At 69.9% G+C, this 81270-nt stretch carries 85 protein-coding genes and 3 pseudogenes (1 of these 88 running past the window's edge); 48 read left to right on the forward strand and 40 right to left on the reverse strand.

What is annotated here, in order from left to right:
- The 4 genes and pseudogenes from IF11_RS0122090 to IF11_RS0122100 form a co-directional block, all read left to right on the forward strand.
- A protein-coding gene (locus IF11_RS0122090) for a hypothetical protein (RefSeq protein ID WP_240627843.1) crosses the window boundary here: on the forward strand, nt 1–985 show its 3' portion. The gene continues 32 nt to the left of window position 1, outside the view; 985 of the gene's 1017 nt are visible here — the last part of the coding sequence; its start codon lies off the left edge, out of view; the stop codon is at nt 983–985.
- A 262-nt stretch (nt 986–1247) separates the two neighbouring features.
- Nucleotides 1248–1386 (forward strand): annotated as a pseudogene (locus tag IF11_RS42215) (DUF2199 domain-containing protein); the annotation flags it as partial.
- 33 nt (nt 1387–1419) lie between these two features.
- Complete coding sequence (locus IF11_RS0122095) at nt 1420–1875, forward strand: DUF6228 family protein (protein WP_030353411.1); 456 nt, start codon at nt 1420–1422, stop codon at nt 1873–1875.
- Nucleotides 1872–2345 (forward strand): hypothetical protein, encoded by a 474-nt coding sequence (locus IF11_RS0122100; protein WP_169746439.1) that lies wholly within the window; start codon nt 1872–1874, stop codon nt 2343–2345. Before IF11_RS0122095 ends, IF11_RS0122100 begins: the two co-directional genes overlap by 4 nt.
- A gap of 117 nt (nt 2346–2462) precedes the next feature.
- Here IF11_RS0122100 and IF11_RS0122105 read toward each other — a convergent pair whose 3' ends face one another.
- Nucleotides 2463–2729 carry a helix-turn-helix domain-containing protein gene (locus IF11_RS0122105; protein ID WP_030353413.1) on the reverse strand — a complete coding sequence of 89 codons (267 nt, stop codon included), beginning with the start codon at nt 2727–2729 and terminating at the stop codon, nt 2463–2465.
- A 93-nt stretch (nt 2730–2822) separates the two neighbouring features.
- Between IF11_RS0122105 and map the strand changes: the two genes are divergently transcribed.
- Nucleotides 2823–3641: a type I methionyl aminopeptidase gene (map, locus tag IF11_RS0122110; protein ID WP_030353414.1), complete on the forward strand. Its 819-nt coding sequence runs from the start codon at nt 2823–2825 to the stop codon at nt 3639–3641.
- 81 nt (nt 3642–3722) lie between these two features.
- Here the strand turns inward: map and IF11_RS0122115 are convergent, their stop codons facing one another.
- The 4 genes from IF11_RS0122115 to IF11_RS0122130 all read right to left on the reverse strand — a co-directional run bounded on the left by IF11_RS0122115 (nt 3723) and on the right by IF11_RS0122130 (nt 7346).
- The gene (locus IF11_RS0122115; RefSeq protein ID WP_030353415.1) at nt 3723–4289 is read right to left on the reverse strand and encodes a GNAT family N-acetyltransferase; all 567 of its coding nucleotides are present in this window, start codon (nt 4287–4289) and stop codon (nt 3723–3725) included.
- Nucleotides 4290–4477: 188 nt separating this feature from the next.
- Entirely contained in the window at nt 4478–4942 is a 465-nt protein-coding gene (locus tag IF11_RS0122120; RefSeq protein WP_240627845.1) for a hypothetical protein, read from the reverse strand.
- 124 nt (nt 4943–5066) lie between these two features.
- Nucleotides 5067–6875 carry an alpha/beta hydrolase gene (locus tag IF11_RS0122125; protein WP_030353417.1) on the reverse strand — a complete coding sequence of 603 codons (1809 nt, stop codon included), beginning with the start codon at nt 6873–6875 and terminating at the stop codon, nt 5067–5069.
- Nucleotides 6876–6884: 9 nt separating this feature from the next.
- Nucleotides 6885–7346: a hypothetical protein gene (locus IF11_RS0122130; protein ID WP_030353418.1), complete on the reverse strand. Its 462-nt coding sequence runs from the start codon at nt 7344–7346 to the stop codon at nt 6885–6887.
- Nucleotides 7347–7747: 401 nt separating this feature from the next.
- On the opposite strand from IF11_RS0122130, the gene IF11_RS41630 reads away from it, so the two are divergent.
- Nucleotides 7748–7891, forward strand: coding sequence for a hypothetical protein (locus IF11_RS41630; RefSeq protein ID WP_206300721.1), 144 nt, complete (start codon nt 7748–7750; stop codon nt 7889–7891).
- Nucleotides 7892–7945: 54 nt separating this feature from the next.
- Here IF11_RS41630 and IF11_RS0122140 read toward each other — a convergent pair whose 3' ends face one another.
- Nucleotides 7946–8791: a class I SAM-dependent methyltransferase gene (locus tag IF11_RS0122140; protein WP_030353420.1), complete on the reverse strand. Its 846-nt coding sequence runs from the start codon at nt 8789–8791 to the stop codon at nt 7946–7948.
- A 208-nt stretch (nt 8792–8999) separates the two neighbouring features.
- Between IF11_RS0122140 and IF11_RS0122145 the strand changes: the two genes are divergently transcribed.
- The 3 genes and pseudogenes from IF11_RS0122145 to IF11_RS42220 all read left to right on the forward strand — a co-directional run.
- Nucleotides 9000–9596 (forward strand): dihydrofolate reductase family protein, encoded by a 597-nt coding sequence (locus IF11_RS0122145; protein WP_030353421.1) that lies wholly within the window; start codon nt 9000–9002, stop codon nt 9594–9596.
- Between the two features lie 83 nt (nt 9597–9679).
- Entirely contained in the window at nt 9680–9997 is a 318-nt protein-coding gene (locus IF11_RS0122150; RefSeq protein WP_030353422.1) for a hypothetical protein, read from the forward strand.
- A gap of 135 nt (nt 9998–10132) precedes the next feature.
- Nucleotides 10133–10327, forward strand: a pseudogene (locus IF11_RS42220) (SAM-dependent methyltransferase); the annotation flags it as partial.
- A gap of 98 nt (nt 10328–10425) precedes the next feature.
- Here the strand turns inward: IF11_RS42220 and IF11_RS0122160 are convergent.
- Nucleotides 10426–11043 carry a TetR family transcriptional regulator gene (locus IF11_RS0122160; RefSeq protein WP_030353423.1) on the reverse strand — a complete coding sequence of 206 codons (618 nt, stop codon included), beginning with the start codon at nt 11041–11043 and terminating at the stop codon, nt 10426–10428.
- A 121-nt stretch (nt 11044–11164) separates the two neighbouring features.
- On the opposite strand from IF11_RS0122160, the gene IF11_RS0122165 reads away from it, so the two are divergent.
- The 6 genes from IF11_RS0122165 to IF11_RS36880 all read left to right on the forward strand — a co-directional run bounded on the left by IF11_RS0122165 (nt 11165) and on the right by IF11_RS36880 (nt 14600).
- Nucleotides 11165–12136, forward strand: a complete 972-nt coding sequence (locus tag IF11_RS0122165) for a zinc-binding dehydrogenase (RefSeq protein ID WP_030353424.1) — start codon at nt 11165–11167, stop codon at nt 12134–12136.
- A gap of 168 nt (nt 12137–12304) precedes the next feature.
- Complete coding sequence (locus IF11_RS42225; RefSeq protein ID WP_078490841.1) at nt 12305–12562, forward strand: hypothetical protein; 258 nt, start codon at nt 12305–12307, stop codon at nt 12560–12562.
- Nucleotides 12537–13067, forward strand: a complete 531-nt coding sequence (locus tag IF11_RS0122170; protein WP_030353425.1) for a DUF6879 family protein — start codon at nt 12537–12539, stop codon at nt 13065–13067. The genes IF11_RS42225 and IF11_RS0122170 overlap by 26 nt, the downstream gene beginning before the upstream one ends.
- A gap of 31 nt (nt 13068–13098) precedes the next feature.
- A complete protein-coding gene (locus IF11_RS0122175; protein ID WP_030353426.1) occupies nt 13099–13947 on the forward strand; it encodes a helix-turn-helix domain-containing protein in 849 nt (282 codons plus the stop codon).
- A gap of 63 nt (nt 13948–14010) precedes the next feature.
- On the forward strand, nt 14011–14256 hold the full coding sequence (locus tag IF11_RS0122180; RefSeq protein WP_030353427.1) for a hypothetical protein: 246 nt from the start codon (nt 14011–14013) through the stop codon (nt 14254–14256).
- A gap of 143 nt (nt 14257–14399) precedes the next feature.
- The gene (locus tag IF11_RS36880; RefSeq protein ID WP_037728270.1) at nt 14400–14600 is read left to right on the forward strand and encodes a hypothetical protein; all 201 of its coding nucleotides are present in this window, start codon (nt 14400–14402) and stop codon (nt 14598–14600) included.
- A 19-nt stretch (nt 14601–14619) separates the two neighbouring features.
- On the opposite strand, the gene IF11_RS0122190 is transcribed toward IF11_RS36880, so the two are convergent.
- Nucleotides 14620–15432, reverse strand: a complete 813-nt coding sequence (locus IF11_RS0122190) for a TetR/AcrR family transcriptional regulator (protein WP_037728272.1) — start codon at nt 15430–15432, stop codon at nt 14620–14622.
- A 124-nt stretch (nt 15433–15556) separates the two neighbouring features.
- Here IF11_RS0122190 and IF11_RS0122195 point away from each other — a divergent pair, with 124 nt between their 5' ends.
- Both IF11_RS0122195 and IF11_RS0122200 read left to right on the forward strand, forming a co-directional pair.
- Nucleotides 15557–16582 carry an ATP-binding cassette domain-containing protein gene (locus IF11_RS0122195; RefSeq protein ID WP_078490842.1) on the forward strand — a complete coding sequence of 342 codons (1026 nt, stop codon included), beginning with the start codon at nt 15557–15559 and terminating at the stop codon, nt 16580–16582.
- A complete protein-coding gene (locus IF11_RS0122200; RefSeq protein WP_030353430.1) occupies nt 16575–17342 on the forward strand; it encodes an ABC transporter permease in 768 nt (255 codons plus the stop codon). Before IF11_RS0122195 ends, IF11_RS0122200 begins: the two co-directional genes overlap by 8 nt.
- Here IF11_RS0122200 and IF11_RS0122205 read toward each other — a convergent pair.
- From IF11_RS0122205 to IF11_RS0122215, 3 genes are all read right to left on the reverse strand, one after another.
- Nucleotides 17323–18552, reverse strand: a complete 1230-nt coding sequence (locus IF11_RS0122205) for a phosphotransferase (RefSeq protein WP_030353431.1) — start codon at nt 18550–18552, stop codon at nt 17323–17325. The genes IF11_RS0122200 and IF11_RS0122205 overlap by 20 nt on opposite strands.
- Nucleotides 18553–18756: 204 nt before the next feature.
- Nucleotides 18757–19518: an HAD family hydrolase gene (locus IF11_RS0122210; protein WP_240627847.1), complete on the reverse strand. Its 762-nt coding sequence runs from the start codon at nt 19516–19518 to the stop codon at nt 18757–18759.
- Nucleotides 19519–19628: 110 nt separating this feature from the next.
- Nucleotides 19629–20549, reverse strand: a complete 921-nt coding sequence (locus IF11_RS0122215) for a GntR family transcriptional regulator (protein WP_030353433.1) — start codon at nt 20547–20549, stop codon at nt 19629–19631.
- Between the two features lie 203 nt (nt 20550–20752).
- On the opposite strand from IF11_RS0122215, the gene IF11_RS0122220 reads away from it, so the two are divergent.
- The gene (locus tag IF11_RS0122220) at nt 20753–20944 is read left to right on the forward strand and encodes a hypothetical protein (protein WP_030353434.1); all 192 of its coding nucleotides are present in this window, start codon (nt 20753–20755) and stop codon (nt 20942–20944) included.
- Nucleotides 20945–21027: 83 nt separating this feature from the next.
- Here the strand turns inward: IF11_RS0122220 and IF11_RS0122225 are convergent, their stop codons facing one another.
- From IF11_RS0122225 to IF11_RS0122235, 3 genes are all read right to left on the reverse strand, one after another.
- Nucleotides 21028–22281 (reverse strand): GNAT family N-acetyltransferase, encoded by a 1254-nt coding sequence (locus tag IF11_RS0122225; protein WP_051746139.1) that lies wholly within the window; start codon nt 22279–22281, stop codon nt 21028–21030.
- 217 nt (nt 22282–22498) lie between these two features.
- The gene (locus tag IF11_RS0122230; RefSeq protein ID WP_030353436.1) at nt 22499–23473 is read right to left on the reverse strand and encodes an asparaginase; all 975 of its coding nucleotides are present in this window, start codon (nt 23471–23473) and stop codon (nt 22499–22501) included.
- Nucleotides 23474–23600: 127 nt separating this feature from the next.
- Nucleotides 23601–24278 (reverse strand): RsiG family protein, encoded by a 678-nt coding sequence (locus tag IF11_RS0122235; protein WP_078490844.1) that lies wholly within the window; start codon nt 24276–24278, stop codon nt 23601–23603.
- A gap of 167 nt (nt 24279–24445) precedes the next feature.
- Here IF11_RS0122235 and dtd point away from each other — a divergent pair, with 167 nt between their 5' ends.
- Nucleotides 24446–24883, forward strand: a complete 438-nt coding sequence (gene dtd, locus IF11_RS0122240) for a D-aminoacyl-tRNA deacylase (RefSeq protein ID WP_030353438.1) — start codon at nt 24446–24448, stop codon at nt 24881–24883.
- A 36-nt stretch (nt 24884–24919) separates the two neighbouring features.
- Here the strand turns inward: dtd and ygfZ are convergent, their stop codons facing one another.
- The 6 genes from ygfZ to IF11_RS0122275 all read right to left on the reverse strand — a co-directional run bounded on the left by ygfZ (nt 24920) and on the right by IF11_RS0122275 (nt 29760).
- Nucleotides 24920–25885, reverse strand: a complete 966-nt coding sequence (gene ygfZ, locus IF11_RS0122245) for a CAF17-like 4Fe-4S cluster assembly/insertion protein YgfZ (protein ID WP_030353439.1) — start codon at nt 25883–25885, stop codon at nt 24920–24922.
- A 10-nt stretch (nt 25886–25895) separates the two neighbouring features.
- Nucleotides 25896–26333, reverse strand: a complete 438-nt coding sequence (locus IF11_RS0122250) for a Fur family transcriptional regulator (protein ID WP_030353440.1) — start codon at nt 26331–26333, stop codon at nt 25896–25898.
- Between the two features lie 52 nt (nt 26334–26385).
- Nucleotides 26386–26958: a heme-binding beta-barrel domain-containing protein gene (locus IF11_RS0122255; RefSeq protein WP_030353441.1), complete on the reverse strand. Its 573-nt coding sequence runs from the start codon at nt 26956–26958 to the stop codon at nt 26386–26388.
- A gap of 326 nt (nt 26959–27284) precedes the next feature.
- Nucleotides 27285–28157: a hypothetical protein gene (locus IF11_RS0122265; RefSeq protein ID WP_030353443.1), complete on the reverse strand. Its 873-nt coding sequence runs from the start codon at nt 28155–28157 to the stop codon at nt 27285–27287.
- Complete coding sequence (locus tag IF11_RS40990; RefSeq protein ID WP_030353444.1) at nt 28154–29017, reverse strand: hypothetical protein; 864 nt, start codon at nt 29015–29017, stop codon at nt 28154–28156. Before IF11_RS40990 ends, IF11_RS0122265 begins: the two co-directional genes overlap by 4 nt.
- A complete protein-coding gene (locus IF11_RS0122275) occupies nt 29014–29760 on the reverse strand; it encodes a hypothetical protein (protein ID WP_030353445.1) in 747 nt (248 codons plus the stop codon). Before IF11_RS0122275 ends, IF11_RS40990 begins: the two co-directional genes overlap by 4 nt.
- A gap of 118 nt (nt 29761–29878) precedes the next feature.
- Here IF11_RS0122275 and IF11_RS0122280 point away from each other — a divergent pair, with 118 nt between their 5' ends.
- Complete coding sequence (locus tag IF11_RS0122280; RefSeq protein ID WP_030353446.1) at nt 29879–30247, forward strand: DsrE family protein; 369 nt, start codon at nt 29879–29881, stop codon at nt 30245–30247.
- Here the strand turns inward: IF11_RS0122280 and IF11_RS0122285 are convergent.
- The 7 genes and pseudogenes from IF11_RS0122285 to IF11_RS0122310 form a co-directional block, all read right to left on the reverse strand.
- Nucleotides 30213–30536, reverse strand: coding sequence for a hypothetical protein (locus tag IF11_RS0122285; RefSeq protein WP_051746129.1), 324 nt, complete (start codon nt 30534–30536; stop codon nt 30213–30215). The genes IF11_RS0122280 and IF11_RS0122285 overlap by 35 nt on opposite strands.
- A gap of 153 nt (nt 30537–30689) precedes the next feature.
- Nucleotides 30690–30977, reverse strand: coding sequence for a DUF1416 domain-containing protein (locus tag IF11_RS0122290; RefSeq protein ID WP_030353448.1), 288 nt, complete (start codon nt 30975–30977; stop codon nt 30690–30692).
- 29 nt (nt 30978–31006) lie between these two features.
- Nucleotides 31007–31846, reverse strand: a complete 840-nt coding sequence (locus IF11_RS0122295) for a sulfurtransferase (protein WP_030353449.1) — start codon at nt 31844–31846, stop codon at nt 31007–31009.
- A gap of 530 nt (nt 31847–32376) precedes the next feature.
- A complete protein-coding gene (locus tag IF11_RS0122300; protein WP_030353450.1) occupies nt 32377–33126 on the reverse strand; it encodes an LmeA family phospholipid-binding protein in 750 nt (249 codons plus the stop codon).
- A 190-nt stretch (nt 33127–33316) separates the two neighbouring features.
- Nucleotides 33317–34669, reverse strand: a complete 1353-nt coding sequence (locus IF11_RS0122305) for a hypothetical protein (protein ID WP_106979227.1) — start codon at nt 34667–34669, stop codon at nt 33317–33319.
- A 10-nt stretch (nt 34670–34679) separates the two neighbouring features.
- Nucleotides 34680–34961 (reverse strand): MoaD/ThiS family protein, encoded by a 282-nt coding sequence (locus tag IF11_RS42230; protein ID WP_342342622.1) that lies wholly within the window; start codon nt 34959–34961, stop codon nt 34680–34682.
- Nucleotides 34962–34985: 24 nt separating this feature from the next.
- A pseudogene (locus IF11_RS0122310) lies at nt 34986–35813 on the reverse strand (alpha/beta hydrolase); the annotation flags it as partial.
- Nucleotides 35814–36072: 259 nt separating this feature from the next.
- On the opposite strand from IF11_RS0122310, the gene IF11_RS0122315 reads away from it, so the two are divergent.
- The 5 genes from IF11_RS0122315 to IF11_RS0122335 all read left to right on the forward strand — a co-directional run bounded on the left by IF11_RS0122315 (nt 36073) and on the right by IF11_RS0122335 (nt 41581).
- The gene (locus tag IF11_RS0122315) at nt 36073–36957 is read left to right on the forward strand and encodes a response regulator transcription factor (RefSeq protein ID WP_240627853.1); all 885 of its coding nucleotides are present in this window, start codon (nt 36073–36075) and stop codon (nt 36955–36957) included.
- Nucleotides 36958–36980: 23 nt separating this feature from the next.
- Nucleotides 36981–38003 (forward strand): LacI family DNA-binding transcriptional regulator, encoded by a 1023-nt coding sequence (locus tag IF11_RS0122320; protein ID WP_030353454.1) that lies wholly within the window; start codon nt 36981–36983, stop codon nt 38001–38003.
- A gap of 138 nt (nt 38004–38141) precedes the next feature.
- The gene (locus IF11_RS0122325; protein ID WP_030353455.1) at nt 38142–39209 is read left to right on the forward strand and encodes a S1C family serine protease; all 1068 of its coding nucleotides are present in this window, start codon (nt 38142–38144) and stop codon (nt 39207–39209) included.
- A 156-nt stretch (nt 39210–39365) separates the two neighbouring features.
- Entirely contained in the window at nt 39366–40160 is a 795-nt protein-coding gene (locus IF11_RS0122330; RefSeq protein ID WP_051746130.1) for a response regulator transcription factor, read from the forward strand.
- Nucleotides 40157–41581: a sensor histidine kinase gene (locus IF11_RS0122335; protein ID WP_030353457.1), complete on the forward strand. Its 1425-nt coding sequence runs from the start codon at nt 40157–40159 to the stop codon at nt 41579–41581. Before IF11_RS0122330 ends, IF11_RS0122335 begins: the two co-directional genes overlap by 4 nt.
- Before the next feature lie 43 nt (nt 41582–41624).
- On the opposite strand, the gene IF11_RS0122340 is transcribed toward IF11_RS0122335, so the two are convergent.
- Complete coding sequence (locus IF11_RS0122340; protein WP_030353458.1) at nt 41625–42536, reverse strand: phosphatidylinositol-specific phospholipase C; 912 nt, start codon at nt 42534–42536, stop codon at nt 41625–41627.
- A gap of 195 nt (nt 42537–42731) precedes the next feature.
- Here IF11_RS0122340 and IF11_RS0122345 point away from each other — a divergent pair, with 195 nt between their 5' ends.
- Nucleotides 42732–43433, forward strand: a complete 702-nt coding sequence (locus IF11_RS0122345; RefSeq protein ID WP_030353459.1) for a hypothetical protein — start codon at nt 42732–42734, stop codon at nt 43431–43433.
- Nucleotides 43434–43737: 304 nt separating this feature from the next.
- Here the strand turns inward: IF11_RS0122345 and IF11_RS0122350 are convergent, their stop codons facing one another.
- Nucleotides 43738–45543 carry a bifunctional metallophosphatase/5'-nucleotidase gene (locus IF11_RS0122350; RefSeq protein WP_030353460.1) on the reverse strand — a complete coding sequence of 602 codons (1806 nt, stop codon included), beginning with the start codon at nt 45541–45543 and terminating at the stop codon, nt 43738–43740.
- Nucleotides 45544–45789: 246 nt separating this feature from the next.
- Between IF11_RS0122350 and mshD the strand changes: the two genes are divergently transcribed.
- The 11 genes from mshD to pstB all read left to right on the forward strand — a co-directional run bounded on the left by mshD (nt 45790) and on the right by pstB (nt 57628).
- Nucleotides 45790–46710 carry a mycothiol synthase gene (mshD, locus tag IF11_RS0122355; protein ID WP_030353461.1) on the forward strand — a complete coding sequence of 307 codons (921 nt, stop codon included), beginning with the start codon at nt 45790–45792 and terminating at the stop codon, nt 46708–46710.
- A 110-nt stretch (nt 46711–46820) separates the two neighbouring features.
- Entirely contained in the window at nt 46821–47267 is a 447-nt protein-coding gene (locus IF11_RS0122360) for a GntR family transcriptional regulator (RefSeq protein WP_037728275.1), read from the forward strand.
- Nucleotides 47264–48199 (forward strand): ABC transporter ATP-binding protein, encoded by a 936-nt coding sequence (locus IF11_RS0122365; protein WP_030353463.1) that lies wholly within the window; start codon nt 47264–47266, stop codon nt 48197–48199. The genes IF11_RS0122360 and IF11_RS0122365 overlap by 4 nt, the downstream gene beginning before the upstream one ends.
- The gene (locus IF11_RS0122370; RefSeq protein ID WP_030353464.1) at nt 48196–49131 is read left to right on the forward strand and encodes an ABC transporter permease; all 936 of its coding nucleotides are present in this window, start codon (nt 48196–48198) and stop codon (nt 49129–49131) included. The genes IF11_RS0122365 and IF11_RS0122370 overlap by 4 nt, the downstream gene beginning before the upstream one ends.
- Before the next feature lie 286 nt (nt 49132–49417).
- Nucleotides 49418–51646, forward strand: a complete 2229-nt coding sequence (locus tag IF11_RS0122375) for an RNA degradosome polyphosphate kinase (protein ID WP_030353465.1) — start codon at nt 49418–49420, stop codon at nt 51644–51646.
- Nucleotides 51633–52706: a CHAD domain-containing protein gene (locus IF11_RS0122380; protein ID WP_030353466.1), complete on the forward strand. Its 1074-nt coding sequence runs from the start codon at nt 51633–51635 to the stop codon at nt 52704–52706. Before IF11_RS0122375 ends, IF11_RS0122380 begins: the two co-directional genes overlap by 14 nt.
- A 68-nt stretch (nt 52707–52774) precedes the next feature.
- Nucleotides 52775–53182 carry an NUDIX hydrolase gene (locus IF11_RS0122385; RefSeq protein ID WP_030353467.1) on the forward strand — a complete coding sequence of 136 codons (408 nt, stop codon included), beginning with the start codon at nt 52775–52777 and terminating at the stop codon, nt 53180–53182.
- Nucleotides 53183–53470: 288 nt separating this feature from the next.
- Nucleotides 53471–54598, forward strand: coding sequence for a phosphate ABC transporter substrate-binding protein PstS (gene pstS / locus IF11_RS0122390; RefSeq protein ID WP_030353468.1), 1128 nt, complete (start codon nt 53471–53473; stop codon nt 54596–54598).
- Between the two features lie 120 nt (nt 54599–54718).
- The gene (pstC, locus tag IF11_RS0122395) at nt 54719–55723 is read left to right on the forward strand and encodes a phosphate ABC transporter permease subunit PstC (protein ID WP_030353469.1); all 1005 of its coding nucleotides are present in this window, start codon (nt 54719–54721) and stop codon (nt 55721–55723) included.
- Complete coding sequence (gene pstA, locus IF11_RS0122400; protein ID WP_030353470.1) at nt 55720–56799, forward strand: phosphate ABC transporter permease PstA; 1080 nt, start codon at nt 55720–55722, stop codon at nt 56797–56799. Before pstC ends, pstA begins: the two co-directional genes overlap by 4 nt.
- 52 nt (nt 56800–56851) lie before the next feature.
- A complete protein-coding gene (pstB, locus tag IF11_RS0122405; RefSeq protein ID WP_030353471.1) occupies nt 56852–57628 on the forward strand; it encodes a phosphate ABC transporter ATP-binding protein PstB in 777 nt (258 codons plus the stop codon).
- 381 nt (nt 57629–58009) lie between these two features.
- Here pstB and IF11_RS0122410 read toward each other — a convergent pair whose 3' ends face one another.
- On the reverse strand, nt 58010–59008 hold the full coding sequence (locus IF11_RS0122410) for an inorganic phosphate transporter (RefSeq protein ID WP_030353472.1): 999 nt from the start codon (nt 59006–59008) through the stop codon (nt 58010–58012).
- Between the two features lie 5 nt (nt 59009–59013).
- Nucleotides 59014–59634, reverse strand: coding sequence for a DUF47 domain-containing protein (locus IF11_RS0122415; protein WP_030353473.1), 621 nt, complete (start codon nt 59632–59634; stop codon nt 59014–59016).
- A 235-nt stretch (nt 59635–59869) separates the two neighbouring features.
- Between IF11_RS0122415 and IF11_RS0122420 the strand changes: the two genes are divergently transcribed.
- Nucleotides 59870–60220: a metal-sensitive transcriptional regulator gene (locus tag IF11_RS0122420; protein WP_030353474.1), complete on the forward strand. Its 351-nt coding sequence runs from the start codon at nt 59870–59872 to the stop codon at nt 60218–60220.
- Nucleotides 60221–60380: 160 nt separating this feature from the next.
- Here the strand turns inward: IF11_RS0122420 and IF11_RS0122425 are convergent, their stop codons facing one another.
- Both IF11_RS0122425 and IF11_RS0122430 read right to left on the reverse strand, forming a co-directional pair.
- Entirely contained in the window at nt 60381–60605 is a 225-nt protein-coding gene (locus IF11_RS0122425; protein WP_030353475.1) for a hypothetical protein, read from the reverse strand.
- Between the two features lie 138 nt (nt 60606–60743).
- Nucleotides 60744–61571, reverse strand: coding sequence for an SCO4651 family lipoprotein (locus IF11_RS0122430; RefSeq protein ID WP_030353476.1), 828 nt, complete (start codon nt 61569–61571; stop codon nt 60744–60746).
- A 511-nt stretch (nt 61572–62082) separates the two neighbouring features.
- Here IF11_RS0122430 and IF11_RS0122435 point away from each other — a divergent pair.
- The 3 genes from IF11_RS0122435 to IF11_RS0122440 all read left to right on the forward strand — a co-directional run bounded on the left by IF11_RS0122435 (nt 62083) and on the right by IF11_RS0122440 (nt 65683).
- Nucleotides 62083–63681, forward strand: a complete 1599-nt coding sequence (locus tag IF11_RS0122435; RefSeq protein WP_030353477.1) for an FAD-binding oxidoreductase — start codon at nt 62083–62085, stop codon at nt 63679–63681.
- Between the two features lie 236 nt (nt 63682–63917).
- Nucleotides 63918–64967 carry a COG4315 family predicted lipoprotein gene (locus IF11_RS40265; RefSeq protein ID WP_051746132.1) on the forward strand — a complete coding sequence of 350 codons (1050 nt, stop codon included), beginning with the start codon at nt 63918–63920 and terminating at the stop codon, nt 64965–64967.
- Nucleotides 64968–65122: 155 nt separating this feature from the next.
- Complete coding sequence (locus IF11_RS0122440) at nt 65123–65683, forward strand: sortase domain-containing protein (protein WP_051746133.1); 561 nt, start codon at nt 65123–65125, stop codon at nt 65681–65683.
- 39 nt (nt 65684–65722) lie between these two features.
- On the opposite strand, the gene IF11_RS0122445 is transcribed toward IF11_RS0122440, so the two are convergent.
- From IF11_RS0122445 to IF11_RS36885, 5 genes are all read right to left on the reverse strand, one after another.
- Nucleotides 65723–66457, reverse strand: coding sequence for a phosphatase PAP2 family protein (locus tag IF11_RS0122445; protein WP_030353479.1), 735 nt, complete (start codon nt 66455–66457; stop codon nt 65723–65725).
- 263 nt (nt 66458–66720) lie between these two features.
- Entirely contained in the window at nt 66721–67749 is a 1029-nt protein-coding gene (locus IF11_RS0122450; protein WP_030353480.1) for a C40 family peptidase, read from the reverse strand.
- Between the two features lie 62 nt (nt 67750–67811).
- Nucleotides 67812–68426: a hypothetical protein gene (locus IF11_RS40995; RefSeq protein WP_133243290.1), complete on the reverse strand. Its 615-nt coding sequence runs from the start codon at nt 68424–68426 to the stop codon at nt 67812–67814.
- Nucleotides 68423–70315, reverse strand: coding sequence for an alpha/beta hydrolase (locus IF11_RS0122460; protein WP_030353482.1), 1893 nt, complete (start codon nt 70313–70315; stop codon nt 68423–68425). The genes IF11_RS40995 and IF11_RS0122460 overlap by 4 nt, the downstream gene beginning before the upstream one ends.
- Nucleotides 70316–70323: 8 nt before the next feature.
- Nucleotides 70324–70761, reverse strand: coding sequence for a hypothetical protein (locus tag IF11_RS36885; RefSeq protein ID WP_063759210.1), 438 nt, complete (start codon nt 70759–70761; stop codon nt 70324–70326).
- Nucleotides 70762–71282: 521 nt separating this feature from the next.
- Between IF11_RS36885 and IF11_RS0122470 the strand changes: the two genes are divergently transcribed.
- The 6 genes from IF11_RS0122470 to IF11_RS0122495 all read left to right on the forward strand — a co-directional run bounded on the left by IF11_RS0122470 (nt 71283) and on the right by IF11_RS0122495 (nt 78749).
- Nucleotides 71283–71591, forward strand: coding sequence for a hypothetical protein (locus IF11_RS0122470; protein ID WP_030353484.1), 309 nt, complete (start codon nt 71283–71285; stop codon nt 71589–71591).
- 237 nt (nt 71592–71828) lie between these two features.
- The gene (locus IF11_RS0122475) at nt 71829–72686 is read left to right on the forward strand and encodes a DUF8175 domain-containg protein (protein ID WP_030353485.1); all 858 of its coding nucleotides are present in this window, start codon (nt 71829–71831) and stop codon (nt 72684–72686) included.
- 7 nt (nt 72687–72693) lie between these two features.
- Nucleotides 72694–74079: a hypothetical protein gene (locus tag IF11_RS0122480; protein ID WP_030353486.1), complete on the forward strand. Its 1386-nt coding sequence runs from the start codon at nt 72694–72696 to the stop codon at nt 74077–74079.
- Nucleotides 74076–75629, forward strand: a complete 1554-nt coding sequence (locus IF11_RS0122485) for an SCO6880 family protein (protein ID WP_030353487.1) — start codon at nt 74076–74078, stop codon at nt 75627–75629. The genes IF11_RS0122480 and IF11_RS0122485 overlap by 4 nt, the downstream gene beginning before the upstream one ends.
- A 100-nt stretch (nt 75630–75729) precedes the next feature.
- Nucleotides 75730–77178: an ATP-binding protein gene (locus tag IF11_RS0122490; protein WP_030353488.1), complete on the forward strand. Its 1449-nt coding sequence runs from the start codon at nt 75730–75732 to the stop codon at nt 77176–77178.
- Between the two features lie 2 nt (nt 77179–77180).
- On the forward strand, nt 77181–78749 hold the full coding sequence (locus IF11_RS0122495; protein ID WP_240627786.1) for a type IV secretory system conjugative DNA transfer family protein: 1569 nt from the start codon (nt 77181–77183) through the stop codon (nt 78747–78749).
- A gap of 54 nt (nt 78750–78803) precedes the next feature.
- Here the strand turns inward: IF11_RS0122495 and IF11_RS0122500 are convergent, their stop codons facing one another.
- Complete coding sequence (locus IF11_RS0122500) at nt 78804–79487, reverse strand: TetR/AcrR family transcriptional regulator (RefSeq protein WP_051746135.1); 684 nt, start codon at nt 79485–79487, stop codon at nt 78804–78806.
- Between the two features lie 445 nt (nt 79488–79932).
- Between IF11_RS0122500 and IF11_RS0122505 the strand changes: the two genes are divergently transcribed.
- Nucleotides 79933–80544: an NADPH-dependent FMN reductase gene (locus IF11_RS0122505; protein WP_030353491.1), complete on the forward strand. Its 612-nt coding sequence runs from the start codon at nt 79933–79935 to the stop codon at nt 80542–80544.
- Here IF11_RS0122505 and IF11_RS0122510 read toward each other — a convergent pair.
- Nucleotides 80541–81107, reverse strand: coding sequence for a GNAT family N-acetyltransferase (locus tag IF11_RS0122510; RefSeq protein ID WP_030353492.1), 567 nt, complete (start codon nt 81105–81107; stop codon nt 80541–80543). The two genes, IF11_RS0122505 and IF11_RS0122510, sit on opposite strands and share 4 nt — an antisense overlap.
- Between the last annotated feature and the right edge of the window lie 163 nt (nt 81108–81270).

Raw genomic sequence — 81270 nt, forward strand, 5'->3', positions numbered from 1 at the left:
TTCAGTGCCGCGCTCGAACGTCGAGGCAGGCTTGGCCGAACCCCTCGCACACGAGGTGAACTTCCCGCCGGTACAGAACGGCGTCGACTACCTCCTCAGCGTCGTAGACCACCTCACCGCAGAGGAGCAGCCCCGCCCACGGGACTTGAAATATGCGGTCTTGCATCTCCAGGGGGCAGCCGAGGTTCTACTCAAGGCTCGCCTTCAGCTCGAACACTGGAGTTTGGTCTTCAAGGACCCAGGCCAGGCCACCCGCACCAGGTTCGAAGCTGGCGACTTCGAGAGCTGCACGACTGCCGGGGCCGTTGCCCGTCTGAAGGACATCGCTGACGTGGATGTCGGAGACAGGGCTGCTAAGAGCCTGGCGATTCTCTCCCGGTGGCGCAACGCCCTTCAACACTACGGGCTCAGAGCCAATGCCCGTGCCGTCGACACTCGTGCAGCCCAAGTGCTCGACTTCCTCATCGCATTCGTGCACGAGCAACTCCTGCCAGCCCTACCAGACGGCGAGTCCGCCACTGTCGCATCCGAGCTAGTCCGAGTGGGCGACAACGTCCGCACCATCAAGTCCTTCATCGAGACCCGACTCAAGCGTCTGGCCGACGAACTGAAGGACTGCAAGGACCGCACTCTGGAGTGCTGTTTCTGCGGCGAGGCCACCCTCGTAGTCGGGGACACAGGTCCCCTGTCATGTCGCTTTTGCCATACAACATGGGCTAATCCGAATCACGCCCTGACTGACTACGTCGAGGCATACGACGTTAATTTCGACAGCAACTTTCAGACCTGTCCGAACTGTACTGAATACGCCTTGTTGGTCGACGGGGCGCGGGTCGTCCAAGCCCCCGAGGAACGGCGCTCACTGTGCTTCTCCTGCGGCTCGGCCTTTGACGACCTTGCCGAGTGCATCGACTGTCTGAACACCTACATCTCCATCACGGATGGCGACCTTGGCCTGTGTGGCGTCTGCGTCCAGGCGAGCTAGCGCAGATCTTGGCACCGGGAGAAAGCCGCCCGCCCGGAACGGGACAGGTACTCAATCTCCTCTAGATGCCTCAACTTGACTGAGACGACCGAGTTGGCGGCATCTCAGTCAAGTTGAGGCAGCGCAGGTCAGCTCAGGAGCACTGCCTCGGATCAACTGATGCAGGACACGCGACAAGCTGCCCACACCTATCTGAGACAGGACAACTGTCCCGTCTCGCTTGCTGTCCAGTCTCGCTGAAGACGAGTCAGTCGCAGTCAATATCGGACAACGCCCCTTCATCGAGTTGGAGCCGACCGACCACCCTCTCGCAGTCGAACAGCGGACCGGCATCACCATGGAGCGCGTCCGTGCAATTCACCGAAGCCGTTCTCCACCCCACCGACAACGAATCCAAGTGACGTCGAACAGGCTGCTGACCTAGCGTTCCGCCCATGACCACACCAGACGCCGACACTGGCGATAAGGCCAGCGTGACCGTCCGCTGCCAGGTCAACGCGTCCATCGGCGTGACGTTCTGCGACCGGTTCAGCTTCGACGCAGACTCCGTGCACTATGCCGTTGAGCTGCGGGCCCCCGGTCTGACCGCTCGCGTCAACGAAGTCGTCGCCTGGATCTGGGACAGCGATCTCACCACGTTCCTGGAAGAGCTCGCCGCCGACTACCGGGGATGGGACGGCGAACGGAGCTGGCAGACCAACGACCGGGACCTGACGGTGTCGGCGGTCTTCCGGTCCCGCGGCCACGTCGGGCTGACCTGGGCCTTGCGGCCCTGGACGCAGGACGCAGGCGGCTGGGGCGCCTCGGTGACCACCTGGCTGGAGGCCGGCGAGCAGATGACTTCCCTGGCGGCCGATGTCCGGGCCTTCCTCGCCGAGGAGCACCAGTGACATCCGGCATACGCATCACCTGGACGCTGGCGGGATCTGGGTGGGCCGACTGCACCCTTGAAAATCACCAGGCGAAAGTCGAGCTCACCGCGTCCTACATCACCAGTGCACCCGAGGAGTTCCTGACCGCGGTGGCCCGGCTCGTCGCGGGCGAGACGGAGACCCGTGCCCAGTTCGAGGCCGAGCCGACCGCCTACCGGTGGATCTTCTACCGCGAAGGCATGGACACCTGGACCCGCGTGCTGGAACTGCGTCACGGCAGCGATCACGACAACAAGGGAACCGAGATTTGGTCCAGCCAGCTCGGCATCGACCAGCTCGCCCGCACCGTGATCCGCTGCTTCGACGAGGTCGCGCAGACCTACGGTGAGAGCGGCTATCGAGGCAAGTGGGGCGAACACTTCCCTCGTACCGAGCTCGAAGCCCTCAGACACCTCTGGCACGCCCACCGCCGCAGCGATGACACATAGCCCGCCGAAGCCCGCTGCTCAGGCTGAGTGAGACAGCCCAGCCATTCCCGTCTCACTCAACTTGGACCACTCCAGGTCACCGCCTCGCGATGGCCCACTTTTACTGAGACGGGACACTTAGGAGGCCTTGCTCAGGGCAGGGTCGGTGCGCCAGACGATGGCGAGTTCGGACAGTGGCACGCCAAGTACCTCGCTGAGCCGGACGATGGTGCCGAACGCGGGCGTCGGCAGCCGGCCGGTCTCGATCTTGCGGAGGGTCTCCGGCGAGATCTCTGCCGCCAAGGCCACTTCAACGGGGCTGCGTCCGGCCCGGGCGGAGCGCAACGCGGCCCCGAGGCGTCGGCCCGCCTCGATCTGTTCGGGCGCGAGCGGATGGCGAACCATGCGCACATGCTAGGGCCGCAGGTAGTCGGCGGCAACCACGCCACCCCCTGGTATAAATATACCTGTCAGTGCCCCGGGGAATCGAGGATCGCAGTGATCGAGCACAAATCTCCAGAAGACATCGAGCGTATGCACGTCACTGGTCAGTTCGTCGGCCAGGTGCTGGCCGAGCTCGGTGACCTCGCCGCAGTAGGGGTCAACCTGCTGGACCTGGAGCATCACGCTCGCCGCCGGATCAAGGAGCGCGGCGCGGAGTCCTGCTATTGGGACTACGAACCCTCGTTCGGCAAGGGCCCGTTCCGTAACGTGGTGTGCCTCTCGGTCAACGATGCCGTGCTGCACGGATTGCCGCACAGCTACAAGCTGCGCGACGGGGACCTGCTGACCATGGATATGGCGGTGGGCATCGATGGCTGGGCCGCGGACTCGGCCCACTCCGTCATCGTCGGCACACCGGCCGAGGAGGACCTACGGCTCATCGAGGCCACCGAGGTCGCCCTCGAAGCCGCGATCAAGGTCGCCCAGCCGGGCAACAAGCTCGGGGACATCTCGGCGGCCATCGGCGCGGTCGCCGCCGAGTACGGCTACCCGGTCAACCTGGAGTTCGGCGGTCACGGTATCGGCCGCACGATGCACGAGGACCTGCACATCCCCAACGACGGTCGTGCCGGCCGCGGTTGGAAACTGCGTCCCGGCCTGACGATCGCGATCGAGCCCTGGTTCGCCGCCGGCACCAACAAGATCGTCTTTGACCCGGACGGCTGGACGATCCGCTCGGCCGACGGCTCGCGCACCGCTCATTCCGAGCACACGGTTGCCATCACCGAGACCGGCCCGCTCGTGCTCACCCGGCGCCCTCAGAGCAATAAGGGGCTGGAAGACCGGCGGGAATCATCGGCGACCGGACGCTGACGAGGGTTTCATCGAGGATGAAGCCCAGGTGGCCGACGACACGGCGACCGCGGGCCCTGTCCCGAGGAGGTGACGCGAAGATCACCGCACCGATGGGCGCTGGTGTGTGGCCCAGTGTTCGGCGGCGGTGATGCCGAGCAGCACAACGTCGTGGTAGCCGCCGGCGAAGAATTCATGCTGGCGAAGCCGTCCCTCCTCGACGAAGCCCAGCCTGCGGTAGAGGGCGAGGGAGGCATCGTTGAAGGCGTAGATCTCCACCTCGCACTTGTTGTAGCGCTGTTCGGCGAACATGTAGGTGAGGACGAGTTCGGTTGCCTCGGCCGCGTATCCCCTGCGGCGGTGATCGCGGATGATCTCGATACCGGTCTTGAATCGTCCCGCACGGCTGTCGGTCTCTCCGACTGTCACAGACCCCGCGAACGCGTGGTCGGCCAGCACCTCGACCACCAGGCGGAATGCTTCACCCCCCGGCGGACGCCCGGCCCGCTCGGCAGTCCAGGAACGGAAACCCGCAGCAGAGCGCGGAGGGTCGACCAGGTCGGCGTTGCGGACATCGAGGGTGTTCCGGGCCAGGTCACGAAAGCCCTCCCAGTCTTCGAGCTCGACACCTCGCAGGCGTACCTTCTCACCGGTCCACATGTCACCCATGGCACCTACCACTTCAGTATCGGTTGCAGGCGCTGACGGCCATGCACGTCAAATGCGACACAGTAGCGGTGGGATACGCCCGGCATCACCCACCGCCGCTGGCGCGGCCCTGAGCCGGGTGGGCGCGGGCGGATGGGCGCGGGCCGTCCCGCGCCGTCCCGCGCCCATCCGTTACGGAGGCAGCGCCTTCAGAACCGCTCGACCTTCTCGCCGTCCGGCACCTGGTAGCAGCCGGAGACGACCATCAGGTTGAGGTTCGGCGGGTTGTCCTTCGAGAAGTGGGCGATCTTGACGCTGTACTTCTTCGCGTCGTTGTCGGCCGTGAGGCTGAGGTTCTTGTTCTTGCTCGTGTCCGGCCCGTAATCAACGACCTTCCAGCCGTGCTTGGGCAGCTCCTCCTTGAGCCGTTCCATCACACCGTCGAGCTGGTCGGCCGCTGCCGGAGTGAAGGTCCACGGGTGAAAGATCTGGAAGTACTTCTCCGGATCCTTCCCGCCGCACTCCGTGACACCCGCTCCGGTGTTGGACGCCTTTCCCTTGATGCCGATCAGGTCGTAGATCTCGCTGGAGATCTGCTTCGCCTTGTCGGCGGCTTCCTCCGAGGTGCTGATGCCCGCCGTGGGGATGTCGTCGGAGCTGCCGGTGTCAGTCATGCCGCATCCAGTGAGGGTCGTGAGGGCGATTGATACGAGGAGCGCGGATGCACCCAGTTTGATCTTCAAGTCGATGAGCCTCGGTTGGTCGGAACAGGACACGTGCCGCAGGACATGGTCGTCCCTATTTCGTGTACGCCCAGCGGTCCGGCGGCGGTTTGAGATCGGCGCTCTCACCCTTGCCCGCCACCACCAGACCCTGGTTCCGCAGACTGTCGGTGCCCTCTTTCCAGTAGTCGCTGTGGCCTTCGGTGTCCGTGTTCAACTGGTTGGCGCCGAAGCGTTCGTCGCTGGGAGTCGTAAAGGCTCCGTACCAGTCGGTTCCCCCGTGCCCGTAGCGACCGATGTCGGGAACGGCATCCCCCTCGGCCTCCTGGTTCCAGACGTGCCCCTTCGGAACGTCCATCTGATCGGCGTTGCTCACCTGCACGCCGGGGCTGCCGGCGAGGATCACATCGTCCGCGTTCAGGTCACCCTGCCGGGCCGCGGACCCGATGAGCGTCGTGCCGTACGAGTGGCCGATCGCCGTGCGGTGCGGGTCCGACTCAGCGGTATGCGACGCGTCGAGGCCGTCGAGGAAGCGGTTGTAGGCCGGGGCACCGTCGTTCGCGTAGTGGCTGAACGGCGAGTCCTTGACGATGTTCTGCGGGGCGTCGTACCCGAGCCAGGTGATCGTGGAGACCGAGCCGTTGTCGGCTCCGTCGGCCACACGCCACACGTTGACCATCCGGTCGATGTCGCCGCCGATACCACCCAGATTGGACGTCGTACCCGGCACATAGACCGCCTGGTGGTCGGCTGTGTCCGGATTCCCGTTGGCGACGATCGCCCGGCCGTTGCCCTCCGCGCTGAACCCGAGCAGATACGCCTCGGGCAGGCCTTGCTCACCGGTCCTGTCGAAGCGTTCCTGGATGCTCTTCATGCCGTTGAGGGACTTGTTGAGCTGCTCGTACCGGTCCCCGTACTTCTTGTGCCACTCCATCCATTCGTCGGTGTGCACCTTGGACGGGTACATACCTGCGGTAATCCACGTCCACTCGTTGGCAGGCGGCTTCGGGATGGAGTCCAGTTCCATCTGGAGCTCGCCCCGCTTCTCCTCGAAAACGATGCGATTCGCCTCGTCCCGCACCGTGGACGGCAGCCCGTCGAGCGCCCCCACGGCATCGGGCCGGAGGGAGGACCACGCTGCCTGCTCCTCCGGGCTGAGCCCCTTCCACCACGACGCGTTGTCCTGCGGACTGCCGTCCTTCGGGGGCTGTGGCAGGGAGTCGAGGTAGCTCCTGCCGGCCTCACGGACCCCGCCCATGTCCGACTGCGCGTCGGCCCAGTCCCGCTTGGAGACCGTGAGGTCGTCGTCGGCCTTCAGTGCCCGCAGCTTCGGCGCCCACTTCGCGTCCGCGTCCGTGGCTTCCTTCAGCGCATCGGCGATCCGGTTGGCGTACCCCATCGCCCTGCCGTAGTTCGGGTTCGGGTGGATGTTCGCCGCCTGGCGCTCCAGGGCGTCCGACGTCGGGGTGCCCCCGGCACTCCCGGTCACTGTGCCGCCGTCAGCGGTCTTCTCGTCGCCGGGCTTCTTACCCGCCGGAAAAGCGACCGAGCCGTCCGGATTCACCGTGCAGTTGTCGGCGCGAGCGTCCTCGATCGCCGCCTCCAGCTTCCGTTTGGCCGCTGCCATGTCGAAGGCGAGACCGTTCAGCGCCGTGGTCGCCAGACCGCACTCGGTCTGCACGTAGTGGAAGTTCTTCGACAGTTCCTGGAGCTCCCGGAGCGCGGCCGTCGCTGTCTCGCCCTTGAGGCGATTGCGCACCCCCGCGCAGATCTGGTTGTCGATCGTGTCCTTGGCCGCACTGGCCATGTCACCGGTCACCCGGTAGCCATCCCCGGCGTCCTCGTACTCCGACGGCTTGAAGGCCTTCAGCGTGGCAAGATCCATGACCGCGGATCACTTCTCCTTCGCCTGGCCGCCGACGGCCTCGGTGTCCAGATACTTCAGCTTGAGCGCGTCCAACTCCGCCTTGAGCGTCTGGTCGGGCTTCGACAGATCGTGCCCCGACCTCTCCAGAAGCCCGCCCAACTCGTCACATCGGCCGCTCACATCACCGACGTACTTCTTCCAGGAGTCGTACAACTCCTTCTGCGCCGCCGCGCTCTGGCAGCCGCCGGTGTCACCCAGCCCCGCCTGCCCGTCGTCCAGCTTCGTCAACGCCTTGCCGATGCCGTCCTTTAGGCCTCTCACGCCTTCGCCGGCCGTCACCCACGCCTTCTTGTCCGACTTCAGATCCCCCGAAGCCGCGCCCGCCGGAGTCCCGCCCCCTGGATCGGCCGGATACTGATTCAACTGCATCTGTGTGGAACCGCGCTCCGCCGCATCGGCTTTGAGCCGCTCCCACTCGTCCCACGCCATTCGTGAAACCTTCCCCGTTGCCCCGTTGCCCCGTTCCCCGGCGATCCCGGGCCGCGCTGCCATGATCTCGGGCTCGGAGGGGCGAAATCAATCGCTCATTCCCGGCACCGGCACCGACCGGCCGCGAGTCCCGCCGCCATCGCTGCGCGCGAAGCCCAGCGCCGCCGGTCTGTGGCGAACATGTTCGTTAGGGTGGGTCCGTGACTCCGCGAACCCCCGCACCCCGCAGCCGCCGCGAGCGGCCCGCCAAGCCCGCCCTCACCTAGGGCCGGGTACCGGGCGGGCAGGCCGCCTGGGGCGTCGACGTACTGCTCCAGGTCGCCACCGCCAACGCCGCCGAACACTCCACCCGCGACCGGACCGCCGGGGCCGAAGCCGAATTCCACTCCCTCGTCGCCGCGTTGCGTGAAGCGTCCCCCGACACGCATCCGCGTATCGCCGCGCTCGGCGGCGACCTCACCTCCGGCACCCCCGAGCAGCGCCTCGCCTGGATCTTCCGCATGGTGATCAACGGCACCGTCACCACTCCACGCCCCACGCGGTGACACGCACCCGCGCGCGCCGTGGCCACCCGTCGGTACGGGCCGCCGGCGGCGAACTCACCGAGCGGAAGGCTCGCGCCAGACGAAGGCCTCGGTGCTCGGCTGACGCTCGGAGAACAGGCCCACCGGCGAGGTCTCGCGCAGCAGCCGGCCGAGGTCCGCCTCGAAGTCGCCACGCCGCGTACCGAAAAGGTGCGGCGCGGACGACGACGTCGAGAACACCCACGCCAAGACGTCGTCACAGGACCGTTCCAGCGCCTGTCCCCCGGGTACGACATAACGCTCCGGTCCCGAAAAGCCCGCCCGGCCGAGCACATCGGCCTCGCCGCTGGGCGTTCCGTACAGCAGTACCCCACGGCCGGCCCGTCGGACCGGTCCCAGGTACCGCCCGACCAGATCGCCGATGGCCGCATAGGGCACCCCCGGATACGGGAGACCGTCGACGGTCAGCGTCTCCGTCTTCAGGTCCGCGATATGCACCAGGGCGCCCGCCGGCCGGAGCATGTCCCTGACCGTCGCCGCCACCAGATCACGGTCCATCCAGTGAAAGGACTGACCGAAGGTCGCGACGGTGAACGTCCCGAGCCCCGCGGGCAGTTCCTCGGCCCGGGCCCGCACCCACCTCGTCTTCCGCGCCACACCCGCCTCGTCGGCCAGCTGCCCGGCTTCGGCGATCATCCCGCCGTCCGGGTCCAGGCCGACCACCTCGCCGAACAGGTGCGCCAAGCCCAGAGCAAGGATGCCGGGCCCGCAGCCCACATCGAGCAGCCGCCCCCGGCCGTCGAGCTTCAGGACCCCGGCGAGCAGCTCCGCGAGCCCGGGCGCGTACGGGAGCCGCCCACGCCGGTAATAGGGGGCCGAGCCCAAGAACAGTGTGTCGTCCCACTCCCAGCCCTCAGGCATACCGCCCGGCCGCCCTTCTCACGTCTCTCACGAACTCGCGGACCTACGCTCGATCATGCCCGAACGCCCTCCGGCGGGTGTCCCGTTACGGGATGTGTCCCGAGGGAGCGATGACTTCGGAGGAGTGCGGCAGTCTTCATTGCCGGAAGCTTTCATTGCCGTAAGGCTTCATTGCCGTAAAGCCGGAGCGAAAAGAGGAGCGAGTCCCATGCGCATCGTGATCTGTGCGTTCATGAGCCTGGACGGCGTCGTGCAGGCGCCGGGCGGACCTGAGGAGGACACCGACGGCGGGTTCGCCCACGGCGGCTGGTCGCATCCGTTCTTCGATCCGGAGGCGCTGGGCGGCGTCTTCGACGACGCGGCGGCCAAGGCGGACGCGCTGCTGTTCGGACGGCGTACGTGGCAGACGATGGCCGGGGCGTGGCCCGAGCGGGCGGGCGATCCGTTCGCCGACAGGTTGAACGCCCTTCCGAAGTACGTCGTGTCCGAGACGCTGGGCGACGACGAGCTGACGTGGAACAACACCACGCGCATCCCCGGCGGCCAGGCCGTCGCCGACATCCGGAAGCTGCATGAGACCGACGGCGGCGACCTGTTGGTCATGGGGAGCTCCACGCTCGTGCGCACCCTCCTGCGCGAGGGCCTGGTCGACGAGCTCCAGCTCATGGTGATGCCGGTGCTCCTCGGCGGCGGCAAGTCGATCTTCCCGGACGACGGCGCGCTGCGCACGCTCGAACTGGTCTCCACGGTCACCAGCGGCACGGGCGTGAACGTATGCACCTACCGGCCGGTCGCCGCGGCGTAGCCGCGGACTGGGCTGGGTCCCGCGTCGCCGGGCCGGGGGGAAATCCTGTCGAGATCTCGCGGGGCCATGCCTACGCCGGCCGCATGGCCCGTGCGAAGACCTCGTACGTCTGCCTGCCGTGCCGGGCCTCGTACAAGCAGCCCTACCTCGGCGATCACGAGCGGATCTGCCCGCGCTGCGCCGCGCCGCTGATCCACGCCGGGTCGGCCTTCGCCCCGCCCCGGCGCGGGGACACCGCGGCCTGGCGGACGCTCTCCGTACTGCTGAACGCGGGCGTCCGCTTCCACAAGAGCTGCTGCGGCGGCCCTGGTTACCGCCCCCGCACCTGGCGCGAGACCCGCGCGGGGCCGGCCTACGCGCGCCGGACCGGGGAGCCCCTCGCGAGGGCTCTCGTACGCTAAGAGCAACGAACCGTCCGACGTTCGAGCCCGGCGTCCCCGACAGCCGCTGGGGAACGACCCCCGACGAACTCCGCCGACGCGCGGCTGCTGTCCTCGTCCATGACCGAGTCCATGACCGAGCCCATGACCGAGTCCATGGCCGAGCCCACCTACCTGCGCGCGACCCGCGCCTCCTACGACACCGTCGCGGTCGACTACGCCAAGCTCCTCGGCGACGAGCTGGACACCAAGCCGCTGGACCGGGCGATGCTCGCCGCGTTCGCCGAACTCGTACGGGGCGCCGAGGCCGGGCCGGTCGCCGATCTCGGCTGTGGTCCCGGGCGCGTGACCGGGCGGGAGACCGCGCCGCTCGGCCTCCGGGTCCGCCTCGATGACGGCGTTCGAGCCCTCGCTGAGGACCGAGTTCCACCTTCGACCCGCTCGGCGGCTCACCAGATATTGAGCCCGGAGCGCAGCTGCCCGAAGGCCAGCTCCGCCGTCGCGACCGCGTCCGGATATACCTCCCCGGCGCTCTCCCCGGCCTTGATCCGCCGCCAGTTCTCCTCCGCGAGGACGCGCTGTACGGCGATGATCTGGCCCGCGCCGAGCGCGCCCTCGATCCCGCCGCCGAGCGCCCCGGCCAGCGCCGCCTCGGAGCGCCGCTGATAGCCGTACAACCTGGCCACCAGGCTCGGCGTCCCGTACAGCAGACGGTGGTACGCCAGCACCTCGTCGTCGTCATTGAGCCCGGTCACCGGGTCGCGCCGGCCGAGTCCCGCCAGGAAGTGCAGCCGCAGGGCGTCGAGCGGACGTACGCCGTCGGGTCTGCCGGCGACCACCCTGGCCGCCTCGTCCTCGTGGTCGGCGAAGCGGTGCAGCGCCAGGTCCTCCTTGGCCGGGAAGTACCGGAAGAGGGTGGGCTTGGAGATCTCGGCCGCGGCGGCGACCTCCGCGACCGACACCCGGTCGAAGCCCTTCGCGAGGAAGAGCCCGATCGCGGCGTCGGAGATCTCCCGGTAGCGCTGCCGTTTCTTGCGCTCGCGCAGACCGAGGTCCTGATCGTTCATGGGCACGAAGCGTACGCAGCGCTTGACCTCAACCGGACTTGAAGTTCAAGACTCGTCGTAAGGACTAACGCGAAGGCGTACAGCGACGGCATCGCGACGGCTGACAGAAGGTGTGAGGGATATGCGTGCAGCTCGGGTGACGGCTTTCGGTGGTCCCGAGGTCCTGGTGACGGCAGAGGCGCCCGATCCGGTGGCGGGCCCCGGCGAGGTGGTGATCGCCGTCGCGGTGGTGGACACGATCTTCGTGCAGACGCAGGTACGGGCGGGCTGGGGGCAGGAGTACTTCCCCGTGCGGCCCCCGTACATCCTGGGCGGCGGGGTCGCCGGCACGGTGCGCTCGGTCGGCGACGGGGTGGACGCCGGCTGGACCGGCCGCCGCGTCGTGGCCTCGATCGGCATCACCGGCGGCGCGGCGGAGCTGGTCGCGACGCCGGTCGAGTCGCTGGTGCCCGTACCGGACGAACTCCCGTTCACGACCGCCGCCGCGGTGTTCCAGGACGGCGTCACCGCCCTGGCCCTCATGGACCTCACCGGGGTGACCGCGGGCGAACGCGTACTGATCACGGGCGCGTCGGGCGGCATGGGCACGCTGATGGTCCAACTCGCCAAGGCCCGGGGCGCGTACGTCGTGGGCGTCGCGCGCGGCGCGCGGAAGACCGCTCTCGTACGGGAGCTGGGCGCCGACGCCGTGGTCGACGGCGCCCACGACGACTGGCCGGCGCGCGCCCGCGAGGCGCTCGGCGCGACGGGCGCGGATGTCGTCCTGGACGGCGTGGGCGGCGAAACGGGCCTGGCGGCCTTCCCGTTGACGGCGGACGGCGGCCGCTTCTCGGCCCATGGCGCACCGACGGGCGGCTTCGCGCCGGTGGACGCGCGGGAGGCGGCGGACCGGAGGATCAGACTGCTGGGCATCGCGGACGTGCAGATCCCGCAACGGGAGACCGTACGCCTGGCGGCCCAAGCCCTGACAGAAACGGCGGCGGGCCGCCTGCGCCCGGTGATCGGCGACACGTTCCCCCTGGACAGGGCGGCGGACGCGCACCGCGCGATCGAGGGCCGCGGCCTGCTGGGAAAGGTCCTGCTGACGACCTGACGACCTGACGGGCCGACGGGCCGACGGACCGCTCGGCGCAGGAGCGCGCCTCGCCGGGCCGCGCCGGGGTACTGCGCCCGCCGTCCGCTTGTGCGCCCTTGACGCTCCGGCCCAGCCGCCGCGATGCTCGTGCAAATCGGTGTAAGCCACTCGTCACCGGAGGCAGTGATGGCATTACGGTTCATCGCGATTGATCCAGACACCGGGCAGCAGGGCTCTCCCACCATTTGGGTGAACGAGAGCAAGAGGGAACTGGTTTTCCAGGGATGGAAGCCGGACGAAGCGCTTGAAGCGGAGTGCAGGGCGTTCGAGGTTCCTGGTCACGCACCCGGGATTCCCGCGCACGAGGCGGTGATTCGGATTCCGTTCCGCATGGTCCCGATGTTGAAGGAGGCATGTGATGCCGCAGAGCGAGCCGGGATTTGAGGAGCTGCTGAATTCGGCCAAGCACTCAGCCGTACACCTGGAGTTGCGCGATACGTACGGCGTGGGCGACGAAGCGGCGGACTTCGAGCGCTGGAAGCGCTCCGGTCAGCGAGATGTCGACCCCCGGTCCGACTACTGGACTCCATGGGTGGACCTGATCCGGCGGACGACGGCCCGAGGCGTCGTGGTGCGCCGCGCTCGTGTCGTCTCCCAGCCGGTGACCGACTACATCAGGTACGAACACGCCGGAACCGTCGTCAACGTTCACGCCGGGGAACTGGTCCGCTGGCTCCCGAGGCGTCAGGCGTCGGACATCGCGCTGCCGGGGAACGACTGCTGGGTGTTCGACGACGAGACCGTCCTGTTCAACCATTTCACGGGGGATGGCGAATGGTCCGCACCCGGCTGGGAAGTACGCGCGGAGCCGGCCGTGGTCCAATTGGCGTCAGCAGCCTTCGAGACGGTGTGGGATCGCGGCATTCCGCACGAGAAGTACACGGTCTGAATCCGCCGGCTGAGCACTGAAGAGCCCACACATGTCCGCCTCCCCCTCGTCCAGCGTCCAGACCGCCCGTGAAGTCATCGCCGCCCAACTCCGCGACCTTCGCATCGAGGCGGACCTGACCGGACACGAACTGGCTCTCCGGTGTGGTTGGAGCCCCGCGAAGTCCTCGCGGATCGAACATGCCAGGACGCCCCCGTCGAATGCCGACATCCGGGCCTGGTGCGCCGCCTGCGGGGCTGTGGACCAGGCGGCGGATCTGGTCGCCGCGAATCGCCGGGCGGATCAGATGTACGTGCACTGGAAGAAGCTCCACCGGCACGGGATGCGCAGGGCACAAGAGGAAGTCGTCCCCCTTTACGAGCGCACTCGGCAGTTCCGGGTGTACTGCTCGAACGTGATTCCCGGAATGGTCCAAACCGAGGCGTACGCGGTTGCCCTGCTGTCAACGATCGCCGCGTTTCAAGACACCCCGGACGACTCGTCAGAGGCGGCGGCCTCGCGGGTCGAGCGCTCGCACGTCGTCCATGAGGGCAACCACCGATTCGCGTTGCTCATCGAAGAGGCGGTGCTTCGTTACCGCATCGGCAACGCCGACATGATGGCCGGTCAGCTCGGCTATCTGCTGGCGGTGATGACGCTTCCGAACGTCAGCCTCGGAATCATCCCGTTCACCGCACAACGGCGCGTATGGCCCCTGGAAGCCTTCTATCTGTTTGACGACCAGCAGGCGAGTGTCGAACTCCTGACAGCCGCGGTCAACGTGTCGGCTCCGAGCGAGATCGCCGTCTATGCCAAGGCATTCTCGCAACTGGCGGAGATCGCCGTGTACGGCGCGGATGCCCGCGTCCTCATCACAGAGGCGATTCACTCTCTCCGGTGATGGTGGTGCAAGCCCGCGCAAGGACATGGACCGACAACTTCGCTGCCTCGTAGCGTCGTTGGCATGACGGACGACGGAGCCTCGCGGAGGCTGAAGCTGGTCGGTGGCGCGCGTCTGGACGGCGACAGGATCGCGGTCTCGGCGATGCTCTTCAAAGGGCCCGTGCACCTCTCCACCGAGGAGGTGTCGTTGAGCATCGACGACGCCTCGGTCCTTCAGGCCCAGCTCGCCCGCGCGCTCAACGAGCACGCGTTCCCCGGCCTGGAGCAGCGGGACCAGCGCAAGCGCCGTATGCGCCACGGCTTCTGATCCGTCCATCGCGCATCCGCCGGGCCGTTGGCCCGAGGGCGGGGCCGTGAAGAGTCGGTCGGTCCGGCGGACGCTGCGCGCCTGCGACTGACCTGCGATCCCCGTCACCGTTGCGACGGTGGCGCCAGATTAAGGAGAGGTCTGTGAGCCTTGCCGGCCCCGAGCAGGTCGATCGGTACGAGACGCGCGTCCCGGACGCCGAGGGGTGGAGGGGCGTTCCGTTCCGTCATCCGGCTGAGGTGGAGGCGGACAGCGGTAAGCACGACGGCGGCCCCATGCCGCCCGAGGCGCCGCGCGCCCCGCAGCCGCAGCCGCAGCCGCAGGAGGGGGACGGAGGCGACTAGGCCGGCCCGGCCCCCTCCCTCACTCCCGGGAGCATTCCCGCGCCGTCCCCCGCCCCCGTCTCCGTACCAGCGCCTCCACCCCGTCCAGCACGCAGTCGAGGCCGAAGGTGAATTCCGTGTCCGGGCCGTCCTCGCCGTCCAGGCCGCCGGCCGCGAGTAGTTCGGCGACCGCCGGGTAGCGGGCGGGGTCGGCGAGTCTGCGGAGGGTGCGTTCGTAGCCGGCCATGACCTGCTGGGCCGAGGAGCCGCTCGCCTTGATGGCCGAGTCCAGGTCGGACATCAGCGTGGCCTCGTTCCGTACGAAGCCGCTGACCAGCAGGATCACCGAAATTTTCGTGCCGTCGTCCAGCCCCGTGCCTTCCAGGGCGCCGAGGCCGCGTTCCCACCAGGCCACCGAGTTGGGGGTGGCGGGCGGGCCCGAGATCGGGATACGGAGTGCCCATAGGTTCCGGTGGTACGCCTCGCGCTGTGCCCAGGCCCATTGGGACAGCGCCTCGCGCCAGCCGGTGCCGGGTGCCGGGGGGGCGGGGGGCTCGCCCACGGCCGCCTCCTGCATCAGCACGTACAGCTCGTCCTTGGCGGCGACATAGCGGTACAGCGACATCGTCGAGACGCCCAACTCCTTGGCGACCCGCCCCATGGAGACCGCACCGAGCCCTTCCGCCGCCGCGACCGCGACCGCCGCGTCGACGATCCGCGTCAGGCCGATGCCGGGCTTGGGTCCCTTGGCCGGGCGTTCGCGCAGTCCCCAGGCGGCCTCGATGCTGGCGGGCAGCCCCGTACCGCCACCACCGCCATCACCCTCACCGTCACCCTCACCGCTGTGCGTCATCGTCTCCGCCCTTCTCCGCCCGCTCCCCGCTTGACGCCCATCCTAGTAATGCGTAACCCTTACACAGTAGCGTGTATGACGTACGCAGTAGAGCGGCGCCAGGCCAGCGGCGGACTCAAGGGGGATGTCCATGACCTCACACCCGGCCATCGAGGCCACCGGCCTCGAAAAGTCGTACGGAAACGGAAACGCGCGGGTGAGAGTCCTGCGCGGGATTGATCTCCGCGTCGAACGCGGCACGGTCTTCGCGCTCCTCGGCCCCAACGGCGCGGGCAAGACAACGGCCGTACGGATCCTCGCCACCCTCACCACCGCCGACAGCGGCACCGCCCGGGTCGCCGGGTACGACGTCGTCGCCGACCGGCGCCGGGTGCGCGGCGCCATCAGCCTGACCGGGCAGTTCGCCGCCGTGGACGAGAAGCAGACCGGCGAGGAGAACCTCCGCATGATGGCCCGCCTCAGCGGGCTCTCCAGGGCCGACGCCCGGCGCCGCGCCGCCGCGCTCCTCGACCGGTTCGGCCTCGCCGACGCGGGCGGCCGGCTCGCCGTCACGTACTCGGGCGGCATGCGGCGACGGCTCGATCTGGCCGCCGGTCTGGTCGGCGACCCCCAGGTGGTCTTCCTGGACGAGCCGACCACCGGCCTCGACCCGCGCAGCCGCCAGGAGCTGTGGCAGGTCGTACGGGATCTCTCCGCGCGGGGCGCCACCGTATTCCTGACCACCCAATACCTGGAGGAGGCCGACCAGTTGGCGGACCGTATCGCGGTGGTCGACCACGGCCTCGTGGTCGCCGAGGGTACGGCGGAGGAGCTGAAGAACCGGGTCGCGGGCCACCGCCTCGATCTCGTACTGACCAGCCGCGAGGCCTATCTCCGCCTCGCCTCCCGGGCCGTCCACCACGCGCCCGAAAACCTCACGCTCGGGCTGCCGACCGACGGCACCTCCGCGCGGGTGCGCGCCCTGCTGGACGAGATCGACCCGGACGGCACGGAGGTGGCGCGCTTCGCCCTCCGCGGCGCCACCCTCGACGATGTCTTCCTCGCGCTGACGGGTGCGGCCCCGGCGGCCACCGGCCACTACCAAGAGCAAGACCAAGACCAAGACCAAGACCAGGACCAAGACCAGGACCAGGAGCCCACCCATGTCTGACGCGCTCGCGTCCTCCCGTACCCACGCCCTCACCATGGCCGGCCGCGGCATCCGGCTCAGCAGGCGCAATATCGACGCCGTCATCACCGCGATGATGCTGCCGATCATGCTCATGCTGATCTTCGTCTACTTCTTCGGCGGCGCCATCGACACCGGTACGGAGTACGTGACCTACGTCGTCCCCGGCGTCCTGCTCCTCTGCGCCGGCTTCGGCTCGTCCAGCACCGCCGTGAGCGTCAGCGAGGACATGAAGGGCGGGATCATCGACCGCTTCCGCTCCCTCGACATCGGCGGCGCGCCGATCCTCGCCGGGCATGTGACGGCGAGCGTCGCCCGTAACGTCGTCTCGACGGCCCTCGTCCTCGGCGTCGCCCTCCTGATCGGCTTCCGCCCCTCGGCCACACCCGCCGCCGCGCTCGCCGCCGCCGGCATTCTCTTCGCCTTCATCGTGGCCATCTCCTGGCTCTCGGCGGCGATCGGTCTGCTCGCCAAGTCGCCCGAGGCGGCGGGCGGGTTCACGTTCTTCATGATGTTCCTGCCCTACCCGAGCAGCGCCTTCGTCCCGATCGACACGATGCCGGACTGGCTCCACGGCTTCGCCGACCACCAGCCGGTCACATCCGTCATCGAGTCCCTGCGCGGACTGCTGCTGGGGCTACCGGTCGGCTCGGCGCCCTGGGTGGCGCTGGCGTGGTGCGCCGGGCTTCTGGCGCTGGCGCTCGGGCTGTCGGGGGTGCTGTTCAGGGTGCGGACGGCGTGAGCGCCTCGGGCGGCCGGGCCGTACGGAACCAGTTCCGGTACGCGGCCACCACCTGCCGGTACGACGGCACCCCGACCGCCCCGGCCGCCCCTGACAGCTCCCGATCCGCTCCGGACGGCTCCTGGGCCGCCGCCGCCAGCACGCGCTGGATCCGCCAGGCGGCCCGGGGCAGCAGCCGCAGGTTCAGCCCCGATCCCGGCCCGGGTCGCGCGCTCCGCCCCCGCCCCTCACCGAGCAGCAGCGCCGTACGGATCACGTCCGTATAGACCGACTGGACGCGTTTATACGCGAGCAGCAGCGGGAGATCGTCCTCCCAGCCGTACGAACTCCCCGCCCTCGCCCGCTCCACCGCCCGCTGCCACCGGCGCGCGACCCTGGCCTCCTCCCGGCGCGGATAGCGCATCAGATGGAGATGGGTGGCGAGGTCGTAGAGCGGGTCGCCGATCATGGCGAGTTCCCAGTCGATGATCCACAGATCGCCGCGCCGGTCGACGATCAGGTTCTTCCGGTGCAGATCGCAGTGGAGGAGCGAGAAGGGGCGCCGGTGCAGCTCGACGGCCCGCTTCCGCAGCCGGACGAGCGCCTCGGCGCCGACACCCAGTTCCTCGAAGAGCCCCTGGTACGGCTCGCCGTGGCGCCGGTAGACCTGGTCCTCGGTGAACCCGATCAGCCGGTCCAGGAAGGCGGCCGAATCCCCGTCGTCCGTCCGGTCGGCCGCCGCACAGACCCGCTTCACCTCGCGCTCTTCCAGCTTCTTCGGATCGATGGACACCAACTCGTTGAAGAACTGCTCCAGTTGGTCCACGTGACGACGGGACAGCCCCCGCGACAGTCCACGGCCCGGCAGATACCGGCCCGGCAGGCACCCGGCGCCGCCGTCCAGCGTCCCACCCTCGATGAAGCCCTGAAGACAGACGCCCCCGCCGACCTCGATGATCTCCGGAATGCGGGTGATACGCCCCTGGAGCGCGGTGAGCAGCAGATCCTCGGAGGCGAAGCACCGCCGGTCGAACCAGAGCAGCCCCGGCCTGGGCGCGCGGAGCTTGGCGCGCGCGAACCGGGCGCTCAGCTCGCTCTCCTCGGGCAGCGGAAAGGCGTACGTCTCATGGTGATAGCCGTTGAGCGGGCCGATGACCCGCCGACCGTCGCGGCTCAGCTCGCCCGCTCGCAGACGGACCTCGGATGCCGGTGGTGCCGCATCGGCTGTCATCGCGCGTATGCCCTCGGTGCTCGTGCTGCCGTCGGCGGTCCCGCTCGCAGGGCCGCCGGGGCCTGCCCGACGGGCGGCCCCAGACGCGGAACGTACCTCTCCGAGGGTCGCGGCGGTGGGAAGTTACGCCATCTTCACCAACTCGGATCAGCGCGTCATGGCAGCTGACGCACCGTATCGGACAGAAATTCGAGGCGTGCCGCGCTACGGCAGTCGTCCATCTCTGCTGAGTTGGTCGGCCAAGGCGGCCAACTCACCGACACCCCCGGGAAGTTCATCGACCACCACCCGCGCCCCCACCTCGTACAGCACCTCGCTCTTGCTCTCGCGCGTCGCGTACCCGAGAAACCGGATGCCGAGCTGCTTGGCCGCGAGGAAGTCCGCCACCGCGTCCCCGATCATCACCGACTCCCCGGCCGCCGCACCGGTCGACGCGAGGGCCCGCGCCAGACAGTCGGGGTGCGGCTTGAGCCGGCGCGGATCGTGCGGGTCGTGCGTACGGCCGTGGATGTGCGGGCCGAAGCAGTCGGCGAGCCCGGTCCGTTCGAGATAGCGCCGCACCGCCCGCGGCGAGTTGTTGGTCGTCACCGCCAGGACGACGCCCGCGTCGCTGAGCGCCCGTATCAGCTCCGCCGCGCGCACGGACGGTACGGCGGACTCCGTCGCCAGGACCTCTTCCTCGGTGAGCCGCGCCTCCAGCTCGGACACCAGCGCGCTGCCCGGGTCGAGCTCCCCCACCGCCCGCAGGATGACCTGCGGATCGGTCACGGGACCGCCGTCCTCGGTCCGTACGCGGCGACGCACCCCGGCGGGCAGCCAGTCGAGCAGCCGGCCGGCCACCTCGGGCGCGGGGTGGTTACGGAAGAGCGCGCAGACAGGTCCGTCGAAGTCGAAGAGCACGCACCTGACCGAATCCGGCGGATCGACCGGGGCCATCGAGTCGAGCGGGTCGAGCGGGTCGGTCACGTCGCTCCGTCCGTCGGGGCGGAGGGCGGGCAGACAGCACCTCCGCACCCCATCTTCCCCCCAACCACTTCCCCAACCACCGCCCCGGAGCGGACAGTCGGCGCCCGGCGTCAGCCCAGCGCGAGATCCGTGGCGATCGTGTCCCACAGGGCGTCGAACCACGCCTGCGACTCCGCCACGAACGCCTTGTCCCGGCGCAGTCGCGTCTCCCCCGACACGAAGGAGAACAACGGCGACTTGTCCCCCAGCGCGTCATACATCTCCACGGACGTCCGGCCGATCTCGGCCTCGCGCACCGTGACCTTGTAGTACGCGAGCAGCGCCTCCGCGCCGTTGAGGACATACAGCTTGACGGACGGGGTGAACGGCAGCGCCTTGAACCGTACGTCCACATCGATGCCCGCCGAGCGCATCCCCACCAGATGGTCGCTCAGCACCGTGCCATGGGCGTTGCGCTGCTGGAGCCAGCGCTGATGGACGAGATCGCCCTCGTCCGGATGGGTGTCGGCGGTGCTGACCGACCGGGGGAAGGCCAGCTCGATGTTCCGGTTGGGCAGCAGCACGCGGACGGTGACGCTGCTCGGCGCGACGGAACGGTCCTGGATCCGCAGCCGCTGCTCCCCGAGAGCCGCGCTCAGGGACTCGGCCGTCAGACAGAGCGCGTCGACCCGTACATGGTCGGCCCGGAACGCCTCCGTGATCCGGGGGCGCAGCGCGACCATCGTCTCCTGGGGCGTCTCGTCCGCGCCCGCGTCACTTGCCACGCCTGCCCCACCCGCCCCACTCGCCCCGCGCGGGACGGCGGAACGGTCGGCGATACGCGGCGGAGCACCCCTGGTGACCTCGGTCAGCAGCCCGTCCTCCTGAAGGCTGCGCAGGGCGCGGCGGATCACTCCGCGCTGCACCCCGAACGCCTCGACCAGGCTCTTCTGCGTCGGTATGGGCTGACCGGCGGCCAGCTCGCCCGACTCGATACGGGCGCGCAGAGCCTCGGCCACCTCCTCCGACGTGGGTTTCCCGGTGCCGTTCACAGCAGCGCTCCCACTCTCCGAGGTCACCCCAACACGTTACAACTTCTCGCCATCCAGCGGGAGTTGTCGGGGAAGTTGGAGGCGAAGTTGTTTATGGATCGAGCCAGAGAGGGACAACTCCCCTAGTTGGCTGTCAGTTGGTGACCAACTGAGGCCAAGTCCATGTCTGCCGCGAGTTCTCCGCCTTCGAAGGAGCAACCGCCATGCCTCTGCTCGCACTCGTCATCGCAACCTTCGGCCTCGGACTTGAGCAGCTGGTCCAGTGGCGCTTCGGCCCCATGGGGATCGTCGCACTCATCCTGCTCAGTATCGGGATCAAGTCCAGGAACAGCACCTGCGCGGGGATCGGCGCGGTGGTCCTGATCCTGCTGGTCACGCACCCGGGGCCGGGCTAGTGCCGTGACCGGCAATGTTTGCCCCGAAGGAGCGTCGTCCAGTGCGTGCGATCGCAAGGCGGCCGGGAGCCCTTGTAGCGGAGCTACCAGGGCTTTTGGCCAACGCCGCGAGCGTGCGTGATGGGCGACGCGACGGGGCAAAGCTTGGCGACCGCCGCCGCCCCCGGCCGCTCCTCGGTCAGCAGACCGAGCGCCGCGAGCCGCACCGCCGATTCGTCCCCCAGGTACAGCGCGCCCAACTCCCGTACGTCCAGAGCGATATCCGGCGACTCCGTGGTCGGCGCGCAGACCCCGCCCTCCGCCGTCCCCTCCAGCCGGAACCGGCCGCCCGCCAGACCGTCCTTGTCGTGGATCTCCAGCGTCAGCGTGGCCGGCACGGCGTACGTACGCGCCTCCAGGGCCCGTACGGTGTCGAGGATCCGCACCCACAGGAAGTCCGCCTGCGTCACGATCCGCGCCGCGCGGGGGTCCGGGAGGAGCCCGGTCAGCAGATCGTCCGCGGCGCGGTGCCCAGTCCTGACCGTGGTGATCCAGTCGACCGAGCAGACGAAGCGCCACAGAGCGCTCTCCGCCGCCGGGGTCAGCGCGATCAGCTTCCGCACCGACGCGGTGTTCAGCGGCTGCTTGGCATCGCCCCAGTGGCCGTCGGAGGCGTAGGTGACCAGGCCCTCGATCTCACCGGCCGCCGAGCGGTACACCGCGTTGAAGGGCTCCGTCCACGGCAGGGCGCTCGCCGCCTGGCCGGTGTCGACGCGCCACCAGTGGTCGTCACGGCTCACCGCGCCGGGCTGACGCGTCCGGAAGCGCTGATGGAGATCCGGGCCGAGTTTCCGTACGTCCGCGAGGTCGACCAGATCGATCCGGCCGCCGTCGTCCGGCCCCGCCCACCGGGGATCAAGTCCCGTACGTGCCACCTCGATCGCCCACTCGGTGACCCAGGCGGCGGGGCCGAACCCGTACCGTCCGTAGATCGGGTACTCGGCGGCGATCAGCGTCGCGACGGCGTCCCCGCGCTCCTTCGCCGCCGCCAGATCGGCGGCCATCATCCGGCCGAGCAGCCCGCGCCGGCGGTGGGTGGGCGACACGGTCACGTTGGTGACCGCGTCGGCGGGAACCGCGGCGCCGCCGACGACCGTGAGCTCCTGCGCGAAGGACCGGAAGGTGGCGACGCAGCGCCCGTCGTCGAAGACCCCCCGCGTACGGGCCAGATCGAAATGGGCGAGCTTGTCCGCCACGTAATCGTCCGGGACGCGCGGCGGCCGGAGGAACCCGGTGTCAACGGCCCGCAACCAGTCGGAAAGCTCGGATTCGGTGACCGTACGGACGTCAAGGCTCATGGCCGTCACGCTAAGCGGTCCCGGCGCCCCGCCGCATCCCGGTTTTCGCCGCCGCCACCGGCCCCGGAAGCCCCGCGGTCCCCCGAAACCCCCGCAGTCCCCGCAGTCCCCGAAACCCCCGCACTCCCCGCAGTCCCCGCAGTCCCCGCAGTCCCCGCAGTCCCCGCAGTCCCCGCAGTCCCCGAAACCCCCGCAGTCCCCGCAGTCCCCAGGAACCTCAGAACGCCGCCCGCACCGCCCCGACCTCCACACCGCCGCCCAGCAGCGGCTCCCGCCCGATCCGGCCAAGCACCTCGGCCTCCACGCCCAGCAGTTGGAGCGCCCGCGTCAGCACAGGTCCCAGCGCCCGGCCCCCGCCGTCGTCAATCTTGAAGGCCAGCGCCCGGCCGTCCGGCAGCGCCACCGCCTGGACCGCCTCCGCGCCCGTCTTCGCGAGCGTGCCCGGCATCTCCGTCATCAGCCAGGTGTCGGACCTGCGCGTCCCCCCGACGTACTCGGGATGGGCGCGCATCGCGTCCGCCACCCGCCGCTCCGCCGACCCCGGCGCCGCGAGGACGAAGTGGCGGAAGGCACGGGCGAGACCGGTGAGGCTGATCGCCATCAGCGGGGCGCCGCAGCCGTCCGTACCGATCGTGGGGACCCGCTCGGCCGCCGTCTCCTCGATCACCGTCCGGACGAGCCGCTGCAACGGATGCGCCGGGTCCAGATAGCTCTCCGTCGGCCAGCCGTTGCGCACGCAGGCCGCCAGCATCGCCGTGTGCTTGCCCGAACAGTTCATGATGATCCGGTCCCGCACCCCGCCGGCGGCGAGATACGCCTCCGCCTCGATCCGGTCGAGCGGCAGATCCGGCGGCGTCCGCAGATCGTCGGCCGTCAGCCCGTGCTCGGCGAGCATCGTACGGACGAGAGCGAGATGGAACGCCTCGCCCGCGTGGCTCGCCGCCGCCAGCGCCAGCCGCTCCCCCGACAGCTCCACCCCGGCCCGCAGCACGGCCGCCGCCTGCATCGGCTTGTTGCTGGAGCGGGGAAAGACCGGGGCCTCGGGGTCACCGAGCTCCAGCTCGACCGTGCCGTCGGCCGCCAGCAGCACCAGCGTCCCCCGGTGACTGCCCTCGACAAAACCGGAGCGTACGACCTCGGCGAGCACCGGCGGCACGGCCGGGGATATGGCGTGGGAACTGGAGGACATCATCGGCCTTCCGGGGCTGGGCGGTACCCGCTCGCGCGGTCCGGTACGGATCCGTACGGATCAACGATGATCCACAGGTCCCGATACCGGGTCCCGATACCGATTCCCGACACGGATGGACACGGAATCACTACGTCAGCAGGTCGTCTACTTGGGCTTCACCCTCACGGTACCTGCGGGCGATCTCCGCGCTGCAGTCGTCCGCCGTCCGCTGCAACTGATGGCGCCGGCGCGAGAGCTGCTGCTCGTTGCGTACCAGCCGCCCCATCGCCGTATGCAGCTCCTCGTCCGTACGGGCCGCCAGGTCCGACAGCTCCACCTCGGCGAGTGTCTCGGCGGCCAGCAGGCGGTACTCCTCGCTGCGCGGTGTGGAGAGCGTGACATGGCGGGCGGACGAGCGGTGCCGCGAAGGCGTGTCGGTCAGGATCTCCGACAGCCGGTCGACCACCCGGGTCTCGGGGGCGGTACGGCGGGCCAGCTCGGCCCGCAGGATGTCGATCCGGCCCTGGAGAAGCCGCCGCAGATAGCTCAGATCGGCTTCGTCCCGCTGCGAGTCACGGCGCAGCGCGCGCAGTTCGGGCAGCCGCAGCACACCGAAGTCGTACGGCCGGGGCGCGGGCAGCGTGCCCTCACCGCCGGTGCGCTGCACGGGCGGCCGGGGCCCCCCGCTCCCCGGGGCCGCTCCTCCCGGCCGCGTTCCCGCCCCGTGGTCCGCACCCGGACCGGCGGCCGGTCCGCTGCCTGTCCCGGTGGTCGTACGGGTCGTCGGTACGGGACCGGGCGGCTGCCCGGCGCCAGATGTGCTCATCGCGCGTACTTCCCCTCACTCCGCTGGAGAGACCCCTGCCCCTATCCGCTGGGAACCCCCATCCCTCGACAGGTACGCAGAACGCACCGCCTCCGTGCATCGTGCCACTCCCACGACCGCGCATGCGGGCACTCTGCACCCGTTCGGCCCCCGATAGGTTGGTCCGTATGCGTGCAGTGGTGCAGAGAGTCGACGGCGCGAGCGTCGTGGCCGTGACGGAGTCCGGGCCGGAAACCGTCGGCGAGATCATCGGTGAGGGCTTGTGTGTGCTGGTGGGAGTCACCCACGAGGACACGGTGGAGCAGGCGGAACGGCTGGCCCGCAAGCTCTGGTCGATACGGATGCTGGAGGGCGAGAAGTCCTGTTCAGAGGTGAACGCGCCGCTCCTGGTGATCTCGCAGTTCACTCTCTACGGGGACGCCCGGAAGGGCCGCCGCCCCACCTGGAACGCGGCGGCGCCGGGCGACGTGGCCGAGCCGCTGGTCGACGAGGTGGTGGCGCGGCTGCGGGCGCTGGGCGCGAAGGTCGAGACGGGCCGGTTCGGAGCGGAGATGCGGGTCTCGCTCACGAATCACGGCCCGTTCACGGTGCTGCTGGACATGTAAGACGCGGGTGAGGCGTGGCGGAAAGCTGAGTGCGTGCTACGCCTCGACAACCGTTTCCTGCGCCGCCGCCGTGTCCCCGGCCAGCAGTTCCGCGTCCAGCGGCACATTGCGCTTGATCAGGGCCAGCGCGATCGGCCCCAGCTCGTGATGGCGGGCCGAGGTGGTGATGAAGCCCAGCTGGCGCCCCTCGGCGCCGTCGGCGGCGAGCCGGACCGGCGTGCCATGGCCCGGCAGATGGACCTCGCTGCCGTCCAGGTGCAGGAAGACCAGCCGGCGCGGCGGCTTTCCCAGGTTCTGCACACGGGCCACGGTCTCCTGGCCCCGGTAGCAGCCCTTGTCGAGATGGACCGCCGTGCCGATCAGCCCCACCTCGTGCGGGATGGTCCGGTGGTCGGTCTCGAAGCCCAGGCGCGGCCGGTGGCCTTCGATCCGCAGCGCCTCGTACGCGAGGATCCCGGCGACCGGGCCGTGCGCGGCGGCGTACGACTCCAGGTCGGCGCGGGGCAGGAAGAGATCCCGGCCGTACGGGGTCTCCCGTACGGCCACGCCCTCGGGCACCTCGGCGATGGAGCCCGCCGGCAGATGGACGACGGCGAAGTCGTCCGTACGGTCCGCGACCTCGACCCGGTAGAAGAACTTCATCGACTCCAGGTAGGCGATCAGCGCCTCCTGCGTGCCGGGCTCGACATGTGCCCAGACCGTCGTGCCGTCGTCCACGAGATACAGCGCGTGCTCGATATGGCCGTGCGGGGAGAGGATCAGCGCCTCGGTGGCCCGGCCGGCGGGCAGCTCGCTGACGTGCTGGGTGAGCAGCAGATGCAGCCAGCTCAGCCGGTCGTCCCCGGTGACGGTGACGACTCCGCGGTGCGAGAGATCCACCAGTCCGGTGCCGTCGGCGAGGGCCCGTTGCTCGCGGAACAGATCACCGTAGTGGGCGGCGACACCTTCGTCCTGTCCTTCGGCGGCGACGGCTCCAGGCAGGGACAGCAGAGGGCTCTTCATAGTGATTAGCCTACGACTCGCCGTTCGCGGCACGGGCGGCGCAGTTCCGGCACCGGCCGAAGATCGCGAAGTGCTTCATGTCCGTCGTGAACCCGAAGTCCTCGCGCAGCTTGGCGGTGAACTCCGCGGCCACCTCGACATCCGCCTCGATGACATGCGTGCAGTCCCGGCAGACCATGTGGATGTGGTGGTGCCGGTCGGCGAGGTGGTACGTGGGAGCGCCGTGCCCGAGATGGGCGTGCGAGACGAGGCCCAGCTCCTCCAGGAGCTCCAGGGTCCGGTAGACGGTGGAGATGTTCACACCGGAGGCGGTCCTGCGCACCTCGCACAGGATGTCGTCGGGTGTCGCGTGCTCCAGGGAGTCGACAGCTTCGAGGACAAGCTGCCGCTGAGGGGTCAGCCGGTACCCACGCTGGCGCAGGTCGCTCTTCCAGTCGGTGCTCACCACGCCCCCAGTGTAGGCAGGCGCGGCGGCGCGGGTGGCTCTCCTGGAAGGAGTTCTACTTGAAGAAGGCGATGCCGTCGTCCGGGAGGTCGCCGAGGTCCTTGGCCCATGCCTCGACCTGGTCCGGGGACACGACCTTCTTCAGATGCGCCGACATGTACGGGCGCAGCGGGACCTCGGGGGTGGACTTCTCGCCCACCCACATCAGGTCGCCCTTCACATAGCCGTACAGCCGCTTGCCACCGCTGTAGGGCCCGGAGGCCGCGGTGCGGGCCACCGCGTCGGTCACCAGGTCGATCTGCGGCTTCTGGTCGGCCAGCTCGCCGTACCAGACCTCCACCACACCCTGGTCCCTGACCATCACGACCTCGACCTTGCGGTCCGTGTCGATCCGCCAGTAGCCGGCCTCGGACTCGATCGGCCTGACCTTCTTGCCCTCGTCGTCCAGCGCCCAGGTGTGCGAGACGTACTCGACGAAGTCCCGGCCGTCGTGGCTGAAGGTGACCTCCTGGCCGAAGTTGGCCTTCTCGTCTCCCGGGAAGTCGAAGACACCGACGCCCTCCCAGTCACCGAGGAGGAAGGCCAGGGGAACAAGGTCCGGGTGCAGGTCGGACGGGATCTCGATCATGAGCAGCTCAGGCGATCTGTAGGGGTGAGGACGGGATGACCAGCGTGCGGCGACCGGCGCGGGGCGTCAGCGCTGACCCTGGTACAGCTTCTTCACGGCCAGAACGGTGAAGGCGAGCACGCCGACGCAGACGAGGACCAGCAGGGAAGTGAAGAAAGCCTCAAGCACGGCGTGCTCCTCGGATGAGCGGTAAGGGCGGTAAGGGCCGAGCCCCAGCCTAATGGGTGGGGACCCGGCCCTCTCGGCGAGGTACTCCGAGGTACGCGGGGACACTCGGGGCGCCCGGAACCGACCGGGACCGCTCGCGAGTGCCCGACGGCCTCGGCTCAGCCGAGCAGCTGGTTCTGGAGGATCACCGTCTGACGGAACGGCACGGCCGGAGCGCCGCCCTTCTTCTCGTGGACGATCAGCGCGAGGGTGTCGCCCGCGACGACATACGCCTGACGGACCTGCGTACCGTCGTACGGCGCGGGCTCCACGAACAGCTCCGCCGAGGTGCCCTCCACGGCGTCCCTCGCGAACTCCGACCAGCCCTCGTCGATCTCGGTCGTCGGTGCCCTGACGAGCGGAGCGCCCGCGTCGGCCCCGGACTCGATCTCCATGTCCTTGAATGCCTGGGCGAACGCGCCCGACTGGAAGCGCAGCAGATAGACGCGCGAGGAGGTGCCGTCCGGCATGGTCCAGCCGCGGGCCGCGATATGCCGTACGGCGTAGTCGCGCAGCGCCGGCCGGAGACCGGCCCGCCGGTCCTCGGCGTACTCGGATACGTACTGCTCGGTGCTCACCCAGCCTCCGGCCAGCTTCTTGTCCCCCGTGGCCCCGGCGGGGGCCGGGAGCAGCAGCTCACGCAGGTCGGCGTGGTGGATCTCGGCCGTGTTGCCCGGGGTGAAGGGGCGCGGGGAGCCGGACGGAAGGGCGGGCAGGGAGAGCCGGGGGTAGTCCCAGCGGCCGTCGTCCCGCGTCGCGAGCCCGGGTACGTCGCTGCGCTCCATCGAACTGATGCCGTACGCGGCGCCGGTGCCGAGCCCGGCGAAGACGACCACGGCGGCCGTCCAGCGGGCGACCGCGCGCAGCACCCGGCGGGGCGGCCGGGGAGCGGGGATGTGCACGACGGGCGGCTGCGGGGGCATGGGCGGCAGCGGCGGCGGTACGAGAACCGCGGGGCCGGGCTCCGCGGGGCCGGGGCTCTGCTCGGTCATACGTACCTCCCCGGGGATGCGATGTGGTCGAGCTGTTCCTTCATCAGTTCGGCGGCGGCGGACGAGTCGAACGGCTTCACCCCGGACGCGAGGAGAGTGACGGCCAGATCGCCGTCATACGCCACACACCGCATCGAGTCGAGGTCGGACTCGCCGCCCGTCTTCGGTGCCAGGAAGCACTCCGCCTTCCGGTGCCCCTCGATCTTCGGGCCCTTGCGGGCGCCGGGCCAGTCCGTCTCCGTGGCGTACCAACTCCGGAGGAACTGACGGTTCTCGGTCCGCATGAGATAGACCTCGGCAACGAGATCGACCGTCCCCGCTTCGTACGAGCGGACGGCGATGCCCTTGATGCCCAGCTTGTCGATCTCCTTGTTCAGCGCCCGGCGCAGTGGGCCGGAGAGGCCCTTGCCCTCGGACTTCATGAGCGCCGTCGCCTGCTTGCCGGTCAGCTCACCGTCGTTGCCGTACCCCTCGTTGCCGTACCCCGCGTTGCCGTACCCCTGCACGTCGGGACCGAGGCTGTAGCCACCGGGCACGGGCAGCAGCTTCCGGCTGAGCTCGGTGTCCGTACGGCCCTTGACGAAGTCCCCGGCGGGGTCGTTGTCCGGCTGGGTGATCGTCTTCGTCCAGACCGTGGTGCGAACGGTCCTGTCGGCCCCGTCAACGGTGGTCTTGATGAAACCGAGGCCGCCTGCGAGGGCGCCGAGGACCAGGACGGCGGGCAGGACGGTCCCGACGAGCCGGCGCGCGCGGGGGCGCGGGGCAGGAGTCGCGTCAGTCGCGTCAGTCGCGTCAGTCGCGTCAGTCGCGTCAACGGGGGATACGTCCGCGGGCGGCGGCGTCTCCAGGTCGTCGTTCACAGGCGCTCCAACTGCCGCTCGGCCAGCGTCCGGATGTCCTTCTTGCTGATCGGCTTGGCGTCGAACATGTTGATGTCGACCATGACGTCACCGCGATAGGCGATGGCGCGGGCGCGGTAGAACGGCAGATATCCGGCCTTCCGCTCGGGCTCGTAGAGGTAGTAACGGCCGTTGCCGCTGCCCTTGATGGGATCCCCCGAGTTGCCCGCGCTGAACTCGTCGTCGTCGGGCATGTAGGACTGCTGCCCCTCCGCGTGATTGGCCGCGCCCATGGTGTAACTGGCCCGGAACTGAACGAGGTAGATGTTCACCGTGCGGTTCTCGCCCTGTGTCCAGGAGGCGCCCGCGGCCCGGCGGAAGTCGCCCTTCAACATGTCCTCGAACACGCTGTCCGGTTCCTGGAAGTCGCCGGCGAACATGTCGAGCGACATCCACCCGTCGCTGAGCCAGTCCGGGAAGGCTTCCTCCGCACCGGAGGGTTTGCCGACCAGCAGCTTGCGCAGATCACCGTCCGTCCTGACCCGGGTGTCCTGCTTCGCGGACAGCGGCTCCGCTTCCTCCCCCTTGGGCAGGGATTTCGCGGGATACGTCACGCCCGGCTGGGCGAGCAGTGGCAGGGGCGTCGGCTCACGGTCGGCCTGGACCGCGTACCCGGTGGCCGTTCCGGCGACGATGCCGAGTACGGCCGCGGCGGCGATGAGCAGGGTCGTACGACCGCGTCTTCGTCTTCGTTGATTTTCCAAAGGGGTCCCCCACGAGACCTGAGGCGCATGGCCTGAGGCGCGGATTCCGTTATCCGCGCACAGACCTGACCGACAGACCGAGGGAGTGGTTGTATCCGCGCGGATTACAGTTCGGCATATGCACTCCGCGAAGAAGCTCGTGATCAAAGTGACCGCCGGGGCCGACGCACCCGAGCGCTGTTCCCAGGCCTTCACGGTGGCGGCGGTCGCCGTGGCCAGTGGGGTGGAGGTCTCGCTGTGGCTGACGGGCGAGTCCGCGTGGTTCGCGCTGCCGGGGCGGGCGGCGGAGTTCGAGCTGCCGCACTCCGCGCCGCTGCCGGAACTCATCGAGTCGATCCAGGCGGCCGGCCTGATCACGCTGTGCACGCAGTGTGCGGCCCGGCGGGACATCACGGAGAAGGATGTGCTGGACGGCGTACGGATCGCCGGGGCTCAGGTCTTCGTCAGCGAGATCATGGCGGACGGCGTGCAGGCGCTCGTCTACTGACGCGCCTGCCCCGCCGCCGCTCGTCGTGGTGGTGGTCCCTGTGTTCCAGCTCGTCCAGCCACTTCTCGGACTCGGTCGGGGCGTCGACCGGCGGTTCGTCCCACCAGCGATCGTCGCGGTCCTTCGTATTGCCGACGATGGCGGCGGCCGGCGGAATCAGCATCGCCACGAAGCTCATGATCACGGCGGCCGGCACCGAGATGTCGCGCACGAAAGTCCAGGCGGAGACGAAGAGGACCAGGCATCCGCCCATGAGCAGGAAGTACCGACGACGGCGTCGCGCGTACATATCTTCAGCGTACGCCCGGGAATGCCCGGATCGGCCCGGCCCGGATCGGCCCGGCCCGCATGAACGGCCGGAGGGCCGCACCCCAGGGGGTACGGCCCTCCGGCCGGTGAGAGAAGAGCTCGGTCCGCGCGAAGAGCTCGGTCCGCGAAGAGCTCAGACCGCGATCGCGACCTCGGAGAGGCCCCCGGTCTGCGCGACGACCGTACGGTCCGCCGTGGCGCCCGGGACGAGGGCGCGCAGCGTCCACGTGCCCTCGGCCGCGTAGAAGCGGAACTGGCCGGTCGCCGAGGTCGGGACCTCCGCGGTGAATTCTCCGGTCGAGTCCAGCAGGCGTACGTAACCGGTGACGGGCTCGCCGTCGCGGGTCACGGAACCCTGGATGGTGGTCTCACCGGGCTTGATCGTCGAAGCGTCGGGGCCGCCGGCCTGTGCTCCACACATACTGTTCAGTCCTCCGGGTCGGGGCGTGATTACTTGTTGGCGCCGAGCTCGATCGGCACACCGACGAGCGAGCCGTACTCGGTCCACGAGCCGTCGTAGTTCTTGACGTTCTCGACACCGAGCAGCTCGTGCAGCACGAACCAGGTGAGCGCGGAGCGCTCGCCGATACGGCAGTAGGCGACGGTGTCCTTGGTCAGGTCGACCTGCTCGTCGGCGTAGAGCTCCTTGAGCTCGTCGTCCGACTTGAAGGTGCCGTCGTCGTTGGCGTTCTTGGACCACGGGATGTTGCGCGCGGTCGGGATGTGACCCGGACGCTGCGACTGCTCCTGCGGGAGGTGCGCCGGAGCGAGCAGCTTGCCGCTGAACTCGTCGGGCGAGCGCACGTCGACCAGGTTCTGCGTGCCGATCGCGGCGACCGCGTCGTCACGGAAGGCACGGATCGAGGTGTTCTGGGCCTTGGCCTTGTACGTGGTGGCGGCACGCGTCGGGACGGCGTCGACCAGGTCGCGGGAGTCCAGCTCCCACTTCTTGCGGCCGCCGTCGAGGAGCTTGACGGAGTCGTGCCCGTACAGCTTGAAGTACCAGTACGCGTAGGACGCGAACCAGTTGTTGTTGCCGCCGTAGAGGATGACGGTGTCGTCGTTGGCGATGCCCTTGGCCGACAGGAGCTTCTCGAAGCCCTCCTGGTCGACGAAGTCACGGCGGACCGGGTCCTGGAGGTCCTTCTTCCAGTCGATCCTGACAGCGTTCTTGATGTGGTTCTTGTCGTAGGCCGAGGTGTCCTCGTCGACCTCGACAATGACCACCTTCGGGTCGTCGATGTGGGCCTCGACCCAGTCGGCGTCTACCAGGACGTCGCTGCGGCTCATGCTGTTCTCCTCCGGGGATGGGGTCTCCCCTGCTCGTTAAGAGCTTGGGGAAGTGCGGCGGGCTGCGAGGTGCGGGGCGCGGCTGCTGCCGCTGCTTCCGGGCACGGGGCCCGGGCCGGCGTACGGCGCGCGGGTGGCCCTGAGAATCTCGAAGGGCCCGGCGGGAAACGGGACGCGAATGTCCCGCTCAGACGGTGCGACAGAGCATGGCGGCGACGCGGCACAGGTCAACTGCCCGCCGCTTCGTGAAGTCCGCCTGTTGCGTCATACGTCCGATCGTAGGGACGTCCCGGCGGACATGTCACCGGCGTGTCACATCGTGAGACTCGATCGTCCGGAAGGCGAGACAATCGTGTGGTCGGCGCGGTGTCCGCCGACCGGCCGGGGCCCGGCGTCCCGCTGTCATCTGAGGAGCGGACGCCGACGTCTCACCATCCGGTTACCCGCCCTCCGGACGGCGCTAACTCCCTCGGGGGGCGGCGCTCCGCTCGCGGTCCTGCCCTGAGGCCCGCGGTCGGCCGGTCAGCCGGTCAGCCGGTCAGGGAGACGTTCGTCCCGGCGCCGGAGAAGTGCAGACCGTCCTCGGCCGCCGTGACCTTGTCGAGCTTGATGGTCGACGGCAGCCCGTCGATCTTCAGGTCGTAATCGACCACGTCCCGCACCTGCTCGTCCATGCCCGGCACCGGCAGTTCGGGAAGGGTCGCGGCCTTCAGCCGGACCGTGTCGCCGCCCTCCAGCGTCACCGTGCTGTACGCCGTGACGGTCCGGCCGCCCAGCAGGGCCTTGACGGTGTCAGGGATCTCGACGCCCGCGCCCTCCAGCACGTCCGTCAGCGGCCCGGAGACCTTGACCTGCCCCTTCGCGGCCCGCTCGGCACCGGCGTAGCCGACAGTCGCGCCCTTCGGCGCCGACTTGGCGAGGTCCGCATACGAGATGCGCGCCGAGCCGTTGGCCTGCCCGGCCACGGCGGATGAGAAGCTGCTGTCGATCTTGACGTCCTTCAGCTGGGCCTTGACCTCGGTCACCCGGACGTCGTGGCCGTCGGCCGTGGCGTTGACGCCGTCGAGGCCGATCTCGACCTCGTCCAGCGAGGTGCCGAGGACCTGGGTCAGGAAGGGGAAGCCCTTGATGGAGACGTCGGGCTGGGAGGTCAGCCCCGCGCTCGACCTGACCCGGTCGGCGACCTCGCTCTCGGCGAAGTACACCGCCGCCCGGTCCGCGGCGACGAACAGCCCGCCGAAGATCACGACGAATATCAGCAGTATTCGCAGCGCGCGCATGGTTCGGTGTCCCCCACTCTGATCGTTTCTGCCCCCTGACGACCGTGAGCGTAACGCCAGTCGGGTCGGCCGCATGTCGGAGTGATCGACGAACGGCGCGGACGTACGGTTCCCCGCCGGCCCCCGTCGGCCGTGCGCCGTGCGTCACTCGGGCCCGTCAGGTCCGGGTCGGATCCCGGGCAGGTCCGCGTCAGGCAAGCATGCGGCCCAGCAGGTAGACGGCGGGAGCGGCGGCCGTGAGCGGCAGCGCCACTCCGGCGGTCATGTGCACGAAGCGCGACGGGTAGTCGTAGCTCGCCGCGCGCAGCCCGACCAGCGCGCAGACCCCCGCGCCGAGCCCCAGCAGCGCGCCCTGGCTGCCCAGGTCCGTCATGCCGCCCGCCGCGATCCCGGCGCCCGCGCCGGCCAGCAGGGCCACCACGACGGAGACGAACCCCGGCAGCGGCAGCGCGCGGGCCACGGTCGCCGCGGCGACCGCCACACCGCCGACGACCACCGCGTCCGGCACGGCCGCGAGCTGGCCGGTGGCGAGGATGGCGAGCGCGGCCGAGGCGACGGTGGCCATCAGGCCCGTCATCCGCTCATCGGCGCTCGCGCGGCTGCGCAGCTGCAGGACGACGACCAGCAGCACCCACACACCGAGGGTGCCGATGATCGCGGCGGGGGCGTTCTCCCGGCCCGCCGCGAGCACGGCGATATCGGCGGTGATCCCGCCGAGGAAGGCGAGCGCGATGCCCTGCCTGGCCGGCCACATGCCGTTCAGCCGGAACCAGCCGGCCGCCGTGACGGCCTGGAGCAGGACGAGCGGGACGAGCAGCGCGTACGGCCCGATGGCCGCGCCGCCGGCCAGCAGCAGGCCGAGCACGGCGGTCAGCCCGGCGGGCTGGATGCCCGGCGGAATGATCGGCGAGCGGCCCTCTGCGCGGGCGCGCTGGGCGTCGGTGATCCGGGCGTTGCCCATGGTGGTGGGCGCGCTGTAGCCGTCGGCGGAGCCGGGAGGCGTGGTGCCGGGAGCAGCGGTGAAGGGCGCCTGGTTCGGGTTCCCGGCCCCGGCCGGAGCCTGGGGCGCGTACGGCGCCGAGGCGGGCGACGGCACGCCCGACGGTACGTTCGACGGCATCTCCGGGGGCAGCGGGTAGGCGCCCTGCGGCGGCAGATACGCGGTGTCGGCGGCGGCAGCGGCCTGCTGCGGCTGGTACGCCTGTCCCTGGGCCTGGCCCTGCGCGGGGTAGTACGGCCCCTGCGCCTGGGCGTGGGGTTGGTACTGGGTGTCCCAGGTCTGGCCCTCCCACGTCTGCGCGGCGGGCTCCTGCTGGGCCTGGGGCTGAGGCTCGTACTGGGGCTCGGCCCAGCCCTGCGAGGCGCCCGGGTCCTGGTACGCGCCGTTCGCCCCGTTCATCCCGTTCGCGCCGTAGGACGGCTGCTGCGGGCGGCCGTACTGGTCGTACTGAGCCTGGTTCCGGGCCTGGTCCCCGTACGGCCCGTGCCAGTGCTGCTGCCCCTGCCCCTGGCCGTACCGATACTGCTGATCGTCGTCGCTCATGTTCTGCGGTTCACCCTCCTGCGAACGGCGGGAGCACCTCGACCGTGCCGCCCTCGGCAAGCCGTACGGTCTCATGCCCACGGGTCCCCACGGGGTCACCGTCGACGATGAAGGAACACCTCTGGAGTACGCGGACCAGCTCGCCCGGGTGCCTCACCCGCGCGGCGGCGAGCGCGTCGGCCAGGTTGTCCGCCGCGTACGGCTCCTCCGCGGTGCCCGCGGCGGCCTTGGCCGCGGCCCAGTAGCGGATCGTGCCCGATGCCATGGCGGCGCTCCTTTCGTCGGCTCCCATGATGGCCGACGGCGCCCGCACGTCCGTCAGCCACTCCCCGAGGCGTGCCAGCAGCGCGTCGTCGGCGGCGTTCTCCGCGTGGCCCATGCCCGGTTCGAGCCACAGTTCGGCGGCGCCCGGAGCCGCGGCGCCGGCCAGCGAGCGGGGGTGGTCCAGCGGGAAGTACGGGTCGCGGTCGCCGTGTACGACGAGCAGCGGGACCGGCGCGATCAGCGGGACGGACTCGACCGGGGAGAGCGGCACGGGATCCCAGTCCCGGTCATGGATACGCGTACGCAATCCGTAGCGGCCGACCAGCCGGCCCAGGGGCCGCGTCACCACCCAGTGCAGCCGCCGCATCGGGGCGGTTCCCCGGTAGTACCAGCGCGCGGGTGCGCTCACGGCGGCCACGGCGTCGGTCCGCGCACCTGTGCGCCCCCTGTGCGACGCGGCATGGCGCAGCACCACGGATCCGCCCATGGAGAAGCCGACGGTCACGACACGCGAATGGCCCAGCGCGCGGGCCCATTCGACGGCCGCCGCCAGATCGAGGATCTCGCGGTCGCCGACCGTGGAGCGCCCGCCCGAGCGGCCGTGCCCGCGGAACGAGAACGTGACGACGGCCGCACGCTGCGCGAACACCCGCGCCGCCCGTCGTACGGCGGGTTTTTCCACCGACCCGGTGAACCCATGTGCGAGCACGATCGCGGTCCCGCCGTCCGCCCGGAAATCCTGCCCGAAACCCGCCGTACACGGCTCGTACACCGCCTCGATGGGGACCCCGTCCACGGTCCTGAGGACCGTGCGCCGGGTGCCCCGGGCACCCGGGGAATCTGGTGATCTGCGGGATTGACCCTCTGGCACCGAGCACATGTGGGTTATTCTGCTGCGAAGAGGATCCGGGCAATGTAGCCCCCGGGTCCTTTTGTGTTTCCCGTCCGTTGTTACAGACAGATGACACAGACGGAAGACACGGACATCACGGCTGCGGGCCTCAGGGCGAGGGAGCCGCGGCCGGCACCACGCAGGACAAGCAGTGCCGCATACGTCCTCGCAGGGACCGAGGAGGAACCGACGTAATGGGCAAGCGAACCGTGTATGACAACAGTCCGGCCGAGGCAGGTGGGCGGCGATGAGTTCTCTGCTGCTTCTGACCAACGCGCTCCAGCCCTCGACGGAGGTGCTGCCGGCTCTTGGACTGCTGCTCCACAATGTGCGGGTGGCCCCCGCCGAAGGGCCCGCTCTCGTCGACACCCCTGGTGCCGATGTCATTCTGATCGACGGCCGGCGCGACCTTCCGCAGGTGCGGTCGCTCTGCCAGCTGCTCCGGTCCACCGGACCGGGCTGCCCGCTGATCCTCGTCGTGACGGAGGGCGGCCTCGCCGCCGTCACCGCGGACTGGGGCATCGACGACGTACTGCTCGACACGGCCGGTCCGGCCGAGGTCGAGGCCCGGCTGCGGCTCGCGATGGGCCGGCAGCAGATCTCGACCGACGACTCCCCGATGGAGATCCGCAACGGCGATCTGTCGGTGGACGAGGCGACCTACAGCGCGAAGCTCAAGGGGCGGGTCCTGGACCTGACCTTCAAGGAGTTCGAGCTGCTCAAGTACCTCGCGCAGCACCCGGGCCGGGTCTTCACCCGGGCCCAGCTGCTCCAAGAGGTCTGGGGCTACGACTACTTCGGCGGTACGCGGACGGTCGACGTCCACGTACGGCGGCTGCGCGCGAAGCTCGGCCCCGAGCACGAGTCGCTGATCGGGACCGTACGGAACGTCGGCTACCGCTTCGTCACCCCGGAGAAGGGCGAGCGCGGTACGGAGAAGTCCGACCGGGCGTCAGGTGACACCCGGGCGAATGCCGCCGGGGAGCCGTCCCCTGCCGAGGGCCACAATGGGTCTCGCAACGGGTCCCACCCCGAGCCCCGGCACGAGAAGGCCGAGGACCCCGGGGACGACGACACGGCCGCCGGACTGGACGCCACACAAGAAAATGCCGTGCGACCTGCCAAGCGGTAGGTCACCACGCGTAGACTCCGCGCGTGGCCAAGGTGACGCGGGACGATGTGGCACGACTGGCGGGTACGTCCACCGCCGTCGTCAGCTATGTCATCAACAACGGACCGAGGCCGGTCGCCCCGGCCACGCGCGAGCGGGTGGTCGCCGCGATCCAGGAGCTGGGCTACCGGCCCGACCGGGTCGCCCAGGCGATGGCCTCGCGGCGGACCGACCTCATAGGGGTCGTCGTGCCGGACGCGAGACAGCCCTTCTTCGCGGAGATGGCGCACGCGGTCGAACAGGCCGCGGCCGAGCGCGGGAAAATGGTGCTCGTCGGCAACTCCGACTACCGCAATGAGCGGGAGGTCCACTATCTGCGGGCCTTCCTGGGCATGCGGGTGTCGGGGCTGATCCTGGTCAGCCAGGGTCCGAGCGAGCGCGCGGCGGCCGAGATAGAGGCCTGGGACGCGCGGGTCGTGCTGCTGCACGAGCGGCCCGAGGGCATCGATGACGTGGCGGTCGTGACGGACGACATCGGCGGCGCCCAGCTCGCCACCCGTCATCTGCTGGAGCACGGCCATCCGTACGTCGCCTGCCTCGGCGGGGTCGAGTCCACCCCGGTCGTCGGCGACCCGGTGACCGACCACGTCGAGGGCTGGCGGCGGGCGATGCTGGAGGCCGGGCGGCCGGTGGAGGGACGCCTCTTCCGGGCGCTCTACAACCGGTACGACGCGTACCAGGTCGCGCTGGAGCTGCTGGCGGGCCCCGACCGGCCGCCGGCGATCTTCTGCTCCACCGACGACCAGGCGATCGGCGTGCTGCGGGCGGCCCGCGAGCTGCGGATCGACGTCCCCGGCGAGCTGGCCGTGGCGGGCTTCGACGACGTCAAGGAAGCCGGGCTCACGGACCCGCCGCTGACGACGGTCTCCTCCGACCGGCCGGCGATGGCGCGGGCCGCGGTGGATCTCGTGCTGGACGACGGGCTGCGGGTGGCGGGGTCGCGGCGGGAACGGGTGAAGCAGTTCCCGTCGGCGCTGATCGTGCGGCGCTCCTGCGGCTGCGCGTAGGCGGTCGGGGGCCAGGCAGTCGGGACCCGGCCCCCCGGCCGCTGTCCCGGCGGTCTTTATATGGGGCATACGCACTTTTGTTGCCCTTCTCAGAACGCCCTCAGCTTGTTCTCATCTACGGCGCGGACAGTCGTTCCCATGACCGACTACTACCGCGGCAGCGGCGACGCAGACAGCACGCAGCAGCACCCCACCCAGGGGTTCCAGGGACAGGGAGGCCAGGGACAGGGGCTCCAGGGCTCGGCGTACCCGCCGCCGCCCGCGTACGGTCCCAGCATTCCCGTCGGCGGCACCGGCACCACGACCGCCACCGCTCACCGGCGCGCCAAGCGGCCCGTGGCCCTGCTCGCCGCGGTGGCGATCGCCGCGGCGGTCGTCGGCGGCGGTACGGCGGCCCTGGTCGGGAACTACACCGGCGGCGGCACGGACAGCACCGGCACGACGGTCAGCGGGACGACGGTCTCGCAGAGCAGCGCGGGCACGGTGGCCGGGGTCGCCCAGGCCGTGTCCCCCGCCATCGTCGAGATCAACGCGACCTCCACGAGCGGTGAGGCCACCGGCTCCGGCGTGATCATCACGTCCGACGGCGAGATCATCACCAACAACCATGTGATCGCCGGGGCCTCCTCGATAAAGGTCCAGCTCAGCACGGGTAAGAGCTACACCGCCCAGGTCGTCGGCACCGACGCGAACAAGGACCTCGCGCTGATCAAGCTGGAGGGCGCGAGCGGCCTCAAGACGGCCACGCTCGGCAACTCCGACCAGGTGAAGGTCGGCGACCAGGTCGTGGCGATCGGCTCGCCCGAGGGCCTGACCGGCACCGTCACCAGCGGCATCATCTCGGCGCTCAACCGCGATGTCACCGTGGCCAAGGAGCAGGACCAGGGTCAGCAGCAGCAACCGCAGCGGGGCGGGGGCAACTGGCCGTTCGAGTTCGGCGGGCAGCAGTTCAACGGCGACACCGGCTCCTCGAAGACCACGTACAAGGCGCTCCAGACGGACGCGTCGCTCAACCCGGGCAACTCGGGTGGCGCGCTGATCAATATGAACGGCGAGATCATCGGTATCAACTCCGCGATGTACGCGCCGAGTTCGTCGTCCGCCTCCGGGAGCTCCGGCGCCGGCAGCGTGGGTCTGGGCTTCGCCATCCCGGTCAACACCGTCAAGTCGGACCTCGCGGCGCTGCGCTCCGGCGGCACCATCTGATCGCCGGGGGTGCGTGGCGTCGTGGCACGAGCCGCCGTGGGACGGGCGTGCGACGCTGATAGTACGGATCGCGCCGATCGTGCGACCGTTGACCTTGCCCGACCGTTTACCTGTGCCCGACCGTTCCGCCGAGCCGACTGACGAGGTAGTAGCGACATGAGTCCCGCCGAAGGCGATCCCCAGCGGATCCTGATCGTCGACGACGAGCCCGCCGTACGCGAGGCGCTCCAGCGGAGCCTCGCCTTCGACGGATACGGGACCGAGGTCGCCGTCGACGGCATCGACGCGCTCGGCAAGGCCGCCGCCTACGATCCGGATCTGATCGTCCTCGACATCCAGATGCCGCGGATGGACGGTCTGACGGCGGCCCGCAGGCTCCGGGGAAGCGGCTCGAAAGTGCCGATCCTGATGCTGACGGCCCGCGACACGGTCGGTGACCGGGTCACGGGGCTGGACGCGGGCGCCGACGACTACCTGGTCAAACCCTTCGAGCTGGACGAACTGTTCGCCCGGATCCGCGCCCTGCTGCGACGCAGCTCGTACGCGGCGGCCACGGCCGACGACCGGCCCGACGACGATGTGCTGGCCTTCGCCGATCTGCGGATGGACCTGACGACGCGCGAAGTGATGCGCGGAAACCGGCGGGTGGAGCTGACCCGTACCGAATTCACCCTGCTGGAGATGTTCCTGGCGCACCCGAGGCAGGTGCTGACCCGGGAGCAGATCCTCAAGGCGGTGTGGGGCTTCGACTTCGAGCCGAGCTCCAACTCCCTGGATGTGTACGTGATGTATCTGCGCCGGAAGACCGAGAGCGGCGGCGAACCCCGGCTGGTCCACACGGTGCGGGGCGTGGGGTACGCGCTGCGCGCCGACGCGGGGAGCGGCACGGGCGCGGGGACGGGCGGCGGGACGGGCGGCGGGGCGGGCACCGGTACGGGCGGCGGGGCGTGACCGGTCCGACGGGCCCGCTCCACCGGCTCCGTACGCTGCCGCTCCGCTCCCGGCTCGCGCTGCTGGTCGCCACGGCGGTCGCGGTGGCGGTGGCGGTCGCGGCGGTGGCCTGCTGGCTGCTGACGCGCACGCAGTTGGAGAGCGAGCTGGACAACTCGATCAGGAACACCAGCGCCGGTGATCCCGCGGTGCGGGACGCGCTCAACAACTGCGGCGCCCCGATCAGTCCCGAGAACAGGGCCGGCTTCGCCTATGTCCAGGTGGTCCTGAGCGACGGCAGCCGCTGCGTGGCCTCGTTCTCGGAGCCGGTGAAGGTCCAGCCGCAGGATGTGGCGGTCGCCACCGGCACCCTGCGTCAGTCGCTCCACAACAGCGTCACCGACAGCGGTGCCAAGGTCCGCGTCTTCACGAAGGCCACCCCCTACGGGCCCGGCACCCAGGTCGCCGTGACCGTGTCCCGGCCCCTCGCCGAGATCGACGCCTCCCTGAACCGGCTCGCCCTGCTGCTCACCGCCGTCGCCGGCGTCGGTGTGATCGGGGCGGGCGCGGCCGGGCTCTGGGTCGCCAGGTCGGGGCTGCGGCCCGTCGACGGGCTGACCCGGGCCGTGGAGCATGTGGCACGGACCGAGGATCTCGCCATCCGTATCCCCGTCGAGGGCGAGGACGAGATCGCCCGGCTGTCCCGCTCCTTCAACTCGATGACCGCCGCCCTCGCGTCCTCCCGGGACCGGCAGTCCCAGCTGATCGCCGACGCCGGGCACGAGCTGCGGACCCCGCTCACCTCGCTCCGTACGAACATCGAGCTGCTCGCCCGCAGCGAGGAGACGGGCCGGGCGATCCCGCCCGACGACCGCAAGGCGCTCATGGCGTCCGTCAAGGCGCAGATGACCGAGCTGGCCGCGCTCATCGGCGATCTTCAGGAGCTGTCGCGCCCGGACGCCGCGGATCCGGGGCCCCTCCAGGTCGTGGCGCTGCACCAAGTCGTCGAGAGCGCGCTGGAGCGTGCACGGCTGCGCGGGCCCGATCTGACCATCAGCGCCGAGCTGAGCCCCTGGTACGTACGGGCCGAGCCGGCCGCCCTCGAACGGGCGCTGGTCAACGTCCTCGACAACGCGGTGAAGTTCAGCCCGTCCGGCGGCTCGGTGGAGGTCTCGCTGAGCGCGAGCGGCGAGCTGACCGTACGGGACCACGGCCCCGGTATCCCGGCCGACGAGCTGCCGCATGTCTTCGAACGGTTCTGGCGCTCGCCGTCGGCCCGTGCGCTGCCGGGCTCGGGGCTGGGGCTGTCGATCGTGGCGCGTACGGTCCAGCAGACGGGCGGCGAGATCGCGCTGCGCCAGGCGGCGGGGGGCGGGACGGTGGCGGCGATCCGTATCCCGGGGGCGCCGACGCCACCGCCGGAGACCCCCGGAACCGGCTGAGATCTCCGCGCAGCCGGTTCCGGAGGGCTCACGTCGTGTGCCGTCAGCCGTTGTGGCGGATGAGCGACTCGACCAGTCCGGGCCGGGTCGCGGGGAAGTCCAGCGGTACGATCCCGAGCCCGCGCCAGCCGCTCGCCTCGGCCCCGTCGAGGAAGGTGTGGACCTGCGGGTTCAGCCGGTCGGAGTTCCAGCGGGGCGGCAGCAGGGCCGCGGTGCTCACGTAGTTGATGTACATCTTCCCGGGCTGCTGGGCCGCCTTGCGGAAGTGCGCCTCGATCTTGGGGTACTTGGCGCCGGGCTCCGCCTGGTAGTCGTCCTGGATGTCGAAGAGCCCGCCGTCCCCGTACCGCACACCGGGCAGTCCCCCGTTGTCCGCGAGCAGGACGACCCGCCCGCGCGCCTCGCCGAGCGTCGGGAGGTTGCCGTCGAGCCGGAAGAGGGAGCGCCAGCCCTTGCCGTCGAGATAGGTGTCGAAGATCCGCCGGAACTCCGCGTCGCTCTCTCCGGAGTACTCCTGCTTGACGCGCATCAGGACGGTCTCGGAGGGGTTGGCCCGGAGGAAGTCCCGGCAGGCGTTCAGTACATCGTCGAAGTTCAGGTTCTGGTAGAACGCGGCGTGGTGGATGGTGAACGCGTTCTCGAACGCGCGGCAGCGGACATCGAGGAAGCGGACGCCGCTGTTCAGCTGCTCGGCGATGGTGGTGTCCTGGCAGGCCACCCAGAGACCGCCGGAGCGCGCGCCGGAGTTGTGCGTGCCGGGGATGGTCAGCCGCTGTACGGGGGTGGAGTCGGCGAAGCCGCCCATCCAGTCGTACGTGGCGAGCGTGCGTCGTGGCGCGGCCACGGCCGGGGCCGCACCGATCAGGGCAGCGGCGGAAAGAGCGAACGCGCCGGCCAAAAAGCCCCGGCGCGTACCGATATGCGTGCTCTTCGGCGTGCTTATAGGCGTGCTCATGCGAGTGTGCCTCCGTCAGGCGTGGGGGGTCAGCCCTCGAATTATGACCGGTACACGACACGCACGGAACAGCACAGGGGCGGACGGCTAAGGTTGATCATCATTTGATCGGTGGTCACGGGAGGGGCGTCGATGTCCGTGGAAGAGTTACCGGCCGGGGCGGGCGACGGAGGAGCCCGGAGGCGGGAAAACGTGATGACGGCCGGGACGGGCCTGCGGGTCTACCCGGAGCCCGCGGACGTGTTCGTCGCCGACCAGGTCGAACTGGCCCGGCATCTGCACCCCTTGATCTCGATCGATCTGGCGCGGGTCGACCCTGCCTGGCGCGGGTGGATCCATCTGGTCAGCCCGCTGGAACCGGCGGAGGGCTATCTCGGTGACCACACCCGGGACTTCCACTCCGCGCTCCAGACGCCCAACTGGCTCGGGTTCGCGCTGGAGGACGACCGGTACCGGCTGCTCGGCGACGTACGGTACTTCGCGCGGGCGACCACCCCGGAGGAAGTGCCGGAGCCCTGGGCCGGGTTCCGCGCCGCGCTCGACGAGCACTGCGAGGTCCAGGAACGCAGCTATCGGACCCACCGCGACGCGTTCCGGCGTGAGGGCCGGCTGTTCATGCGCGACGACGACGGGGCTCCGCTGTACGGGGCGACCGACGGGGTGGCGCTGCTTGACCAGCTCGGCGGCTACGCCGACCAGGGCAACTGGGCCGATCCCGACCTGTTCCGGCTTGAGTTCGACGGGGACCGCGTATGGCCGGTGAGCCCGGCAGGAAACCCGTTCCGGTTCGTGGCGGCGGTGCCGGGCTGGCACTACCGGCGCAGCGGGGCCGACTGGATTCTGCTGTTCTTCGAGCCTGTTGAGCGGCTGGCGCTACTGACGTTCGACTGGAGCTGAGGGGCGGGGGCGCCCGTCTATGAGTGTCTTCCAGTCCTCGAAGTCGAGTCAACTTCCGACATGGGCCCAGCGTTTGTCCTCGGCGCCGGTCCGCTCCAGCTCAGCGGTGGCGTACTGGAGTGCGTCGCTCCCGAGGAGCAGATGCAGCGGGGGCTCGTCCTCGTCTGCGATGTCGATCAGGTGAACTGTACGAGCGAGCGCGCCCTGTTACCCCGGGCTCGCCCCGCACGCCAAAGGCCCGCACGCCAAAGGGCGGTGAGCTCATGGCCCACCGCCCCTCGGTGTTACGCGACTTCCGCTACCGCTACTTGAGGATCGTGATCCTGTCCGCCGCCGGCGGGGTCAGCGGCGCCTGTGCCGTGGAGTTCGCCGCCAGGTAGGCGTTGAAGAGGTCCAGGTCCGACGGGCCGACCAGCTTGTTCTTGCCCTGGCCCAGGACCGGGAAGCCGTCGCCGCCGCCGCCGAGGAACTCGTTCATCGCGACGCGGTACGTCTTCGCCGGGTCGATCGCCGCGCCGTCCAGCTTCACCGAGTCCGTGACGACCCGGGCCGCGCCCGTCTTCGTCATGTCCAGGGTGTAGGTGAAGCCCTTCGAGACCTGAAGGATCTTCGGGGACGCCTCGTTCGAGCCGCTGACCTGCTGCTGGAGCGCGGTGATCACCTGAGCGCCGGTCAGGTCCATCACGTTCATCATGTTGGTGAACGGCTGCACCGTGAAGGCCTCGCCGTAGGTCACCACGCCGTCGCCCTCACTGCCCGACGCCTTGTAGACCAGGTCCGACCTGATCCCGCCCGGGTTCATGAAGGCGATCTGCGCGCCGCCCTTGTCCGCCGGTGCCGTGCCCGTGAGCTGGGCGTCGGCGATGACGTCGCCGAGCGGCGACTCCGGGGTCGTCGCGCCGCGGCCGTTGATGTCCGCGGAGATGAAGCCCTGCGGGGCGTTGGCGATCGGCGCGGCCAGCTTGTTCCAGCGCGCGATCAGGTCGGTCATGTCCTTGGCCTTGGCCTGGTCACGGCTGACGACGTGGTTGGCCGACTTCACGCTCGTCCGGACGATGTCCTTCGTACGGAGGTCGTAGGTGAGCGTGGTGTCCGTGTAGAGCTTGCCGAACGACGAGGCCGACGTGACCAGTCGCGGGTTGCCGGACGGGTCCGGGATCGTGCACGCGTACGCCTGGTGCGTGTGGCCCGTCACCAGCGCGTCGACCTTCGGCGAGATGCCCTTGGCGATGTCGACGATCGGCCCGGAGATGCCGTCACCGGCGCCGGGGCTGTCGCAGTCGTAGTTGTACGCGGTGGACGCGGGCGCGCCGCCCTCGTGGATCAGCGCGACGATCGACTTGACGCCCTGCCGGTCCAGTTCCTGCGCGTACTTGTTGACCGTCTCTATCTCGTCGTGGAACTTGAGTCCCTTGACGCCCTCGGCGGTCACGATGTTCGGCGTGCCCTCCAGGGTCACTCCGATGAAGCCGATCTTGACGCCGTTCTTCTTCCAGACCGTGTACGGCTTGAGGATCGGCTTGCCGGTCTTCTCCGACGTCACGTTGGCGGCGAGGTACGGGAAGTCGGCGCCCTTGAACTTCTTCCCCTTCTCGTAGCAGCCCTCGGTCGGGTGGCAGCCGCCGTTCTGCAGACGGCCCAGCTCGACGGCGCCCTCGTCGAACTCGTGGTTGCCGACGGCCGTCACATCGAGGTCGATCTTGTTGAGCGCCTCGATGGTGGGCTCGTCGTGGAAGAGGCCGGACAGCAGCGGGCTCGCGCCCACCATGTCGCCGCCGGCCGCGGTGACGGAGTACGCGTTGCCCTTGCGGGCGTTGCGCAGCGAGGTCGCGAGGTACTCGACACCACCGGCGGGGATCGCCTTGGTCGTACCGTCGGCCTGCTTCTCGGTGACGGTCCCGGCGGAGCCCGCGGGCGCCTCCAGGTTGCCGTGCAGGTCGTTGAAGGACAGCAGCTGCACATCAACAGTGCTCGGCTTCTGGTGGCCGTCGCCCTTGTCCTGGCCGGCCATGGCCGGCAACGCGGCGACGAGCGCGCCAACGGTGGCGAGGCCCGCGGCGGTGGCGAGTACCCGCCTCGCCTTGCGCTTCTTGTGCGGTCTCGGTGACATCGGTCCCCTTGTGAATCGTGCTGTGAGCTGTGCGCGCTGCGCGCGCCGGGTTTTTCAAGATCGCGCGTCTCTTAAGAATCATGAAAAGTCAGATTCTGATAAGGACCGCGAGCGGCAGCCTAGAGTCAACGCGCGTAGCACGACAGGGGGTGCTGGGTTACAAGCTGGTTGCCGTTACGGGTGCGGCAGCTGTCGTGGCCGGGGCCATACCACGTCCCGCCGCACCCCTGGCCGTACCCTCGACCCATGACTGACGCAGTAGCCCGCGAGCCCGGCCGGCAGATCCAGACCCTCGACGCGCTCACCACCGAGCAGGCCGAAGACGTACTCGCCCTGCTGGCGGAGGCCGCCGCCTCGGACGGGGTGCAGGCGGTCTCCGAGCAGGGCCGGCTCCAGTTGCGTGGCGGGCGCCGGGAGGGCGTACGGCACTTCCTGCTCACCGTCGACGGTGAACTCGTCGGCTACGGACAGCTGGAGGACACCGATCCCATCGAGGCCCCGGCCGCCGAGCTGGTCGTACGCCCCGGGCTCCGCGGCCGGGGCCATGGCCGGGCGCTGGGAGCGGCGCTGCTGGGCGCGTCCGGGAAGCGGCTGCGGGTGTGGGCGCACGGCGGCAGGTCGGCCGCCCGGCATCTGGCCCAGGTGCTCGGGCTGACCCTCTTCCGTGAACTGCGCCAGCTGCGGCGGCCGCTGGTCCCGCCCGCGATCCCCGAACCGGTGCTGCCCGCCGGGATCACCGTCCGTACGTTCGTCCCCGGCCAGGACGACGCGGCCTGGCTCGCGGTCAACGCCGCGGCCTTCGCCCACCACCCCGAGCAGGGCGCGCTGGTCCAGCGGGATCTGGACGACCGTATCGCCGAGCCGTGGTTCGACCCGAAGGGCTTCTTCCTGGCCGAGCGCGACGGAGAGCTGGTCGGCTTCCACTGGACCAAGGTGCACGCCGAGGAGCAGATCGGTGAGGTGTACGTCCTCGGCATCAGGCCCGACGCGCAGGGCGGCGGCCTCGGCAAGGCGCTCACCGCGATCGGGCTGCGGTATCTGGCGGCGCAGGGGCTGCCGACCGCGATGCTCTATGTGGACGCCGACAACACGGCGGCCCTGACGGTGTACGAGCGGCTCGGCTTCAGCACGCACGAGGTCGATCTCATGTACCGCACGGAGTCCTGAGCTCGCGGACATAACCCGCGGATATAGGGAGTTAAGGGGCGGCGTCCTTGACGTCGCCCCTTTTCTTGCAGCACTCTTTCACTACTTCCCTAGTGAAAGGGTGGTTGCGGGTGATCGAATACCGCATCGACCGGCGCAGCGGGGTGGCCACCTACCTCCAGATCGTCCAGCAGACCAAACAGGCCCTGCGCCTGGGCCTGCTGGAGCCCGGCGACAAGCTGCCCACCGCGCGTGAGGTGGTGGCGGCCACCGCCATCAACCCCAACACCGTGCTCAAGGCGTACCGCGAGCTGGAGCGCGAAGGGCTGGCCGAAGGGCGCCGCGGGCTCGGCACGTTCGTACGGGGCACTCTCGGCCGGGGCTCCGCCGACAGCGCGCTGCGGACGGAGCTGGCCGCCTGGGCGGACCGCGCCCGCGCCGGTGGGCTCGACAAGGACGACGTGACCGCGCTCTTCACCTCCGTGGTCGCGGAGCGCTTCGAAGAGCACGGCGAAGAACACAGCGAACACAGCAAACAGAGCAAGCGCACCGAGCGCATCAAGGGGGACGACGCATGACTGTGGCGGCGATCGAGGCGACCGGCCTCGGCAAACGCTTCGCGGGAAGCAGACGACGCGAGCGCTGGGCGCTGCGCGGCTGTTCGTTCCGGATTCCCGCCGGGCGCGTCTGCGCCCTCGTCGGCCCCAACGGCGCCGGCAAATCCACGCTGCTCGCCCACGCGGCCGGGCTGCTCGCTCCCACCGAGGGATCCGTACGTGTCCTGGGCGCGGCGCCGGCCGAGGTCCGCGCGCGTCTCGCGTATGTCGCCCAGGACAAGCCGCTGTACCCGCAGCTGACGGTCGGTGAGACGCTGCGCATGGGCCGCGAGCTGAACCCGGAGCGCTGGGACGCGGCGGCCGCCGAGCGGATCATCGAGGGCAGCGGCCCGGGGAGCGCGCTCGATCACGGCCTGCGGGTCCGGTCGCTCTCCGGCGGCCAGCGCACCCGCGTCGCGCTCGCCCTCGCGCTCGGCAAGCGCCCCGAACTGCTGCTGCTGGACGAGCCGATGGCGGATCTCGACCCGCTGGCGCGCCATCAGCTGATGGGCGCCCTGATGGCGGGCGCGGCGGAACACGGCACCACCGTCGTGATCTCCTCGCACATCCTCGCGGAACTGGCCGACGCCTGCGACTATCTGCTGCTCCTGGACGGCGGCCGGGTGCGGCTCGGGGGCGAGGTGGAGGACATCCTCAACGCCCACCTGCTGGTGAGCGGAGCGGCCCGGGATCTCGACGATCTGGCGCCGCACACGGTCGTCGAGTCCCGTACGGCGGGGCGCGGACGCACCGCGCTGATCCGGCCGGAAGGACCGCCGGACAGCGCCTGGCAGACCGACGAACCCTCCCTGGAGGAACTGTTGTTGGCGCATCTGCGCTCCCCGGACGTGCCCGCGCTGCTCACCCCGAGCGCGGAGCTGCCGGGACGCGACCGTACGGAGGTGACGGTATGAGCGCGCTGACCTTGCGCGGCCCGGCGTGGGTGGCGGTACGCCAGCACCGGCGCGCACTGTGGGCGGGGCTGGCGCTCCTGGTGCTCACGATCGGAGCCCAGGCCGCGGCTCGGCTCTGGGTGAATTCGGCGGAGATCACCGGTAGCTGCGACAGCGAGTGGCGGAAGACGTGTGCCGCCCTTTCGAACGCGGCCGGCTGGTATCGCTGGGCCGAGACCTACGGCGGAGCGACCGTCGTCCTGCTGCCGCTGCTCGTCGCGGCGTTCGTCGCGGGCCCGCTGATCGCGCGGGAGCTGGAATCCGGAACGTACAAACTGGCCTGGACCCAGTCGGTGCCGCCCGCCCGCTGGCTCGCCTCGAAGCTCGCCGTGTCCGCCGCTGTCACCGTCGTGAGCACGGCCCTCCTCGTCATTACGTTCCGCTGGACCAGGTCCTATGTCCGGTTCGACTGGGTCTTCCCGCGCAGCTGGAACGACGGTGGCTACCCCGCCCTCGGCCCGACCGCCGTCGCCTATGTCCTGCTGGCGGTCGCCCTCGGCGCGCTCGTCGGCATGCTGGCCCGCCGTACCGTAGTGGCGATGGCCGCCGGCGTGCTCGCCACGGGAGCGGTCATGGCCGTATTCGACGTGGTGCGCCCCTTCCTGTGGCCGGTCGTCACGGCCTCGGGCGGGGCGCGCTTCCCGGATGACGCCTGGCACGTGCAGCAGGGCGTCATCCTCGCCGACGGCGGCCGGATGACCAACGAGGATTGCTGGAGCATCGGACTCTCGACGTCGCCGTGCGCGAATGCCCCTGAAGACGCGTTCTTCACCGACTTCCACCCCGCCTCCCATTTCTGGCCCCTCCAGCTCATGGAGACCGGGATCGTCCTGGTCCTGGCCGCCGCGGTCGTCTTCGCGGCCTTCCGGGTGCTGCGCCGCAGCCACGCCTGACACCCGCGCCGGACGCACAGGCCCGCGACGGTGGCCCCCACCCGGGGCCACCGCCTCACCCACGGCTACGGTGGGGCTCCCCGGAGGCACACCGCCCCCGGGGAGCCCCGTCCCGCTTCCCTTCACGTCATGTCGCCGTTACCAGCCATTCAGACGCTCTTGCGACCCTCTCTGAATGCAGCCCGCTGTGCCCCCCACGCCGAACGGCAGGACCAACGGCAGGATCCATCTCGCCCCTGCTCTCTCCGACGCGCCCGTCGTGCCCTCGGCGCGGAACAATAGGGACATGAGCCAGCAGCCCGCCGAGGTACCGGTCCAGCACCCCCAGCCGTCCGTCGGCTTCATAGCCGCCCACCGGCCCCACACCGTGGCCGCGACCAGCTCCGACCTCGAACCCGATCTCGACGCCGACCTGGACGCGTACGAGGAGGAGAGCGGTCCGGACGGCACCGACCTGCCCCAGGGCAGGTTCCTCGACCGCGAGCGCAGCTGGCTCGCGTTCAACGAACGGGTCCTGGAGCTGGCGGAGGACCCCACCACGCCGCTCCTCGAACGGACCAACTTCCTCGCCATCTTCGCGTCCAACCTGGACGAGTTCTTCATGGTCAGGGTGGCCGGGCTGAAGCGGCGCATCGCGACCGGTGTCGCCACCCGCTCCGCCTCCGGCCTCCAGCCGCGCGAGGTGCTGGATCTGATCTGGACCCGCTCGCGCGAGCTCATGGCCCGGCACGCCGCCTGCTACCAGCAGGATGTCGCGCCGGCCCTGGCCGACGAGGGCATACACATCATCCGCTGGCCCGAGCTGACCGAGAAGGAGCAGGCGCGGCTCTTCACGCTCTTCCGCCAGCAGATCTTCCCGGTCCTCACGCCCCTCGCCGTGGACCCGGCGCACCCCTTCCCGTACATCTCCGGCCTCTCGCTCAACCTGGCCGTGACCGTACGCAACCCGGTGAGCGGCCACCGTCACTTCGCGCGGGTCAAGGTGCCGCCGCTGCTCTCCCGCTTCCTGGAGGCGTCCGCTTCGCGGTACGTGCCGCTGGAGGACGTGATCGCGGCCCACCTGGAGGAGCTGTTCCCCGGGATGGAGGTGCTGGCGCACCACATGTTCCGGGTCACGCGCAACGAGGACCTGGAGGTGGAGGAGGACGACGCCGAGAACCTCCTCAAGGCGCTGGAGAAGGAGCTCATGCGGCGCCGCTTCGGCCCGCCGGTGCGGCTGGAGGTCGAGGAGGACATCGCGCCCGAGGTCCTGGACCGGCTGGTGCGCGAGCTGAAGGTGACCGACGCCGAGGTCTATCCGCTGCCGGGGCCGCTGGATCTCACCGCGCTCTTCGGGATCTCGTCGCTGGACCGTCCCGAGCTGAAGTACCCGAAGTTCATCGCGGGTACGAACCGCCAGCTCGCCGAGGTGGAGTCCGCCTCCGCGCCCGACATCTTCGCCGCGCTGCGCAACCGCGACGTACTGCTGCACCACCCGTACGACTCGTTCTCGACCTCCGTCCAGGCCTTCCTGGAGCAGGCCGCGGCCGACCCGGACGTCCTGGCCATCAAGCAGACGCTGTACCGCACGTCCGGCGACTCCCCGATCGTGGACGCGCTGATAGACGCCGCGGAGTCCGGCAAGCAGGTCCTCGTCCTCGTCGAGATCAAGGCCCGCTTCGACGAGCAGGCCAACATCAAGTGGGCGCGCAAGCTGGAGGAGGCCGGCTGCCATGTGGTCTACGGCCTGGTCGGGCTGAAGACGCACTGCAAGCTCTCGCTGGTGGTACGGCAGGAGGGCGAGTCCCTGCGCCGCTACAGCCATGTCGGCACCGGCAACTACCACCCGAAGACAGCGCGGCTGTACGAGGATCTCGGCCTGCTCACCGCGGACCCGCAGGTCGGCGCGGATCTGTCCGACCTGTTCAACCGGCTGTCCGGCTACTCGCGCCGGGAGACCTACCGGCGGCTGCTGGTCGCCCCGAAGTCCCTGCGCGACGGACTCATCTCCCGGATCAACAAGGAAGTCGCGCACCACCGCGCCGGCCGCCCGGCCTCTGTCCGTATCAAGGTCAACTCGATGGTCGACGAAGCGGTCATCGACGCCTGTTACCGGGCCTCGCAGGCAGGGGTGCCGGTGGACATCTGGGTCCGCGGGATCTGTGCCGTACGGCCCGGGGTCGCCGGCCTCTCCGAGAACATCCGGATCCGCTCGATCCTCGGCCGCTTCCTGGAGCACTCCCGGATCTTCGCCTTCGGCAACGGCGGGGAGCCCGAGGTCTGGATCGGCAGCGCCGACATGATGCACCGCAATCTCGACCGCCGTATCGAAGCCCTCGTCCGGATCACCGATCCGGCCCACCGCGCGTCGATAACCCGGCTGATGGAGACCGGGATGTCCGACACCACGTCCTCCTGGCACCTCGGCGCGGACGGCAACTGGACCCGGCATTCCACGGATGCGGAGGGCCAGCCGCTGCGGAACGTACAGGAAATGCTCATAGACGCCCGGAGGCGCCGGCGTGCAGCACCATGAAGTGGACACCGACCGGCTTACCGCGTCCGGCCCCGACGGGCTGACCGCGGGCGAGGTCCTGGCCGGCTATCTGCACTCCCACGCCGGTGACTTCCTGCGCGGCCTGCGGCTGTACGGGGAGAGCGGCGCGGACACGGCGGCGGCCGACTCGGCCGCCCTGGCACTGCGCGGCGCGGCGCGCAGGATCGGGGGCGGTCTGCATACGTTCCGGCCGCTGCTTGACCCCGGCTGGGCCGACCAGCTCCGTACGGAACTGGGCTGGCTGTCCGGCACGCTGGCCCAGGAGCACGCCTGTACGGCCCGGCTGCACCGGCTGGTGGGGGCGCTGGCCAGGCTCTCGGGCGCGGCGCCCGTGCCCGTCGCCGTACCGGCTTCCGCGCTCGGTTCCGTACCCGGCGCGCGTCCGGAGGCCGAGCCCGGCGGGCCGCCGCCCGGGACGCTCACCGTCGGCGCGTCCCGCGCGGGCGCGCTGCTGGAGCGGCAGCTGACCCTCGCCCGGACGCGCGCCCACTCGGCGGCGCTCCAGGCGCTCGGCTCGTCCCGCTTCCACGCGGTGGCGGACGCGGTCGCCGTACTGGCCTCCGAAGTACCGCTGGCACCGCTCGCGAGCGCCCCGGCCGTCGAGGTGCTCGCAGGACCCGGCGACGCCACCGAGCGGCAGCTGCTGGACGCCGTCGCCGCCCTGCCGCTGGCGCGGGCCGCGCATCCGTACAACGCGGAGGCGCTGGTCCACGGCCTGGCGACCTCGTCGGAGGGCGAGGCGCAGGACGCCCCCTGGCATCACGTACGGCAGTTGCTGCGGCTGCACCGGTACGCCCAGGAGGTGTGGTGCCCCGGCGGCGCCCCCGACCCGGTACTGCTGGGCGCGGGCCAGGCGCTGGACCGGCACCGCGACGCGGCCGAGGCGGCGGCAGCGGCGGCGAACGCGGCCCGCACCCCGCGGATCGCGCCGACGACGGCGTACGCCCTGGGCGTGCTGCACGCGGACCAGCGCCACGAGGTGGAGGCGGCGCGCTTCGCGTTCCAGCAGGCGTGGCAGAAGACGGCGGTGGCACGGTGACCGCGACGCCGGGCGCCGGACCGGGTACGGGTCCTGAGGGGCGCTCAGGGCCCGAGGGCCGCAGGCAGCTGATCGTCCGCGCGGGCGGGTGCGTGCTCTGGCGCCGCTCGCCGTACGGGGACGGCGGTACGGAGATCTGCCTGGTGCACCGCCCCAAGTACGACGACTGGTCCCACCCCAAGGGCAAGCTCAAGCGTGCGGAGGACCCGCTGGCCGGGGCCCTGCGCGAGGTCCTGGAGGAGACCGGCCACCACTGCGTGCCGGGGGTCCGGCTCGGCACCGTGCGCTATCTGGCCCAGGGGCGCCCCAAGGAGGTCACGTACTGGGCGGCCGAGGCGACGGACGGGACGTTCATTCCGAACGACGAGGTCGACCTCATAGCGTGGCTGACCCCACCGGAGGCCCGCGACCGGCTGACGCAGCCCCGAGACCGGCTGCTGGTCGACGCGCTCCTGAACGCGCTGCACGCGACGTAGCGGCCGTACGCGCCACAGCGCCGCGCACGGCCGCGCGCCCCTCGCGCCCCGGAGCGCACTCGTACCCCGTACGCACCCCCCATGGACCGGCCGGGTGAACCCCACGCCCGTCAGAACCACACCGCCCCGCGAGGTTCACCTTCCGTTCACTCGCCCCCGTCGACGGCTTCACCTGATCTGCCTAATTTCGGCCTTACACGGTGACGGTCACAGTGCCGCACCAGCCACCCCGACGCACGCCGCCGTACAAAGACACAGACCGGCGGCTCCTGGAAGGAAACACCCGAAGTGAAGCTTCAGCGCAAGAACGGGCTGCGCGCCACCGCGCTCGGTGCCCTCGCCGTCTCCGGCGCCCTGGTTCTCACGGCGTGCGGTTCGGACAACAACACCCCCGACGGCTCGGGCTCGAAGGCCCCCGCCGCGTCGAGCGCGGTGTGCAAGGACGCCAAGGGCCAGCTGCTCGCGTCCGGTTCCAGCGCGCAGAAGAACGCCATGGACCTCTGGGTCAAGAACTACATGGCCACCTGCACCGGCGTCGAGGTCAACTACAAGTCCTCGTCGTCCGGCGAGGGCATCGTCGCCTTCAACCAGGGCACGGTCGGCTTCGCCGGCTCCGACTCGGCGCTGAAGCCCGAAGAGGTCGCCGACTCGAAGAAGATCTGCACCGGCGGCCAGGGCATCAACCTGCCGATGGTCGGCGGACCGATCGCGATCGGTTACCACCTGGAGGGTGTGGACAGCCTCGTCCTCGACGCCCCCACGCTCGCCAAGATCTTCGACAGCAAGATCAAGAGCTGGGACGACGCCGCGATCAAGGCGCTCAACCCCGACGCCAAGCTCCCCAAGAAGCCGATCCAGGCCTTCCACCGCTCCGAGGACTCCGGCACCACGCAGAACCTCGGCAAGTACCTGGGCGCCACGGCCACGTCCGACTGGAAGTACGAGGCCGAGAAGAAGTGGCCCGCCCCCGGCGGCCAGGCGGCCTCCGGCTCCTCCGGTGTCGCCACCCAGGTGAAGCAGGTCGACGGCTCGATCGGTTACTTCGAGCTCTCCTACGCCACCTCGCAGCAGATCTCGACGGTCAAGATCGACACGGGCGCCAGCGCCCCGGTCGAGGCGACCTCCGAGAACGCCTCCAAGGCCATCGCCGCCGCCAAGATCAAGGGCACCGGCAAGGACCTGGCCCTCGACCTCGACTACACCACCAAGGCCGACGGTGCCTACCCGATCGTCCTGGTGACGTACGAGATCGCCTGCGACACGGGCAACAAGCCCGAGACCCTGGCCACGGTCAAGTCCTTCCTGACCTACACCGCCAGCGCCGACGGCCAGAAGCTGCTCTCCGAGGCCGGCTACGCACCGATCCCGGCCGAGATCAACGCCAAGGTCCGCGAGACGGTCGCCTCCCTCTCGTAACCACAGAACAACAGGTGACGGCCGCCGGTCCGGCGTATCTCTCCGGACCGGCGGCCTCCGCCTCATCCGGTGCACCGCCGCCAGGGGAGCCAGCCCTCCCCCACACAGACCGGAAAGATCATGGCTTCCACCACATCGATAGACACCCCACCGCCCCCGCGGGCCCCGCAGGCCGAGCCGCCGTCGGCGAGCACCTCCACCGGGCGTGCGGGCGACAAGATCTTCTCGGGCCTCTCCAAGGGCTCGGGCATTCTGCTGCTCGTCATCATGGCGTCGATCGCGGGGTTCCTCGCCTACCGCGCCGCCATCGCCATCTCCAAGGACGAGGGCAACTTCCTCACCACGTTCGACTGGAACCCCTCCGCGTCCCCGCCGGTCTTCGGCATCGCGGTCCTGCTCTTCGGCACGGTCGTCAGCTCGATCATCGCGATGGTCATCGCGGTTCCGATCGCTGTCGGCATCGCGCTGTTCATCTCGCACTACGCGCCGCGCAGACTGGCCGCGCCCGTCGCCTATGTCGTGGACCTGCTGGCCGCCGTGCCGAGCATCATCTACGGCATCTGGGGCGCGCTCGTGCTCGTGCCGTATCTCGACGGCCTCAACTCCTGGCTCGACCAGTACTTCGCCTGGACGTACATCTTCGACCAGACCCAGCCCGGTGTGGCCCGCAATATGCTCACCGTCGGCATCCTGCTGGCGATCATGATCCTGCCGATCGTGACCAGCGTCAGCCGCGAGGTCTTCCTCCAGGTCCCGCGCATGAACGAGGAGGCGGCGCTCGCCCTGGGCGCCACCCGCTGGGAAGTCATCCGACTCTCGGTCCTGCCCTTCGGACGCTCCGGAGTCATCTCCGCGTCGATGCTGGGACTCGGCCGCGCGCTCGGCGAGACGATGGCCGTCGCCACGGTCCTCTCGCCGAACTATCTGATCTCGCTCCATCTGCTCGACCCGGGCGGCGGCACGTTCGCCCAGAACATCGCGGCGAAGTTCGACGAGGCCGATGAGTTCGGGCGCGACGCCCTGATCGCCTCCGGTCTGGTCCTCTTCGTCCTCACCCTGCTGGTGAACGGCGCGGCCCGTCTGATCATCGCGCGCCGCAAGGAGTACTCGGGGGCCAACGCATGAGCCACGCAGCTGTTCAGGACACACCGACCCCCGTACCGCCCCCGGGCGGGCCCGGCAGCCTCAGCCAGCGCAGCCTCCCCCGCTGGGCACCGGCCGGCTTCGCCCTCCTCGGCATCCTCGTCGGCGTGGGCATCGGCACCGCCGCCGGTCTCGACAGCAAGGTCCAGTGGGGCCTGATCGCGGTCATCGCCTTCGTCGTCATCTCGTACGTCGTCACGTCGACCGTCGAGAATCAGCGCCAGGCCAGGGACCGGCTGGCCACCAGCGTCGTCTGGGTCTGCTTCGTCCTCGCCGTCATCCCGCTGTTCTCGCTGCTCTGGACGACCATCAGCCGCGGCATCGAGGTCCTCGACGGGTACTTCCTGTCCCACTCCATGGCCGGTGTGCCCAGCGCCGAGGTGGGCGGTGGTGTCTACCACGCGCTCATCGGCACGCTGGAGCAGGTCGGCATCGCCACCGTGATCTCGGCGCCGATCGGCCTGCTGACCGCCGTGTATCTGGTCGAGTACGGCAAGGGCGCGCTGGCCAGGGCCGTCACGTTCTTCGTGGACGTCATGACCGGCATCCCGTCGATCGTCGCGGGTCTCTTCATCCTGTCGATCATGCTGATGACCGAGATCAAGCCGTCCGGTCTGATGGGCGCGCTCGCGCTGGCGATCCTGATGATCCCGGTCGTGGTCCGCTCCACCGAGGAGATGCTCAAGCTCGTACCGAACGAGCTGCGCGAGGCGTCGCTCGCCCTCGGCGTACCGAAGTGGCGCACGATCCTCAAGGTCGTCCTGCCGACCGCGATCGGCGGTATCACCACCGGCGTGATGCTCGCGATCGCGCGTATCGCCGGTGAGACCGCGCCGATCATCCTCCTCGTCTTCGGCAGCCAGCTGATCAACCCGAACCCCTTCCAGGGTGCGCAGTCCTCGCTGCCGTTCTACATCTTCGAGCAGTACAAGGCCGGCGAGGTGGCCTCGATCGACCGTGCCTGGGCCGCGGCCCTGGTGCTCATCGCGTTCGTCATGATCCTCAACCTGGTGGCGCGCGGCATCGCCCGCTGGAAGGCCCCGAAGACCGGCCGCTGAGGCCCGATATCCGGCTCCGCCGCGCGGGGCCACGAAAGAAGCAGTGATTGACATGGCCAAGCGAATCGACGTCAGCGGTCTGACCGCCTACTACGGCTCCCACCGGGCCATCGACGACATCTCGATGACCGTGGAGCCCCGCTCCGTGACGGCCTTCATCGGCCCGTCCGGCTGCGGCAAGTCCACCTTCCTGCGCACCCTCAACCGCATGCACGAGGTCACCCCCGGCGGCCGGGTCGAGGGCAAGGTCCTGCTGGACGACGAGAACCTGTACGGGGCGAATGTCGACCCGGTCGCGGTGCGCCGTACCGTCGGCATGGTCTTCCAGCGTCCGAACCCGTTCCCGACGATGTCGATCTTCGACAATGTCGCGGCGGGCCTGCGGCTGAACGGCAAGGTCCGCAAGAGCGAGCTGGCCGAGGTCGTGGAGAAGTCCCTCAAGGGCGCGAACCTCTGGAACGAGGTCAAGGACCGCCTGAACAAGCCCGGTTCCGGCCTCTCCGGCGGCCAGCAGCAGCGTCTGTGCATCGCCCGCGCGATCGCCGTCGAGCCGGACGTCCTGCTGATGGACGAGCCGTGCTCCGCCCTCGACCCGATCTCCACCCTCGCCATCGAGGACCTGATCGGGGAGCTGAAGGAGCGCTTCACGATCGTCATCGTGACGCACAACATGCAGCAGGCGGCGCGGGTGTCGGACCGTACGGCGTTCTTCAACCTGGCCGCCGTCGGCCAGCCCGGCAAGCTCATCGAGATAGACGAGACCGAGCGGATCTTCGCCAATCCGTCCGTGCAGGCGACCGAGGACTACATCTCCGGACGCTTCGGATAGGCGACAGCCGTCCTGCGGTGCTGCATGGCGGTGCCACCGCACGGCGAAGGGCCCGCCCCCTCTCCCAGGGGGGCGGGCCCACTTCTTTGCCGATACGGCGCCGGCGAGGCATGACGTACGAGACGCGCCTCTCAGCCGGAGGCCAGGTTCACGATCCAACCGCATCCCCCGGGGGCAACCCCCGGACCCCCGGCCGGGAAAGGCATCGCGTCCGTCAGCCGAAGGCCAGGTTCACGATCCAACTGCATCCCCCGGGGGCAACCCCCGGACCCCCGGCCGGGAAAGGCATCGCGCCCGTCAGCCGAAGGCCAGGTTCACGATCCAACCGCATCCCCCGGGGGGCAACCCCCGGACCCCCGGCCGGGAAAGGCATCGCGTCCGTCAGCCGAAGGCCAGGTTCACGATCCAGAAGCTCAGCGCTGCGACCAGGGCCGCCGCCGGCATCGTGATGAACCAGCCGAGAATGATGTTCTTGGCGACCCCCCAGCGGACCGCGTTGACCCGCTTCGTCGCCCCCGCACCCATGATCGCCGAGGTGATGACATGCGTCGTGGAGATCGGCGCGTGGAACAGGAACGCCGAGCCGAACATGATCGACGCGCCGGTCGTCTCCGCCGCGAACCCCTGCGGCGGGTCCAGCTCGATGATCTTCCGGCCGAGCGTCCGCATGATGCGCCAGCCGCCCGCGTACGTACCGAGGGACAGCATCAGCGCGCAGACGATCTTCACCCAGACCGGGATCGCGTCGCCGGAGTCCTCCACATCGGCGATGACCAGGGCCATCACCACGATCCCCATCGTCTTCTGCGCGTCCTGCAGACCGTGCCCGAGCGCCATACCCGCCGCCGAGACGGTCTGGGCTATCCGGAAACCGCGCTTGGCCTTGTGCGGGTTGGCCCTGCGGAACATCCACATGATCGCGACCATCACCAGATAACCGGCGACCAGACCGACGACCGGGGAGACGAACATCGGGATGACGACCTTCTCCAGCACCCCGGTCCAGATGACTTCGGTCCCGCCGGCCAGCGCCGCGCCCACCATGCCGCCGAACAGCGCGTGGGAGGACGAGGACGGGAGCCCGAAGTACCAGGTGACCAGGTTCCAGACGATCGCGCCGACCAGCGCGGCGAAGAGGATGCCCATCCCCCGCGATCCGTGCGGCGTGGCGATCAGGCCCTCGCTGACGGTCTTGGCGACCCCCTGGCCGAGGAACGCGCCCGCGAGGTTCATCACCGCGGCCATCGCCAGAGCCGCACGCGGGGTCAGTGCCCGGGTGGAGACCGAGGTGGCGATGGCGTTGGCGGAGTCGTGAAAGCCGTTGGTGTAGGTGAAACCGAGCGCGACAGCGATGGTCACGATCAGCGCGAAGGTGTCCACGTGGTTCAGGACTCCTTGACCGCGATGGTCTCCACCGTGTTCGCGACGTGCTCGAACGCGTCGGCGGCCTCTTCGAGCACGTCGACGACCTGCTTGAGCTTGAGCACCTCCATGGCGTCGTACTTGCCGTTGAAGAGGTGCGCCAGCAGCTTGCGGTGGATCTGGTCCGCCTGGTTCTCCAGCCGGTTGACCTCGATCCAGTACTCGGTGAGGTTGTTCATCGTCCGCAGATGCGGCATGGCCTCGGCGGTCAGCTCGGCGGCCCGGGCGAGCACCTCGATCTGCTGCTCGACACCCTTGGGAAGCTCTTCGATGTTGTACAGGACGACGAGATCGACGGCCTCCTCCATGAAGTCCATGATGTCGTCGAGCTGGGACGCGAGGCTGTAGATGTCCTCGCGGTCGAACGGCGTGATGAAGGAGGAGTTGAGCTGATGGAAGATCGCGTGAGTGGCGTCGTCGCCCGCGTGCTCCGCTGCCCTCATCCGCTCCGCGATCTCGGCCCGGGCGGAGGAATCCGCCCCGAGGAGTTCCATCAGGAGCTTGGAGCCCGTGACGATGTTGTCCGCGGACGCGGCAAACATGTCATAGAAGCTCGTCTCCCTGGGGGTCAGACGAAATCGCACGTGGGGTCCTCGGGTTACATGGGATTCGGTCAGGGGTGATGCTAGGCGCAACATCCGGCCACGGCTAACCGGCAAGTTCCCAGTGTCACTCATGGTGGCAAGCCGAGAACCACAGGCCCCTGCCCCTGTACCCAGAGACGGGTAACATATACCCAGGTAGGGTATACACCCCTTTTCGGACAGCACCATCGGCATCAATCATCGGTATCAGCTGACAGCACAACGGGAGGACGCGATGACGACCACTGAGGCGGCCGGCGCGACGGGCACCGCCGACGCCGTCACCACCGATCACGACCGCGGGGTGCACGGCTACCACAAGCAGAAGGACGAGCACCTCAAGCGGCTGCGCAGGATCGAGGGCCAGATCCGCGGCCTCCAGCGGCTGGTCGACGAGGACGTCTACTGCATCGACATACTGACCCAGGTCTCCGCCTCGACGAAGGCCCTCCAGTCCTTCGCGCTCCAGCTCCTCGAAGAGCACCTGCGCCACTGCGTGGCCGACGCCGCGGTCAAGGGCGGGGAGGAGATCGACGCGAAGGTGGAGGAAGCGACGAAGGCGATCGCCCGGCTGCTGCGTACCTGACGTACCTGATGTACCGGACAGGTCGGACGCGTCTGTGACGTACCCGACACGTCAGTTGTACGTGACGTGCGCGACATACCTGACGTACGTGACGCCGGCCCGACGTACAAGACGCCGGCCGCCCCAGCGCCGGGGGCGGCCCCGGCGCTCGCTCCGGCGGTCACTCCCCGCAGGAGTCTCTTCGCCGCGGCCCCCGGGACGTCCCTGGATGGCGAGGGGCGGCGGGCCGCTCAGCCCTCACGTTCAGCACCTCGTCGATACGGTCCGGGCTGAGCCGTTCCCCGTCCGCGGCCGACGCCGCGATCATCAACTCCCCGCACCACTCGATCTCGGCGAGGGCCACGTGGTCCTGGACGTTCGGCGTGCGCAACAGAGCCACGTGCATTCACCTCTTCCTGCCGGTGTCGACTTCCTAGCGTAGGGAGCGTGATACACACCGCGCATGGCACGTCTGGACCATTTCCGCCTTGGTCCTCTGTGGTTACGGCTTGATTTGATCTTGCCGATTCAGCCGGGCTCGGGCTCAGGACTTGATCTCGCCGGCGAAGATGTCGCCCTGCGGGGGCAGCGTGACGGCGACCCGCTCCCCGAACGCGTACAGCAGCGTCGTCGAGGCGACCGCGACCGTACGCCCCTGATTGACATAGCTGAACCGGTGCCTGACCTTGCGCAGCCGCCCGGCGTCGTCCAGATACGCGTCGAACGGCACCACGTCCTCGCCGAACCCCTTCGCCGCCGCGCCCAGCGCCCCGCGCGCGTACGCCGAAGCGGCCTTCGCGGCCCGCCCGATGTCGGTGACGCCCTTGTAGTGCCACACGCGGGTGCCGGCGAGATCCTGCTCGGCGACAAAGGTCACATTCCTGGCGGCACGCAGCAGTTCGGCCGCGGTCAGCGGATCCGTCGCCCCGCCCGTGACCAGATTCCCGTCCTCCAGTGTGGTCGAGTCGACCCTGACCCACTTGTCGGCGGGCACCCCGGCCCCGCGATTCTTCATGTACAGCGCGCTGGGCGAGAGCAGTTCGGTGATCGGCCGGTGCTCGCTCGCGCCCGCGGGCTCCTTGGGCAGTACGACCCGGAGGCGGCCCATCCGCTTGCCGAAGTCGTAGCCGCCCTCGCCCCGGATGGTCACGCGCGTCCCGCCGGCCGCCATCTCCATGGACGTACTGGCCTTCGAACTGCCCGCCGCGAGCAGCGCGTCGGCCGCCCTCCGCACAGCGGCGGGATCGCTGCCCGGCCGCTCGTCGGCCGCGGCCCCACCGCTCCCGGAACAGCCGGCGGTCGTGGCCACGACCCCCGCCATGGTCACGACGGCGAACGCCACGCCCCTGCGTCTGTGCTGCTGCACCACCATCGCCTGCCAACCCCCAACGCCTGACCGCCGCTTGTCCGAAGCCCACCCGTTCCGGATAACGACGCCCGGCGTTCCTCGTCACGCCGGTCCCGGTTACGGGACGCGCACACCCCGGTACCGTGGAGATGTGTGCGAGCAAGACACTTCTGATCCCCCCACCGCCGCCTCATCTCCGGCCTCCTCCAAGGCCACTTCCAACTCCCCCCGGGTTTCTTCCCGCTCCCTCCCGCCGCCCCACGAGGCCACGACCGTCGAGCGCGGCTCGTTCTGCACGGCGCGCTGCACGTGCGGCTGGTCCGGCCATGCCCGCAGATCGCGCGATCTCGCCCGTACCGACGCCGCGAACCACGCCGCGAACCGGACGGCGGAGAGCTGAGGCGGAAGCCGTGCCACTGAACGTCCCACCGCTGAACGTCCCGCCGCGGAACCCCGTACTCCCTGTGACTCGTCCCGTACCGCGGGCCACCGCCCGCGCGCCCCGCACCGGTCGCCGTCGCAAGGAGGTCGCCCCATGGAACGGCGCACGCTTCTCACCGCCGCGGCCGGCCTCCTGGTCACCGCCGCCACGACGACCGCGTGCACCAATGGCGGTACGGACGGTTCGAGTGGCAAGAACAGCGCGGGTGGCGGTACGACCACAGCGACCACCCAGAGCCCCACGGCAACATCCCCGGCCGGCGCACCGAGTTGGGACGCGCTGGCGAGGGGGCTCGACGGGGATCTCGTACGGCCCGACGACGCCGCGTACGAGACGGCCCGGCAGCTCTACAACACCCGCTTCGACACCCTGAGGCCCGCGGCCATCGCCTATGCCGAGGGCGAGGACGACATCAAGGAGTGCCTCGCCTTCGCCAGGACACACGGCACGCCCGTCTCCATCCGCGGCGGCGGCCACTCCTACGCGGGCTTTTCCAGCGGCAACGGCCGGCTCGTCATCGACGTGACGCGGCTCGACTCACTTCGGGACGCGGCCACGGACGGCACGATCGGAGCCGGAGCCCGGCTCGCCGATGTCTACCGGGCCCTCGCGGACGCGGGCCGTACGATCCCCGCCGGGTCCTGCCCCACCGTCGGCATCGCCGGGCTCACCCTCGGCGGCGGACACGGAGTCGCCACCCGCGCCTACGGCCTCACCTGCGACAGCCTCGCCTCCGCCACCCTCATCACGGCCGACGGCAAGCGGCTGACCGCCGACTCCGAGCAGCACACGGACCTCTTCTGGGCGCTGCGCGGCGCGGGGAACGGCAACTTCGGGGTCGTCACCGAGCTGCGCTTCCGTACGCACCCGGCGCCCCCGGCCGTCGTCGCCTTCGCGAGCTGGCCGTGGTCGAAGGCCGACGCCCTGCTCGGCGCCTGGCAGGAGTGGGGCCCCGACCAGCCGGACGAGATCTGGTCCTCGCTCCATCTCGACGCGGGTCCGGGCGGCGTCGCCCCGACGCTGTCCCTCTCCGCCTTCTCCCTCGGCGGCGAGGACGAGCTGAAGAACGCGCTCGACCGGCTCGCCGACGGCCCGGGCGGGCCCGGCCCGGCCGGCTCCATCTCGGTACGGCAGCGCGATTACGAGGAAGCGATGCTGATCTACGCGGGCTGCTCCGGCTTCACCGAGGAGCAGTGCCGGCTGCCCGGTACGGCCCCCGGCCGCAGCGAAGAGGGCGTGCTCCGCCGCGAGACGTACTCCGCCGCCTCCGACTTCTACGTCCGCCCGCTCTCCCCCGCCGGCCGGCGTGCCCTCCTCTCCGCCTCCGAGACCTTCACCCTGCTCCCGGCGTCCGGGGGCGGCAGCGGCTCCCTCACCCTCACCGCGCTCGGCGGCGCGGTCAACCGCGTGGACCCGCTCGCGACGGCCTTCGTCCACCGAGGTTCGCGGGTGCTGGCGCAGTACATCGCCGGCTGGGAGCCGGGCACCTCCGGATCGGTCCAGCGGGCATGGCTGAAAAACACTCACGGATCGATGCGCCGGCACGCCTCGGGCGCGGCGTACCAGAACTACACCGACCCGGCGCTGTCCGACTGGCGCACGTCGTACTACGGCGCCGCCGCGGACCGGCTGGCGCGGCTGAAGAGGCGGTACGACCCTGACCGCCTGTTCGACTTCCCGCAGGCGCTGTAAAAGTCGTCAGCTGTCTTCCGTACCCCGTACGGCTCACCGAGGTGGCCATAAGGGCCAGTTGACGATGGCCTGTACCTAGACGAGTAAGCCCGAAGTAGCGTCGTCCGCCCCCGGGCAGACGGGACTCCGGACTTACTCGTCCAGCACCCCTCCCCGCGATGTCTGCCCGGTCGCGGCACCAGCAGGCGGGGGGCCGACAAGCAGGGGGGCACATCCCGACTCGCAAGGGCGTAGCCATGCACGGACACGGACCCCGGATAGCCGCGCTCGCCGCGGCGACCGTTCTCCTTCTCGCGCTCGGCGGCGGCGCCGCCACAGCTGTGGACAGGCCCACCGAACCGGGTCAGCTGACCCTCCTCAACACCGCCGTCGGCAGGGTGCTCGCGGACAGGTTCGGCAATCCGCTCTATATGCGGACGGCCGATGAACCGGACAACCCGGACTGTGTGGGCGAGTGCGCCGACGTCTGGCCGGCCGCGGTCGGTTATCCGACAAAGGCGCGGGGTGTCACGAACGACACCGCGCAGACCGTGCTGAACGCGGAGAACAGCGACGAGCCCCAGGTCATCTACAACACGCACCCGCTGTACTACTACACGAAGGACCAGCCGCACCTGCCACGCGGGCAGCACGTGGACGGCTTCACTCTCGTCGCCCCGAACGGCACCGCGATGGTGCTGCCGCTGAGCGCGGGCCCGGACCCGGACCCGACGGTGTCGGGGACGACATCGTCCACGTCCAGGGCGAAGCCGGCGGTGACGCCGACACCCAAGCCGAAGCCGAAGCCGACCAAGGCGACCCCCGCTCCGACACGTGCCGCCACAAAGGCACCTACGAAGGCAGCCACCAAGGCCCCCACCAAGGCCGCAACGAAGGCCCCCACGAAAGCACCCACCAAGGCCCCCACCAAGGCGGCGACAAAGCCCGCGGCGAAGACACCGACGAAGGCGCCGACAAAAGCACCCACCAAGGCGGCGACAAAGGCACCGGCAAAGCCGGCGACCAAGGCACCCACCCCCGCCGCCCGCGTGACCCCGACCCGTACGGCCACCGCCACCGTCCCCCGTACGACCACCGCCACGTCCACCCCCTCGGTCGGAGCCCTGAAGATCACGCCGTCGGGCGCGGCGCGCGGAGGCGCGGACCATATGGCCGCCGCCGACTCGTCGGGACGCTCCGGCGCGGCCGAACTCTCCCTGGCCATCGGCGCCACCGCCGCGGCCTCCGCCGGAACGATCCTCGTAGTGCGCCGATTCCAGCGCCGTTCGACGGGGGGACAGCACTGACCGGAAAGGCGGGTCGGGGCGGTATATCCAGCAGCGACGGCAGGACAGGCTCGGCCACGGCGGCCGAGCCGGTCAAGTCGGCCAGGTCGACCACGGCGATCAAGGCCCTCTTCGTCATAGCGACCCTGTGCGCGACGGCCGCCGTACTGTTGCATATGTTCCCGCTCCGGCCCGCGCCACGGACACCGGCCCTCCACGAACCCCGTACCGTCCAGGTCACGGACCTGCCGTCGGCCCCCGTACGACTGCGCATCCCGGCGCTCGGTGTGCGGGCGGAGGTCCTGCCGCTCGCGCTCGACGACGAGGGCACGCTGGACGCGCCGGGGTTCCGGAACGCGATGAAGGTCGGCTGGTTCGCCCTGGGACCACGCCCCGGCGAACGCGGCCCGGCGGTCCTGATCGGCCACCGGGACGCCCCGGCGAACCCCGGCACCGTCCCGGTCCGCAACGGACGCGACAACATCAAGAACGCCGTCTTCGCCAAGCTGGGCCGGCTGAGCCCCGGCGACTCGATCGAGACGGAGCTGGGCGACGGGCGGCGGCTGACGTTCCGGGTGACGACCGTCGATACGTACCGTACGAAACGATTCCCCACGGAACAGGTCTACGGCCCGGTGCCGACCCCGCAGCTACGGCTGATCACCTGCGGGGGAGTCATCGACGCCAATGGCCACTGGGACTCGAATGTGGTGGTCAGCGCGGTCGCGGATTACTAGGGCGTCCCGGGACCGGGACGGGGACGGGGCGTGATCGGCTCAGGCCGCGAGGTTGTTGTCGTCGGGGCGCGGCTCGGGGATTTCGAGGGGCCGCGTCCCGCCGACCGACCCGGCGCCCGTACCGGCCGCCAGGTCCGCCTCGCGGGCGGCCCGCGACCGTACGAACCACCCGACGCGCGGCGACCGGGAGACCGCCGACACCAGCGGGGTGAGCAGGGCCAGGGCGAGCGGGGTGAGCAGCAGGGCGACCGCCGTACCGAGGGCGAAGCCGCCGATGACATCGGTCGGGTAGTGGACGCCCATGTAGACGCGGCAGAAGCCTTCGAGGAGGGCGAGGCCGATCGCGGCGAGACCGAGCTTGCGGTGGGCGATGAAGACGCCGACGGCGAGGGCCATCGCCATCGTGGCGTGGTCGCTGACGAACGAGTAGTCCGTCTTGCCCGCCACCAGGACCTCCAGGCCCTTGTGGTCCAGGAACGGTCTCGGCCGTTCGACGAAGCCCCGGATCGGGATATTGATCAGCAGCGCGATCCCGGCGGCGAGCGGCGCCCAGACCAGCCCGGCGACGGCCGTGACCGAGTCCTCCGCGGACCCGCGCTTGCGCACGCTCCACCAGCCCCAGAGCCCGATGAGCACGAGCCCGAACATGATCCCGTACTCACCGACGAACTCCATCACGCGGTCGAACCACGTGGGGGCGTCCTTGGCCAGTCCATTGATGTCGTAGAGCAGGCTGACGTCGGGGTTCGACCCATCCAGTACGAGTCCAGCCATCTGCTGCGGCCCCTTGCCTTCTTGTCGCCTGCCGCGCCACACCTTCGTGGGCGATGCCTCTACCAACCCCCGTGGTCAGTACGGAACATGCTGCGTGATCAGTACCGCAGCTGTCGTCCAGGGAACGGCCTGCGCGCCGCGTACGTTCCGCTCTCCACCGAACGATCACCATGACGTTATCGAAGAGTGACACATAGTCGCAGCTCAGGGCCGCGCCCGGACGGAGAGATCCGGCCACGGGAGGCTGCCGCACCCCTCTGCGATCAGGCGGGCGGCCGGTTCGGCGGCAGGTCGGTCGGCAGCGATTTCGCGCCGTCCGCGGTGACGCGGGTGGCCCCGAAGTAGTCCGGGGTGTCGATCTTGTCGAACCGGATGACGGCCCCGGTGTACGGCGCGTTGATCATGTACCCGCCGCCCACGTACAACCCCACGTGCCGGATCGCCCGCGAATTGGTGAGATCGTCCGAGAAGAAGACGAGGTCACCGGGGAGCAGCTCCTCCCGCGAGGGATGCTCGCCGGCGTTGTACTGATCATTGGCCACCCGCGGCAGCTCGATCCCCACGGTCCGGTACGCGGCCTGCGTCAGCCCGGAACAGTCGAACCGCCCGCCTTGATCGGCGGTCCCGTTCCCACCCCAGAGATAGGGCGTTCCCAGCTTCTGCTGAGCGAAGTAGATGGCCGCGGCGGCCTGCTTCGAGGGCTCGACCCGCCCTATGGGCCTGGCGAAGCTCTTCTCCAGCGTCCGGATGACCTTGACGTAATTCTGCGTCTCCCGGTACGGCGGCACACCGCCGTACTTGATGACGGCGTACGCCCCGGCGTTGTACGCCGCCAGCATGTTGCTGGTCTGATCACCGGGCACGTCCTTGACGTATCCGGCCAATTCGCAGTCGTACGAGGCGGCCGAGGGAATCGCGTCACGCGGATCCCAGATGTCCCGCGTCCCGTCCTTGTTCCCGTCGATGCCATGGGCTTCCCAGGTACCGGGGATGAACTGCCCGATGCCCTTGGCGTTGGCGGGGCTCTGGGCGCTCGGATTCCAGCCGCTCTCCTGGTACAACTGCGCGGCGAGCAGAGCGGGGTTGATGGCGGGACAGAGATTGCCCCACTGCTGCACAAGCGGCTGATAAGCGGCAGGCACGGCCCCCTTGGCCAACCCCACAGCCCGCCCGCCCCCGCCCACACCCCCGACGAGCCCGGCGGCGGCGGAGTAGGTCCCGACGACGAGCAGAGCGACGAAGCTCAACCCCAGCCCCCCGACAGCGGCTACGAGGAGCCATGTCTTACGCACCGTCACACACCCTCCGCGTCAGGGCCACTGTCGTGGGCCAGTGTAGGCGCGGAGGGGACGGATCAGGAGGCGGACGACGAGGACGTCGAAAGAGGCGCCTTGGATGACCAGAAGTCGTCGTGGACGTCGGGCGGCTGCGGGTAGTCACCCGCGCGTTGCGGGGTGTTCGGCTCGGTCGCCGGATCGGGCACCGCCGATTCGGCGAAGCATGGGGTGGTGATGGAGAAGAAGAACTGGCCTCCGCCTCCCACGGCCACCCTCATTCGGAAATCGTCAGGTGTCGCAGCGAAGATGGCGGGCACTTCACCACTTGCCCGCACACTGGTAATCCGATAGCCCCGAGCAGTCCAATCGCGCTCCACCACGCCGAGCAGATTTCCACGTCGCTCTTTGGAAACAATCGTCATGATGGCAATCCGGCGCTTTACCGAACCAGTCCCCGACGAATCGTTTTTGACGTCGGTGCAGATCTTATCGTTCGAAGGGCCGTGGTTCCACCGCAGTTCCGGCTTCACACCCGAGAGGGTGCGCTGCATGATCACATCTGCTTCCTCAGCAGCCCGCCGCATATCCATGTCAGAAGTTTTCCCCTCTGGATGTCCAGTATCGGAAGGAGCGCTGCATCCATTGACGAGTGCCAGCAAGATCGCAATAGAGGCGAGTCGCGTATTGGTCATCGACGCTCCTGAGTACTGATCTCGCTTCCACGACCGGCAACGATCAAAGCAATGTTGTCGGCGGATTCCTCATCCGCATCGGGATTGAAGTAGTTGGCGTGCGCGGCAAAACCTCCGCCGTCCCTGACGGGACGTGGCCCGTCCTCCACCCTGAACCGCTGGGCCCCAAACGCCTCATGCGCCGGATCCGTCCCGTACCAGATCTCCCTGCCATCGGCCTGCGCGTCCTGCGCGAAGTACGCCGCCGCGCCCCCGCCCACAGCCCCCGCCGCCGCCCCAACAGGACCGCCCAACGCGGCGCCCACCACCGCCCCACTGGCCGCGCCCGTCGCCATACCGCGCGCCTCGATCTTGGCGGGCATCGCGGTCACCGGGTCGTTCTCCGCCGCGCCGACGAACACATGCTCCCTGCCCACGCCCAACTCGTCCGCGGACCTCGCGCCCGTCCCCGGGCTGCCCAGCAGAATGATGTCGTCCGCCCCCGGCACCCCACCCGGCCGCTGCGCGGCCTGGCCGACCGTGAGCGAACCATAGGAATGCCCGACCGCCGTCACATGCGGATCGTCGTTCTCATTCGTCGCCGAGATGCCCGACATGAACTCGTTGTACGCGACCGCCCCGACCCGTGCCTGATCGGCGAACATCACATCCGTATTTCCCGTGATGTCCGCGGCGGACAACTGCGGAGCGTCGTACCCGAGCCATACGATCGACGCGCTCGAACGGTCGTACTCCTGCGCCCCGATCGCCGTATCCCGCGCCCTCTTCAGATCATTCCGCACGAATTCCTCGTCCAGCGCCGTCCCCAGCCCCGGCACATACGCCGAGACATTCCTCGCCGTATCCGGATTCCCGTACGAGACGATCGCCCGCCCATTCCCCTCGTCCCCGATCCCCAGCAGATACATCGGCGGATTCCCGCCGGCCCGCAACTGCTCGTCGATCGCTCTCAGCCCCGCCAACCGCGTCTCCACCCGTTCGTCCTCCCCGCCCCGTCCCTCTCCGTCCCGTCCCTCCAATCCCTCCAACCTCCCGATCAGCAACCGCAAGTTGTCCCTGTTGGCCGCGTCCCTCACCTCCGCCGGGATCCCGTCCAAGTTCCCGATCTCCCCCGGGAAGACCGCCAAGTACTCCTCGCGCCGCTCCTGCGTCAGTCCGTCCCACCACGCCTTCCGCTCCGCGGGCGACCCGTCCATCGGGATGGCGTCCTTCAGGTACTCGTCCGCCAGCCCGCGCACCGCCGTCGCGTCTCCGCTCACGTCCGCCCACATGGCGTCGGTGACGTGCAGACCGTCCCGCGCCGTCAGCTTCCGGAGCGCGCGTGCGTACCGCGCGTCGATCTCCCTCGCCTCACCGACCGCTCGCGCGATGGCGTCGGCGATCTCCTGGGCCCGCGCCGCGTGGGGGTTCGGGTTCGTCAGCGCCTGCGGCGGGGCCAGGAGCGGCGATACCGCGCTGCCGGCGGCCGTGCCTCCCGGGAGCTTCTCCCGCGTCAGGATGTTCTCGCCCGCCGCCGGATAGCTCACCGAACCGTCCTCATGGACCGCGAACTTCAGACCGCGCGCGTCCTCCAGTGCCTCCCGCAGCCTCCGCTGAGGCGCCCTCAGCTCGTCGGCGAGGCTGTTCAGGGTCGTACGGACCAATCCGCACTCGGTGTAGACGTACTGGAAGTTACGGCTCAGACCGCGCAGCCGCGCCACGGCCGCGTCCACCGCCTCGCCCTCCTGCGTCGCGGCGAGACGCGCGACCAGCTGCTTGTCGATCCGGTCCCGTGCCGCGTCCGCGCGGTTGCTCGCCGTGCCCCAGCCGTCGGCCGCCCCCTCCAGCGCCGCACACCTCACCGCACCCAACTGACCCCACGTCAGCGCCTCGCCCACAGCAGCGCGCACAGCCCCTCTCACCGTCCACCACCACCGGCGACCTTCGCGAAGGTCGCGGCGATCACCTCGTCGGTCTCGCCCAAGTCCTCCGCGACCGCGCGCAGCTGCTCCGCCAGACTCGCGCACTCCCCCATCGCCGTCTCGATGCGCCGCTCCCACGACATACGCGCCGTCCGCAGCACTGCCGCGACGTCCAGACCCTCCGTACCGGCGGCCAGCCCCTCATGCGCGGCGGCGAACTCGGCTCTCACCTGACCCATTTGCGTACGCAGCCCCTCGGCGGCCTCCGCCGCCCGGATCCACGGCCCGCCGCTGTGTCTCAAGCCCGCACCGCCACCAGCGCCGCCGCCGTCGCCCCCAACGCGCGGAGCCGGCACGCCCCCGGTCATATCGATCAGCCTCTGCCAGTTCTCCGAGTACGTCGAATGCTCCGAGAGCTCCCCATGTCCCGTCATGCCGCACACCCCTGTCCGTCCTGTCCGTTCCTCGGCCCGCCCCCGCCCGGGATCTCGACGGCACTTTCCCAAAGCCGGATACAGAGGAATCCCGCACGCGAGCGCGGCGCCAGAGGGGGTACGTACGGGGCGGATGCCTGCGGCCAAGGGCATCCGGCGGTTGGCCGAAGAGCACGTCGACGGTGCCAAGTTCACTCGTACGGTGGGCGAGAAGCGGCAGCCGGAGGGACTGGCGATCACCCGACGCCGTCTTGAGGCGCCTCGGACGTGCCCGGGACCACAAAGGTGTAACAACGACAGTCATTGCCCGGAGTCACGCTCCGTGATACACAGAGTAACCATACGCGTACTCGCATACCCGATCCGTGACTGATCGGGGCACCGTCGTCGGTCATATGTGCGGGGATCGGGTAAAGAGAGCCGCCAAGCGGCTTACGAGGGCGGTTCCATCAGCGAAGATAGAGAGTGACCCGTGCCATGGGGGCTCGGGCGTGAACGACCCAACAGGGGCGGTGAGTTACATGTACCTGGCGGCCGAAAAGGGCGACATCACCACCATCATCGGTGGCATCGCCCCGAACTGGGGTCCTTTCGGGACACTTGGGAACGAGGCCCGGATCATGATCGAGGTCGTGATGGCCGTGGCCATCCTGCTCTGCCTCGGCATCGCGATCTGGGGTGCGGCCAAGCAGCGGATCGGAGCGACAGCGCTCCGGGACACGTTCAGTGCCGAGCAGGGCAAGGGCCTGATCGTCGCCGGACTCACCGGCGTCTTCATCATCGGCTCGCTGGGCACACTCTTCACGATCGTGTACGGGATGGCCGTCTGACCCGCGTCCACCTCTTCCCGCCCCTCCTCCCTCCGTCCCCTTCCGTCTCCCTCTGTCCGGGCGTGCCCGGGTTCACCCTCAACACCACCCGTCCGTCGCACCCACCGGCTGAGGTTGCGTCTCCCTGATGTCGAGTCACCACACCGCGCCCGCGCGGGAACCAGCACGGCTACCGTCGTACTACGTGGACCCCGCGGGCACCGCGGAATCGCAAACGGCTGAGGGGGCGTACGCGGCATGAGCTTCGGCGACGAGCACGGCTACGGCGGCGACTCGGGCCGTACGGACGACGGCTTCGGCGGTACGGGCCAGACCCGTACCCGTCTGCCCGACGGCAGAAGCGGCGACATGTACGGCGGCCCCCGCCGCCCGGCGCGCAGCTCGCGCTCGCTCATCACCGTGGTGGGCGTCGTGGTCCTGCTCATCGCGGCTATCGCGTTCGCGAACCGCGGCGGCGGGGGCGACGCCTCCGGCGGCGGCAAGGGCGCGGCGTCGGGACCGGGCGCGGATCCGACGGCGGCGACGGGGGTCCAGCCGGTGACGGGGAAGAACGGGGAGATCCCCTCGGGGTTCGCACGGAACGAGCAGGGGGCGGCGAGCGCGGCGGCGAACTACGCGGTGGCGCTCGGTTCCGACGGCATGTTCAAACAGGACAGCCGGCACAGCATCGTCGACACCGTCTACACCTCTGAGGCGGCGGGCAAGCTCAAGGGTCCGCAAGACGCCGCGTACTCAACGGCGTTCCTCCAGAAGCTGGGCCTGGACGCCGACGGCAACCCTCCCCAGGGCAGCACGTTCGTCACCCGCACGATCCCGGTCGGTACCAAGGTGGAGAACCTCTCGGGAGACACGGCCAAGGTGTCGGTCTGGTACACGGGCCTGATCGGGATGTCCGGTCCCGACTCGACGAACCCGGTGCGGACGACCTGGAAGACCTGGACCTTCGACCTGCGGTGGCTGGGCAACGAGTGGAAGGTCACCGCCGACTCGCAGAAGGACGGCCCGGCCCCCGTCCCCGGCGATGTCGCGGCCTCCACAGCGGACGAGATCAGCAAGGCTGTCGAGCAGTTCGGAGGCTTCACCTATGCCAGGTAGCTCTCGTATGCCAGGTAGCTCTCGGCGCCGCGCGCGGTCGCTCGTCACCGTACTGGCGGGCCTGCAAGCCGCGGTCTTCCTGTTCGCGTCACGCGCGGTGGCCGCACCGACTCCGTCGCCCACCCCGAGTCCGTCCTCGACCGGGGACTGCAGTCTGCTGTCGGGCCAGGTCCAGGAACTCTGCGAGAACGGCAAGACCGGCGACTCCAGCTCCCTCGTACCCAGCGCCCCCGACACCCTCGACCCCCTCTCCTCCCTCGCCCGCGGCTGCGCCGACGCCGCCGCCTGGATCGTCGGCAAGCTCAGCGACGCCGTCAAAGAGACCGCCAACGTCGACTTCACCAACACCGCCTTCCTCCGCCAGTACGCCGTCGTCTTCGCCGCCTCCACCGTCCTCACCCTCGTCCTCTGGCTCCTCGCCGTCGCCAAGCGCGCCATCCGCGGCGTGCCCCTCACCACCGCGATCTCCGAGGCCATCGGCTTCCTCTGGCTGACGGTCCTCGCCTCCGCCTTCACTCCCCTCATCCTCTTCACGATCGTCTCCGCGACCGACGGCGTCACCCAGGTCGTCTCCAGCTCCACCGGCGGCCAGACCGACGTCTTCTTCGGCGGTTTCGCCGAGGCCCTCAAGAAGGGTGACGACATCGGCGGCGGGCCGATCATGCTGATCGTCGTCTCGCTCGTGTCGATCCTCGCCGCCGGTGTGCTCTGGCTGGAGCTGGTGATAAGGGCCGCGCTCCTGTACGTCGGGGCGCTGCTCGGCACCGTCGTCTACGCCGGGCTCGTCGACAAGAACATGTGGGGGCATGTCCGCCGCTGGGCCGGGATCATGATCGCCGTCATCATGGTCAAGCCCGTCATCGTGATCGTCCTCGGCCTCGCCGGCGCGCTCTCCGCCGACAGCGGCCCCGACGCGGTCTCCGCCGTCGTGTCCGGTCTCGCCATCATCCTGCTCGCGATCTTCGCCTCCGCGATGATCTACCGCTTCGTACCCGGCTTCGGCGACGAGATCGCCTCCTCCCGTTCCAACCGGAAGCAGGCCACGGACGGCTCCCAGGCCGCCGCCGTCATCAGCTCCCCCGCCGCTCTCGTCTCCCAGGGCATCAAGACCCACAGCAGCCGCAACCACCAGCAGGGCGACGGAAGCGGCGGAGGCGGCGGAGGCGGAGGCGGCCGGCCCGCCAACACCGTCTCCGGCGGCGTCGCCGCGCACAGCTCGCGCGGCTCCTCGTCCGGGGGCGGATCGGGCGGCGGCTCCGGCGGCGGCTCGGGTGTCGGGCCCCTGCCGTCCCCCTCGCCCCCGCCCCGCGGCGGCGGCCCGACCAGCGGCACCCCGCACAGCTCACGCGGCACCGGTAACGGCAACAACAGCTCAGGAGGTAGAGGGCGTTGACGACCCAGTCACCACCGATCGCGCCCCGTCGCACGTATCTCATCGGCCGCGCCAGGCCGAACGCGATCGTCGGCAAGAACCGCGAGACCGGCGAGATCGCCCTGATCATCGCCGGTGCCTTCGTCGGCATGATGTGCGGTCTGCTGGTCCCCGTCCTGTCCCTGCGGATCGTGACGCTGACGGGCTTCCCGCTCCTCGCGCTCGCCGCCGTGTACGTGCCGTACAAGCACCGCACGTTCTACAAGTGGTTCGAGATCAACCGCAGCTACAAGCGCAGCCTGCGCCGCGGTACGGTCTACCGCTCCGCCGCCATGGAAGCCGGTACGAGCCTCGACGGCCGCGAGGTCGAGGTCGGCCCGCCCCCCGGCATCGGCCGTATCAACTGGCTGGCGGCGCCCTTCGGCCCGGACGAGATCGCCGTCCTGCTGCACGCCGACCGCCGTACCGTCACCGCCGCCATCGAGATCGAGGGCCCCGGCGTCGGGCTGCGCGACAGCGAGGACCAGGAGGCCCTCGTCGACCGCTTCGGCACGCTCCTCAAGCATGTCGCCAACGGCGACGGCTTCGTCACCCGGCTCCAGATGCTCGCCCGTACGCTGCCCGCCGACCCCGACGCGCACGAGAAGGACGTGGCCCAGCGCGGCGACTCCTCTTCCCCCGGCTGGCTCCGGGATTCGTACGACCAGCTCCAGTCGATGGTCTCCACCTCCAGCGAGCAGCACCGCGCGTATCTCGTCGCCTGCATGCACTACACGCGCGAACTGGCCGCCGAGGGCCAGGCCATGGCCCGCGCCGCCCGCCAGGCCGCCGGTACGAAGAAGCTCGACCGGGACGCGGGCCTCGCCGTCGTGATGGCCCGTGAGCTGACCGACATCTGCGCCCGCCTCGCCGAGGCGGACATCCGCGTACGCCAGCCGCTCGGCCAGGGCCGGCTGTCCTCCCTCGTGCACTCGATGTACGACCCCGACCACCCCATCGATCACATCCAGGCCATGACGAAACGAAACGCCTGGCCGGCCGAGCTCGACGCGATGGAACCGACGTACCTCCAGGCCAAGACGCGCGAGTCGTCCACCCGCGCGCCCTGGTGCCACTCCACCGCCTGGGTCAAGGAGTGGCCGATGACCCCGGTCGGCGTGAACTTCCTGGCCCCGCTGCTCGTCCACACCCCCGATGTGATCCGTACGGTCTCGGTCACCATGGACCTCGAACCGACCGAGATCGCCATCGAGCGAATGCTGACGGAGAAGACGAACGACGACGCGGAGGCGAGCCGCGCCGCGAAGATGAACCGCACCGTCGACCCGCGCGACATCGCCGCGCACGGCCGGCTGGACCAGCGGGGTGAAGATCTCGCCAGCGGGGCGGCGGGGGTCAACCTCGTCGGGTACATCACAGTGTCGTCCAGGTCGCCCGAGGCCCTGGCCAGGGACAAGCGGACGATCAGGGCGTCGGCCGGCAAGTCGTATCTGAAACTGGAGTGGTGCGACCGCGAGCACCACCGCGCCTTTGTGAACACTCTGCCGTTCGCGACCGGCATCCGCCGTTAGCGACGTTTCATCGCTTCCGACCGACCCATACCGTCACCGTCACCGTCACCGTCACTGACACCGACACCGCCGATAGCCGACGAGCCGAAAGGGGCCTGTGGTGCGAGATCCGCTGTCCGTCCTCACGGATGCCTTCACCAGCTTCCTCTTCGGGAAGGTGGAGACGACCCGGCTGCCCGTCCGTACGTCGACGGGCCAGGCCCAGGCCGTCTATCTGCCGACCGCGGCCCCCGGCCTCGGTGACTCCGGTGTGATCATCGGCCGCGAGGTCTACAGCGGCAAGGGGTACATCTACGACCCCTTCCAGCTGTACGGGCAGCAGCTCCCCGCCCCGCACTGGCTCGTCCTCGGCGAGTCCGGCAACGGGAAGTCGGCGCTGGAGAAAACATACGTCCTGCGCCAACTGCGCTTCCGCGACCGCCAGGTCGTCGTCCTGGACGCCCAGGGCGAGGACGGCGCGGGCGAGTGGAATCTCATCGCCCAGGAGCTGGGTATAACCCCCATCCGGCTCGACGCGATGGCGGCCCTGGACGACGGCATCCGGCTCAACCCCCTCGACCCGGCGATCACCACGACCGGGCAGCTCGCCCTGCTCCGTACGATCATCGAAGTCGCCATGGGACACGGCCTGGACGAGCGCTCCGGCTTCGCGCTCAAGGTCGCGCACGCCTATGTGAACGAGACGATCATCGACCGCCAGCCCGTGCTGATGGACATCGTCGAGCAACTGCGCCACCCCGAGCCCGAGTCGGCCGAGGCCATGAATGTCGACCTGGACGATGTGCGGGCCTGGGGCCTGGACGTCGCGCTGGTTCTCGACCGGCTGGTCGACGGTGACCTGCGGGGCATGTTCGACGGGCCGACGACCGTCGGGATCGATCTGGACGCCCCGCTGATCGTCTTCGACCTCTCGCACATCGACCGCAACTCGATCGCCATGCCGATCCTGATGGCGATCGTGGGCGTCTGGCTGGAGCACACCTGGATCCGCCCCGACCGCAGGAAGCGCATCTTCCTGGTCGAGGAGGCCTGGCACATCATCAACTCCCCGTTCGTCGCCCAGCTCTTCCAGCGGCTGCTGAAGTTCGGGCGGCGGCTCGGTCTGTCGTTCGTGGCGGTGGTCCACCATCTCTCCGACGTGGTCGACGGCGCGGCGGCCCGGGAGGCCGCGGCCATCCTCAAGATGGCGTCGACCCGGACCATCTACGCCCAGAAGGCGGACGAGGCGAGAGCCACGGGCCGGGTGCTCGGGCTGCCCCGGTGGGCGGTGGAGATCATTCCGACCCTCACGCCCGGTATCGCGGTCTGGGACGTCAACGGCAACGTCCAGGTCGTCAAGCATCTGGTGACGGAAGCGGAACGGCCCCTGGTCTTCACCGACCGGGCCATGACCGAGAACTCCCAGGCATCGGACGCCGCGGACGCCCTGGAACTGGAAGGCAGACTGCCGGACGATATGCGGGCCGCGGAGTGGGAGGCGGAGCAGCGGGCGGCCCTCCTGGAAAGGCAACGGCGGTTGAACGAGTCCTCCGAGTCGACGGTGGCGTGACCATGTCGCGCCACCACGAAGGTCAGCACTACCAGGGCGGCCCGGGATACCAGGGCGGTCAGGGGTATCGAGGCGGCCAGGGCGGCACCCGGGGCGGGATCCCCGACGGGCTGCTGGTGGGCCTGCTCGGCTTCCTGCTCGGGCTGGCGCTGCTGGTCTGGACGGCCACCGGACTGGCGGGGCTGTTCACCCACGGCGCCTGGCCGCAGGGGGTGACCTTTACGCGTACGCCGCTGGCAATACGCCAACTCGCGCAGGCGCCGCACGACATCGCGGGCGCGTGGCCGGACACCCCGCCCGGCGAACTGTCCGGGTACGGGCTTTTCTGGGGCCTGCTGATCAGTCAGATGATGGTCCTGGTCGTGCTCACGGTGTTCGTGCTGGGTGTGACGGCCCGCTATCGCGTGGTACGGGCGCGACGGCGGGCGGCCGTACCGAACCAGGCCCAGGCGCCGGACCCGGCACCTGCCCCGGCACCTGCCCCGTCGCTGAGCAAGGAGCAGTACCTGCCGGACGTCGCGACGACGGCCGCACCCGCCCCCCAACCCTCACCAGCACCAGCACTGGCGCCTGTCCCCGTCCAGACCGCCGCTCCCGAACCCGCTCCCGCTCCCGCACGTGCCGCCGCCGTCCCCGCCCCTCGCGTGCGGTACGGCGATCCCCTCACCCGCCGTCCCGCCGCCGTCCAGGCCGTCCTGGACGCCGAGGGCCCCGCGCTCGTGGTCACCTCCGACCCGACCGTGTGGTCCGAGACCAAGGACGCGCGGGCCAAGCTCGGCCCCGTCCTCGTCTACGACCCCGGCCACCTCTGCGACACCCCCGCCCGGCTCCACTGGTCGCCCACCGCCGGCTGCGACGACGCCGCCACCGCCGCCGCCCGCGCCGCCGCGCTGCTCTCCCCCGTACGCCCGCACGCCCTGCTCGACGCCGCCATGGCCGATACGGCGGAGACGCTGCTGCGCTGCTGGCTGCATGCCGCCGCGGTGGAGTCGCGGCCGTTCAAACAGGTGCACCGGTGGGCGCAGGGCGGGAGCGCCCATGAGGCCGTCCGGATCCTCCGGACCCACCCCAAGGCCGCCTCCGGTCTCGCGGGTCTGCTGGAGTCCGCGCTCACCGCGCATCCCGAACGCCGGGAGGTTTCCCAGCAGTTGACGGCCCGTGCGCTGTCGTCCCTCTCCTCGATCCATATCCGCGACGCCTGCACACCCAACCGAACCGATTCCCTCGCGCTGGATTCTTTTGTGAACGAGGGGGGCACTCTGTATGTGGTGGGCGAGCCGATCGAGGATCCGCGCTCCCGCCCGGGTGCGATGCCGCTCCTCACCGCACTCGTCTCGAACGTGGTCGAGCACGGCCGCCGCATGGCCGCACGGTCATCTGACGGTCGGCTCGACCCACCAATGACATGTGTCCTGGACGATGTCGCCGCCGTCGCTCCGCTGCCCCAGCTTCCGGAGCTGCTCTCCACCGGTCATGACCGCGGCCTGCCGGCCCTGGCCCTGCTCCGGTCGCGGCAGCAGGGTCTGGACCGCTGGCCGCACTACGAACTGCCGGTCCCCGACAGCGTCTGAGGTGCGGAAAGGCCCGTACGCCCGTACAGGCTCTCTGGAAGGGCCCGTGCAAGCTCAGGAAGGCCCGTACAACTTCAGGAACGCCCACACCCCGCTCGCCACGAACTTCTCCACCTGGGCCGCGCTCAGCCGTACCGCGCCGAAGAACGACTCCAGCGTGATGCCGCCGATGAGCAGGCTCAGATGCCGTGCCGCCGCGTCGGCGTCGTCGATGTCGAACAGCCCCTGATCCGCGAGCTCGCGCAGCCGCTCCGCGAGGTCGGCGCGTACCGCCTGCGGCCCGACGCGCTGCCACTCCTCGATCACATCGGCCGGCATCCGCGGCCCCTCGGTGATGATCTGGCGTACGAGCGCGAAGTGTTCGGGGTGCTTGGAGTTCTGGCCGACCCACTCGCGTCCGAGGGCCAGCAGATCCGCCTCGACGTCGACCGCCCTCGCGAAGTGCCGGAAGTGCCGCGCGAAGAGGTCCGTGGAGTCCGCCGTCACGGAAGCGGCGCTCGCCAGGAAGACCTCGCGGAAGAGCTCTTCCTTGTCGGTGAAGTGGTTGTAGATGGTGCGCGTGGAGACACCCGCCTCGGCGGCGATCGCGTCGACGCTCGCCCCCGTGTACCCCTCGCGCCCGAAGACCGTACGCGCGCCCCGCTCGATGGCCTGCCGCTTCTCCAGCAGCCCCTTGCGCGGAGGCTTGCGCACCCCGGGCCCCCGCGCCGCCCCTGCCCCCTGCTCCCGGCTCGCCATGGTGCAGCCCTCCTCAGAAATTACAACGATCGTTGCAACCGTTGCCATACACGTTGTACTTTACCTTCATGTCCCACGCACAGGACGCGGACCCGGCGGCCCAGGCCCACGCGGCCCCGCCCCGCCCCGCCCCGCCGCGGGAGCCGTGTCGGGCCAACCCTCGCGGTCGTCCTGCGTCGGCGGGCGACCTCCCCGTACATCCCATACGGGAACACGTCCTGGCAGCCGCGCAGTTCACGGACTCCCTGCGCGTCGCCTTGTGGTGCATGGCCGGGCTCAGCGCCGGACTGGCACTGCTGGTCCACCAGTTGCTCCGGCACCGGCGCGCCCGCCGCGGCACGTCACCACGGCCGCATCTTCAGCCACCGCCGGCAAAGCAACCGCCACCCCGATCCGACTTTCCTTGGCCCGCCTTGACCGCAGAGCACCCTTGAGGAGCAACGCCATGTCCACCCGGTCCACCCGGTCCACTCAGCCGACCGACCCGATACGGCTCGTCGTCATCATCGGCAGCACCCGCGAAGGCCGCCTCGGCCCCACCGTGGGCCACTGGTTCGCGGCCCTGGCCGCCGGCCACGGCAGCACCGAGGTCGACCTCATCGACCTCGCCGACACCGAACTCCCCGCCGTCCACCCCGACTGGGGTACGGAACCCACCCCGGCCCTGGCCGAGCTGTCCGCCCGTCTCGGCGCGGCCGACGCGTTCGTCGTCGTGACACCCGAGTACAACCACAGCTTCCCGGCGGTCCTGAAGCACTTCATCGATCTCCACCGCGAGGAGTGGCAGGCCAAGCCGGTCGGCTTCGTCTCGTACGGGGGCGTGGGCGGCGGGCTGCGCAGCGTCGAGCAACTGCGGCTGGTCTTCGCCGAGCTGCACAGCACGACGGTGCGCGAGACCGTCAGCTTCCACAAGGTCACGAGCGACGTCTTCGCCCCTGACGGCACGGCCCACGACCCGGAGGGCGCCGCCGGAGCCGCCAAGGCGATGCTCGACCAGCTCGACTGGTGGGCACGCGCGCTGCGAACGGCACGGGCGGAGCATCCGTACAGCGTCTAGGGGCGGTTGATCGCCAGCTCCAGATCCCGTCCGGGGGCCACCGAGGGACTCCCCTCCAACGCCAGAGACTTGCCGGTCGGTACGAATCCCAGCTTGCGGTAGGCGGCTCGTGCCCGCGGATTCCCCTCGTGGACATGGAGCCGCACCCGCGCGAGCCATGGCTCCTCCAGCGACCACGCCCAGTCGAGAGCGGCGTCGACCAGCGCCCCGAGCAGCCCGGTACCCCGCTGCTCGGGGCGTACGAACACCCCGACGAGATGCCCCTGCGCCCGCTCGGACGTGGCCCCCAGGAAGTCCATGTCGCCGGCCTCCTCGATCAGCAGCGTCACCGTGCCCGACCATGTCCCGTCCGGCGCCTCGGCGATGAACTGCCCCGAACGGGTCCTGTGCCGGGGGGAGGACCCGACCGCCCGCTCCTGCCAGAAGGAATCGGGCTGCTCCAGGGCTTCTTCGTACGTCTCCAGGAAGGCCACCGGCGCGGCCGGATCCTGGAGCGAGGCGAGGCGGATGTCCTTGGCCTTGGCCCATTCGTCGGGCTGTACGGCGCGAATCACGTGGTCCATCCACCGATCCTCCGCGCCGCGCGCCCTCACGCGCAAACGAAATATCACCCGTAGAAACCCCATAGAACGCAGAAATGCCCCGCACCAGAAGGTGCGGGGCATTCCCACAATAATTGTTCGGCGGCGTCCTACTCTCCCACAGGGTCCCCCCTGCAGTACCATC

Origin of the sequence: Streptomyces scopuliridis RB72, assembly GCF_000718095.1 — a bacterium.
GTDB lineage: Bacteria > Actinomycetota > Actinomycetes > Streptomycetales > Streptomycetaceae > Streptomyces > Streptomyces scopuliridis.

Coding starts and splice junctions, on each gene's coding strand:
- IF11_RS0122505 (WP_030353491.1), top strand. CDS start 79,933: ATGTCCACCCGGTCCACCCGGTCCACTCAGCCGACCGACCCGATACGG.
- IF11_RS0122305 (WP_106979227.1), bottom strand. CDS start 34,669: ATGAGCGACGACGATCAGCAGTATCGGTACGGCCAGGGGCAGGGGCAG.
- IF11_RS0122235 (WP_078490844.1), bottom strand. CDS start 24,278: ATGAGCACATCTGGCGCCGGGCAGCCGCCCGGTCCCGTACCGACGACC.
- IF11_RS40265 (WP_051746132.1), top strand. CDS start 63,918: ATGCACGGACACGGACCCCGGATAGCCGCGCTCGCCGCGGCGACCGTT.
- IF11_RS0122435 (WP_030353477.1), top strand. CDS start 62,083: ATGGAACGGCGCACGCTTCTCACCGCCGCGGCCGGCCTCCTGGTCACC.
- IF11_RS0122425 (WP_030353475.1), bottom strand. CDS start 60,605: ATGCACGTGGCTCTGTTGCGCACGCCGAACGTCCAGGACCACGTGGCC.
- IF11_RS0122315 (WP_240627853.1), top strand. CDS start 36,073: ATGAGTTCTCTGCTGCTTCTGACCAACGCGCTCCAGCCCTCGACGGAG.
- IF11_RS0122295 (WP_030353449.1), bottom strand. CDS start 31,846: ATGAGCCGCAGCGACGTCCTGGTAGACGCCGACTGGGTCGAGGCCCAC.
- IF11_RS0122325 (WP_030353455.1), top strand. CDS start 38,142: ATGACCGACTACTACCGCGGCAGCGGCGACGCAGACAGCACGCAGCAG.
- IF11_RS0122125 (WP_030353417.1), bottom strand. CDS start 6,875: ATGGATCTTGCCACGCTGAAGGCCTTCAAGCCGTCGGAGTACGAGGAC.
- pstB (WP_030353471.1), top strand. CDS start 56,852: ATGGCCAAGCGAATCGACGTCAGCGGTCTGACCGCCTACTACGGCTCC.
- mshD (WP_030353461.1), top strand. CDS start 45,790: ATGACTGACGCAGTAGCCCGCGAGCCCGGCCGGCAGATCCAGACCCTC.
- IF11_RS0122265 (WP_030353443.1), bottom strand. CDS start 28,157: ATGACCGAGCAGAGCCCCGGCCCCGCGGAGCCCGGCCCCGCGGTTCTC.
- IF11_RS0122230 (WP_030353436.1), bottom strand. CDS start 23,473: ATGATGTCCTCCAGTTCCCACGCCATATCCCCGGCCGTGCCGCCGGTG.
- IF11_RS0122445 (WP_030353479.1), bottom strand. CDS start 66,457: ATGGCTGGACTCGTACTGGATGGGTCGAACCCCGACGTCAGCCTGCTC.
- IF11_RS0122145 (WP_030353421.1), top strand. CDS start 9,000: ATGCGCATCGTGATCTGTGCGTTCATGAGCCTGGACGGCGTCGTGCAG.
- pstA (WP_030353470.1), top strand. CDS start 55,720: ATGAGCCACGCAGCTGTTCAGGACACACCGACCCCCGTACCGCCCCCG.
- IF11_RS0122510 (WP_030353492.1), bottom strand. CDS start 81,107: ATGGACCACGTGATTCGCGCCGTACAGCCCGACGAATGGGCCAAGGCC.
- IF11_RS0122105 (WP_030353413.1), bottom strand. CDS start 2,729: ATGGTTCGCCATCCGCTCGCGCCCGAACAGATCGAGGCGGGCCGACGC.
- IF11_RS0122350 (WP_030353460.1), bottom strand. CDS start 45,543: ATGTCACCGAGACCGCACAAGAAGCGCAAGGCGAGGCGGGTACTCGCC.
- pstC (WP_030353469.1), top strand. CDS start 54,719: ATGGCTTCCACCACATCGATAGACACCCCACCGCCCCCGCGGGCCCCG.
- IF11_RS0122160 (WP_030353423.1), bottom strand. CDS start 11,043: ATGAACGATCAGGACCTCGGTCTGCGCGAGCGCAAGAAACGGCAGCGC.
- IF11_RS0122120 (WP_240627845.1), bottom strand. CDS start 4,942: ATGACTGACACCGGCAGCTCCGACGACATCCCCACGGCGGGCATCAGC.
- IF11_RS0122420 (WP_030353474.1), top strand. CDS start 59,870: ATGACGACCACTGAGGCGGCCGGCGCGACGGGCACCGCCGACGCCGTC.
- IF11_RS36885 (WP_063759210.1), bottom strand. CDS start 70,761: ATGACGGGACATGGGGAGCTCTCGGAGCATTCGACGTACTCGGAGAAC.
- IF11_RS0122500 (WP_051746135.1), bottom strand. CDS start 79,487: ATGGCGAGCCGGGAGCAGGGGGCAGGGGCGGCGCGGGGGCCCGGGGTG.
- ygfZ (WP_030353439.1), bottom strand. CDS start 25,885: ATGAAGAGCCCTCTGCTGTCCCTGCCTGGAGCCGTCGCCGCCGAAGGA.
- IF11_RS0122345 (WP_030353459.1), top strand. CDS start 42,732: ATGACGGCCGGGACGGGCCTGCGGGTCTACCCGGAGCCCGCGGACGTG.
- IF11_RS0122255 (WP_030353441.1), bottom strand. CDS start 26,958: ATGATCGAGATCCCGTCCGACCTGCACCCGGACCTTGTTCCCCTGGCC.
- IF11_RS0122205 (WP_030353431.1), bottom strand. CDS start 18,552: ATGACAGCCGATGCGGCACCACCGGCATCCGAGGTCCGTCTGCGAGCG.
- IF11_RS0122280 (WP_030353446.1), top strand. CDS start 29,879: ATGCACTCCGCGAAGAAGCTCGTGATCAAAGTGACCGCCGGGGCCGAC.
- IF11_RS42225 (WP_078490841.1), top strand. CDS start 12,305: ATGGCATTACGGTTCATCGCGATTGATCCAGACACCGGGCAGCAGGGC.
- IF11_RS0122220 (WP_030353434.1), top strand. CDS start 20,753: ATGCCTCTGCTCGCACTCGTCATCGCAACCTTCGGCCTCGGACTTGAG.
- IF11_RS0122290 (WP_030353448.1), bottom strand. CDS start 30,977: ATGTGTGGAGCACAGGCCGGCGGCCCCGACGCTTCGACGATCAAGCCC.
- IF11_RS0122330 (WP_051746130.1), top strand. CDS start 39,366: ATGAGTCCCGCCGAAGGCGATCCCCAGCGGATCCTGATCGTCGACGAC.
- IF11_RS0122430 (WP_030353476.1), bottom strand. CDS start 61,571: ATGGTGGTGCAGCAGCACAGACGCAGGGGCGTGGCGTTCGCCGTCGTG.
- IF11_RS0122150 (WP_030353422.1), top strand. CDS start 9,680: ATGGCCCGTGCGAAGACCTCGTACGTCTGCCTGCCGTGCCGGGCCTCG.
- IF11_RS0122130 (WP_030353418.1), bottom strand. CDS start 7,346: ATGGCGTGGGACGAGTGGGAGCGGCTCAAAGCCGATGCGGCGGAGCGC.
- IF11_RS40995 (WP_133243290.1), bottom strand. CDS start 68,426: ATGACCAATACGCGACTCGCCTCTATTGCGATCTTGCTGGCACTCGTC.
- IF11_RS0122340 (WP_030353458.1), bottom strand. CDS start 42,536: ATGAGCACGCCTATAAGCACGCCGAAGAGCACGCATATCGGTACGCGC.
- IF11_RS0122475 (WP_030353485.1), top strand. CDS start 71,829: ATGAGCTTCGGCGACGAGCACGGCTACGGCGGCGACTCGGGCCGTACG.
- dtd (WP_030353438.1), top strand. CDS start 24,446: ATGCGTGCAGTGGTGCAGAGAGTCGACGGCGCGAGCGTCGTGGCCGTG.
- IF11_RS0122115 (WP_030353415.1), bottom strand. CDS start 4,289: ATGGGTGACATGTGGACCGGTGAGAAGGTACGCCTGCGAGGTGTCGAG.
- IF11_RS0122300 (WP_030353450.1), bottom strand. CDS start 33,126: ATGCGCGCGCTGCGAATACTGCTGATATTCGTCGTGATCTTCGGCGGG.
- IF11_RS0122370 (WP_030353464.1), top strand. CDS start 48,196: ATGAGCGCGCTGACCTTGCGCGGCCCGGCGTGGGTGGCGGTACGCCAG.
- IF11_RS0122480 (WP_030353486.1), top strand. CDS start 72,694: ATGCCAGGTAGCTCTCGGCGCCGCGCGCGGTCGCTCGTCACCGTACTG.
- IF11_RS0122180 (WP_030353427.1), top strand. CDS start 14,011: ATGACGGACGACGGAGCCTCGCGGAGGCTGAAGCTGGTCGGTGGCGCG.
- IF11_RS0122195 (WP_078490842.1), top strand. CDS start 15,557: ATGTCCATGACCTCACACCCGGCCATCGAGGCCACCGGCCTCGAAAAG.
- IF11_RS0122470 (WP_030353484.1), top strand. CDS start 71,283: ATGTACCTGGCGGCCGAAAAGGGCGACATCACCACCATCATCGGTGGC.
- IF11_RS0122170 (WP_030353425.1), top strand. CDS start 12,537: ATGCCGCAGAGCGAGCCGGGATTTGAGGAGCTGCTGAATTCGGCCAAG.
- IF11_RS0122140 (WP_030353420.1), bottom strand. CDS start 8,791: ATGCCTGAGGGCTGGGAGTGGGACGACACACTGTTCTTGGGCTCGGCC.
- IF11_RS0122375 (WP_030353465.1), top strand. CDS start 49,418: ATGAGCCAGCAGCCCGCCGAGGTACCGGTCCAGCACCCCCAGCCGTCC.
- IF11_RS0122190 (WP_037728272.1), bottom strand. CDS start 15,432: ATGACGCACAGCGGTGAGGGTGACGGTGAGGGTGATGGCGGTGGTGGC.
- IF11_RS0122225 (WP_051746139.1), bottom strand. CDS start 22,281: ATGAGCCTTGACGTCCGTACGGTCACCGAATCCGAGCTTTCCGACTGG.
- IF11_RS0122365 (WP_030353463.1), top strand. CDS start 47,264: ATGACTGTGGCGGCGATCGAGGCGACCGGCCTCGGCAAACGCTTCGCG.
- IF11_RS0122165 (WP_030353424.1), top strand. CDS start 11,165: ATGCGTGCAGCTCGGGTGACGGCTTTCGGTGGTCCCGAGGTCCTGGTG.
- IF11_RS0122495 (WP_240627786.1), top strand. CDS start 77,181: ATGTCGCGCCACCACGAAGGTCAGCACTACCAGGGCGGCCCGGGATAC.
- IF11_RS0122285 (WP_051746129.1), bottom strand. CDS start 30,536: ATGTACGCGCGACGCCGTCGTCGGTACTTCCTGCTCATGGGCGGATGC.
- IF11_RS0122095 (WP_030353411.1), top strand. CDS start 1,420: ATGACCACACCAGACGCCGACACTGGCGATAAGGCCAGCGTGACCGTC.
- IF11_RS0122175 (WP_030353426.1), top strand. CDS start 13,099: ATGTCCGCCTCCCCCTCGTCCAGCGTCCAGACCGCCCGTGAAGTCATC.
- IF11_RS0122200 (WP_030353430.1), top strand. CDS start 16,575: ATGTCTGACGCGCTCGCGTCCTCCCGTACCCACGCCCTCACCATGGCC.
- IF11_RS42230 (WP_342342622.1), bottom strand. CDS start 34,961: ATGGGAGCCGACGAAAGGAGCGCCGCCATGGCATCGGGCACGATCCGC.
- IF11_RS0122440 (WP_051746133.1), top strand. CDS start 65,123: ATGTTCCCGCTCCGGCCCGCGCCACGGACACCGGCCCTCCACGAACCC.